Source organism: Nocardioides soli, from assembly GCF_014191495.1.
Classification (GTDB): domain Bacteria; phylum Actinomycetota; class Actinomycetes; order Propionibacteriales; family Nocardioidaceae; genus Nocardioides; species Nocardioides soli.
Map to the genome: position 1 here is coordinate 345,536 of NZ_JACHWR010000003.1, position 113,705 is coordinate 459,240.

Consider the following 113,705-nt stretch of genomic DNA (forward strand, 5'->3'; position numbering starts at 1 on the left):
GACACCGGCGCGCACCAGGTGGTCGATCGCGGCGTCGAGGTCCTCGACGTACAGGGCGACGTGGTGACCGCCGACGTCGCTGTTGCGAGGGATCGCGTCACGCTGGTCGGGCGTGGCATAGGCGAACACCTCGAAGACCGCCTGCTCGCCGCAGCGGTACCACCGGTTCACCATCTCCGCGCGTGGATGCACGGCGAGGTGCGTGGTCATCCAGTCGCCGTCGTCGCGGAACGGGCCGAGTGTGTACAGGTACTCGCAGCCGAGGACGTCCACCAGGAAGTCGTGGGCCTGGTCGAGGTCGGGGACGGTGAAGCCGACGTGGTCGAGTCGGCGGAGGCCGGGAAGTCCCATCATTCGCTCCTTGGATCCAATATGGAGGTTTCACTGAGATTGGTACGCGATAAGCGCGGATCGAGCTCTTGATTTCGGATCCAATCTGTACCACAGTGAGTGCTCGCAGTCACAGCATGAGAGGGCATCTGATGGCGGAGCACCGTCGGCTGGAGCCGGCTTCACCCTGGGTCGAGACCGTGGTCACCCAGGCGGACTGGGACCAGGTGGACCCGGGCCTGATGCGCACGATGTATGCGCACCTGGTCTGGATCCGGACCTTCGAGCAGTACGTGCTCGACCTCGCGGCGAGCGGGTTGATCCACGGTCCGGCGCACTCGAGCATCGGCCAGGAGGGCGGCGCGGTCGGCTCGGTGCTGGCGCTGACCAGTGCGGACCTGGTCAACGGCTCCCACCGCGGGCACCACCAGTTCCTGGCCAAGGCGCTGCACCACCTGCAGCCGGACGGGATCGATCCGCTCGCGGTGCCCTCGGCGCAGCTGCGCGACGTGCTGCTGCGCACCCTCGCCGAGATCTGCGGGCTGGAGCGGGGCTGGAGCCACGGCCGCGGCGGCTCGATGCACCTGCAGTGGAAGGACGCCGGTGCGATGGGCACCAACGCCATCGTCGGCGGCGGCGTACCCCAGGCGGCCGGCTTCGCCTGGTCGCACCGGCACGCCGGTACCGATGCCGTCTCGGTCACCTACTTCGGTGACGGTGCGGTCAACATCGGATCCACGCTGGAGACGATGAACCTGGCGGCGGCCTGGCGGCTGCCGGTCTGCTTCTTCATCGAGAACAACCAGTACGCCGTGTCCACCTCGGTCCGGGAGGCGACCGCCGAGCCGCGGCTCTCCGCTCGCGGGCTCGCCTTCAACATCCCGAGCTGGCGGGTCGACGGGATGGACCCGCTGGCGACCAACCTGGCGATGAGCGAGGCGGTCGCGCACATGCGACAGGGTGGCGGCCCGACCGTGGTCGAGGCGGACACCTATCGCTTCTTCCACCAGAACGGCGGCTTCGCGGGGAGCGCCTTCGGCTATCGCGACAAGACCGAGGAGCAGGCCTGGCGGGACCGCGACCCGCTCGTCCAGACCGCCGCGCATCTCGAGCGACGGGGCATCATGACCGCCGAGGAGACCGCCACGGCCCTCGCCCAGGCGAAGGCCACGATGGCCGAGATCGGCGCCGTCCTGGTCGAGCCCGTTCCGGGCGGTCGGCCCGGGCAACGACAGATCAAGGCCGGCGAGTGGCCCGACGCGGCGTTCGCCGACGTGGGGGTGCGCGGTGACCTCGGCGAGCTGGACGGTCAGCGGGTCGTGCCCGCCGACGGGTTCGCGGTGCCGGTCGAGGAGATGCGGTTCATCGACGCGGTCGCCGGGGTGATGGCGCGCCGGATGGAGACCGACGCGCGGGTCGTGGTGATGGGGGAGGACGTCCACCGGCTCAACGGCGGCACCAACGGCGCGACCCGGGGCCTGACCGAGCGCTTCCCCGACCGCGTGCTGGGCACGCCGATCAGCGAGAACGCGTTCGCGGGCCTGGCCGGCGGCATCGCGATCGACGGCCGGTACCGACCGGTCGTGGAGTTCATGTACGCCGACTTCATGTGGGTCGCGGCCGACCAGCTGTTCAACCAGATCGGCAAGGCGCGTCACATGTTCGGCGGCACCGACGGCGTGCCGCTGGTGCTGCGCAGCAAGGTCGCGATGGGCACCGGCTACGGGTCGCAGCACTCGATGGACCCCGCCGGCGTGATGGCCACCGCGCCGGGCTGGCGGATCGTCGCGCCCAGCACGCCGTACGACTACGTCGGCCTGGTGAACGCCGCGTTGCAGTGTGACGACCCGGTCGTCGTCCTCGAGCACGTCGACCTCTACCAGTCGAGTGGCCCGGGTCCGGTCGACGACTACGACTACGTGCTCCCGGTCGGCCGGGCGCAGGTACGCCGCGAGGGCGCGGACCTGACCGTCCTGACCTATCTGGGCATGACGCCGTTCGTGCTCGGCGCGGTCGAGGAGCACGGTGGCGTCGACGCCGAGGTCATCGACCTGCGCTGGCTGGACCGCGCGTCGGTGGACTGGGAGACGATCGAGGCCAGCCTGACCAAGACGAACCGACTGCTGATCGCCGAGCAGGGCGCGATCGGCACGTCGTACGGCGGCTGGCTGGCCGACGAGATCCACCGGCGATTCTTCGACCTCCTCGACGCGCCGGTGTGGCGGGTCACCGGCGGCGAGGCGTCGCCGAGCATCAGCAAGGTGCTCGAACGGGCCGCGATCGCCCAGCAGGCCGAGGTCGTGGCGATGCTCGACGAGATCGCGAGGTACTGAGGAGATGGCCCGCATCCTGCGCATGCCCGAGGTCGCGGCCGACACGGCCGAGGCCATGCTCGCCGACTGGCTGGTCGGCGAGGCGGACGAGTTCGCGGCGGCGGATCCGATCGCCACGGTCGAGACCGAGAAGGCCGCGGTGGAGATCGAGGCCGACGTCGCCGGGGTGCTGCTGAAGCTCCTCGTGCCCGCCGGCGCCCAGGTCGAGGTCGGCTCCCCGATCGCCGTGCTCGGCGAGCCGGGGGAGTCCGTGGCCGACGTCGACGCCCTTCTGGTCAGCCTCGGCGTCGGTGTGGTTACCGACCCGGTGCTGCCCGAGCGCAGGGACGTCGAGGACCCACCGCCCGCCGCGGCCGCCGCCGAGCCCCAGGGCCCGGTCCGGGTCTTCGCGAGCCCGCTCGCGCGCCGGCTCGCGGCCGAGGCGGGCCTGGAGATCGAGCGGCTGCGGGGCAGCGGTCCACGCGGACGGGTGCTGCGCCGCGACGTCGAGCAGGCCGTCGCGGACCGCCCGGCTCCCGCCGCCCCACCCGCTGTCCAGGAGCTCGACGGGCGGGGCCGCGCCGAGCTGCCGGCAGGTCCCGAGGCCCCGGATCGTGCGGGGGAGGCGCCGTACGAGGAGGTTCCGCACACGCGGATCCGCCGGGCCACTGCGTCGCGACTGGTGCGCAGCAAGCAGGAGGCGCCGCACTTCTACCTGCGCGCGGCACTGCGGGCCGATCGGCTGATGGCCCTGCGCGAGGAGTTGAATGCGGGGGTCGACAAGGCCGGTCGGGTGTCGGTGAACGACCTCGTCGTGCGGGCCGCCGCGCTGGCCGGCCGCGAGGTGCCCGACCTCAACGTGACCTGGACCGACGCGGCGGTGCGCCGCTATCGCACCGTGGACGTCGCGGTGGCGGTGAGCACCGACCAGGGCCTGCTGACGCCCGTGGTGCGCGACCCGGCGGGGCAGCCGATCGGCGCGCTGGCGAGCACGCTGCGCGAGGCCGCCGCCCGGGCTCGAGCGGGCCGGCTGCGGCCGGACGAGCTGGAGGGCGGCAGCATCTGCGTCACCAATCTCGGGATGTACGACGTCGACGAGTTCGCCGCGATCATCAACCCGCCCCACGCGGCGATCCTGGCGGTCGGTGCGGTCCGGGAGGAGCCGGTCGTCGAGGCCGGCTCGATCGTGGTCGGACGGGTCATGCGGGTGACGCTGTCGGTCGACCATCGGCCGGTCGACGGGGCCGTCGCGGCCCGCTGGCTGACGGCCTTCCGCGGCCTGGTCGAGCATCCGATCCGGATCCTCGGCTGATCCGCAACCGATTGCAGAACAGGCCGCGCAAGCGGCCGTTGGCGACCGCATCTGGCGAGCACGATCGTGCCGCGATTTGCGCGCAAATGCTTGACAATCAAGCGGCGGTGTCGTGAGACTGGCCCGACCGCAAACGTTTGTGATGATGTGGTCACGAAGGAGTAGCGAGTTGTTGCACGACGCACCGGATCGCGCGAGTTGGCGGCACGTGTTGGAGGCGTATCGCACCGAGATCCGACTTGCCGTGGTGGTGGCCGCGTTGATCGTGGTCTTCACCGTGCTGTTCCCCGACCAGTTCGGCACCCTGCGCAACGCCGAGAACCTCTCGCGCTACATCGCGGTGCTGTTCGTCGTCACGCTCGGGCAGTCCTTCGCGCTCCTGGTCGGCGGCTTCGACATCTCGGTGGCGGCGACCATGGGTCTGAGCAGCACCGTCGCGGCGCTGGTCATGCTGGACTACGGCATGGCGGCCGGGCTGGTGGCCGGGCTGCTGGCTGCGGCCGCCGTCGGCCTGATCAACGGCGTGCTGATCGCGGTCTGCGGGGTCAGCCCCTTCGTCGCCACCCTCGGCGTGATGAGCATCGTGACGGGGTACGCCAACGTGATCTCCGACGGTCGCTCGGTCTCCGGCCTGCCCGACTCGGTCGCCTGGATCGGTCGCGCCGACTGGGGGCCGGTGCCCTCGGCGCTGGCGATCGCCGGCATCGCCGGCCTGGTCAGCTGGGCGCTCCTGAACTGGACCCGCACCGGGCTGAACCTGTACGCGATCGGCGGCAGTCGGGCGGCGTCGGTCGTCGCCGGCGTGCCGGTGCGGCGCTACGAGCTGCTGGCCTACACGATGTGCGGGCTCTGCGCGGGCCTCGCCGGCCTGATGCTGATGTCGCGGGTCGGCGTCGGCCAGGCCTCGCTGGGCAGCGGCTACGAGCTGCGCTCGATCGCGACCGCGGTCATCGGCGGCTTCGTCATCGGGGGCGGCGCCGGCCGGATCAGCGGCATCGTGCTCGGCGTACTGCTGCTGAGCATCCTCACCACCGGCATGAACATCGCCGGTATCTCGGAATTCGTCCAGCAGATGCTGACCGGCGCGGTGCTGGTCGGTGCGGTGCTGGTCGATCGCTTTCGCCGGACCCGCTCGGGGCGCAGGCCGGCGGCGGGCCCCCCGAGCGTGGTCGCCTACGACGGAGCCCCGGCGATGCCGTCCCCCAACACCGAGAGTCAGGAGAAGTCATGAAGATCCGTGCCGTGGGCGCTGGGCTCGCAGCGGGTGCGCTGCTCGCGTCCGGCTGCAGTGCCAGCGACGAGAAGGACGAGCCGACGGCGATCGCCGACCTGGGCTCCTCGCTCGAGTGCGATGCCTCGCCCACCGAGCAGGAGCTGTTGGACTACGAGGTGCCCGAGGCGCCCAGTGGCACCAAGCTCACGCTGATGCAGGTGAGCTCGGCCGGCTACTACTACCAGGCGATCAGCCAGGGCGCCGCCGAGGCGGCCAAGGCCGCCGGTGCCGACCTGACCGAGTTCTCGGCGGACGGCTACGCCTCGCCGGACCAGCAGCTCCAGCAGGTCGGCGACGCGCTCGTCCAGGGCACCGACGGCATCGTGATGGCGCCCTCGGACATCAAGGGCTCGGTGCCGGTCGTCACCCAGGCCACCGACGACGACGTTCCGGTCGTGAACATCTCCTCGGAGGTCGACAGCGACGACGTGTACATGGTCATGCAGGACGACTACGCCTTCGGGCAGCGGGCGGCCGACCGGGTCGCCGAAGTGGTCGGCGAGGCCGGCGGCACCGGCATCCTGATCGCGGGACCGTCGAACGCGACCTGGTCACAGCGTCGTACCCAGGGCTTCGAGGACCGGATCGCGGAGAAGTACCCCAAGCTCGAGATCGCCGCCGCGCCCACCCAGCTGGTCGACCCGGCCGAGGGGCTGCGGTCGTTCGAGGACGCGGTCCAGGCGACCCCCGACATCGACTGGATCTTCTCGGTGCACTACTTCATCCTGCCGCCGGACTCGCTGCCGTCGGACTACCGCGGGAAGGTGCCCTACGTGTCGGCCGGCTACGAGCCGGACTCGGTCAAGGCGTTGGAGGACGGCTCGATGGACTCGGTGTTCGGGCTCGCGCCGCGCTGGATGGGCATCATCGGCGTCGGCCGGATGGTGGAGGTGCTCAACGGCGAGGAGCCGCCGAAGGTCACCTGCCTGCCGATCCCGCTGTTCACCAAGGACGACATCGACTCTCCCGTCGCGAACGCGGAGCTGATCCCGTAGCGACTCGCGCACGGGACGATCGGAGACGGTAGGAGTGCAGACGGTGGCGGGCGTGAGCGCAGAGCGTCGGGGCGAGCCTGAGGTGAGACTGTCGTCGATCCTCAAGACGTACCCGGGCGTGCAGGCCCTCCGGGGCGTGGACCTCGACCTCTATCCGGGCGAGGTCCACGCCATCGTCGGGGAGAACGGCGCCGGCAAGTCGACGCTGGTGAAGATCCTCGCCGGCATGGAGACGCCCACGGACGGCGAGATCGTCGTCGACGGTCGGCCGGTGCACCTGCGCAGTCCGCGCGCGGCGCTGGCCGCCGGCATCCGGATGGTCCCGCAGGACACCCAGGGGGTGCCGCTGCTGTCGGTGGGGCGCAACATCCTGCTCGGGCACGGCCCCGCGGTGGTGCGCAACTCCCGGCTGTCGGCGTCCGAACGCCGTGAGGTCACCGAGGCGATGACGGCCGTCGGGTTGCGCCACGTGCACCCGGCGACGCCGTACGGCGCGCTCTCGGTCGCCCAGGCGCGCCTGGCGCAGATCGCCGGCGCTCTCGCGCGACCGGCCCGGGTGGTCATCCTGGACGAGCCCACCGCGGTGCTCTCCGACGAGGACTCCCAGCACCTGCTGGAGGTGCTCGACGAGCTCCGGCGAGCCGGTCGGTCGGTGGTCTACATCAGTCACCATCTCCACGAGGTGGTGCGGATCGCCGACGTGATCACGGTGCTGCGCGACGGTGAGGTGGTCGCCCGGCACCGCCGCGGCGAGGTCGACCGCGAGACGCTGCTCGCGGAGATGGCGCGGGTGGGCGGCAGCGCCCAGCCGGCCGAGCCGGTGCGGCACGACGACGTCGTCGACGACGGTGCGATCACGCTCTCGGTCTCCGACCTCAGCGGCGACGACTTCGCCGGAGTCTGCTTCGAGGTGCGCGCCGGGTCCGTGGTCGGCCTGGCCGGCGTCCAGGGCTCGGGGCACGGATCGGTGCTGCGGGCGATGGCCGGGCTGACACCGGTGGACGCCGGACAGGTGAGCGTCGCCGGCGCCACCGTGGCCACCGGGTCGCCGCGCCGCTCCTACGTCGCCGGGCTGCGACTGGTGCCCGAGGATCGCCGGGGGGAGGGTGTCGTCGGCGGCCGGACGATCGTGGAGAACGTGGTCCTCGCGGACGGCGTCCGCACCGGGCGCGGCTTCCTGCGCGCCCCGGCGGCCGAACGGGCGATCGCCCAGGAGGTGATCGACGTCTTCGGTGTCCATCCGCGCCGGATGATGGCGCGGGTGGGCAACCTGAGCGGCGGCAACCAGCAGAAGGTCGTGCTCGGCCGGGTGGTGGCCAGCAACCCGCGGGTGCTGATGCTCGCGGAGCCGACCCAGGGCATCGACGTGCGGGCCAAGACCGAGATCCTCACCTTGATCCGCACGATGGCCCGGGAGCGGAGGCTCGCCGTGGTGATCGCGTCATCGGAGTTCGAGGAGCTGCTGGAGTACTGCGACGAGATCCACGTGTTGCGGCTCGGGCGACAGTCGGCACACTTCAGGCGCGGAGACGCGACGTACCACGAGGTACTCGAGGCGGCGACGCCGTGAGCGTCGACCAGGGAGGCAGGAGGAGATCGTGAAGGCGGCAACGACCACGAGACTCGAGCGCGAGGCGGCCGCGGCGGTGGCCGCGGGACGTGCTCCGGCGGATCTCGTACTCACCAACGCGCGGATCGTCAACGTGCACACCGGCCGGATCCAGGCCGGCGGGGTCGCGGTGGTCGGCCCGCGGATCGCGGCGGTCGGCTCGGTCGACCACTGCATCGGGCCCGACACCACCGTGGTGGACGCCGGCCGGCGGTTCCTGGCGCCGGGGTTCATCGACAGCCACATCCACCTGGGCGGGTCTCAGCTGGTGATCCGCCGGCTGGCGGACGTGCTGGTGCCGCGCGGCACGATCGCGCTGGGCACCGACTTCTACGAGATCGCCACGATCGCCGGCCGCGAGGCCGTGCTACACGAGCTGGAGCAGGCCGAGCGGTCCGCGCTCGACGTGCTCTTCTCCCCGGCGATCTTCGGGGTGCTCGGGATCGGTGAGTTCGGCAACCCGGGGCGGTTCAGCTGGGAGGACCTCTTCTCGCTCCTCGACCACCCGGCCTGCGTGGAGTTCCGGGAGTGGAACTGCTGGTCGTCGTGGCTGCCGATGCCGCAGATGCGCGAGCTGCACGACCGGATCATCGAGCGCGGCCTGACCGTCGGCGGCCATCTCGAGGGTCTGTCCGGGCCGACCCTGCAGGCATCCGTGGCGCTCGGCGCCGTGTCCGATCACGAGACCGCGACGACGGCGGAGGCTCTGGAGCGGGTCGGCCTCGGGCTGACGGTGCAGATCCGCAGCGGCTCGGCGGCCCGCGACTTCGACGCACTGGTGCCGGCGATCACCGAGCACGGCTGCCCGACCTCGGCGTTCGCGTTCTGCACCGACGAGCAGGAGCTCGCCGACATGGCCTCCCACGGCCACCTCGACCGGCTGGTCCGGCAGGCGGTGGCCGCGGGCATCGGGCCGGTCGAGGCGATCACCATGGCCAGCCTCACTTCGGCCCGCTCGATGGGCGTCGACGACGACTACGGCTCGGTGCAGCCGGGCAAGCTCGCGTCGTTCCTGCTCGTCGACGACCTGCGCGCGCTGACCATCTCGTCGGTCTACGCCCGCGGACGGCTGGTCGCCGAGCACGGGCGGATGCTGGCCCCGGTCGAGCCGGAGGGGTACGGCGCCGAGGCTCGCGCCCTCACCGTGGTCACCACCCCGATCGCGGCGGACGACTTCTGCTTCGGGGACCGCTCCGGCACGTACGCGATGCGTGTCGTCGGGGTCACCGAGGGAAGCCTGATCACCGAGGAGCGGATCGAGGACGTCGAGCTGAAGTCCGGCCGTCCCGACCGTGCCGAGCGCGACCTGGCGACGATCGCGGTGATCGACCGGCACGAGGGCGGCGCCGAGCGGTTCACCGGGCTGATCAGGGGCCTGCGGATCCGGCGCGGAGCGCTGGCGGCGACGGTGAACCCCGGGATGATGAACCTGATGGTCCTCGGCGTGGACGAGGAGGACATGGCGATCGCCGCGCGCACGGTCGCCGACTCGTCCGGCGGCCTCGCCGTCGTGGTGGACGGAACGGTCGTCGCGCACGTGCCGCTGCCGATCTACGGCATCCTCACCGACGACCCGACCGACGAGGTCGTCGCGGCCTGTCAGCAGTTCGAGCACGCGATCGAGACCGAGATGGGCTCGGACTTCCAGGGGCTGGTCAGCGCCGCCGGGTTCACGCTGTTGGCCGTCTCGATCCCGGCGCTGAAGATCACCTCGCGTGGCTTGGTCCACGTCGTACGCGGTGCACCACCCGAGGGGCGCGACCTCTTCGTCGCCGACCCCGACCTCACCTCTGCCTAAGGAGAAGAATTGACTACCGTCCCCGCCCCCAGGCCCGTCGAGAGCGGCAGCGCCGAGATCCTTCACCACGAGGGGTACGACGAGGCGATCGTCAGCCCGTTCGTCCCGGCGATCCGGGTGGTCTCGAACGCGCGGCTGGTGTTCATCAGCGGCGTGACCGGCGCGCCGGTCTACCACGACCACCCCCACGTGCCCGAGGTCTTCGACGCCGTCCCCGCCGACATCGCCGGCCAGGTCGCCAACGCCTTCGACCACCTCGACCTCGCGCTGCAGGCCGCCGGCGCGCGGCGCAGCGACGTGGTGAACCTGATCCGCTTCTTCACCAACGTCGGCGAGGACCAGGACACCGTCAACCGGCACCAGGGCCAGTGGTTCGGCGGCCACATCCCGACCAGTTCCTCGGTCGAGGTGGTCCGTCTGGCCACCGACCACCGCCTCCGCCTCGAGATCCAGGCGGTCGCGGCCGTCCCCGCCTGACCCTCCCCGGGACGCACTGCCCGGCCGTGACGAGCGACCCCCAACCCTTCACGGCCGGGCAGTGCCGTCTGCGTTCGCCGGCTGTCCGCCGTCCTAGTCCGATGCGGCGAGCAGCAGCGAGGCGAGCGGTTCGAGAGCGGCCATGAGCTCGTGGAGCTCGTCCGGTGAGAGGCTCTCGTAGGGTCTCGCCGCGAGGTCGTCGGTGCGGGCCTCGACCCGTTGCTTGACGGCGCCGCCCAGATCGCTCAGCCCGCCGTCGTCCCCGATCAGGCCGCGGTCGCGCATCCCGTCGATCACCGCGGCGAGCTGCGCCTGGGGGAGGTGGTGGATGCGACCGAACCTCTCCGCCGGCATGCCCAGGTTGAGGGCGAGGAGGACGTGCGCCTCGAGGCCACCGATGCCCTCGATCATCAGGGCGGCGATGTGCCCGTCGCCGCGATGCTCGCGCAGCAGGGAAGCTGCGTGAAAGAGGCGGGCCACCACGTCGTCAGGAATCGGAAGCGCGCGCAGCGCGGCGTACATCGGTCGGCCCTCGACCGGCGCGCTGGTCGCCGCCCTGGTCAACAGCTCGGCGGCGCGGGCGAAGGCGGGCGAGCCGACGTGGTCGCCGAGGATCCGCTGCAGAGCGTTCGCACAACCCGACTGGCGAGCCGCGATCGCCGCTGCGGGCGTGGTGGTGCGCCACACCTTCGGAATGTGCCGAGCCACCTCGCCGGGAGCGAAGTTGTAGAAGAGCGCGTCCACCACCTCCGCCGGGACGATGCCGAGGGGCGCCGCCCGGCCGGCGAAGTAGGTGTCCCAGTAGTTGGTGAACCCCAGCGCGAACATCGCCTCGTTGGGCTCGTCGGCCGAGTAGGGGATCACGCCGATGGGCTCGACCAGCTCGAACATCCGACGAGCCATGGGATTCACGGTGCACACCTCCGGCTACGGGCACTGCGCCTGCGGACACTCACGGTCATGGTGACCCGTGCGCGCCGCCAAACCCATCGCTCAGGTCAGTGGCGCCGGGGTTCAGGCCGGCCAGTCGGCCCGCCCGACCGGCCTGCAGGGAGTGTCGAGGCTGGTGTCGTCGTAGGCGTCGGCACGGGGTGCAGGACCGGAGTGCTCAACCGCGCTCGGCCCGGCGCCGGGGCTCGGTCGGCACGTCGCCGGCGGACTCGTGCACGGTGACGGTGCCCTCGGCATCGGCCTCGGACCAGCGGCTGCGCCCCTGCGCCTCGAACCGGGAGCGCAGGTCGAGGGTGGGCAGGTCGTCGTCGACACCTTCACGCCAGGAGGTGCGAACCACCGCCTGGTCGTGGTCCCCGAGCTCGTCATAGGAGAGCTGGCCAGTGAGGACGCGGTCGATGTCGCGTTGGGCGATGCCCCCGGCGGCCTCGAGCTCGCGGCCGAGGCGGGCCCAGTGGGCGAGCTGCTGCGCGGCGCTGCGGTGCGACCGCGCCGGCGACCTGGGCGGCCACGACCGGCTCCTCTCTCCGGCGGATCACTCCAGGAGTAGGAGGTTGCTGCACCCGGGGTGCCGGGGTCGCGTCGAGTGGTCGACGCAGCCGGATGGGCCGGGCTCCTGGGCACGCAAAAAACCGCAGATCCTCTGACCTGCGGTTTCTCTGGTGGGCGATACTGGGTTTGAACCAGTGACCTCTTCCGTGTCAAGGAAGCGCGCTACCACTGCGCCAATCGCCCGGGTCTTGAGTTAGAACGGAGGGACTGCTGGAGGTGGGTACGGGATTTGAACCCGTGTACACGGATTTGCAGTCCGTTGCCTCGCCTCTCGGCCAACCCACCGTGGAGGCCAAACCAGGGAGAGACCTCTCCGAGCGGACGACGAGGCTCGAACTCGCGACCTCAACCTTGGCAAGGTTGCGCTCTACCAACTGAGCTACGTCCGCATGCGCTCCGGCCGGTCTCCCGGTCGGGTGCGTGAGAACAGTAGCCGATGCCCCAGACCATGCAAAATCCGGCTCCGCCCGGCGCGTTGCGGGGTCTCAGCAACCCGTTGCCGGAGCCCGCTGCGCCGCCCTGGGGACGCGCCGCGGTCACTAGGGTGGCGGCATGCGCGCGTGGATGAACGGCGACCTGCTCCCGGACGCGACCGCCGCGGCCCTCCCCGTCACCGACCACGGGGTGACCGTGGGCGACGGGGTGTTCGAGACGCTGAAGGTGGTCGACGGGCTGCCGTTCGCGCTCGACCGCCACCTGGCGCGACTCCAGCGGTCCGCGGAGGGACTCGGGATCGAGGGCGTCGACCCCGACGACGTACGCCGCGGGGTGGTGGCGGTGCTCGCGGGGGAGCGGTCGCCGCTGAGCCGGCTCCGGATCACGGTGACCGGCGGTCCGGCGCCGCTGGGCTCGGGGCGCGGGGATGCCGGGCCGAGCGTCATCGTGGTCGCGGCCGGCATGGATCCGGCGCCGGAGGCGACCGCGGTGGTGACGGTGCCGTGGCCGCGCAACGAGCGGGGGGCGCTGACCGGCCTCAAGACCACGTCGTACGCCGAGAACGTGGTCGCCCTGGCCGCCGCCCAGCGGCGGGGCGCCAGCGAGGCGATCTTCGCGAACCTCGCCGGCCACCTGTGCGAGGGCACCGGCTCCAACGTCTTCTACGTCGTCGACGGGGAGCTCCGGACGCCGACGCTGGCCAGCGGCTGCCTGGCCGGGGTCACGCGGGCGTTGGTGCTGGAGTGGTACGGCGGTCGCGAGGTCGACGAGCCGATCGAGGTCGTCGACGGGGCGAGCGAGGTGTTCCTGGTCTCGACCACCCGCGACGTCCAGGCGGTGGCCCGGTGGAACGACCGCGAGCTGGAGGCTCCGGGCCCGATCACCACGGAGGCCCTGGCGGCCTGGCGGAGCCGGGAGCGGGACCTACTGGGTCTGTGAGCCGGTGAGCGTCTCGACCAGCAGGTCGAGGTCGATCTCCTCCCGGCCCTGCGGGACGACCGCGAGGGTGCGGATCAGGAACGTCCCGAGCTCGCGGGTCGGGAGCTGGGTGACCAGCCGCCCGTGCGGCGAGCTGAGCTCGAGCACGACGGCCGCGCGCCCGCAGTCGTCGATGCTCGGCGAGACCAGGACGTCGCCCTCGCCGGCCGGATCGGTCAGGCCCTGGAGCAGCAGGTCGCGGCCGATCAGCCAGCGGACCGTGCCGGAGGGCCACCCGAAGGTGACCTCGACGGCCCACGGGTCGGTGGGCTCGTAGGCGAGCAGGGCGGGCAGGTCGACGCTGCGGCCGTACGCGTCGAGGCACTGGAGCGCGACCGCCTGGGAGAGGCGGGGCGACGTCGGCGGCTGGTTCACGCCTAGGAGACGGGCGGCCGGACCGGCCGTGACGCGGAGAACGGCGGTGGTTGTCGCCCGAATGTGATCGACCGGCGGACGTAGGCTAGAGTCTGCGTCCGCACGGGCGATTGGCGCAGTGGTAGCGCGCTTCGTTCACACCGAAGAGGTCACTGGTTCGAACCCAGTATCGCCCACCGATGCGATCGATGTCGGCAACCGCGAGCGAGGGTGAGCGCATGACCACCGACGCGCGCACCCGGATCACCCGCCCGGGAGCCAAGCGGTACGGCCTGTCGGTCAGCGATCCCAAGCGGTTCATCTACGTGCGCACCGCCAAGGTGGCGACCCGATCGATCTCGGCGGCCTTCAACAACCGCCCCGACCTCGAGGTCGTCATGCACCGCGGCCGGCTGCGGCGCTGGCCGCAGGGGGAGCAGCGCGACTACCCGGCGTTCGGCTTCGTGCGCAACCCGTTCACCAAGCTGGTGTCCTGCTGGCAGGACAAGGTCGTCGGCACCGGCCGGGGCACCTGGCGACTGACCTCGGTGCAGGACCGGTCGTTCGAGGAGTTCGTGACCGCGCTCGAGGGCATGGACATCCTGGTCGGTGACCGGCACGTCCGGCCCCAGGTCGCTGCGCTGCCGCTCGACCGGCTCTCGTTCGTCGGCCGCTTCGAGCGGCTCGTGCCGGACTGGGAGCGGGTCTGCGAGTGGCTGGACCTCGGTGAGATCCCGCTGCCGCGGGAGAACGTCTCAGCAACTCCCGCGGAGCCGGTGCGGGTCGAGCCGGCCCTGGCGGCGCGGATCGTGCGGCTCTACGAGCTGGACTTCCAGATGTTCGGCTACTCGACCGAGATCCCCGAGAAGCTCCGCTGACCCTGCGGACGCCGACGCTCGCTCCCGGGCGGTCGGCGGAACCCGCGAAACCGCCGCGCGGGCCCGGCGCCCCGGTCGATACGATCGAGCGGTCCGTCCCCGACCACCAGGAGTCACTGTGTCCGATCTGAAGATCGTCCTCGTCCACGCCGGCGCGCGTGAGGACCGGACGGTCACGACGGGCACCAAGGCCTGGGAGCCGTTCGCCGAGGATTCGTCGGTGATCGCCGCCCGCGTCAACGGCCAGCTCAAGGACCTCTCCTACGAGCTCGTCGACGGCGACGAGGTCGAGGGCGTCGCGATCGACAGCAAGGACGGCCACGACATCCTGCGGCACTCGACCGCGCACGTGATGGCGCAGGCCGTGCAGCAGCTCTACCCGGAGGCCAGGCTCGGCATCGGCCCGCCGGTGCAGGACGGCTTCTACTACGACTTCGACGTCGAGACCCCGTTCGTGCCCGAGGACCTCGCGAAGATCGAGACCGCGATGCGGAAGATCATCAAAGAGGGGCAGCGCTTCTCCCGCCGCGTCATCACCGACCACGACGCGATCCACGAGCTCCAGGACGAGCCCTACAAGATCGAGCTGATCGGCCTGAAGGGCTCCGGCAGGGCCGACGACGCGGCCCAGGAGATAGCGGAGGGCGCGAGCGTCGAGGTCGGTGCCGGGGAGCTGACCATCTACGACAACATCCGCCGCAACGGCGACGTCGCGTGGAGCGACCTGTGCCGCGGCCCGCACCTGCCGACCACCAAGCGGATCCCGGCGTTCAAGCTGATGCGCTCGGCGGCGGCGTACTGGCGCGGCGACGAGAAGAACAAGCAGCTCCAGCGCATCTACGGCACGGCGTGGGAGTCCAAGGAGGCGCTCGACGAGCACCTGCACCGGATCGAGGAGGCCGAGCGCCGCGACCACCGCAAGCTCGGCCGCGAGCTCGACCTCTTCAGCTTCCCCGACGAGATCGGCTCCGGCCTCGTGGTCTTCCACCCCAAGGGCGGTGTGATCAAGCGCGAAATGGAGGACTACGTCCGCCAGCGGCACATCGAGGAGGGCTTCTCCTACGTCGGTACGCCGCACATCACCAAGGACCAGCTCTTCTACACCTCGGGGCACCTGCCGTACTACGCGGACACGATGTTCCCGCCCATGGAGTTCGAGGGCTCGAACTACATGATCAAGCCGATGAACTGCCCGATGCACAACCTGATCTACCGGTCACGCGGGCGCTCCTACCGTGAGCTGCCGCTGCGGCTCTTCGAGTTCGGCTCGGTCTACCGCTACGAGAAGTCCGGCGTCGTGCACGGCCTGACCCGGGTGCGCGGTCTGACCCAGGACGACTCGCACTCCTACGTCACCCCCGAGCAGGCGCCCGGCGAGATCAGGCACCTACTCGACTTCGTGCTCGGCCTCCTGCGGGACTTCGGGATCGACGACTTCTACCTGGAGCTCTCGACCCGTGACGACTCCAAGCCCGACAAGTTCGTCGGCTCCGAGGAGGAGTGGGCGGTCGCGACCAAGGTGCTCGAGGATGTCGCGATCGAGTCCGGCCTCGAGCTGGTGGCCGACCCCGGCGGCGCGGCGTTCTACGGCCCGAAGATCTCGGTGCAGGCCAAGGACGCGATCGGCCGGACCTGGCAGATGTCGACCATCCAGTACGACTTCAACCAGCCCAAGGGCTTCGAGCTCGAGTACAACGGCGCCGACGGGCAGAAGCACCAGCCGGTGATGATCCACTCCGCCAAGTTCGGCTCGATCGAGCGGTTCTTCGGGGTGCTCGTCGAGCACTACGCCGGCGCGTTCCCTCCGTGGCTCGCGCCCGTGCAGGTGCAGGCGATCCCGGTCGCCGACGCCTTCAGCGACTACCTGCACGACGTGGCCCGGCAGATGCGCGCCCGGGGCCTGCGGGTCGAGGTCGACGACTCCGACGACCGGATGCAGAAGAAGATCCGCAACGCGCAGCTGCAGAAGGTGCCGTTCATGATGATCGCCGGCGGCGACGACGTGGCGGCGGGCGCGGTGTCCTTCCGCTACCGCGACGGTCGCCAGGACAACGGCGTACCGCTCGAAGAGGCGATCCAGCGGGTCGCGGACGCCGTGGCGTCGCGCGTGCAGGTCTGAGCCGAATCGTGAGGCGGCGCGGCGCGGCCCTCCTGGCCGGCGCCGCGCTGCTCACCGCCTGCTCCTCCGGCGGGCCGGCGGGGGAGCCGACGTCGGCGCCGGTATCGAGCGCGCCGGTGCCGTCGCGGACCACGCCGCGGCCGACCGCGGTCGTCACCCCGACGGCCGACGCCGAGGCGGCCCGGCTCCAGGCCCTCGCACAGCTCGCCGAACAGAAGGCCGCCGAGCTGCCGAGTGCCGCCCCGTCGTCGGTGTCGCCGACGACCGGCAAGCCGGTGCGCGGAGCCGACATCGGCTGGCCGCAGTGCCCGAGGGGCATGGGCATCCCCGAGCGGCCGACACTCGGCCTGCCGATGCCGCTCCCGGCGGCGGAGTACGTGGTCGTCGGGCTCACCAACGGCCCCGGGTTCACCGCCAACCCGTGCCTGGCCGACCAGGTCGCCTGGATCCGGGAGCGACACCTGCTCGCCGCGGCGTACGCCGTCGTCAGCCAGCCGGACGCCGACGCGGTCGCCGAATACCGCGACCGCGGGCCCTACGACGCCGACACGAGGCTCGGTGCCCTCGCGAACACCGGTTACCAGCAGGCGCTGGTCAACGTCGCCACCATGCGGGCGGCCGGCCTGGTGTCGCCGGTCGTGTGGGTCGACGTCGAGCACGTCCCCGACTTCGAGTGGAGCGACGATCTCGACGCCAACGCCGCCGTCGTCCAGGGTGCCGCGGCGGGGTACGCCGACGCCGGCTACGACGTCGGGGTCTACTCGACGCCGATCCTGTGGCGCGAGGTCGTCGGCGACCTCGCGCTCGGCCTGCCGGAGTGGCGCGCCGCCGGCCAGACCTCGCGGGCCGAGGCGCTGTCGCGATGCGGCGACGACTGGCGGATCCAGGGTGGCGACGCCGTGCTGGCGCAGTGGGTCGCCGACGGGCGCGACCACGACGTCACCTGTCCGGGTGTGACCGACCTGGGTGCCTGGTTCCAGCAGTACTGACCGGCCGGAGGGGCCCCGGGACGGCACCCTAGGGTTAGGGCCATGACCGATCCTGCCGGGCACGTGCGCGCCGGGTTCGAGGGCTTCGACCGGCTCTGGACCCCGCACCGCATGGCCTACGTCGCGCCGGGCCTGCCCTCCGTCGACGACGGCTGCCCGTTCTGCGCGATGAGCGACCACGCGCTCGAGGAGAGCCTCGTCGTCCACCGCGGCAAGACCTGTTTCACCGTCCTGAACCTGCACCCGTACAACCCCGGCCACCTGATGGTGCTCCCGCACCGGCACGTCGCCGAGCTCGAGGACCTCACCGACGACGAGGTCACCGAGCTGATGACCACCACCCAGCAGGCGGTGCGGGTGCTGAGGCGGGTCAGCGGACCGCACGCCTTCAACATCGGGCTGAACCTGGGCGGGGTCGCCGGCGGCTCGCTGTCGCAGCATCTGCACCAGCACGTCGTACCCCGCTGGGCGGGCGACGCGAACTTCATCACCGTGCTCGGCGGCACGAAGACCCTGCCGCAGCTGCTCGCCGACACCCGCGCGATGCTGGCCGAGGCATGGTCGTGACCCCCGGGGATGCCCTGGCCGGCGACGCGGCGCTCGCGGCCCGGCTGGTCCGCGAGGCGGGCGCGCTCGCCCGCCGGATGCGGGCCGGGGGACTCGAGCCCGACACGAAGACCTCGATCTCCGACGTGGTGACCGCCGCCGACCACGCGGCGGAACGGCAGATCGTCGAGACGCTCGCCGCCGAGCGGCCGGACGACGGCGTGCTGGGGGAGGAGGGTGCCTCGCACGACGGCACCTCGGGGCGGACCTGGGTGATCGACCCCGTCGACGGCACCTACAACTTCGTGGCCGGGCTGGACTGGTGGTGCTCGGCCCTCGCGCTCACCGACGGCGACGAGCTGGTCCTCGGCGCGGTGCACCATCCCGCCACCGGGCGCACCTACGTCGGCGGCCCGGGTCTGCCGACCACCGTCGACGGCGTGCCGTTGCCGGCGCTGGTCGACCGCCCGCTCGCGACGTCCTGCCTCACGACGTACCTCCACCCGCCGGCGTACGACGGCGCGCCGGGCGTGGCCTTCCGCCGGATGGCCGGGGGCGCGGCGACGCTGCGGATGCTCGGCTCCGCGTCCATGGACGGGGCGTCGATCGCGGCCGGCCAGCTGCACGTGCGCTGCCAGCACTCCATGCCGCCGTGGGACGAGCTGCCCGCCGCGGCCCTCATCCTCGGCGCCGGCGGCAGCACCGCCCGGGTCGACGGGGGCGGCGTCACCTGGTCGGTGGCCGGCGCACCCACGGCCGTCGCCGACGTCGTCGCCGCGCTGGCGGGCTAGCCGCGGGCCGGGGACGTCATACGGACAGTGTGTCCCCTTCCGCGGAACGTATGACGTCCGCGCGCACCGTCACCGCACGCCGTACAGGTGCTCCAGCGCGAGCTGGTCGAGGCGCTCGAAGGCCATCCCGCGGCGACCCGCCTCGTCGGGGTCGAAGGGTTCGGCGCGCAGGTCGGCGATCGTCTCGCCGTTGGCGAGTGAGGGCAGCGCGAGCTGGTCGAGGCGTGCGTCGAGGAGCGCCTGCCGGACCTCCGGGTCGGCGCGGAACGCCCGCACCTTGGCGCGCAGGATCAGGTAGTTGCGCATGCACGCCGCGGCCGAATCCCATACGCCGTCCAGGTCCTCGGTGCGCGGGGGCTTGTAGTCGAAGTGTCGCGGCCCGTCGTACCCGCCGTGCTCGACGATGTCGACGGTCCAGAACGCGCCACGGGCGTTGCCGGCGCCGAAGCGCAGGTCCTGGTCGTAGCGCGGGCCGGTCTGGCCGTTGAGGTCGATGTGGAAGAGCTTGCCGTGCCACAGCGCCTGCGCCAGGCCGTGTGCGTAGTTGAGCGAGGCCATCTCCTCGTGGCCGACCTCGGGGTTCACGCCGACCAGGTCCGGGCGCTCGAGCTCGTCGATGAACGCCAGTGCGTGGCCGACGGTCGGGAGCAGGATGTCGCCGCGGGGCTCGTTGGGCTTCGGCTCGATCGCAAACCGCAGGCCGTACCCCTGCTCCTCGGAGTAGGAGCCGAGGACGTCGAAGGCCTCCTTGTAGCGCGAGAGCGCGGTCCCGACGTCCTTCGCGGCGCCGGACTCGGCGCCCTCGCGCCCGCCCCAGGCCACGAAGACCTGCGCGCCGAGCTCGGCGGCCAGGTCGATCTGGTCGGCGGCCTTGCGAATCGCGAAGCGGCGTACGTCGCGGTCGTTGTTGGTGAAGCCGCCGTCGCGGAAGACCGGGTGCGAGAAGAGGTTCGTCGTCACCATCGGTACGGCGAGTCCGGTCTCGGCCAGCGCCTTGCGGAACGGCGCCAGGTGCTGCTCCTTCTCGGCGGGGGAGGCATCGAACGGGAAGACGTCGTTGTCGTGGAAGGTGATGCCGTAGGCGCCCAGGTCGCTGAGCCGGTGGATCGCCTCGGCGGGATCGAGCACCGGGCGCACCGCGCCGCCGAAGACGTCCACGCCCTGCCAGCCCACCGTCCACAGACCGAAGGAGAACCGGTCCTCGCGGGTCGGGGAGAAGGCGGCCGGGTCGGTGCTGTTCGAGCTCATCGGATCCTCTTCCTCCGCGGGTGTCGCCACGACGTCCGGCGCGGCTGCGGTCGCCGCTTCCATCACGATTCGGTCACGCGCGGCCGCGGCGACGCTTGGTTGGAACGTGCAACAAAAGATGCACCAAGAACGTCTTGTCGGGTCCCGGAGCCGTGAGTATGTTGTCGCGCACAACATATACCGTGACCCCCGTCACACGACAGTGGTTACCCGGGTCCGAGCCATGGAGGTCGAGGAATGGTCAGGAACAGGCGGGCGCGGATGGCGTCCCTGGTGGCAGTAGGAGCGCTGGCGTTCGGTGCTCTCGCCGCATGCGGAGACGACTCCGACGGCGGTAGCAGCAGCAGCGACAACGGCAGCAGCGCCGCCGCGTCCGGCAAGGTCGGAGTGATCCTGCCCGACACCACGACGTCGCCGCGCTGGGAGGCCAACGACCGGCCGAGCCTGGAGGCGGCGTTCAAGAGCGCCGGCGTCGACTACGACATCCAGAACGCCAACGGCGACGTCGACAAGTTCGGCACGATCTGCGACAGCATGATCACCGAGGGCGTCACGGTGCTGATGATCGTCAACCTGGACTCCGACTCGGGCTCGGCCTGTCTGTCCAAGGCGGCCGACGCCGGCATCCAGAGCATCGACTACGACCGGCTGACCCTCGGCGGCGGCGCGTCGTACTACGTCTCGTTCGACAACGTCGAGGTCGGCCGGCTGATGGGCACCGGCCTGATCGACTGCCTCGACGCCAACAACAAGACCAAGGCCAACATCATCTACATCAACGGCGACCCGAGCGACAACAACGCCGCGCTGTTCAAGGAGGGCTACGCCGAGGCGCTCAAGGGCAAGATCGACTCCGGTGACTACAAGCTGGTCGGCGACCAGAGCGGCTACTGGGACGCCGACAAGGCCGGCAAGGCGTTCGAGCAGCTCTACACGCAGAACGGCGGAAAGATCGACGGCGTCGTCTCCGCCAACGACACGATGGCCGGCGGCATCATCGCCCGGATGCAGGCCCAGGGCGTGGCCGGCGAGATCCCGGTGACCGGTCAGGACGCCTCCACCGAGGGGCTGCAGAACATCCTGCTGGGCTACCAGTGCGGCACGGTCTACAAGAACACCGACCTCGAGGCCGACGCCGCCTCGAAGCTCGCGATCGCGCTGATCAAGGGGGAGGACCCCAGCAGCCTGGTGACCGGCACGGTGACCGACACCAAGACCAAGGAGGACGTCCCGTCCGTGCTGGCCAAGCCGGTGTGGATCACCACCGAGAACATCAAGCAGGTCTTCGACGACGGCTTCGCGAAGGCTGCGGACGTCTGCACCGGCAACGTCGCGGCGGCCTGCAAGAAGGCCGGCGTCAGCTGACGCCCTGACCCGACACCGTGCGGAGGCGGGGGCGGCGTCGTCCGCTCCCGCCTCTCGCACGGTGACACCACTGCGGCCGGCCCGCCCGTCCGCGCCTCTTCCACCCCAGGAGGACCAGTGACCGCGACCGCTCTCGAACGGTCAGCCGTTCCGGGCTCGAGCGAGCCGCTCCTGCAACTGCGCGGGATCCAGAAGAGCTTCGGTGCCGTGCACGTGCTGCGCGGCGTCGACCTCGACGTGAAGGCCGGGGAGGTCACCGCGCTCGTCGGTGACAACGGCGCCGGCAAGAGCACCCTGATCAAGGGCATCGCCGGCATCCACGGGTTCGACGAGGGCGAGTACCGCTTCGACGGCCGGCGCGTGACCGTGCACGGCCCCAAGGACGCTGGCGCGCTCGGCATCGAGGTCGTCTACCAGGACCTCGCGCTGTGCGACAACCTCGACGTCGTCCACAACATGTTCCTCGGCCGCGAGCTCCGCAGGAGCGGGCTCCTCGACGAGGACGCCATGGAGCAGCGCGCCCGCGAGACCCTGGACGGGCTCTCGGTGCGCACGCTGCAGTCGGTGCGCACCAAGGTGGCCGCGCTCTCCGGAGGCCAGCGCCAGACCGTGGCGATCGCCCGGTCGGTGCTGTGGAACTCGCGCGTCGTCATCCTCGACGAGCCGACCGCGGCCCTCGGCGTCGCCCAGACCGAGCAGGTCCTGCTGCTGGTCCGCAGGCTGGCCGACAGCGGCCTCGGCGTGATCCTGATCAGCCACAACCTCAACGACGTCTTCCGGGTCGCCGACGAGATCGCCGTCCTCTACCTCGGGCAGATGGTCGCCCAGATCCGCAAGGCGGACACGACGCAGAGCCAGGTCGTGCAGCTCATCACGGCCGGACGCGTCGGGGACGAAGGAGCGTTCGCATGACCGCCCAGCAGACCGAGACCCCCGAGGTCGCCCCGGAGCCGTGGCAGGCCTCCGGGATCGGCGGCATCGCCCGGGCGTACGTCGCCAAGGTGCGCGGCGGCGACGTCGGCGCGCTGCCGGCGGTGCTCGGACTCGTCGTGCTGGTGGTCGTGTTCTCGGTGCTGCGGCCCGAGACCTTCACCTCAGAGCTGAACTTCGCCAACCTGATCAACCAGTCCGCGGCGATCACCGTCATCGCCATGGGTCTGGTGTTCGTGCTCCTGCTCGGCGAGATCGACCTGTCGGCCGGTGTCACCGGCGGCACGGCGGCCGCCGTCATGGGCGTGGTGATGACCAACCACGAGCAGAACTGGCTGATCTCGATCCTGGCGTGCATCGCCACCGGTGCCGTGATCGGCGCGGCCATCGGCCTCCTGGTGGCCCGACTCGGCATCCCGTCGTTCGTCGTCACCCTGGCCGCCTTCCTCGGCCTGCAGGGCGTGATGCTCGAGATCATCGGCGAGGGCGGCACGATCCCGTTCAAGAACGAGAAGATCCTCGCGCTCACCGACGACAACCTGCCGGTGTGGCTCGGGTGGACGATCGCGCTGGCCCTCGTCGTCGGCTTCGCCGGGCTGACCTTCTTGCGCAACAGCCGCCGGCGCCGTGCGGGGCTGCAGTACGAGCCGATGCTGCTCTGGGCGATCAAGAGCGGTGCGCTGCTGGTGATCACGGTGCTGGTCACCTACTACCTGTCGAAAGAGCGCAGCATCAACCCCACCCTGAAGTCGCTGAAGGGGGTGCCCGTCTCGCTCGTGGTGATCCTCGGGCTGCTGCTGGTGCTGAGCTTCCTGCTCTCGCGCACCGCCTGGGGCCGCCACGTGTACGCCGTAGGCGGCAACGGCGAGGCGGCCCGGCGGGCCGGCATCAACGTCAAGGGGATCAAGCTCAGCTGCTTCGTCCTGTCGTCGTCGGTCGCGGCGATCGGCGGCCTGATGCTCGCCGCCCGGAGTCACTCGGTATCGCCCTCGACCGGCGGCAACGAGACCCTGCTGTACGCCGTGGGCGCGGCCGTCATCGGCGGCACCAGCCTCTTCGGCGGCAAGGGCCGGGTCGTCGATGCCGTCATCGGTGGCACGGTCATCGCGGTGATCTCGAACGGCATGGGGCTGCTCAACAAGTCGGCGGGGGTCGTCTATATCGTCACCGGACTGGTCCTGCTCGTCGCCGCCAGCGTCGACGCGATCAGCCGCCGTCGCGCAGCAGCGAGCGGACGAGTCTAGACAGGAGCAGCACGTGCCCACCCCGACCGGCGTCGGGAGCGATGAGCTCCGACGCGTGAATCTCCGCGCCATCCTGCAGACCGTGCACACCCACGGCCCGACGACCCGCGCCGTACTCACCAAGCAGCTCGGCCTGAACCGGAGCACGATCGGCGGGCTGACCGGGGAGCTGCAGTCGCTGGGCCTGGTCACCGAGCAGACGGCGGTGGTGGGCGGTCGGGGCCGCCCGTCGCACCTGGTGGTGCCTTGCGAGGACAACGTGGTCGTCGCGGTCGACGTCGGCGTCGACCGGATCGCCGTCGCCCTGGTCGGGCTCGGGGGACAGGTCCTGGCCGGTCGCAACCGAGGCCACCAGCGGGGCGAGCACGACGTCGACCACGTCGTGGAGTCCGTCGCGCAGATGGTCGAGGAGACGCTCGCGGCCTCCAGCCACAGCCGGTGCCTGGGCATCGGCTGCGCGGTCCCCGGCGCGGTGCGGGCCAGCGACGGGCTGGTCCGCTTCGCCCCCAACCTGGGGTGGTACGACGAGCCCTTCACCGAGCTGCTCGCCGAGCGCCTCCAACGTCCGGTCTCGACCGGCAACGACGCCAACCTCGGGGTGCTCGCCGAGCACGTGCGTGGCGCGGCCGTGGGCTTCTCGGAGGCCGTCTACCTCAGCGCCAGCGTCGGCATCGGTGGCGGCTTCCTGGTCGGCGGCCGGCCGCTGACCGGGGTGAGCGGGTACGCCGGCGAGGTCGGCCACATGCAGGTCGACAGCCTCGGCCCCACCTGCCGTTGCGGCGCGGTCGGCTGCTGGGAGACCAAGGTCGGCGAGAACGTGCTGCTCCGGCACGCCGGGCGCCTCCCCGGGGGTGGCCCGCCGGCCGTGGCCGAGGTCATCGAGGCCGCGCGGGCGAGCGACAGCCGTGCCCGGACCGCGGTCGAGGAGGTCGCCGAGTGGACCGGGATCGGGATCCGGGCGATCGTCAACCTCTTCAACCCCGAGGTCGTCGTGCTCGGCGGCTGCCTGGCCCAGGTGTGGCGGGCGGCCGAGCCGGCGGTGCTGGACTCGTTCGAGCGCAGCAGCCTGCTCTCGCCGCGGGCCGACACCCTGATCAGACCGGCCGGGCTCGGCGACGACTCCCCGCTGCTCGGAGCCGCCGAGCTGGCGTTCGCGCCCGTGCTCGACCGGCCCCAGGCGGTGTCGAGGGCCGGCTGAGGTCGCGCCGTCCTCGGCTCCGGGTAGCCTGCTGCCCGCCATGATGGAACGTTTCCGCGCCTTCTGGACGAAGGTCATCTCGCCGATCGCCCACCTGCTGATCCGGCTGGGGGTGAGCCCCGACGTCGTCACCCTGGTCGGCACGCTCGGCGTCTGCGCCGGGGCCCTGGTCTTCTTCCCGCAGGGTCGGCTGCTCACGGGCGTCCTGGTGATCACGGCGTTCGTGTTCAGCGACCTGCTCGACGGCTACATGGCCCGGACCACCGGGCGGGTCAGCAAGTTCGGCGCGTTCTGGGACTCCACGCTCGACCGGCTCGGCGACGGCGCGATCTTCATCGGCCTCGCGCTCTACTTCGCCTGGGAGGAGCCGAGCCGCCTCTACCTCGTGCTGAGCCTGGTCTGCCTGCTGATGGGCGCGGTCACGTCGTACGCCCGCTCCCGCGGCGAGAGCCTCGGCTTCGAGGTCAAGGTCGGCATCGCCGAGCGCGCCGACCGGCTGGTCGCGATCCTCGTGATGACCGGCTTCAGCGCCATCTTCGACCTGCCCGTGCTCCTCTACATCGCGCTGTGGGCGCTCGCGATCGCCTCCACGGTCACGGTCGCGCAGCGCGTGTGGGTGGTACGGAAGCAGGCGTTGTCCGACGCCGGCACTACCATCTGAATCATGGTCGAGAGCACCCCCGAGAACACGCCAGCCACCGGCACCACCCGCGTCAAGCGCGGCATGGCCGAGATGCTGAAGGGCGGCGTCATCATGGACGTCGTCACACCCGAGCAGGCCAAGATCGCCGAGGACGCCGGCGCGGTCGCCGTGATGGCGCTCGAGCGGGTGCCGGCCGACATCCGGGCTCAGGGCGGCGTGTCGCGGATGAGCGACCCCGACATGATCGACGGCATCATCGAGGCGGTCTCGATCCCGGTGATGGCCAAGGCCCGGATCGGCCACTTCGCCGAGGCGCAGGTGCTGCAGTCGCTGGGTGTCGACTACATCGACGAGTCCGAGGTGCTGACCCCGGCCGACTACGCCAACCACATCGACAAGTGGGCCTTCACCGTCCCGTTCGTGTGCGGCGCGACGAACCTCGGTGAGGCGCTGCGCCGCATCACCGAGGGCGCGGCGATGATCCGCTCCAAGGGCGAGGCCGGCACCGGGGACGTGTCGAACGCCGTCACCCACATGCGCACGATCCGCCGGGAGATCCGCCGCCTCGGCGCGCTGGAGGCCGACGAGCTGTACGTCGCGGCCAAGGAGCTGCAGGCGCCGTACGACCTGGTCAAGGAGGTCGCCGAGGCGGGCAAGCTGCCGGTGGTGCTGTTCACCGCGGGCGGCATCGCCACCCCGGCCGACGCGGCGATGATGATGCAGCTCGGCGCCGAGGGCGTCTTCGTGGGCTCGGGCATCTTCAAGTCGGGCAACCCGGCCCAGCGGGCCGAGGCGATCGTCAAGGCCACCACCTTCCACGACGACCCCGACATGGTCGCCAAGGTCTCGCGCGGCCTGGGTGAGGCCATGGTCGGGATCAACGTCGACGAGATCCCGCAGCCCCACCGGCTCTCCGAGCGGGGCTGGTGACCCCGCCCCGCATGAGCGCGCCGACCGTCGGCGTCCTCGCCGTCCAGGGCGACGTCCGTGAGCACCTGCGCACGCTGGAGAGCCTCGGAGTCCGGGCGACCACGGTGCGGCGTACGTCGGAGCTCGACGCCTGCGACGGCCTCGTCGTCCCGGGCGGCGAGTCGACGACGATGGCCAAGCTGGTCCGCACCTTCGACCTGTTCGAGCCGATCCGGCAGCGGATCAAGGCGGGGCTGCCGGTCTTCGGGACCTGCGCCGGGATGATCATGCTCGCCGACCGGATCGAGGACGGCGCGGCCGGCCAGGAGACGCTCGGCGGGCTGGACATCACGGTACGGCGCAACGCGTTCGGGCGGCAGGTCGACTCCTTCGAGGGCGACCTCGTCGTCGCCGGTCTCGACGCCCCGGTGCACGCGGTCTTCATCCGGGCGCCGTGGGTGGAGTCGGTCGGTCCGGACGTCGACGTGCTCGCTCGTGTCGAGGACGGGCCGGCCGCGGGTAGGATCGTGGCGGTCCGTCAGGGTTCGCTGATGGCGACGTCGTTCCATCCCGAGGTGGGTGGCGACGCCCGGGTCCACCGGCTGTTCGTGGACCTGGTCGAGGGTCGCGACGAGCTCGACCCGCGAGGTTAGAAGGAGACGCATGTCCGGCCACTCCAAGTGGGCGACCACCAAGCACAAGAAGGCGGTCATCGACGCCAAGCGCGGCAAGCTGTTCGCCAAGCTGATCAAGAACATCGAGATCGCGGCGAAGATGGGCGGCCCCGACCCCGCGGGCAACCCCACGCTCTACGACGCGATCCAGAAGGCCAAGAAGCAGTCGGTGCCCAACAAGAACATCGACTCCGCGGTCAAGCGCGGCGGTGGGCTCGACGGCGGCGGCGTCGACTACGAGACGATCATGTACGAGGTCTACGGGCCCCAGGGCGTCGCGCTCCTGGTCGAGTGCCTCACCGACAACCGCAACCGGGCCGCGATGGAGGTCCGCACCGCGGTGACCCGCAACGGCGGCACCATGGCCGACCCCGGATCGGTCTCGCGGCTCTTCACCCGCAAGGGCGTCGTCGTGGTGGGCAAGGCCCAGGAGCGCGGCGGCCAGCCATGGGAGGTCTCGGAGGACGACGTGCTCGAGGCGACGCTCGACGCCGGCGCCGAGGACGTCAACGACCTCGGGGAGAACTTCGAGATCCAGTCCGACTCCTCCGACGTGGTCGCCGTGCGCTCCGCGCTGCAGGCCGCCGGCATCGACTACGAGTCCGCCGAGGTCCAGTTCGTCGCCACGATGGACATCCCGGTCGCCGAGGTCGACGTCGCGGGCAAGGTCTTCCGCCTCGTCGACGCCGTCGACGACCTCGACGACGTGCAGAACGTCTACAGCAACGCCGACATCCCCGACGACGTACTCGAGGCCATCGACGCGTGATGGGCGGCGCTCGCTCTCAACGCATGTAACGCCGGGTTATCCGCTGTTCCCACCATGCTGCAACACGGTGGGAACAGTCGGTAACCCGGCGTTACAACATTGGGGCGGCGTCCGGCTCGGCCCGCTGATCACCGGCGCCGCCGTACGACGTGGGGCGCGAGGTCGCTGATGTCGGTCCCGAATCGGGCGCACGTGTCGGCGTACTCACGCAGGAGCCGGCGACGCGCGGCCTCCCGGTCGCCGTGGCAATCGGCAGCGGTGATCCGGGAGACGCCGAGCTTGAAGCCGGAGATGAAGTCCTGACGCATCTTCTCCTGCCGGAGGGTCTCGCGTGGGTCGCGGCGTGGGGCGAGCTCGGCGGTGTACTTCAGCCAGCCGTCGACCTCGAAGATGTGTCGGCCGATCCTCAGGTCGCACCAGACTGTGCGAGCGCCGTCGGTCAGTCCGAACTGGGTCTGGGCGCGGCCGATCCGGAGCGAGAGCAGGAGCACCCGTGCCTCGGACTCGAGCCACGACTCCGCGCCCGGGTCGGCGAGGTCGATCGCGGCGTCCATGACGCGACTCCCGGGCCAGCACCACATCGCTGCTCGAGCTCGATCGACGTCGCTTCGGGTCGCGCCGGAGCGCAGCGCGGCGTCGCAGCACGCGACACCTGCCGCCAGCCCGTGCTCGCGCGCCATGTCGAGAGCCGTGCGCGGCGCGTCGAGGACCCGCAGACCGTGGACCTCGATGACCTGCTCGTCGGAGTACGGCGCCAGGTGGTGCTTGACGCCGGCGCGAACGGCATCGCCGTGGACCTTGCGGCGCGTGACGTGCACCAGCGCCCGGCGTGCGTCCGGCACGCCCAGCCCGAGGGCGAGCGCCGCTGAGTCGTGGCTGAGCACGTGGTCGCACCGGAGGGTGAGCTGCGCTGCCCGGACCCGGAGCAGCGCCCGGCCGCCGAACGGGTCGAGCTCGTCCCAGCGTTCGGCGACGACGTACACGCCCCGGCGCAGCGGCAGTAGTCGGCCGTCGCGGACCAGGCGCCGCAGGTCCCGGTCGTCGAGGCCGGCGCGCATCGCCTGCTGTCTGGTGATCAGCCCGTGTGGGTCGGGCCGGAGGAGTGGGTAGCTCCGCAACATGACCGCGACGCTGCCCGCACCGACCACGGCTCGGGGCGCCCAGCACGCTCGGCTGTGGATGACAGGATCACCGGCCGCCCTGTGGAGGAAAGGTGGGCTGTCACGTGAGGCGCATGTAACGCCGGGTTATCCGCTGTTCCCACGATGCCGCAGCATGGTGGGAACAGCCGGTAACCCGGCGTTACAGCTGATGGCCGCCGCCGACACCCCCGCGTGTCCTCCGGCGAACCGGAGGAGTGGGCGGTTAGCGTTGGCTCCGAACACCTGTTCGGACGGAGAGGCGGATCGATGCGCGTGCTGGGGATCGACCCCGGGCTGACCCGCTGCGGCATGGGCGTGGTCGAGGGATCGGTGGGCCGGCCGCTGCGCCTGGTCGACGTCAACGTGCTGCGCACGTCGTCCGACCTGCCGGTGCCGCAGCGGCTGGTGACCATCGAGAAGGGCGTCGACGCCTGGCTCGACGAGCACCGCCCGGACGCGGTCGCGGTGGAGCGGGTGTTCGCCCGCTCCGACGTCAGCACGGTGATGGGCACCGCCCAGGCCAGCGGGATCGCGATGGTGTGCGCGGCCCGCCGCGGCCTGCCGGTCGCGCTGCACACGCCGAGCGAGGTCAAGGCGGCGGTGTCGGGCAACGGCCGGGCGACCAAGGCCCAGGTCGGCACGATGGTGACCCGTATCCTGCGTCTCGACGCGATGCCGAAGCCGGCCGACGCCGCCGACGCGCTGGCGCTGGCCATCACCCACATCTGGCGCGGCGGCGCCCAGGCCCGGATCGACGCGGCGGTGGCGGGAGCGCGGCAGACCCAGGCGACGAGGAGGAGATACGCGTGATCGCGTTCGTGCGTGGCCCGGTGGCCGCGGTCAGCCTGGCCGCGGCCGTGGTGGAGGTCGGCGGGATCGGCCTCGAGGTGATGTGCACGCCCGGCACGCTCGCCACGCTGCGGGTCGGCCAGTCGGCGACCCTGCCGACCAGCATGGTGGTGCGCGAGGACTCGCTGACCCTCTTCGGATTCGCCGACGAGGACGAGAAGCAGACCTTCGAGCTGCTCCAGACGGCCTCCGGCGTGGGGCCGAAGCTCGCCCAGGCGATGCTCGCCGTGCTCGCGCCCGACGACCTGCGCCTGGCCATCGCGAGCGACGACACCAAGACGCTGACGAAGGTCCCCGGCATCGGCCAGAAGGGCGCGCAGCGGATCATCCTCGAGCTCAAGGACCGGATCGGCGCCCCGACGGGCGGACGTACGCCGTCTGCGCCGGTCGCCGGCGCCCCGTGGCGCGACCAGGTGCACCAGGGCCTGGTCGGCCTGGGCTGGTCGGCCAAGGACGCCGAGAAGGCCGTCGACGCGGTCGCCCCCGAGGCCGGCGCCGTCCCCGACGTCGCGGGACTGCTGCGGGCCGCGCTCCGCACGCTGAGCAAGGCCTGACGCGATGGCCTTCCAGGAGGAGGACCTCGACGAGGTCGAGTCCACCCACCTGCGCTCGCTCACGGCCGCTGAGGCCGAAGGTGACGAGCGTGCGGTCGAGGCCGCGCTCCGGCCGCGGACCCTCGACGAGGTGGTCGGCCAGGTGCGCGTGCGCGACCAGCTCGGGCTCGTGCTCGAGGCCGCCCGGCGCCGCGGCCGCGCCCCCGACCACGTGCTGCTGTCGGGTCCGCCGGGCCTCGGCAAGACCACGCTGGCGATGATCATCGCCAGTGAGATGGGCGCGCCGCTGCGGCTCACCAGCGGCCCCGCGATCACCCACGCGGGCGACCTCGCGGCGATCCTCTCCGGGCTGAACGAGGGCGACGTCCTCTTCGTCGACGAGATCCACCGGATGTCGAGGCCCGCGGAGGAGATGCTCTACATGGCGATGGAGGACTTCCGGGTCGACGTCGTCATCGGCAAGGGGCCCGGCGCGACCGCGATCCCGCTCGACATCCCGCCGTTCACCCTGGTCGGCGCCACCACCCGTGCCGGCCTGCTGCCGGGCCCGCTGCGCGACCGCTTCGGCTTCACCGCCCACCTGGAGTTCTACGAGCCCGACGAGCTCGACCTGATCGTCCAGCGCTCGGCGCGGCTGCTCGAGGTCGACGCCGCCGCCGACGGCACCGCCGAGATCGCCTCGCGCTCGCGCGGCACCCCGCGCATCGCCAACCGGCTGCTCCGGCGGGTGCGCGACTACGCCCAGGTTCGGGCGGACGGCGTGGTCACCGTGGCAGTGGCGCGGTCCGCGCTCGACCTCTACGAGGTCGACCAGCTCGGTCTGGACCGGCTGGACCGAGCCGTGATCGACGTGCTCTGCCGTCGGTTCGGCGGGGGACCGGTCGGTGTCTCCACGCTCGCCGTCGCCGTGGGGGAGGAGCGCGAGACCGTCGAGGAGGTCGCGGAGCCGTTCCTGGTCCGCAACGGCTTCCTGGCGCGTACGCCGCGGGGCCGGGTCGCCACGCCGGCGGCCTGGCAGCACCTCGGGCTGACGCCGCCTCCGGCGGAGCGCGACGCCACGCTGTTCGAGGAGTGATCCCGGGCCGGCTCTCCCGTCGGACCGCGGTTGTCGCGGGGTTCAGCGGCTGACCGCCGAAACCCGCACGACACGCCGGGCCGCCGCGGCGTGTCGTGCGGGTTTCGGCTGCCAGCTGGGAGCCGGGGTGCTGGTGTGACACGTGATGCGGGCTCTCCCTGACACCGAGCCTGATGGGAGCGCCCACGCCGGCCCGGGGCACACGGGACCCACACCTGCGTCCGAACCGTCGGCCACCGGGCCGGCCACCCGGGCCGGACATCGGGCGAATTCGTGAGCGGGGCCATTCCGCTGGTTACACTGGCGCGTCGGCCCGCCCGCTCTGGGTCGCGCGCCCTAGACAACGCTCGAGAGGTCATTCGTCGTGGAGTTCTTGCCGCTCGTCGGCATCGTGCTGCTCTTCTGGTTGTTCATCATCCGACCGGCCTCTCGGCGCCAGAAGGAACTCAGGCGCATGCAGTCGTCGTTGTCCGTAGGTGACGATGTCGTGCTGACCTCCGGGATCTACGGCACCGTCGACCAGGTCGACGACGACCACCTGCGGGTGGCCATCGCCGACGGCGTGGTCATCCGGGTCGCCCCCGGTGCGATCGGCAGCAAGGTCGAGCACCGCGACGACGCCCCGGACGACGCGCGCGACGACGTGGACGACATGAACGACACCGAGTCGGCCGAGGAGCGGTCCGACATCGAGGTCGACAACGGGAAGCCGGGCAGCGGTCCGGAGGAGAACTGAGATGGCACGCAACACAGCCGCGCACGCCGGCCGCACGCTGGCGCTGTTCCTGGCAGGCGTGGCGGTGCTGTACGGCCTGGTCGCGCTGGGCGGCAACTGGAAGCCGGCCCTCGGCCTCGACCTCCAGGGTGGCACCCGGATCACGATGACCGCCGAGGGCAACCCGACGAAGGAGAACGTCGAGACCGCCGCGCGGATCATCGACGACCGCGTCAACGGCTCCGGCGTGAGCGAGGCCGAGGTCACCACGCAGGGCAACGACGTGATCATCGTCGAGATCCCGGGCGACACCTCCAACTCGCTGATCGACACCGTCAAGCGCCAGGCCCAGCTGCGCTTCCGCACCGTGGCCTGCACCAGCACCGCGCCCGGCCCGTGCGCGAGCGCCACGCCGACCCCGGCCGACCCGGGTGCCAGCCCGAGCGCCGAGCCCGGTGCGGGCGTGACGCTGCCCCCCAAGCCGAAGAAGGACAAGGCCGGCAAGTCCGGCGACCAGGGCACCGCGAAGAACCGCCCGGCGTTCGGTGCGGCCGACGACAAGGCGACCGACTCGCCGAGCCCCAGTGGGTCGCCCAGCGAGTCCCCCAGCGAGTCCCCCAGCGAGAGCCCGACCGCGCCGGCCGACGCGAAGGGCGCGACCCCGGAGCAGGCGCTCACCTTCATCTCGAACCCGCCGCAGGAGGCGATCGACGCCTACGCGGCGTACACCTGCCCGACCACCGAGCCGCCGGCCGACGACCCGACCACCTGGCTGGTCACCTGCGGCACCGAGGAGGACGCCGCCACCAAGTACCTCCTCTCGCCGGCCGTGATCGAGGGCACCGACCTCAAGGAGGCCTCGGCGGGCATCCCGCAGGGCAGCGTGGCCTACGAGGTCAACCTCACCCTCGGCGGCGACGGCAAGCAGGCCTTCGCCGACCTGTCGTCGGCCATGGCCGGCAGCGAGCAGCAGTTCGCGGTCGTGCTCGACGGCCAGGTCATCTCGGCCCCGACGTTCGAGGGCCGGATCCCCGACGGCCAGGCGCGGATCTCCGGCAACTTCACCCGGGCGTCGGCGGAGAGCCTGGCGACCAGCCTCAAGTACGGCGCGCTGCCGATCTCCTTCAAGGAGGACGGCATCCAGACCGAGCAGATCGGCCCGTCGCTGGCGGGCAACCAGCTCTCGGCGGGCCTGACGGCCGGCGCCCTGGGCCTGGCGCTGGTGATGCTCTACTGCCTGCTCTACTACCGCGGCCTCGGCCTGGTGGTGCTCGCCTCGCTGGCCACGGCGGCAGCGATCACCTATGCGATGGTGCTGCTGCTGGGCAACACCGCCGGCTTCACGCTCACCCTTCCCGGCATCGCGGGCCTGATCATCGGCGTCGGTGTCACCGCCGACTCCTTCATCATCTTCTTCGAGCGCATCCGTGACGAGATGCGTGAGGGACGGTCGATGCGGGTGTCGGTCGAGACCGGTTGGCGCCGGGCCCGCAAGACGCGTCTCGCCGCCAACGTGGTGTCGCTGCTGTCGGCGGGCGTGCTGTACCTGTTCGCGTCGGGTGTCGTGAAGGGCTTCGGCTTCGCGCTCGGCCTCTCGACGTTCATCGACCTGGCGATCCTGTTCTGGTTCACCAAGCCGCTGGTGACGTTCCTGGCCCGGTACAAGTTCTTCAACGGCGGCGGCGAGCTCTCCGGCCTGAGCGCGAGCACGCTCGGCATCGATCGGGTCGCCACGGGAGGTAAGGCCTGATGGGCAAGTTCTCGCGGCTCGGCAACGAGCTCTACCAGGGCGACAAGTCGATCGACTTCGTCCACAAGCGTGCCCTCTGGTACGCCATCTCGCTGACCCTGGTCGGCCTGGCGATCGTGGTGATCGTCGTCAAGGGCCTGAACTTCGGCATCGAGTTCACCGGCGGCACCCAGTACCGCGTCGACAACCTGGCGGCCGCCAAGGCCAACCAGGAGACCGCCGACGAGCTGCGCGACGCCATCGGCAACTCCAGCGTCGGAGCGGCGGCGGCGCCGACCGTCACGACGTCGGGCGACAGCGCGATGCTGATCCAGACCGAGGACCTGAACGCCGTGGCGGACCAGGAGGTCCGGGGCATCATCCAGGACGTCACCGGGGCGTCGAACGACGACATCTCGAAGGACGACATCGGCGCGAGCTGGGGCCGCGACGTGGCCAAGCGCGCCCTGGTCGGCGTCGGCATCTTCCTGGGCCTCGTGGTGATCTTCATCTGGGCCTACTTCCGAGAATGGAAGATGTCCGTGGCCGCCCTCGTGGCGCTGTTCCACGACATCGTGCTGACGATCGGCATCTACGCGCTCTCGGGCTTCCCGGTGACCCCGGCGGCGGTCACCGGTCTGCTCGCGATCCTGGGCTTCTCGATGTACGACACGGTCGTGGTCTTCGACAAGATCCGCGAGAACACCCACGAGCTGCGCACCAGTAGGCAGAGCTACGCCGACGCGGCCAACCTGGCGGTCAACCAGACCCTGGTGCGCTCGATCAACACCTCGATCGTGGCGCTGATCCCGATCGGCGCGATCCTCTACGTCAGCGCCGTCCAGCTCGGCGCCAGCTCACTGAAGGACCTGGCGCTCGCCCAGTTCGTCGGCATGGCCGCCGGTGTCTACTCGTCGGTCTTCATCGCGCCGCGCGTGCTCGTGCACATGAAGTCCACCGAGACCGAGGTCAAGCTGGCGGAGCGGCGGGCCCGGGCGGCCGCCAAGCGCGACGCCGACCGCTACGCTGCCGTCCCCGTGTTCACCGAGGACATGCCGGTGCGCGACGAGCCCGGACCCGTCGACGAGGCGGAGGGCGACCTCGAGGAGGGTGCCCCGGTCTCCCGGCCGGCCCCGGGCGCGCAGGAGCCGCGCAGCCCCGAGACCGCCGGCCGCGGCCGGATCGCGCCCCAGTCGCGCGGCCCGGTCCAGCAGAGCGCCTCGTCGGGCCGGCAGCAGCCGAGCCGCCAGCCGAAGTCGAAGCGGGGCAAGAAGTGACCCAGCCCGGGCCCCGGCCCGGGCTGGCGTCGGCACTCGCCCTGATCGCGGACGTCCCCGACTTCCCCGAGCCCGGCGTCCTGTTCAAGGACATCACCCCGCTCCTCGCCGACCACGGCGCCCTCCGGGCCGTCGTCGAGGCGCTCGCGGCCCCCGGTCGGGACGACGCGGGCCGGGTCGTGGTCGACAAGGTGCTCGGCATGGAGTCGCGGGGGTTCATCCTCGGGGCGCCGGTGGCGCTCGCCCTCGACGTGGGCTTCGTGCCGGTGCGCAAGGCCGGCAAGCTCCCGCGCGCGACGTACACCGCCTCCTACGTCCTGGAGTACGGCGAGGCCACGCTCGAGGTGCACCAGGACGCGCTGCGCCCCGGTGAGCGCGTGCTGCTCGTCGACGACGTGCTGGCCACCGGCGGCACGGCCCGAGCGACCACCCAGCTCGTCGAGCGGTGCGGGGCGCAGGTGCATGCGGTGGCGATGCTCATGGAGCTCGGGTTCCTCCCGGGCCGACAGACCCTCGGCGACGACGTACCGCTGACGACGCTGCTGACGGTCTGATGCCTAGACTGGCCGTGTGAGCACCCCACGGAATCGCGCGCTTCCCCCGCTGCGCTCCGCCACCGCACGATTCCGAGGGGACCCCGCGTGACCGAGGAACGCACCGCCCCGCCGGCAGCCGCCGGCCCGCGCCGTGCGTCCGAGCCGGGCCCGTCGACGCGCAGCATGCGCGCCCGGCTGGCCCGGATGGGCACCCGCAACCAGTCGGCCAACCCGGTGCTCGAGCCGCTGTTCCGGGCCGTCCGGGCCAACCACCCGAAGGCCGACCTGGCGCTGCTGGAGCGCGCCTACGTGACCGCCGAGAAGCTACACGGCACCCAGACCCGCAAGTCCGGCGACCCCTACATCACCCACCCGCTCGCGGTGACCACGATCCTGGCCGACATCGGCATGACCGAGCCGACGCTCGCCGCGGCGCTGCTGCACGACACGGTCGAGGACACGCCGTACACGCTCGAGCAGGTGCGGCAGGACTTCGGCGACGAGATCGCGCGACTCGTCGACGGCGTGACCAAGCTCGACAAGGTCAAGTACGGCGACTCCGCGCAGGCCGAGACGATCCGCAAGATGATCGTCGCGATGTCGCGCGACATCCGGGTGCTGGTGATCAAGCTCGCCGACCGGCTGCACAACATGCGCACGCTGCGCTACGTGCGCCAGGAGACCCAGGAGCGGGTCGCCCGGGAGACCCTCGACATCTACGCCCCGCTGGCCCACCGGCTGGGCATGAACACGATCAAGTGGGAGCTCGAGGACCTCGCGTTCGCGACCCTGCACCCCAAGATCTACGACGAGATCGTCCGAATGGTGGCCGAGCGGGCGCCCTCGCGCGACCAGTTCCTCGCCGAGGTGATCGCCCAGGTCGGCACCGACCTGCGGGAGGCCAAGGTCAAGGCCACGGTCACCGGTCGGCCGAAGCACTACTACTCGATCTACCAGAAGATGATCGTCGGCGGCCGCGAGTTCTCCGACATCTACGACCTGGTCGGCATCCGGGTGCTGGTCGAGAACGACCGCGACTGCTACACGGTCCTCGGCGTCCTGCACTCGCGATGGAACCCGGTGCTCGGCCGGTTCAAGGACTACGTCGCGATGCCGAAGTTCAACATGTACCAGTCGCTGCACACGACGGTCATCGGACCGCAGGGCAAGCCCGTCGAGCTGCAGATCCGCACCTACGCCATGCACCGCCGCGCCGAGTACGGCGTCGCGGCGCACTGGAAGTACAAGGAGGACAGCCGCGCGGGGGTCGACACCGACCGGTCGGCCGACCCCGACGACATGACCTGGGTGCGCCAGCTGCTCGAGTGGCAGAACGAGGTCGAGGACCCGGGGGAGTTCCTCGAGTCGCTGCGCTTCGAGATCAACCGGGCCGAGGTCTACGTCTTCACACCGCGCGGCGACGTGATCGCGCTGCCCACCGACGCGACCCCGGTCGACTTCGCGTACGCCGTCCACACCGAGGTCGGCCACCACACGATCGGCGCCCGGGTCAACGGCCGCCTGGTCCCGCTCGAGTCCGCGCTCGAGAACGGCGACGTGGTCGAGGTCTTCACCTCGAAGTCGCCGACGGCCGGGCCGTCCCGCGACTGGCTGGGGTTCGTGAAGTCGCCCCGGGCGCGCTCCAAGATCCGTCAGTGGTTCACCAAGGAGCGGCGCGAGGAGGCGATCGACCGCGGCAAGGAGCAGATCGCCAAGCTGATGCGCAAGGAGGGGCTCCCGCTCAAGCGGCTGATGTCCCACGAGGTGCTCACGCTGGCCGCGGTCCACTTCAAGCTCGCGGACGTCTCCGCGCTGTACGCCGCCGTCGGCGAGGGCAACCTCTCCGCCCAGGCGGTGGTACGCCGGGTCATCGACCTGCACGGAGGCGACGACGGCGCGGCGGAGGACCTCGCCGAGGGCGTCACGATCACCGGGCGCCGGTCGCGCTCGAAGGTGCAGCCGGGCGGCGACGCGGGCGTGATCGTCAAGGGCGCCCCGGACGTCTGGGTGAAGCTCGCCAAGTGCTGCACCCCCGTGCCGCCGGACCCGATCCTGGGCTTCGTCACCAAGGGCGGCGGGGTGTCGGTGCACCGGCAGTCGTGCACCAACGCCGCGAGCCTGCAGTCCCAGCCGGAGCGGCTGGTCGACGTCGAGTGGGCGCCGACCGGGCAGTCCAGCTTCCTGGTCAACATCCAGGTCGAGGCCCTCGACCGGGCCCGACTGCTCTCCGACATCACGATGGCGCTCAGCGACGCCCACGTCGACATCCTCAGCGCCAACCTGTCGACCACCCGCGACCGGGTCGCGAAGAGCCGCTTCACCTTCGAGATGGCCGAGGCCAAGCACCTCGACACCGTGCTCAAGGCGGTGCGGTCGGTCCCCGGCGTCTTCGACGCCTACCGGGTCACCCAGTAGCCCTCGTGGGCCGCGGTGTCCGTCGAGCGCGATGGTCCTGCGCCATGGTGGACGCCGAGGCCGTCGTCGGGACCCGGTGGGTGGCGCTTCATCAAGGGATGCTGGCGAAGGTGCGGTTCCCTCGCTGAGGTCACCCGGGGAACCGCGGCTTGACCGTCATCCCTTGATGAACCTGCGGCTGGTGGTGCCGATGGGGCAGCGGGACGCGCCCGGGGGAGTTTCGTCGGTCGGCCGACAGAACTCCTGCTGGGACGACGAGCCTTCGCCGTCCCAGCGTGAGTCTCGCCGTCCCAGAGCCCGACTCGCCTGCCGGCAGCGCCCGAGCCAGCGTTCCGTGGTTTCGAGGCTCGCTCCGCTCGCACCTCAACGACCGTCACGGTGGTTGAGGTGCGCGGGCCGCCGGGGCCGAGCCTCGAAACCACCCCGCCGCGGCGCAGCTCAGCCGGAGTAGTCGGCGCTGGCGCGCTTGGCCATCTCGAGGAAGGACTGGCGGGAGGCGAGGTTCTCCTCGAGCTCCTTGACCCGCTTCTCGTTGCCGGCGGCGCGGGCCTTCTCGAGGTCGGCCTCGACCTGGGCGATCGCGGCCTCGAGCTTGGACACCATGTCGTCGGCGCGCGCGGACTTCTCCGGGTCGGAGCGGCGCCACTGCTCGTCCTCGGCGCCGCGGATCTCCTGCTCGACCCGGCGGATCCGGCCCTCCAGGTCCTTCATCCGGTCGCGCGGCACCTTGCCCGCGGCGTCCCAGCGGTCCGCGAGGTCGCGGAAGGCGCGCTTGGCGGCGTCGAGGTCGCCGTCGGAGCGCAGGGCCTGGAGCACCGCCTCGGCCTCGACCAGCAGTGCCTCCTTGACCTCGGCGTTCGCGGCGAACTCCTTGTCCTGCTCGGCGGCCGTGGCGTCGCGGGCGCCGAAGAACGTGTCCTGGGCGCCGCGGAAGCGCTTCCAGAGCGCCTCGTCGACCTCGCGCGGCGCCGGCCCGGCGGCCTTCCACTGCCGCATCAGGTCGCGGTAGCGACCGGCGGTCGGACCCCAGTCGGTCGAGGTCGCGAGCGCCTCGGCCTCGTCGGCCAGCCGCTCCTTGATCGCGCGGGCGGCGTCGCGCTTCTCGTGCTGCTCGGCGAAGTGCGCCTTGCGGCGCCGGGTGTACGCCGTGCGGGCGGAGGAGAAGCGCCGCCACAGCGCGTCGTCGGACGAGCGGTCGATGCGGGGGAGCGCCTTCCACTCGTCGAGCAGCTCGCGCATCCGGTTGGCGCCGCGGCGCCAGTCCGAGCTCTCCGCGAGGCCCTCGGCCTCCGCCACGATCCGCTCCTTGCCGGCCCGGGCCTCGGCGGAGCGCTGGGCGCGCTCGGCCTTGCGCTCCTCGCGCTGCTGCTCCAGCACCGGCTCGAGCGCGTCGAGGCGAGCCGTCAGCGCGACCAGGTCGCCCACGGCGTTCGCGGTCGTGACCTGCTCGCGGACGGTGCGCACCGAGGCGGCCGCCTCCTCGGGCGACATCACGCCGCTGGTCACGCGCTTCTCGAGGAGCCCGACCTCGAAGGCCAGCGCGTCGTAGCGCTCGGTGAAGAACCGCAGCGCCTCCTCGGGAGTGCCTTCGGGGTACTGGCCCACGGAGCGCTCGCCGTCGGCGGTCTTCACGTAGACGGTCCCGTCGTCGTCGACTCGGCCCCACTGGTGACTGGTCACGACTCCATGCTAGTCAAGACGGAGGGCCGGCTCGTCCGGCCGCCCACTACCGATGCGGCGCGCCGTGCGTCGGCTCGGTAGTCTGCCGTGGTGTTGATCGCCGGCTTCCCCGCGGGTCCGTGGGGCACCAACTGCTACGTCGCCGCCACCGGCCCGGGCTCCGAGTGCGTGGTGATCGACCCCGGCAAGGACGCCGCCGACGGGGTCGCCGAGGTGGTGCGCGAGCACCGGCTGAAGCCGGTCGCCGTGCTCGTCACGCACGGCCACGTCGACCACATGTGGTGCGTCGCGCCGGTCGCCGGCACCTACGACGCGACCGCGTGGATCCACCCCGCCGACCGGCACCTGCTCACGGACCCGATGGCCGGGCTGTCCCGCGAGTCGGCCCAGATGCTGCTGGGCGGGCAGTACGAGTTCGCCGAGCCCGACGACGTCCGCGAGCTCGCCGACCTCCAGGAGGTCGAGCTCGCCGGGCTGCGCTTCGCCGTCGACCACACGCCCGGCCACACCGAGGGCTCGGTGACGTTCCGGACGCCGTTCGACCGTGAGGACGTCTCCGAGGTGATGTTCTCCGGAGACCTGCTGTTCGCCGGCTCGATCGGCCGCACCGACCTGCCCGGAGGCGACCACCAGACGATGCTGCGCAGCCTCACCACCAAGGTCCTCCCGCTCGCCGACGACATCGTGGTGCTGCCCGGGCACGGCGAGCAGACGTCGATCGGCCGCGAGCGCGCCACCAACCCCTTCCTGCTCGACCTCCTCACCGAGGGCGACGCGGGTCGAGTTACCCGAGGTCTCTGACACCGATGAGCAAGCCGACCCCGCTCAGCGGGTTCCCCGAGCTGCTGCCCGAGCAGCGTGTCGTCGAGCAGCAGGTCATCGACACCCTGCGGCACACCTTCGAGCTGCACGGCTTCGCGGGCATCGAGACCCGCGCCGTCGAGCCGCTGGACCAGCTGCTGCGCAAGGGTGACACCTCCAAGGAGGTCTACCTGCTGCGCCGCCTGCACGAGGAGTCCGCCGAGGGACACGCCGGCATCGGGCTGCACTTCGACCTGACGGTGCCGTTCGCGCGCTACGTGCTGGAGAACGCCGGCAAGCTGGAGTTCCCGTTCCGCCGCTTCCAGATCCAGAAGGCGTGGCGGGGGGAGCGGCCGCAGGAGGGCCGCTACCGCGAGTTCACCCAGGCCGACATCGACATCATCGGCCGCGACGAGCTGCCGTTCCACCACGACGTCGAGGTCACCCGCGTCATGGTCGACGCGCTGAACCGGCTCGACTTCCTGCCGGCCTTCCGGCTCCAGGTCAACAACCGCAAGCTGATCCAGGGCTTCTACGCCGGCCTGGGCGTCGCCGACACCGACGAGGTGATGCGGATCGTCGACAAGCTCGACAAGCTCCCGGCCGAGAAGGTGCACGCGATGCTGGTCGCCGAGGCCGGCGTCGACGCCGCCACGGCCGATCGGGTGCTCTCGCTCGCGACGATCAGCGCGGCCGACGACTCGTTCGTCGACGCGGTGCGTGCCCTCGGCGTCGAGCACCCGCTGCTCGAGGAGGGCCTGGCCGAGCTGGGCCAGCTGGTCCGGGCGTGCGCCGACCTCGTGAGCGACCGGGTGCAGGTCGTCGCCGACCTCTCGATCGCGCGCGGGCTCGACTACTACACCGGCACCGTCTTCGAGACCCGGCTCGAGGGCTACGAGTCGATGGGGTCGATCTGCTCCGGCGGCCGCTACGACGCCCTCGCCTCCGACGGCCGGACGACGTACCCGGGCGTGGGCATCTCGCTCGGCGTCAGCCGCGTGGTCGTGCCGCTGATCGCCCGCACCGGCCTGACCGCCACCCGCAAGGTCCCCAGCGCCGTCGTGGTCGCCGTGGTCTCGGAGGAGTCGCGGCCCGAGAGCGAGGCGGTCGCCGGCGCGCTGCGTGCCCGGGGCATCCCGTGCGAGGTCGCGGCGAGCGCGCAGAAGTTCGGCAAGCAGATCCGGTACGCCGAGCGCCGGGGCATCCCGTACGTCTGGTTCCCGGACCAGGGCGAGGTCAAGGACATCCGGTCCGGAGACCAGGTCCTCGCCGACCCGGCCACCTGGACGCCACCCATCGACGACCTGCGACCGCAGGTGGTCACCAGCAGCATCGAGGAGAAGAAGCAGTGACCCGCACCCTCCCCATGAGAACGCACGGTGCGGGCGCGCTCCGCGCCGAGCACGCCGGCCAGACCGTCACCCTCGCCGGGTGGGTGGCCAACCGGCGCGACCACGGGGGAGTCGCCTTCATCGACCTGCGCGAGGCCAGCGGTGTCGTGCAGGTCGTGATCCGCGACGAGGCGGTCGCCCACCACCTGCGCGCGGAGTACTGCTTGAAGGTCACCGGTGAGGTGGCCCGGCGCAAGGAGGGGAACGAGAACCCCAACCTCGCCACCGGCGAGATCGAGGTCGTCGCGACCGACGTCGAGGTGCTCAGCGCCGCGGCGCCGCTGCCGTTCCCGATCAGCGATCACGTCGACGTCGGCGAGGAGGCGCGCCTCAAGCACCGCTACCTCGACCTGCGCCGCTCCGGCCCCGCCGCGGCCATCCGGCTGCGCAGCAAGGTCAACAAGGCCGCGCGCGACGTGCTCGACGAGCACGGCTTCGTCGAGATCGAGACCCCGACCCTGACCCGCTCGACGCCCGAGGGCGCCCGCGACTTCCTGGTGCCGGCGCGGCTGCAGCCCGGCAGCTGGTACGCGCTGCCGCAGAGCCCGCAGCTGTTCAAGCAGCTCCTCATGGTCGCCGGCATGGAGCGCTACTACCAGATCGCCCGCTGCTACCGCGACGAGGACTTCCGCGCCGACCGGCAGCCGGAGTTCACCCAGCTCGACATCGAGATGAGCTTCGTGGAGCAGGACGACGTCATCGCCGTCGCCGAGCAGATCCTGGTCGCGCTGTGGAAGCTGATCGGCCACGACGTCCCCGTGCCGCTGCCGCGGATGACCTACGCCGACGCCATGGCCCGCTACGGCTCCGACAAGCCCGACCTGCGGATGGGCCAGGAGCTCGTCGAGTGCACCGAGTACTTCAAGGACACCCCGTTCCGGGTCTTCCAGGCGCCGTACGTCGGCGCCGTGGTGATGCCGGGGGGAGCGAGCCAGCCTCGCAAGCAGCTCGACGCCTGGCAGGAGTGGGCCAAGCAGCGTGGCGCCAAGGGCCTGGCGTACGTGCTCGTGCAGGAGGACGGCGAGCTGACCGGCCCCGTGTCGAAGAACATCACCGACGGGGAGTTGGCCGGCCTGGCCGCCCACGTCGGCGCCCGGCCAGGAGACTGCATCTTCTTCGCGGCCGGCGCCGTGAAGTCGAGCCGGGCGCTGCTCGGCGCGGCCCGGCTGGAGATCGGGCGGCGCTGCGACCTGATCGACGAGGACGCCTGGAGCTTCCTCTGGGTGGTCGACGCACCGCTCTTCGAGCCCGCCGACGAGGCCACCGCGGCCGGTGACGTCGCGGTCGGGAGCGGGGCCTGGACCGCGGTCCACCACGCCTTCACCTCGCCGCAGGACCTCGACACCTTCGACAGCGACCCCGGCGACGCGCTGGCCTGGGCCTACGACATCGTCTGCAACGGCAACGAGATCGGCGGCGGCTCGATCCGTATCCACCGCGAGGACGTCCAGAAGCGGGTCTTCGCGATCATGGGCATCGACGAGGACGAGGCGCAGGAGAAGTTCGGGTTCCTGCTCGAGGCGTTCAAGTACGGCGCGCCGCCGCACGGTGGCATCGCGTTCGGCTGGGACCGGATCGTCGCGCTGCTGTCGCGCAGCGACTCGATCCGCGACGTCATCGCCTTCCCCAAGTCCGGCGGCGGCTTCGACCCGCTCACCGCCGCGCCGGCGCCGATCACGCCGGAGCAGCGCAAGGAGGCGGGCGTGGACGCCGTACCGGAGGTGGAGGAGACCTCCGCGTGACCTCCGCGTGACCTCGCCGTCATCCGGCCGGGCCCGTCCGGCGGTGACGTGGGTCGCGCGGCCCGGCTGACACTCCGACGCCGCGCCGCAGGTTCTGTCGCGGACCTCCGATGGTGGCGGAAGGTGCGCCGCGCACGCCTACATCCGGCGGAGGGTATGGCGCGAGAGGCCCGATCCGGCGGACGTGTACGTGAACGGGTCGAGACCAGATCGTTACACGCTGAAGACCCGATGTTGCTGGTGCGTCACATAGAGTCGCTGCGGTCGTCGAGCCGCGAACCGTCCGCGACCCCGGGCGGAAGCACGACGCCGAGCTCAACCGAGAAGACAGAGGTGCCATGACCGTTCAGGCCTCCAACCTGGAGAGCGAGCAGCTGCCGGACCCCTCCGGCGCCCCCGAAGGTGATGTCTCGAAGCTCGCCGGCAAGTCGCCGACCCGGCTCGCGATCGGTCGCTTCCGTCGCGACAAGCTGTCCATGATCGCCTTCGTCGTGGTGGCCCTCTACATCCTCGCCGCGATCTCGGCGCCGTTCCTCGTGAAGATGGGCGTGCTGGACCCGACCACCTTCCACCAGGAGCTCACCGACCCGGCCTCGGGTGGCCTGCCGACCGGAAAGCTCGGCGGCATCAGCTGGGACCACCCGCTCGGCGTGGAGCCCCAGACCGGCCGCGACGTGCTCTCCCGGGTCTGGTACGGCCTGACCTTCTCGCTGGCCATCGCCCTCTCCGCGACCCTGATCTCGATCTGCGTCGGAGCGGTGCTCGGCATCATCGCCGGCTTCACCGGCGGCTGGGTCGACTCGTTCATCGGCCGGGCGATCGACCTGACCCTGTCCTTCCCCGCGACGCTGATGCTGCTGGCGCTCTCCAGCATCGGCATCCAGCTGATGGCCGACATCCTCCCCGGCACGTTCTCCGATCCGCTCCCCAACGGCGCCTACGTCGTCTTCGTGCTGGCGCTGTTCGGCTGGCCGGGCGTCGCCCGGATCATCCGCGGCCAGGTGCTGTCGGTGCGCGAGCGCGAGTTCGTCGACGCCGCCGTGCTGCTGGGCGCCTCGCGGCGCCGGCTCTACTTCAAGGAGATCCTGCCGAACCTGTGGGCGCCGCTGCTCGTCGTGTTCACGCTGACGATGCCCGCCTACATCTCGGCCGAGGCCGCGCTGAGCTACCTCAACGTCGGCATCAAGCCACCGACGCCGACGCTCGGCAACGTGCTGCGCAGCTCGATCAACTACTCGTCGGCCGACTTCGTCTTCTTCTTCACCCCGGCCTTCCTGATCATGATCATCGTCGTGAGCTTCAACCTGCTCGGCGATGGTCTCCGCGACGCTCTCGACCCGAAGACGAACCGTTGAGGTCCGTCTCCCCAGTTTTCGACGGCATGGCGTCGTCGAAGGTGCCGCCGCTCCAGGCGCGACACACACTCAAGGAGAAGTAATGTTCAAGTATCGAAAGCGGGTGTTTGCTGCCTCCGCTGCGATCGCTCTCGCTGCCGGCCTGGCGGCGTGCGGTGGTGACAGTGATGGAGGAAGCTCCGACAACCCCAGCGGCGACGCCGGTGCCGCAGAGGCCGGTGGCACTCTCAACTACCTCATCTACGCCCCGATCGAGCACGTCGACCCGCAGCGGATCTACGTGGGTCGCGACATCACCAACTTCAGCCGGACGGTCTACCGCCAGCTGGTGACGTTCCCGATCTCCACCGACCCCGAGGTCTCCAACACCCCGGTCGCCGACCTGGCGACCGACACCGGAACCTCCGAGGACGGTGGCAAGGTCTGGTCCTTCACGATCAAGGACGGCGTGAAGTGGGAGGACGGCCAGCCGATCACGTGTGAGGACTTCAAGTACGGCGCCTCGCGGGTCTTCGCGACCGACGTGATCACGGGTGGTCCGAACTACCTGCTGAGCTACCTGGACATCCCGACCGACAAGAAGACCGGTCTGCCGGCCTACAACGGTCCCTACAAGGGTGACGGCCAGGAGCTGTTCGACAAGGCCATCACCTGCGACGGCAACACCATCACGTACAACTTCAAGCAGCCGTGGCCGGACTTCCCGCTCGCCGTGGCGGCGCTGCACATGATGGACCCGTACCGCCAGGACAAGGACCAGGGCGACAAGTCCAACTTCCAGATCTTCTCCAACGGCCCCTACAAGCTCGAGGGCACCTGGAGCAAGAACAAGGGCGCGACGTTCGTCAAGAACGAGAACTACGACGCGGCGACCGACGACCCGGAGAACATCCGCCGGGCGCTGCCGGACAAGATCGTCTTCAACATCGGCCAGACCACCGAGACGATCTACGACCAGCTGATCGCCGACACCGGTGACGCGCAGACCGCCGTCACCGCGCAGCGCGTCCCGCCGGCGTACTACAACCAGATCGAGGGCGCGGTCGCCGACCGCTCCGTGCTGGTCGACTCGCCGTTCGTCGACTACCTGGTCCCGAACTTCCGCAAGCTGTCCGACCCGAAGGTCCGCGAGGCCCTCAAGGTCGCGACGAACGCGACGGCGTGGATCAACGCCGGCGGTGGCGAGAAGGCCTACGGTCCCGCCGAGTCCATCGTGAACCCGGCTGTGGTCGGCTACCAGGACAACCCGGCGTTCTCGGGCCCGCAGGAGGGCGACCCGGCCGCTGCGAAGAAGCTCCTCGAGGAGGCGCGGGCGTCCAGATGCCGTACCCGCTCACCTTCACCTACCCGAGCACGGAGACCGCCGACAAGCAGGCCGCCGCGCTGAAGGAGACCTGGGACGAGGCCGGCTTCGACACGACCCTCGACGGCCTGGGTGACACCTACTACGACGTCATCCAGAAGCCCAACAAGGAGAGCGACGTGATCTGGGGTGGCTGGGGTGCCGACTGGCCGTCCGCCATCACCGTGACCCCGCCGCTGTTCGACAGCCGGATCAACCTGACCCAGAACTCCGACGGTCAGGACTACGGCGCCTACCAGAGCGACGAGTTCAACGGCCTGGTCGACGAGGCGCAGAACGCCGCCTCGCTGGAGGACCAGACCGCTGCGCTGCAGCAGGCGGACATCGTCCTCGGCCAGGACGTCGCCTACATCCCGCTCGAGATCACGAAGTTCTACTTCCTCTACGGCTCGAAGGTGACCGGGTACACCAACACCCCGGCCAGCGCGATGTACCCCGACCTGGGTGCCATCGGCGTGTCGTCCTGATCCAGGAGTAGAACCGCAACACCTCGCCGGGCGGCCGCACCTGCTGTGGCCGCCCGGCTCGGGGGTGAGGGCCTCATCAAAAGAGGTCCTCACCCTCCACCCCGTCCAGGGTGCATGCTGGGTTCAGCACCACCGTGCCGACCCCGATTTCGCCAGCCCAGTTCTTGACCAGTCCGAGGTGGTCCCCCGATGTACGCCTATGTCATCCGACGCCTGTTCGTCGGTGTGATCATGCTGATCGCGATGAGCCTGGTGACGTTCGTCCTGTTCTTCGCCTCGCCGATCGACCCGGCACGGTACGCATGCGGGAAGAACTGCTCCCCGGAGCTGCGCGAGCAGACCCGCAAGGCACTCGGATACGACAAGCCCGTCGTCGTGCAGTGGACCGACTTCCTCAAGGGCGTCGTCCAGGGCCGCGACTACCCCGACGACCCCGAGCTGCGCGCCGCCGCGCCGGAGCTCGTGACGCACTGCCCCGCTCCCTGCTTCGGCTACTCGGTCGTCAACACCAAGACCGTCAACGAGGAGATCAAGGAGGCCTTCCCGGTCTCGCTGTCGATCTCGATCGCGGCGCTGGTGCTCTGGCTCTTCTTCGGCGTGCTGTTCGGCGTCATAGCCGCGATCCGAAGAGGCACGGTCATCGACCGCGGAATCGTGGCGGTGGCCCTCGTCCTCTACGCGTTCCCGGCGTTCTTCATCGGTCTCTTCCTGCTCAAATTCATCGCGATCAAGTGGCAGCTGGTGGACGTGCCGGTCTATACGCCGATCGCCGAGGGGGGAGTCGGCGGCTGGTTGTCCTCGCTGTTGCTCCCGGCGATCACCCTGGCCGTGCTCTACATGGCCGGCTACGTGCGGATGACCCGCGCCTTCGTGCTGGAGTCGATGACCGAGGACTACGTCCGCACCGCCCGGGCCAAGGGCCTGCGCTCGCCGCGGGTGATGGTGAAGCACACGATGCGCGCGGCGCTGACCCCGCTCGTGACCCTGATCGGCCTGGACTTCGCCGGCCTGATGGGCGGCGCGATCATCACCGAGACGGTCTTCAACTACAACGGCCTCGGCAAGCTGGCCTACGACGCCACGCTGACCAACGACCTGCCGACGATCATCGGCCTCGTGCTGCTGCTCGGTACCTTCGTGATCGCGGCCAACATCATCGTGGACGTGCTGTACGCCGTCATCGACCCCCGCGTGCGCGTGGGCTGAGGGGGGACCCGCAGTGGCATTCCTAAGCGTTCGTGACCTGAAGGTGCACTTCCCGACGGTCGACGGCATCGTGAAGGCGACCGACGGGCTGTCCTTCGACCTCGAGAAGGGCAAGACGCTCGGCATCGTCGGCGAGTCCGGCTCGGGCAAGTCGGTGTCGAGCTCGGCGATCCTCGGCCTGCACCGCAAGACCAGCGCGATGGTGAGCGGCGAGATCCTGCTCGACGGCACCGACCTGCTCAAGCTCTCCGACGAGCAGATGCGACGCCGGCGCGGCAAGGACGTCGCGATGATCTTCCAGGACCCGCTCTCGGCGATGCACCCCTACTACACCGTGGGCAACCAGGTCGCCGAGGCCTACCGGGTCCACCACAACGTGAGCAAGAAGGTCGCGAAGGCGCGCGCGGTCGAGATGCTCGACCGGGTCGGCATCCCGCAGCCCGACCGGCGGGTGGACGACTACCCCCACCAGTTCTCCGGCGGCATGCGCCAGCGCGCGATGATCGCGATGGGGCTGATCAACAACCCCAGCCTGCTCATCGCCGACGAGCCGACCACCGCGCTGGACGTGACCGTGCAGGCGCAGATCCTCGACCTGCTCCAGGACCTCCAGAAGGAGTTCGAGTCCGCGGTCATCATCATCACCCACGACCTCGGCGTGATCGCCGAGATGGCCGACGACGTGCTGGTGATGTACGCCGGCCGCGCCGTCGAGTACGGCTCGGGCAACGAGATCCTCACCCACCCGGAGATGCCGTACACCTGGGGCCTGCTCTCGAGCGTCCCGGACGTCACCGGCGACACCGAGGCGCGGCTGATCCCGATCCCGGGCAACCCGCCCTCGCTGCTCAACCCGCCGAGCGGGTGTGCGTTCCACCCCCGCTGCGCGCATCGGGACAAGGTCCCCGGCGACCTGTGCGTCACGACCCTGCCCGAGCTGGCGCCCGGGACCCGGACCGAGACGCACCTCAAGCGCTGCCATCTCGCCAACCCGGACGTCGTGTACGAACAAGAGATCCTGCCGGAGATCGCGCCGGAGCTGGTGGAGGAGAAGCAGGCATGAACAACAAGCGCGGCGACGACAAGCTGACCCCCCTGCCCGCCACCGCCAACTTCCTGCCGCAGGACGACCCGATCTCGCGCACCGAGGACCCTGTCGACCAGGACGAGATCGACTTCGTCGCGCCGATCGAGGGTCACGCGGCGTCGGTGGCGGACCCGAACGCCAAGCCGATCCTCGAGGTCCGCGACCTGAAGATGTACTTCCCCGTGAAGTCGTCGGGCATCATCCGGCGCACGATCGGCCACGTGCAGGCGGTCGACGGGGTCTCCTTCCAGGTGCCCGAGGGCGGTGCCCTCGGCCTGGTGGGCGAGTCGGGCTGCGGCAAGTCCACGACCGGTCGGATGGTCACTCGGCTCTACGAGCCGACCAGTGGCACGATCACCTTCGACGGGCGAGACATCTCGAGGATCAGCACGCGTCAGCTCAAGCCGCTGCGCCGCGAGGTCCAGATGATCTTCCAGGACCCGTACACCTCGCTGAACCCCCGGCACTCGGTCGGCGCGATCATCGGCGCGCCCCTGGCCATCCACAAGGTGCTGCCGAGGAACAAGATCCTCCCGCGGGTCCAGGAGCTGCTGGAGATCGTCGGCCTCAACCCCGAGCACTACAACCGCTACCCGCACGAGTTCTCCGGCGGCCAGCGCCAGCGCATCGGCATCGCCCGGGCACTCACCCTGCAGCCGAAGCTGCTCGTCGCCGACGAGCCGGTCTCGGCGCTCGACGTGTCGATCCAGGCGCAGGTCATCAACCTGCTCCAGGACGTCCAGCGCGAGTTCAACATCGCGTTCGTCTTCGTGGCGCACGACCTGGCCGTGGTCCGGCACTTCTGCCCGGAGATCGCGGTGATGTACCTCGGCAAGATCGTCGAGATCGCGGACCGGGACACGCTCTACAACCGGCCCAACCACCCCTACACGCAGGCGCTGCTCTCCGCCGTGCCCGACGTGAAGCAGGCCGCGATCGGCGGTCGCCGCGAGCGCATCCGGCTCGAGGGCGACGTCCCGAGCCCGATCAACCCGCCGTCCGGCTGCCGGTTCCGCACCCGGTGCCCGATCGCGCAGGAGATCTGCGCCCGGGTCGAGCCGCCGCTGCTGCAGATCGGCAAGCGCCACAAGGTCGCCTGCCACTTCGCTGGCGAGCTGGGCCACCACCCGGACCGGCCGGTGACCGCTCCGCTGCTCGGTGTCGACGACACCGGCGCGCCGGACCCCGGGGCGACCCCGACGACGATGGCCGGCAACGAGCCCGGCTACTCCGACACGTGGTACGACCTCGAGCGCAAGACGATGGCCTCTGCCTGACGCCTCGGCGCGACTCGTACGCTGACGGCGTGGACGAAGGACTCTTCGACGCCCCCGGTTCCGCGGCAACCGTCAGTGGGCGCACCGGGGGCGGCTCGCTGAACGCGAACACGCACGCGTCGGCACCGCTGGCGGTGCGGATGCGGCCGCGCACGCTGGAGGAACTGGTCGGTCAGGAGCAGCTGCGCGCCCCGGGCGCACCCCTGCGCCGCCTGGTCGAGGGCGACCAGTCGATGTCGCTGCTGCTGTGGGGGCCGCCCGGCACCGGCAAGACCACGATCGCGGCGATCGTCAGCCAGCAGACCGACCGGCGCTTCGTGGAGGTGTCCGCCGTCTCGGCGGGCGTGAAGGAGGTCCGCGCGGCGATCGACGCCGCTCGTGCCGAGCTCGTCGCCGGTGGTCGCGAGACGGTCCTCTTCGTCGACGAGGTGCACCGCTTCTCCAAGGCGCAGCAGGACGCCCTGCTGCCCGGCGTCGAGAACCGCTGGGTGACCCTGATCGCCGCCACCACCGAGAACCCGTTCTTCAGCGTGATCTCGCCCCTGCTCTCGCGCAGCCTGCTGCTGCGGCTCGAGTCCCTGACCGACGACGACGTACGCGCCGTGCTGCAGCAGGCGATCGTCGACGAGCGCGGGCTCGCGGGCACGGTGACGGTCGAGGAGGAGGCACTCGAGCACCTGGTGCGGCTCGCGGGAGGCGACGCACGACGTTCGCTGACCTACCTCGAGGCGGCGTCGGGGTCGGCGGTCGCCCAGGGTCGCGACACCGTCGACCTCGCCACCGCGGAGACCGCGGTCGACCGGGCGGCGGTGCGCTACGACCGCCAGGGCGACCAGCACTACGACGTGGTCAGCGCGTTCATCAAGTCGGTGCGCGGCTCCGACGCCGACGCCGCCCTGCACTACCTGGCCCGGATGATCGAGGCGGGGGAGGACCCGCGCTTCATCGCCCGGCGGCTGATGATCCTCGCCTCGGAGGACGTCGGGCTGGCCGACGCGACGGCCCTGCAGACCGCGGTCGCGGCCGCCCAGACCGTGCAGCTGATCGGCATGCCGGAGGCCCAGCTCACGCTGGCCCACGCGACGATCGCGCTGGCGGTGGCGCCGAAGTCGAACGCCGTGACCACCGCGATCGGTGCGGCGCTCGCCGACGTGCGCGCCGGGAAGATCGGCCAGGTGCCGCCGCACCTGCGCGACGCGCACTACGCCGGGGCCAAGAAGATCGGCCATGGCGCGACGTACAAGTACAGCCACGACGAGCCCTTCGGGATCGCGGAGCAGCAGTACGCCCCCGACGTCGTCCTCGACCGCGAGTACTACCAGCCGACCTCGCTCGGCGCCGAGGCCGGCATCAAGGAGCGCTGGGAGCGGGTCCGGCGCCTGATCCGCGGCGGTGGTTGAGGCGCTCCGGAGCGAGGGACGAGCGTACGAGCCTCGAAACCGGGTGAGTGGGGAGGGCAGCCGCGACCGCTGTCGGGCGTGTCGGGTGACGGCGGTTTCGAGACAGGCGCTAGCGCGCCTTCCTCAACCTGCGTGGCCGGTGGTTGAGGTGCGAAGGCGCGCTGGCGCCTGAGCCTCGAAACCACCGCACCGAGGAGTGGGCACCCCGCGATAGGGTCGGGGACCATGCAGGACTGGATCGTGCCCGCGGTGGCCGGGGTGCTGGCGCTGGTCGCGCTGGTGCTGTCGGTCGCGCTGGTGCGGACCCGGGCACGCACCGACCGGGCGCTCGAGCGGTCGCGTGCCGAGACGGCCGCCCTGCGCGACCAGCTCGCCGCCCTGGAGCGCCGGGTGGGGCAGCCGACCGTGGCGCCCGAGGCGTCGTTCGTGATCACCGACCTCGGCCACGAGCAGGCCCGCGCGGAGGAGCCGGCCCCGAAGGTCGAGTCCGCCCTGTTCGCCGACCTGGTGCTGCGCGAGACCGTGGTCAAGGCCGCTTCGCTGGCCCACGGCGTACGCCGGGCGCTGGACCCCGAGACCCGGCACCGGATCCGGTTCGAGATGAAGCGCGAGGTCAAACGGGCGCGCAAGCAGCGCAAGGCGGACACCCGGGAGGCCCGTCGCGAGTGGGCGGCCCGCCAGCGGGCCGACCTCGGCGAAGAGGGCTCCGCCGCATGAAGCGGGGGCTCTGGTTCGTCGCCGGAGCCGGCACCGCCGTCTACGTGATGGTCCGGGGTCGGCGTGCGGCGGAGGCCCTCACCGTCGACGGGCTCAAGGACCGGATCGGCGCGCTGGAGGTCGGCGCGCGGATGTTCCGCGACGAGGTCGCCCAGGGCCGGGCCGACAAGGAATCGGAGTTGCGGGAGCGGCTCGGTCTCGTGCCTCATGGAACCCCCGAGCTCACCGGAGGCCGCCACAAGGCGATCGCCACCGACAGCACCACTGAGAAGCAGGAAGGCAACAACTGATGGACACCGCGGAGATCCGCCGCCGGTTCGTGGCTCACTTCGAGTACAACGACACCGTGGGGGCACACACCCCGGTCCCGTCCGCCTCGCTGCTGCTGGACGACCCGAACCTGCTCTTCGTCAACGCCGGCATGGTGCCGTTCAAGCCCTACTTCCTGGGTCAGGAGACCCCGCCGTACCCGCGGGCCACCAGCGTGCAGAAGTGCGTGCGCACACCCGACATCGAGGACGTCGGCAAGACCACCCGGCACGGCACCTTCTTCGAGATGTGCGGCAACTTCTCCTTCGGTGACTACTTCAAGGAGGGCGCGATCGAGCTCGCCTGGGAGCTGGTCACCAAGCCGCTCGCCGACGGCGGCTGGGGTCTGGAGGAGAGCCGTCTCTACCCCAGCGTGTACGCCGACGACCGGGAGGCGCTGGACCTCTGGAAGAAGGTCACCGGCCTGCCCGAGGAGCGGATCCTGCGCCTGGGCAAGAAGGAGAACTACTGGTCGATGGGCGTGCCCGGCCCGGGCGGCCCGTGCTCCGAGATCCTCTACGACCGCGGCCCGGCGTACGGACCGGACTTCGACCCGACGGCGCTCGGCCCCGACATGCCGGTCGCGCTCGAGGACCGGCTCCTGGAGATCTGGAACCTCGTCTTCATGCAGGACGAGCTGAGCGCGGTGCGGTCCAAGGAGGACTTCGACATCGCCGGATCGCTGCCGAAGAAGAACATCGACACCGGCATGGGGCTCGAGCGCGTGGCGTTCCTGCTCCAGGGTCGGGAGAACATGTACGAGATCGACGTCATGTTCCCGGTGATCGAGAAGGCCGAGCAGCTGACCGGCCGTCGCTACGGCGCCGACCATGGTGACGACGTGCGTTTCCGGGTGGTCGCCGACCACGTGCGCAGCTCGATGATGCTGATCGCCGACGGCGTGACGCCCGGCAACGAGGCGCGCGGCTACGTGCTGCGCCGGCTGCTGCGCCGCGCGGTGCGCTCGATGCGGCTGCTCGGGTACGAGGACCCCGCGCTGCCCGAGCTGCTGCCGATCAGCCGCGACAAGATGGGGGAGACCTACACGGACCTCCACAAGGACTGGGACCGGATCGCGCGGGTCGCCTTCGCCGAGGAGGACGCCTTCCGCAAGACGCTCCAGGCCGGCACCCAGATCTTCGACCTGGCGGCCACCGAGGTGCGGTCGTCCGGGGCCACCGTGCTGTCCGGGGACAAGGCGTTCTCGCTCCACGACACCTACGGGTTCCCGATCGACCTCACGCTCGAGATGGCCTCCGAGGCCGGTCTCACCGTCGACGAGCAGGGCTTCCGGTCGCTGATGGCCGAGCAGCGCGAGCGGGCCAAGGCCGACGCGCGCGCCAAGCGCGGCCAGCACGCCGACACCGGCGTCTACCGGGCGGTGCTCGACGAGTACGGCCCGACCGAGTGGCTGGCCTACGAGACGCTCGAGACCGAGTCGAAGACGCTCGGGCTCTTCGCGGAGGGCATCGCGGTGCCCTCGCTGGCCGCGGGACAGGTCGGGGAGCTCGTGCTCGACCGCACGCCGTTCTACGCCGAGTCGGGCGGTCAGGCCGCCGACGCCGGGACGATCGAGTTCGACGGCGGCCGCCTCGAGGTGCTCGACGTCCAGCGCCCGGTGCGTGGCCTCGTCGTCCACCAGGTGCGGGTCGTCGACGGCGAGCTGAACCCGCGGCACGTGCTGCACGCCCGCGTCGACCCCGAGTGGCGCACCGGCGCGCGCCAGGCCCACTCGGGCACGCACGTCGTGCACGCCGCGCTGCGCGAGGTGCTCGGCCCTTCCGCGCTGCAGTCCGGCTCCTACAACCGGCCCGGCTACCTGCGCCTCGACTTCGGCTGGACCACCGGCCTCTCGGCCGAGCAGGTGCGCGACATCGAGCAGGTCTCCAACCAGGCGCTGCGGGCCGACCTGCCGGTCGGCTGGCAGTACATGACCCTGCCCGAGGCCAAGGACTGGGGCGCGATCGCGCTCTTCGGCGAGACCTACGACGACCAGAAGGTGCGCGTGGTCGAGATCGGCGGCCCGTGGTCGCGGGAGCTGTGCGGCGGCACGCACGTCGAGCACTCGTCGCAGATCGGCACGATCGTGGTCACCGGCGAGTCGTCGGTCGGCTCGGGCAACCGCCGCATCGAGGCGTTCACCGGGGTCGAGGGCTTCGCCTACCTGGCGCGCGAGCGCGACCTCGTCAGCCAGCTCACCGGCCTGCTGAAGACCCAGCCCGACGACCTCGTGCCGCGGGTCAGCGACCTGGTCGAGCGGCTGCGCGCGGCCGAGAAGGAGATCGAGAAGGTCCGTCTGGGCCAGCTGCTCGCGGCCGGGGGCGAGCTCGCCGCAGGCGCCGCGAAGGTCGGCCCGGTCAACCTGGTCGCCCACCGTGCCGACGGCGCGAGCGGCGGCGACGTGCGCACGCTGGCGCTCGACGTCCGCGGCCGGTTGCCGCAGGGCGAGCCGGGCGTGGTGGTCGTGATCGGCGCCGCCGACGGGAAGGTCTCCGTGGTCGCGGCGCTCAACGACGCGGCACAGGCCCGCGGCCTCAGCGCCAACGACCTGGTCCGCGCGGTCGGCCCGCTGGTCGGCGGCAAGGGCGGCGGCAAGGCCGACGTGGCGCAGGGCGGCGGCACCGACGCCTCGCGCATCGACGAGGCCCTGGCGGTCGTGACCGCCGAGGTCGGCCGGGTCGCGGCGGGCTGAGACCGTCTGATGCGTCACGGCGTACGCCTCGGCATCGATCCCGGAGACGCCCGGATCGGCGTCGCGCGCAGCGATCCCTCCGGGTTCCTCGCGAGCCCGGTCGAGACCGTGCGCCGCGGCAAGGGCGACCTGGCTCGGATCGCGCGGATCCTGGCCGGCGAGCAGGAGGAGGCGACGGTCCTGGAGGTCGTCGTGGGGCTGCCCCGGTCGCTCTCGGGCGGTGAGGGGCCGGCCGCGGCGAAGGTGCGCGAGTTCGCCGCCTCGCTGGCGCGGCGGGTGGCGCCGGTGCCGGTGCGGCTCGTCGACGAGCGCATGACCACGGTTTCCGCGGAGGCTATGCTGCGCGACCAGGGCCGCAAGGGGGGCAAGCGGCGCGCGGTCGTCGACCAGGCAGCCGCCGTCCTCATCCTGCAGCACGCACTGGACACCGAGCGCTCGACGGGGGTCGCGCCGGGCGAGATCCTCGAGGAGACCCGATGAACCACCCCACGAAGCCGCTGGGACACCGATGAGCGACGAGTACGACGCGGACCACGACTCCGCGCCGCTGCTGGGTGGCCAGGACGCCGAGGGCACGGACCACGGCACGACGTACGAGCCCGGCCGCCGCCGCGGCCCGCGCCGGCGCCGCAGCGTGCCGGGCTGCCTCGCCGTGCTCGTGGCCCTGGCCGTGGTCGTCGGCGGGTTCTACTACGTCGTCACCTGGGGCATCGACAAGGTCGGCGACCAGTTCTCCTCGGCCGACGACTACCCCGGTCCGGGCTCGGGCGAGGTGACCTTCCAGGTGCACTCCGGCGACACCGCCACGGCGATGGGTCGCAACCTCAAGGCCGAGGGCGTCGTCGCCTCCGTCGAGGCGTTCATCGACGCCGCCAACGCCAACCCGGAGTCGAGCGGCATCCAGGCGGGCTACTTCCCGCTGAAGAAGGAGATGGCCGCCGCGGACGTCGTCGAGATCCTCGTGGACCCCTCGAACATGGTGAAGGCCACCGTCACCATCCCCGAGGGCCTGCGCGTGGTGGACATCGTCGCGATCCTCGCCAAGCAGACGGACTACTCGAAGAAGGACTTCCAGAAGGTCCTCGACGACCCCGACCGCCTCGGGCTGCCCGACTACGCGGGGGGCAACCCCGAGGGCTACCTCTTCCCGGCCACCTACGACTTCGGCCCGGACGCGTCGCCCGAGTCGATGCTCACCGACATGGTCGACCGCTGGAAGCAGGCCGCCGAGGACGCCGACCTCGAAACCGCGGCCGCCGACCTGGGGTACTCGCCGCAGGAGCTGATGACGATCGCCAGCCTGGTCCAGGCCGAGGGACGCGGCGACGACATGCCGAAGATCGCGCGGGTCATCTACAACCGGCTCGAGATCGAGCCGAACCCGAGTGCGGGCTTCCTGCAGATCGACGCGTCGGTCAACTACGCCCTGGGCAAGCCGACGATCGCCGTGCTGACCCAGGCCGAGATCGACTCGGTCGCGGACTCGCCGTACAACACCTACACCCAGAAGGGCCTGCCGCCGACCCCGATCGAGGCGCCGGGCGACGACGCCATCGAGGCCGCATCGCACCCGGCGGACGGGCCGTGGTTCTTCTACGTGACGGTCAACCTGAAGACGGGCGAGACCAAGTTCGCGGAGTCCTACGACCAGTTCCTGAGCTACAAGCAGGAGCTCCGCGACTACTGCGAGACGCAGTCCGACCGGTGCTGAGCGGGAGCGACCGATGCGCTGCGCCGTCCTGGGGGACCCGATCGCCCACTCGCTCTCACCCGTCCTGCACCGGGCCGGGTACGCCGCCGCGGGCCTCGAGGACGCCAGCTACGACGCGGTCCGGGTCGACGAGGAGGGACTGAGTGGGTTCCTGGCCGGCCTCGACGCGGACTGGCGGGGGCTGTCGCTGACGATGCCGCTCAAGCGGGTCGCCCTCGAGCAGGCGCCGCGGGTGACCGACCGAGCCCGGCTCGCGAGCGGCGCCAACACCCTGCTGCTCGAGCGAGGCGTGCCGGTGCTCGCCGACAACACCGACCTGCCGGGTGCGGCGGCGGCCGTGCGGGAGCGGTACGACGGACCGGTCGCCACGGTGACCGTGCTCGGTGGGGGAGCCACCGCCGCCTCGACCGGGCTCGCGATGTGCGACCTCGGAGCGCGCCGGGTGCGGCTGCTGGCCCGCAGCGCGGATCGTGCGGCGGCCACCGCCACGGCGATCGCCGCACACCCGTCGGCCCCTGCGGTCGAGGTCGGCACCCTCGCCGACGGGAAGGTCGAGGGCGAGGTGGTGGTCTCCACCATTCCGGCGGCGGCGCAGGATCCGGCCCTGCTCGACCGCGCCGGTGACGTACCTGTGGTCTTCGAGGTGCTCTACGACCCGTGGCCGACGCCGCTCGCGGTCGCCGCGCACGGACGGGTGCTGGTCTCGGGGCTCGACCTGCTGGTGCACCAGGCGGTGCTCCAGTTCGAGATGTTCACCGGGGTGCCGGCGCCCCTGGCGGCGATGCGCGCGGCCGGCGAGGCGGAGCTCGCGGCGAGGCAGTCGGCATGAACACCGACGTCGTGGCCGCCGCGCTCGGCGCGGTCGTCTGCGGCGTGGCCGGCCTCGGCGTACCCGCCCTGATCTCGCGCATCCCCGAGCCCGCCTCGGCGGCGCCCGACGACCCCCCGCGCTACACCCCGGTGGCGGCTCGGCCGGGGTTGGCCTGGCGGGCGGCGCTGGTGTCCGCGGCCGCCGGCGGGCTGGTCGGCGCGTCGCTCGGCCTGGTCTGGCCGCTGCTCTACCTGCTGCCGCTGGTGCCGGTCGCGGTCGCGCTCGGAGTCGTGGACCTGCACACCCACCTGCTGCCGACCCGGGTCATCTGGCCGACGCTGGGTGCGACCGCTCTGCTGGCGGTCGTCGCGGCGCTGCTCGACGGCGACGGCGACGCCCTCGTGCGGGCCGCCGTCGGAGGCCTCGTCGTGTTCGTGTGCTTCCACGCGCTCTGGTGGGTCTACCCGGGGGGGATGGGGTACGGCGACGTCCGGCTGTCCGCGCTGGTCGGCTTCGCGCTGGGCTACCTGGGCTGGGCGGAGCTGGTGGTGGGTGTCTACGGCGCCTTCCTCGTGTTCGCCCTGCTCGGTGTGGCGCGGGCGCTGGTACGCCGCGACCGGGGTGCGTTGCGCACGCCGCTGCCGTTCGGCCCGTTCCTGCTGGTCGGGGCGCTCGGGGGCGTGACGCTCGGCGATCCGGTGTGGTCCCATCTCGTCGGTGGGTGACCGGCGTCGCTCGGCGTACCGACCGTGAAACACTGGCCCCATGCTGCGCTGGCTGACCGCGGGTGAGTCCCACGGCCCCTCCCTGGTCGCGATCCTGGAGGGGCTGCCCGCCCACGTCCGGGTGACCTCCGACGACATCGCCGACGCCCTCGCGCGGCGCCGGCTGGGCTACGGCCGCGGCGCGCGGATGAAGTTCGAGCGCGACGAGGTCACCTTCGTCGGCGGCGTGCGCCACGGCGAGACCCAGGGCGGCCCGGTCGCCCTCGAGGTCGGCAACACCGAGTGGCCCAAGTGGGAGAAGGTGATGTCGGCCGACCCGGTCGACCCCGCCGAGCTCGACGCGCTGGCCCGCAACGCGCCGCTCACCCGGCCGCGGCCGGGCCACGCCGACCTGGTCGGCATGCAGAAGTACGACTTCGACGACGCACGGCCGATCCTCGAGCGCGCCTCCGCGCGCGAGACCGCGGCCCGGGTCGCGCTCGGCCGGGTGGCCAGCAACTTCCTGGAGCAGGCCGTGGGCGCACGGGTCGTCTCGCACGTGATCGAGCTCGGCGGCGTCCGGGCGCCGGCGGGCGCCTGGCCGGCGGCGGACGACGTCGCCCGCCTCGACGACGACCCGGTGCGCTGCCTCGACGCCGACACCAGCAAGCTGATGGTCGAGCGCATCGACCAGGCGCACAAGGACGGCGACACCCTCGGTGGCGTCGTCGAGGTCGTCGTGCACGGCCTGCCGCCCGGCCTCGGCTCGCACGTGCACTGGGACCGCCGCCTCGACGCGCGGCTGGCCGGGGCGCTGATGGGCATCCAGGCGATCAAGGGCGTCGAGGTCGGCGACGGCTTCGAGCTGGCCGCGACGCCGGGCTCCCTCGCCCACGACGAGATCGTGCCGACCCCCGAGGGCATCCGCCGGGTCAGCGGCCGCTCCGGTGGCACCGAGGGCGGCATGACCACCGGCGAGATCCTCCGGGTCCGGGCCGCGATGAAGCCGATCGCCACCGTGCCGCGGGCGCTGCGCACCGTCGACGTCGCCACCGGCGAGGAGGCCGTCGCGCACCACCAGCGCTCCGACGTCTGCGCGGTCCCGGCCGCCGGCATCGTCGCCGAGGCGATGGTCGCGCTGGTGCTCGCCGAGGCGGTGCTGGAGAAGTTCGGCGGCGACTCGGTGGCCGAGACCCGACGCAACGCCGAGTCGTACCTCGACTCCCTGCGCTACCGATGAGCCGCGGATGATCGTGCTGATCGGCCCGATGGGCGCGGGCAAGACCACCATCGCCGGCCTGGTCGCCGAGCGACTCGGCATGACGGTGCGCGACACCGACCACGACGTCGAGGCCGCCGAGGGCCGACCGATCTCCGAGATCTTCGTCGACTCCGGTGAGGCCGCCTTCCGCGAGCTCGAGCGCACCGCGGTCGCGGCCGCGCTCGCCACCCACGAGGGCGTGCTCGCCGTCGGCGGCGGGGCGGTCCTCGACCCCGCGACCCGCGACCTGCTCGCCGGCCACGACGTGGTCTTCCTGCGGGTCGGGCTCTCGGAGTCCGTGAAGCGGGTCGGGCTCGGCACGTCGCGGCCGCTGCTGCTCGGCAACGTCCGCGGCCGGATCAAGGCACTCCTCGACGAGCGCACCCCGATCTACGAGTCGGTCGCGACGCTCGCGGTCGAGACCGACGGCCGGGCACCCGACGAGATCGCCGACGAGATCGTCACCGCGCTGGCGGCCACGGCATGAGCGCGGTGCGGCTGCCGGGCGGCGGTGCGTCAGCAACCGTTCGGGAGGGGTATTCGGTTGCCTGCTCACCGCGGCCCGGCGCGGCCGCGGCGCGGCGGTGCGTCAGCAACCGTTCGGGGGCGGCATTCGGTTGCCTGCTCACCGCCGCTCGGATCGGCGGTGACGCATGAGCGCCACGGTCATCCGGGTCGCCGGGCCCGCGCCGTACGACGTCGTCGTCGGCCACGCCGTGCTCGACCGGCTGCCGGGGCTGCTCGGCGACGGGGTGGCCCGGGTGGCGGTGATCCACCCGGCGAGCCTGCCCGCCGACCCGGTGCTGGCCGCGCTCGGCACGTCGTACGACGTGCTCGACCTGCCGCTGCCCGACGGCGAGGCGGCCAAGACCGCGACGGTGGCGGCGCAGTGCTGGGAGGCGCTGGGTGCCGCCGGCTTCACCCGCTCCGACGTCGTCGTCACCTACGGCGGCGGAGCGACCACCGACCTGGGCGGGTTCGTGGCCGCCACCTGTCTGCGCGGGGTGCGGGTCGTGCACGTGCCCACCACGCTGCTGGCGATGGTCGACGCGGCGGTGGGCGGCAAGACCGGCATCAACACCGGAGCCGGCAAGAACCTCGTCGGCTCCTTCCACGAGCCCGCCGGCGTGCTGTGCGACCTCGCGACGCTCGCCACGCTGCCGCGGCCCGAGCTGGTCGCGGGTCTCGGGGAGGTCGTCAAGTGCGGCTTCATCGCCGACCCCGCGATCCTCGAGATCGTCGAGGCGACCGACCCGGCCGACCTGACCGCCGACTCCCCGCAGCTGCGCGAGCTGGTCGAGCGGGCGATCCGGGTCAAGGCCGAGGTGGTCGCGGCCGACCTGAAGGAGACCGGCGGCGTCGACGGGCACCCCGGCCGCGAGGTGCTCAACTACGGGCACACGCTCGCCCACGCCATCGAGCGCAGCGAGGACTACGCGATCCGGCACGGGGAGGCCGTCGCGATCGGCTGCGTGTTCGTCGCCGAGGTCGCCGCCCGGGCCGGGCTGCTGGACCCCGACCTCGTCGAGCGGCACCGCGCGGCGTTCGGGCGGGTCGGGCTGCCCACGACGTACGACGGCGCGTCGTTCGACACGCTGCACGCGCACATGGCGGTCGACAAGAAGGCCCGCGGCAACCAGCTCCGGCTGGTGGTGCTCCACGACCTCGCGCGCCCCGCTGTACTCGCCGGCCCCGACCGCGAGCTGCTGCGGGCGGCGTACGCCGCGGTCGGGGGTGGCTCGTGACGAAGGCGCTGGTCCTCAACGGACCCAACCTCGGCCGGCTCGGCCGCCGGCAGCCGGAGATCTACGGCAGCACCACCCACGCGGAGCTCGCGGAGCTGTGCGTCGGGTGGGGGCGTGAGCTCGGCCTCGACGTCGAGGTGCGCCAGACGAACCACGAGGGCGAGATGCTCGACTGGCTCAACGCCGCCGCCGACGACGCCACCCCGGTCGTGCTCAACGCCGCCGCCTGGACCCACTACTCGTACGCCATCTACGACGCCTGCGCCCAGCTCGTCGCCCCGCTGGTGGAGGTGCACATCTCGAACCCGCACCAGCGCCCCGAGGAGTTCCGGCACACCTCCGTGGTCACGCCGTACGCCATCGAGGTGATCGCCGGCCACGGCATCGACGGCTACCGCCTGGCCCTGGAGCGCCTCGCCCGACGTTGAGTCGTACCTTCCGACCACATGAGTCGGGAGTTCCGGCCGGCGCGGTGTCCAGAACTCCCAACTCAACCGTCAGCACTCCCGACTGAACCGGGGGAACCGGGGGTGGGGTGGGCGCGTCCGACTCCTCATGGACCGCTCCTCCGTCACCGTCAGCATCCGCACCCTCCTGATCGCCCTGCTGGTGGCCGTGGCCCTGGTCGCGGCGTACCTGCTCGGCGGCTCGGACGATCCGCCGGCGCACGCGGCCGACGACGGGGCGACGGGATCGACGGCGGGGGAGCAGGCCCGCCTGCTGACCATGACCGGGAAGGGCGAGGCGAGCGCGGTGCCCGACCAGCTGTCCTTCGCCCTGGCGGTCAACGTCACCCGGCCCGACCTCGCCGACGCGCTCGACGCCGCGAACGCCTCGATGGCGCGGGTCCTCGGCGCACTCGCCGAGCAGGGTGTCGCGAAGGGCGACGTGCAGACCACCGGCCTGTCGATGGACCCGGTGTACGACTACCACGCCTCCGGTCCGCCGACACTGCGCGGCTACCGGGTCGCCCAGCGGGCGCGGGTGCTGGTGGACGAGCTCAAGAGGGGCGGTGCCGCGGTGAGCGCGGCGGTCGCGGCCGGGGGCAACGACGTACGCGTCTCCGATCTGCGCCTGCTGGTCGGCGACACCGACGAGGTGATGGCGCAGGCACGGGCGGCGGCTGTCGAGGAGGCGCGGACCAAGGCGGAGCAGTACGCCGCGGCGTCCGGCCAGACGCTCGGCGACGTCGTGACGGTGCGGGAGGTGCGGGCGCGGCCGCTGGCGACTCCGGTCGCCGCACTCGCCGACCTCTCGGCGTACCGGGTCTCGCAGGTGCCGATCCGCGCCGGGCGCGACGAGGCGGCGGTGACCGTCCGGATCGTCTGGGAGCTCTCGTAGCGGATTGCTCCCGGCGCCCGGCCAGCCGATAGACTCATGCGCTGGTGCCCCAGTGGTCACCCACGAACCCACCCGACGTACGAAGGCTGACACCTGCGCATGGCAACGACGAACGACCTCAAGAACGGCATGGTTCTCAACATCGACGGCCAGCTCTGGTCCGTCGTGGAGTTCCAGCACGTGAAGCCGGGCAAGGGCCCCGCCTTCGTGCGCACCAAGCTGAAGAACGTCGAGTCCAACAAGACCGTCGACAAGACCTTCAACGCCGGCACCAAGGTCGAGACCGCCACCGTCGACCGGCGCACGATGCAGTACCTCTACAACGACGGCGCGTCGTACGTCTTCATGGACGTCCAGTCCTACGACCAGCTGGAGGTCGCGCCCGAGATCGTCGGTGACGCGAAGAACTTCCTGCTCGAGAACCAGGAGGCGATCGTCGCCACCAACGAGGGCCGGGTCCTCTTCATCGAGATGCCCGCCTCCGTCGAGCTGGTGATCACCTTCACCGAGCCCGGCCTCGCCGGTGACTCCGCCACCGGCCGCACCAAGCCGGCCACGCTGGAGACCGGCCACGAGATCCAGGTGCCGCTGTTCATCAACCAGGGCGAGAAGGTCAAGGTCGACACCCGCGACTCGTCCTACCTGGGCCGCGTCAAGTCCTGATGGCCGCACGCACCAAGGCGCGCAAGCGCGCCCTCGACGTCCTCTTCGCCGCCGACCTGCGAGGCGAGTCGGCGACCGAGGCGCTCGACCGCGCCATCGCGGAGGGCGAGGGCCCGACCAACGAGTACACCGCCGTCCTGGTGCGCGGCGTGGAGGAGCACCGGGCCCGCATCGACGAGGTCCTCGGGCAGTACGCCGAGGGCTGGACGCTGCAGCGGATGCCGGCGGTCGACCGCAACGTGCTGCGCCTGGGCGTCTGGGAGCTGCTGTACGCCGACGACGTCCCCGACCCGGTGGCGATCAGCGAAGCGATGACGCTGGTCACCGAGCTGTCGACCGACGAGTCGCCGGTCTTCGTCAACGGCGTGCTCGGGAGCGTGCTGCGCGACAAGGCGTCGTTGGTCTGAGCCCCGCGCGGGTTTCGGCTGCTGACCGCCGGAACCCGCACGACACGCCGCGTCGCGCCGGCGTGTCGTGCGGGAATCGGCTGCTGACAGCCGAAACCCCGAGGCGCCTTGACGCCCCCGCGATGCTGGGAGCATGACTCAGCACGAGGTGGACCTGGTCGTCATTGGTACCGGCCCGGGCGGTGAGGCTCTCGCCGCGGGTGCCGCGAAGGCGGGGCTCGAGGTGGTGGCGGTCGATCGGCACCTCGTCGGCGGGGAGTGTCCCTACTACGGCTGCGTCCCCACCAAGATGATGGTGCGCGGCAGCGACACCGTCGCCGAGGTGCGGCGGGCGCCGCAGGTCGCCGGCGAGGCGAGCATCGCGCCGGCGTGGTCGGTCGTGCACCGGCGCATCGACGAGGACGCCACCACCCACTGGGACGACACCATCGCGGTCGACCGCCTCCGTGACACCGGCGCGACCGTGCACCACGGTGTCGGCCGCCTGACCGGTCCGAAGCAGGTCACGGTCGCGCTCGCGGACGGCGGGACCGTCGCGTACGCCGCGCGCCGTGGGGTCGTGCTGAACCCCGGCACCCGGCCGGCGGTGCCGCCGGTGGAGGGGCTCGCGGACACGCCGTACTGGACCAACCGCGACGCCGTCCGGCTCGCCGAGCTGCCGGGCAGCCTGGTCGTGGTCGGCGGCGGCCCGATCGGCTGCGAGCTGGCCCAGGTGTTCGCCCGCTTCGGGGTGCGGGTCACCGTCGTCCAGCACGGCTCCCGCCTGCTCGAGGTCAACGAGCCCGAGGCGAGCGAGCTGCTCGAGAAGGTCTTCGCCGAGGAGGGCATCCGGGTGCTGACCTCCGTGGACCTCACCCGCGCGGCGTACGCCGACGGCGCGTTCACCCTCGACCTCAGCAACGGCGAGCACCTGACCGCCGACAAGGTGCTGGTCGCCGCGGGCCGCACGCCCAACCTCGACGATCTCGGACTTGACACCGTCGGCCTCGACCCGGGCAGCCGCACGCTCGACGTCGACGAGTGGTGTCGGGTCCAGGACGGCCTCTGGGCGATCGGTGACGTGACCGGCAAGGGGGCCTTCACCCACGTCTCGATGTACCAGTCCGCGGTCGCGCTGCGCGACGTCGTGGGGGAGCAGGGGGCGCCGGCGCGCTACCACGCGGTCCCGCACACGACGTTCACCGACCCGGAGGTCGGCGGTGTCGGGATGACCGAGCAGCGGGCCCGGGACGCGGGCCTGTCGGTGCGGACGGGAATCACCAAGTTGGAGGAGTCCTCGCGCGGTTTCATGCACGGCCCGGGTGGGCACGGCCTGATCAAGGTCGTCGAGGACGCCGACCGCGGGGTCCTGGTCGGAGCGACGGCGATGGGTCCCGCGGGCGGCGAGATCCTCGGCTTCCTGGCCGTCGCGGTGCACGCGGAGGTCCCCGTCGACACGCTCAGGACCATGATCTATGCCTACCCGACCTTCCATCGCGCGATCGAGACCGCACTGGCCGACCTCGACTAGGCCGACCTCGACTAGGCCGACCTCGACCTGCCCGCCCCGGAGCGCGCCGTGAGCGTGGGCCAGCGGGCCCGCGCGGCCCACGAGAGCGACTGGGTCGACCGCATCGCGCGGGTCGGGTTGGTCGCGTACGCCGTCGTCTACCTGCTGATCGCGTGGCTGTCCGTCCAGCTCGCCTTCGGCGACCGCGAGGGGAAGCCCTCCAGCAGCGGTGCGTTCCGCGAGCTGGCCCAGCAGCCCCTGGGCGGCGTCCTGATCTGGGTCGTCGCGGTGGGCATGTTCCTGCTCGCCGCCTGGCAGCTGATCGAGGCCGCCGTCGGCCACCGCGACGAGGAGGACGGCAAGCGCACCGTCAAGCGCCTGGTCTCGGCCGGCAAGGCCGTCGTCTACGTGATCATCGGGGCCAGCGGTGTCAAGGTCGCGATCGGATCCGGCTCGTCCGGGCAGGGGGAGGAGACGTGGACCGCGAGGTTGATGAGCGTGCCGGCCGGCCAGGTCCTCGTCGGGCTGGTGGCGCTGGCGATCTTCGGCTTCGGCGTCGTGCAGGTCTACCGCGCCTGGACGGAGAAGTTCGCCGACAAGCTCGACGCCGAGGGCCGCAGCGGCAAGACCGGCACGGCGTACCTCACCTTCGGCAAGATCGGGTACACCGCCCGCGGCGTCGCGTTCGCGATCGTCGGCGGGCTCTTCGGGTACGCCGCGATCACCCACGACGCGAAGAAGTCCGGCGGTCTCGACCAGGCGCTCTTCGAGGTGCTGGACCAGCCGTTCGGCCCGGCGCTGCTCTGCGTGATCGGGGTGGGGCTGGCCTGCTTCGGGCTGTTCACGCTGGCCCAGGCCCGGCATCTGTCCCGCTAGCTCGCCCGCTAGCTCGCCCGCTAGCTCGCTGCCCGAGCGTGTGACCCCGGGGGATTGGGGGAAGACGTGCCTGTGCAGGAGCGTCCCGCCGATCGAGGAGGAACGATGTCGCAGGAAGCATGGGGCTCCGGGGGCGCGCGCCGCGACGCCCTGCAGGACGTGGCCGGCGACCCGCTCACCGACCCGCTGCCGGCCTCTCGTCCGACGATCCGCCCGGTGACCCGCCCGGTGACCCGGCCGACGACGCCGCCGCCCGCCGGCCCGCCGCCGGCGCACCGGGCGCCGATGGACCCGCCGGAGGCCCGGGAGGGCGAGGAGCCGGGGCTGCGGCGCTTCATGTCGGCCACCGACTTCCTCGACCGGCGCGACTCCGCGCAGGATCTCGGCCCGGCGACCTGGGGCTGGCGGGGTAGGACCCGTCGCTGGACCGGCGGCCTGGTGAACCCGCGGATGGGCGCGGACGAGCGCTCGTACGTCGAGGACCGGCGGACGATCCAGCGCGACTTCGACGGCCCGCGCACGATCGCGTTCATCAACCCCAAGGGCGGCGCGGCCAAGACGACCGGGGTGCTGGCCGCCGGCTTCACGTTCGGCACCGTGCGCGGCGGTGGGGTCGTCGCCTGGGACAACAACGAGACCCGCGGCACCCTGGGCATGCGCGGCACCCGCAGCACGCACCGCAACACGACGCGGGAGCTGCTGGAGGACCTCGAGCGCTTCACCGACGTCTACCAGTCGCGCATCGGCGACCTCGGCGCGTTCGTGCGCTCCCAGGGCGACGCGCACTTCGACGTGCTCGCCTCCGACGAGCGGCCCGACGTGACCGGCACGATCCGGGCCCGGGACTTCGACGCGGTCCACCAGCTGCTCGAGCGCTTCTACCGGGTGATCCTGGTCGACACCGGCAACAACATGCGCGCCGAGAACTGGCTCGCCGCCGCCGGCGCCGCCGACCTGCTCGTGGTCACCTCGACGGTGCGCGAGGACACCGGCTACAGCGGGCTGTGGATGCTCGACGCCCTGCAGGACGCCGGCTACGAGGACCTCAAGCACAAGACGGTGACGGTGCTCTCCGACCCGTCCGCGACCGTGGACGCCAAGCTCGCCGCCGACCTGGTCGACGTCTACGAGCAGCGCACCCGGGGCGTCTACCGGGTTCCCTACGACCCGGCCCTGGTCGCCGGCTCGGTGGTGCCGTATCCGCAGCTGTCCCGGGGCACCCGCCGGGAGTGGCTCAGGGCGTGCGCGGGGATGGCCGCCGCGCTCTAGCATGACGCCATGACGACGCTCGAGGCGCAGCCGACGAGGAAGGCTCGCGCGGACCGCCGGGACGGCGACCTGGTCTGGGACGGCGACCGGTGGCGTCGTTGGGACGGCAAGAAGCTGCGGGCGGCGGCGTACTCCCTCCAGCCGAACCTGCTTCGATCTCCGGACTCGCCGAGCACCTGGCGATCGCTCGACCGCGAACAGCTCGAGCATGGGCTCGCGTTGGCCGTCGAGCAGGAGATCCTCCACAACGGTGCCACCCTCGTGCACCACGGCCCGACCGGACCGGTGCTCGCCTACCGACGCCCGGTGAACCATCTCCTGCACGCCATCGCGACCGTGGTGACCTTCGGCATCTGGGCGTTCGTCTGGCTGTTGGCGGTCCTGGACCGCCGGGAGGACCGGATCCTGCTCCGGATCGACGAGGGCGGCCACGTCTGGGCGACTCGAGGCGGCACCGCCTGACCCTCCGGGCATGGAATCGGGCCTGCATGGGTTACTGGTCGACATGCGAGCAGTCGTCTACCGCGAGACCGGTCCGTCGTCCGTCCTCCAACTGGTCGAGCGTGATCGCCCGGAGCCAGGCGCGGGGGAGGTGCGGGTCCGCGTGGTCCGGGCCGGCGTGAACCCGACCGACTGGAAGTTCCGGGCCGGCATGATGAGCGGGTACGACGAGGTGACGCCCGGCCAGGACGGTGCGGGCGTCGTCGACGCGGTCGGTGCCGGAGTCACCGGGCTGGCGGTGGGCGACCGGGTGTGGCTGGTGCTCGCCCAGCACGGCCGGGCGCACGGCACGGCCGCCGAGTACACCGTGCAGCCGGCCGAGCACGTCGTACCGCTGCCCGACGGCGCCGACTTCGACCTGGGCGCGAGCATCGGCGTGCCCGCCGTCACCGCGCACCGGGCGCTGACCGGGTCGGAGTTCGGGCCCGCGCGGCTCGGCCCGGGGGCACTCGAGGGTCGCGTCGTCCTGGTGGCCGGGGGAGCGGGAGCGGTCGGCAACGCCGCGATCCAGCTGGCCCGGTGGTCGGGCGCGACCGTGATCTCGACCGTCAGCAGCGACGAGAAGGGCGCGCTGGCGGTGGCCGCGGGGGCGCACCACACGGTGAACTACACCGTCGGCGACCCGGCCGCGGCGATCTCGGCCGTGGCGCCCGACGGCGTGGACATCGCGGTCGAGGTCGCCCCGGCGCAGAACATCACGCTCGATCTCGACGTCGTCAAGGTGCACGGGCTGGTGTCGATCTACGCCAACAACGGCGGTGACGAGATGACCATGCCGCTGCGCGCGGCGTTCGGGAAGAACCTGCGCTTGCAGTTCCTCATCCTCTACACGCTCGACGCAGGCCTGCTCCGGGCCGCGGTCGACGACGTCCGGGCGGCCGTGGCGGCCGGTGCCCTGCGCGTCGGTGCCGACGCCGGCCTGCCGCTGCACCACTACCCGCTGGCCGAGACCGCCGCGGCGCACGACGCGGTCGAGGGCGGCGTGGTCGGCAAGGTGCTGATCGACGTCTCCGACTGAGCGACTCCGACTGAGCGACCCGTCCCATCCCGCGGGAAACACCCGCGCCGGGTGCGAGATCGCGCGGTGCGCGCGGTAGGGTGACACCCGATTCGACATCCTTTAACGAGCCGTCCCGTGAGGCGGAGAAGGAGGTCCGAGGCTCTTGCCTGCGCCCCCAGAGACCCAACGCGTCGTCCTCGACGCCGGTGACATCCAGCGGGCGTTGACCCGCATCTCCCACGAGATCCTCGAGCGCAACAAGGGCGCCGACGATCTCGTCCTCCTCGGCATCCCGAGCCGCGGCGTACCTCTCGCGAGGCGGATCGCCGAGCGGATCGCCGCCGTCGAGGGGTACGACGTGCCGGTCGGGTCGCTCGACGTGACCATGTACCGCGACGACCTGCGGATGAAGCCCGCCCGCGCGCTGCTGCCGACGGAGATCCCGCCGGAGGGCATCGACGACCGCACCGTGGTGCTGGTGGACGACGTGCTGTTCTCCGGCCGCACCATCCGGGCGGCGTTGGACGCGCTCAACGACATCGGCCGGCCGAAGGCGGTCCGGCTCGCGGTGCTGGTCGACCGCGGCCACCGCGAGCTGCCGATCCGTGCCGACTTCGTGGGCAAGAACCTGCCGACCTCGCTGGTGGAGCGGGTGAAGGTCACCCTCGCGGACGTCGACGACGCCGACGCCGTGACGATCCAGACCACGGGTCAGGAGGTGCCGGCGTGAAGCGGCACCTGCTCAGCGCCGCCGACCTGAGCCGGGCCGACGCCGAACTGATCCTGAGCACCGCCGCCGAGCTCCGCGAGCTCGCGGACCGGCCGATCAAGAAGCTGCCCGCGCTGCGCGGCCGCACGGTGGTCAACCTCTTCTTCGAGGACTCCACCCGCACCCGCATCTCGTTCGAGGCCGCGGCCAAGCGGCTCTCCGCCGACGTGATCAACTTCGCCGCCAAGGGCTCGAGCCTGTCCAAGGGCGAGAGCCTCAAGGACACCGCGCTGACGCTCGAGGCGATGGGTGCCGACGCGGTCGTCGTGCGCCACGGCGCCAGCGGGGCCCCGCACCGGCTCGCGCACTCGGGCTGGGTCCGCTCCAGCGTCGTCAACGGGGGTGACGGCACCCACGAGCACCCGACGCAGGCGCTGCTCGACGCGTTCACGATGAGCCGACACCTGGGGCAGGGCCAGGCCCGGAGCCTCGACGGACGGCGGATCGTGATCGTCGGCGACGTGCTGCACAGCCGGGTGGCGCGCTCGAACGCGCTGCTGCTGCACACGCTCGGCGCCGAGGTCACCCTGGTCGCGCCGCCCACCCTGCTGCCGGTCGGCGTCGGGACCTGGCCGGTCGAGGTCTCCTACGACCTCGACGCGGCGCTCCCGAAGGCCGACGCCGTGATGATGCTGCGGGTCCAGCGGGAGCGGATGCACGGCGGGTTCTTCCCGACCGCGCGCGAGTACTCCCGCCGCTACGGCCTCGACGGCAAGCGGATGGCGACGCTCCAGGACCACACGATCGTGATGCACCCGGGTCCGATGGTCCGGGGCATGGAGATCACCGCGGACGTCGCCGACAGCGACCGGTCCGTCATCGTCGAGCAGGTCACCAACGGCGTCGCCGTGCGGATGGCCGTCCTGTACCTGCTGCTGGGCGGCAGCACCCCCGCCGTCGGAGGAGAAGAGTGAGCGAGCGGAGCGAGCTCATCGATCAATACAGCGCGCCATGTGCCTCATGCGCGCACGGAGCGAAGCGAGTACGTGCATGAGCGAGTACCTGATCAAGAACGTCGCGGTCCTCGGCGGTACGCCGACCGACCTCCTGCTCCGCGACGGCGTCATCGCCGACCCGGCTGACGCCCCGGCGGACGCCGAGGTGATCGACGCGAGCGGCCTGATCGCGCTGCCCGGCCTGGTCGACCTGCACACCCATCTGCGCGAGCCGGGTCGTGAGGACGCCGAGACCGTCGAGACCGGCACCCGGGCCGCGGCCCTGGGCGGCTTCACGGCCGTGCACGCGATGGCGAACACCGAGCCGGTCGCCGACACGGCCGGTGTCGTCGAGCAGGTCTGGCGGCTGGGCCGCGAGGCGGGCTACTGCGATGTCTACCCGGTCGGCGCGGTCACGGTCGGCCTCGACGGCGAGCGGCTCGCCGAGCTGGGCGCGATGGCCGACTCGGCCGCCCGCGTGCGGGTCTTCTCCGACGACGGCAGGTGCGTGAGCGACGCGGTGCTGATGCGCCGCGCGCTGGAGTACGTCAAGGCCTTCGACGGCGTCGTCGCCCAGCACGCGCAGGAGCCGCGGCTGACCGTGGACGCCCAGATGAACGAGGGCGAGCTCTCCGGCCGGCTCGGGCTCGCCGGCTGGCCCGCGGTCGCCGAGGAGGCGATCATCGCCCGCGACGTGCTGCTGGCCCAGCACGTCGGCTCCCGGCTGCACGTCTGCCACGTCTCGACCAGCGGCTCGGTCGAGCTGATCCGCTGGGCCAAGGGCAAGGGCGTCGACGTGACGGCCGAGGCCTGCCCCCACCACCTGCTGCTCACCGACGAGCTCGCCGCGACGTACGACCCGATCTACAAGGTCAACCCGCCGCTGCGCTCGGCCGCCGACGTCGCCGCGCTGCAGGAGGGCCTGGCCGACGGCACCATCGACATCGTCGCGACCGACCACGCCCCGCACCCGCACGAGGACAAGGACTGCGAGTGGGCGGCCGCGGCGTTCGGGATGCTCGGGCTCGAGACGGCGCTGTCGATCGTGCAGCAGACCATGGTCGACCCCGGTCGCCTCGACTGGGCCGGCGTCGCCGAGCGGATGTCCTACGCCCCGGCCCGTATCGGCCGGGTCTCCGACCGGCACGGCCGGCCGGTCCAGGTGGGCGAGCCCGCCAACGTGGTGCTCTACGACCCCGGCGCCCGCCGCACCATCGAGCCGTCGGAGTCGGCCAGCCTGAGCCGCAACACGCCGTACCGCGGCATGGAGCTGCCGGGCCGGGTGGTCGCGACGTTCCTGCGCGGCAAGGCGACCGTGCTCGACGGGAAGCTCGCATGAGCGCGGTGATCGTCCGGGCAGCGGTGAGCAGGCAACCGTTCACGGTCGGCGTTCGGTTGCTGGCTCACCGCCGCACCGCGTCGGTGCCGGGCAGCGGTGAGCAGGCAACCGTTCAGGGTCGGGGTTCGGTTGCTGGCTCACCGCCGCCCCGCCCCGCCCAGGGCGTCGAGAGGGAGCTGGCATGAGCGGCGCGATCCTCGTCCTCGAGGACGGCCGCACCTTCCGGGGCGAGTCCTACGGCGCCGCGGGGGAGACCTTCGGCGAGGCGGTCTTCAACACCGGCATGACCGGCTACCAGGAGACGCTGACCGACCCGTCGTACCACCGCCAGGTCGTGGTGATGACCGCGCCGCACATCGGCAACACCGGCGTCAACGACGAGGACCCGGAGAGCCGACGCATCTGGGTGGCCGGGTACGTCGTGCGCGACCCCGCCCGGCGGGTCTCCAACTGGCGCGCGACCCGGTCGCTCGACGACGAGCTGCGCGGCCAGGGCGTGGTCGGCATCTCCGGCATCGACACCCGGGCGCTGACCCGGCACCTGCGCGAGCGGGGCGCGATGCGGGTCGGCATCTCCTCGACCGAGACCGACCCGGCGGCGCTGCTCGACCGGGTGCGTGCGTCGGGCGAGATGGCCGGCTCCGAGCTCGCCTCCGAGGTCTCGACGGGGGAGGCGTACGTCGTGCCCGCGATCGGACCGAAGCGGCTGACGGTCGCCGCGCTGGACCTCGGCATCAAGTCGATGACGCCGCACCGGCTGGCCGAGCGCGGCGTCGAGGTGCACGTGCTGCCCGCGACGGCGACGCTCGAGGAGATCACGGCGGTGAACCCCGACGGGCTCTTCTACTCCAACGGCCCCGGCGACCCCGCCGCGACCACCCACCAGGTCGAGGTGCTGCAGGGCGCGCTGGCCGAGGGGATCCCGTACTTCGGGATCTGCTTCGGCAACCAGCTCTTCGGTCGGGCCCTGGGCTTCGGCACCTACAAGCTCAAGTACGGCCACCGCGGCATCAACCAGCCCGTGCTGGACCGCACGACCGGCAAGACCGAGGTGACCGCGCACAACCACGGCTTCGCGGTCGATGCCCCGCTCGACGGGTCCACGACCACGCCGTACGGCGAGGCGAGCGTCAGCCACGTCTGCCTCAACGACGACGTGGTCGAGGGCCTCGAGCTCCGCGACGGGTCCGGGCGGCTCAAGGGCTTCTCGGTCCAGTACCACCCCGAGGCCGCCGCCGGACCGCACGACGCGGCGTACCTCTTCGACCGGTTCGTGGAGCTGCTGGGTGGTTTCGAGACAGGCGCTAGCGCGCCTTCCTCAACCACCGAACCGGTGGTTGAGGTGCGAGGAGCGCAAGCGACGAGCCTCGAAACCACCACAGACGGGAAGGACGCCTGATGCCGAAGCGCGAGGACATCAAGTCGGTCATGGTGATCGGCTCCGGGCCGATCATCATCGGCCAGGCGTGCGAGTTCGACTACTCGGGCACCCAGGCCTGCCGGGTGCTCAAGGATGAGGGCATCCGGGTCGTCCTGGTGAACTCCAACCCGGCCACGATCATGACCGACCCCGAGTTTGCCGACGCGACGTACGTCGAGCCGATCACGCCGGAGTTCGTCGAGAAGGTGATCGCCCAGGAGCGTCCCGACGCGCTGCTGCCGACGCTCGGCGGCCAGACCGCGCTCAACGCCGCGATCGCGCTGCACGAACGCGGCGTGCTCGAGAAGTACGGCGTCGAGATGATCGGCGCGAGCTTCGAGGCGATCCATCGCGGCGAGAACCGCGAGCTCTTCAACGCGATCGTCGAGAAGGTCGGCGGCGAGGTCGCCCGCAGCTTCGTGTGCCACTCGCTCGACGACTGCGAGAAGGCCGTCGCCGAGCTCGGCTACCCGGTCGTGGTGCGCCCGTCGTTCACCATGGGCGGCACCGGCTCCGGCATCGCCTACGACGAGGGCGACCTGGCCCGCATCGCCGGCGCCGGCCTCGCCGCCAGCCCGACCACCGAGGTGCTGATCGAGGAGTCGATCATCGGGTGGAAGGAGTACGAGCTGGAGGTGATGCGCGACCAGGCCGACAACGTCGTCATCATCTGCTCGATCGAGAACCTCGACCCGATGGGCGTGCACACCGGCGACTCGATCACCGTCGCACCGGCGATGACCCTCACCGACCGCGAGTACCAGCATCTGCGCGACCTGGCGATCGGCATCATCCGCGAGGTCGGCGTCGACACCGGCGGCTGCAACATCCAGTACGCCGTCAACCCGCGCGACGGCCGGGTGATCGTGATCGAGATGAACCCCCGGGTGTCGCGGTCCTCCGCGCTCGCCTCCAAGGCGACCGGCTTCCCGATCGCCAAGATCGCGGCCAAGGTGGCGATCGGCTACACGCTCGACGAGATCCCCAACGACATCACGACCCGCGACGACGGGCAGAGCACGCCGGCGGCATTCGAGCCCACGCTCGACTACGTCGTGGTCAAGGTGCCGCGGTTCGCGTTCGAGAAGTTCCCGGGCGCGGACCCGACGCTGACCACGCACATGAAGTCGGTCGGCGAGGCGATGGCGATCGGCCGCAACTTCACCGAGGCGCTGCAGAAGGCCCTGCGCTCCCTGGAGAGCAAGGACGCGCTGTTCGACTGGCACCAGGAGTGGGTCGAGCTCGACAAGACCGCGCTGCTGGAGCAGATCCGCACGCCCCACGACGGTCGGCTCAAGCGGGTGATGGACGCGATCCGGGCCGGGGCGACGCCCGAGGAGATCTTCGATGCGACCGGGATCGACCCGTGGTTCGTCGACCAGCTGATGCTGATCAACGAGGTCGCCGCCGAGGTCACCGCCGCGCCCGAGCTCACGCCCGCGCTGCTGCGCAAGGCCAAGCGGCACGGCTTCTCCGACGTCCAGATCGGCAAGATCCGCGGCATGGCGGCCGACGTCGTGCGCGGGGTCCGGCACGCGCTGGGCATCCGGCCGGTCTACAAGACCGTCGACACCTGCGCGGCCGAGTTCGCCGCGGCCACGCCGTACCACTACTCCTCCTACGACGAGGAGACCGAGGTCGCGCCGCGGGAGCGGCCGGCCGTGATCATCCTCGGCTCCGGGCCCAACCGGATCGGCCAGGGCATCGAGTTCGACTACTCGTGCGTGCACGCGAGCCTGGCGCTCTCGCACAGCAAGGGCGGGTCGGGCTACGAGACCGTGATGGTCAACTGCAACCCCGAGACTGTCTCGACCGACTACGACACCTCCGACCGGCTCTACTTCGAGCCGCTCACCCTGGAGGACGTGCTCGAGATCGTCCACGCCGAGGAGCAGGCCGGCCCGGTCGCGGGCGTGATCTGCCAGCTCGGCGGCCAGACCCCGCTCGGGCTCGCGCAGGCGCTCAAGGACAACGGCGTCACGGTCGTCGGCACCCAGCCCGAGGCGATCCACCTCGCCGAGGAGCGCGGCGCCTTCGGCCGCGTGCTGGCGGACGCCGGCCTGCCGGCGCCCAAGCACGGCATGGCGACGTCGTACGCCGACGCGCAGCGGATCGCCGCCGGGATCGGCTACCCGGTGCTGGTGCGCCCGTCGTACGTCCTCGGCGGCCGCGGCATGGAGATCGTGTACGACGACGCCGCGCTCGAGGGCTACATCGAGCGCGCCACCGAGATCAGCCCGGAGCACCCGGTGCTGGTCGACCGGTTCATCGACGACGCGGTCGAGATCGACGTCGACGCGCTCTACGACGGCGAGGAGCTCTTCCTCGGCGGCGTGATGGAGCACATCGAGGAGGCCGGCATCCACTCCGGCGACTCCTCGTGTGCGCTGCCGCCGATCACCCTGGGCGACAGCGAGATCAGCCGGATCCGTGAGGCGACCGAGGGGATCGCGCGCGGGGTCGGGGTACGCGGGCTGCTCAACATCCAGTTCGCGCTCGGGTCGGACGTGCTGTACGTCCTGGAGGCCAACCCGCGTGCGTCGCGCACGGTGCCGTTCGTGTCGAAGGCGACCGCGACGCCGCTGGCGAAGGCCGCGGCCCGGGTGATGATGGGGGAGTCGATCGCGTCGCTGCGCGCCGCCGGGGTGCTGCCTGCGGCCGGCGACGGCGGCACGCTGCCGCCCGACCAGCCGATCGCGGTCAAGGAGGCCGTGATGCCGTTCAACCGGTTCCGGACCCCCGACGGCAGGCAGGTCGACACCGTCCTCGGGCCCGAAATGAAGTCGACGGGTGAGGTGATGGGCTTCGACGCCGACTTCGGTACGGCGTTCGCGAAGGCCCAGGCCGGCGCGTTCGGACCGCTCCCGACCAGCGGCAAGGTCTTCGTGAGCATGGCGAACCGCGACAAGCGGCACATGATCTTCCCGATCAAGGTGCTCGCCGACCACGGCTTCGAGATCCTCGCGACCCAGGGCACCGCCGAGGTGCTCCGGCGCAACGGCGTCCAGGCAGCGATCGTCCGCAAGCACTACGAGGGCGAGGGGCCGGCCGGCGAGCCGACGACCGTGCAGATGATCCTGGACGGCGACATCGACCTGGTGATCAACACTCCCAACGGCTCGGCCAGCGGCTCGTCCTCCCGGGCCGACGGCTACGAGATCCGTACGGCGTCGGTCGTCGCCAACATCCCGTGCATCACCACGGTCCAGGGTCTCGGTGCCGCGGTGCAGGGCATCGAGGCGGTGCGGCGGGGCGAGATCGGCGTGCGCTCGCTCCAGGACTGGGCACGCCGATGACGTACCGACTCCTCTTCGACCACGCGCTGACCCGCACCGACCCCGAGCGCGCCCACCACACGGCGTTCCGGGCGATCCGGGCCGCGCGACCGGTCACCGCACTTCGACCTACGCCGGGGGAGCCGGTGCGTGCGCTCGGCCTGACCTTCCCCAACCTCCTGGGCCTGGCCGCCGGCTTCGACAAGAACGCCGTCGGCATCGACGGCCTGGCCGCGCTCGGCTTCGGGCACGTCGAGATCGGCACGGTGACCGGGGAGGGGCAGCCCGGCAACCCGAAGCCGCGGCTGTTCCGGCTGCCCGGCGACCGCGCGGTCGTGAACCGGATGGGCTTCAACAACGACGGTGCCGAGGTGGTCGCCGCCCGGCTGGCGGCCCGCGGCCGCCGCCGCGCCGGCTCGGGGGGAGGCCCCGTCCTGGGCGTGAACATCGGCAAGACCAAGGTGGTGCCCGACGACGACCAGGTCGCGGTTGAGGCCGACTACGGCAAGAGCACGAGGCTGCTGGCCCCGCACGCCGACTACCTGGTGGTCAACGTCAGCTCGCCCAACACGCCCGGCCTGCGCAACCTCCAGGCGGTCGAGAAGCTCCAGCCCCTGCTCGAGCACGTGCGCCGCACCGCCGACCAGGTCACCGCGAAGCGGGTGCCGATGCTGGTCAAGATCGCGCCCGACCTGGCCGACGACGACGTGCTCGCGGTCGCCGACATGGCGCTCGCGATCGGCCTCGACGGCATCATCGCCACCAACACCACGATCTCCCGCGCGGACCTGCGCACGCCCGCCGCCGAGGTCGAGCGGGTCGGTGCTGGCGGGCTGTCAGGCCGGCCGCTCACCGAGCGCTCGCTCGACGTGCTGCGCCTGCTGCGCGACCGGGTCGGCCCGGACCTGACGCTGATCGGCGTCGGCGGCATCACCACGGTCGCCGACGCGCGGGCCCGGCTCGACGCCGGGGCGACCCTGCTGCAGGGCTACACGGCGTTCATCTACGAAGGCCCGCTATGGCCGCGCCGGATCGTCCGAGGTGTGGCGGGGTGAGCACCCCGAGCGGCTCACCAGACGTGACGGTAGCCGTCGGCCATCCGCTTCAGGGCGGCGGCCGTCATCGGGCGCAGCTCGTCGTGACGGGAGGCGGCCGCGTGCACCTTCCACATCACGCTGATGTAGCCGACGAGCGGGAGCCGGAGCGGCGCCGTGGTGAGCGTCGCGAAGACCGGTGTCCGGCCCTCGGTGCTGATGAGCCCGTGGGGGGTGAGCAGGTCGATCCACGTGCTGACCGTCACCACGGCCCACCAGACGTAGCGGCCGTGCACGACGTCCCGGTTCGAGAAGTGCCCCAGCTCATGCCCGAGCAGCGCGAGCCGGCCCGGCCAGTCCAACGCCGCCCACAGCGGGGCGCCCACGACCAGACGGCGCTCGCGGAGCCCGCGTCGGCCCGCGAACGCGTTGATGTCCTCGGAGACGGCGACGTACGTCGGCGGCTGGGTGCCCAGCGCCTGCGCCACCTCGGCGAGCAGCGCCGTGAACGTCGGTGCGGCCTCCCCATCGACCTCGTGCAGCACCTCGTCCGAGCGCCTCGGGAGGAGCAGGGCCACCATCGGCAGCAGCGGCAGGACGCCGAGCGCCCGCTGCACCCAGTTGTCGCCCAGCAGCAGGAGCGCGCCGCCCGCGACGAGCAGGCAGAGCAGGGCGGCGTACACCGCCGTCGCCATCAGGTACGACGCGACCCGCGCCACCCGGCGGGCACGTCCGCCGGTCCCGACCAGCCGATCGACCAGGCGCCGGTCGAGCTCGGACCCGATGCGGGCGTCGACGCGATCGCGGAACGAGTTGCCATCCACGCGCCGCATCGTAGGTTCGGCAGTGCCGTCTCCGGTGCCGAAGAGAGGAACTGACATGACCTTCGGATCTCGCCTCCACGCCGCCCAGGCCGACCGCGGGCCGTTCTGCGTCGGCATCGACCCGCACGCCGCCCTGCTGCGCGAGTGGGGGCTCGACGACGACGTCGCGGGGCTGGAGCGGTTCGCGCTGGGCGCCGTCGAGGCGGTCGCGCCCTACGCCTCGGTCGTCAAGCCGCAGTCGGCCTTCTACGAGCGGTTCGGCAGCCGGGGCATCGCGGTGCTCGAGCGGGTGATCGCGGAGTCCCGCGCGGCGGGGGCGCTCGTGCTGCTCGACGTCAAGCGCGGCGACATCGGCTCGACCAGCCAGGCGTACGCCGACGCGTACCTCGACCCGAGCTCCCCGCTGGCGGTGGACGCGATCACGGTGAGCCCGTTCCTCGGCTTCGGCTCGCTCACCCCGGTCCTCGACACGGCGCGCACCCACGACGCCGGTGTGTTCGTGCTCGCGCTGACCTCGAACGTGGAGGGCCCCGAGGTGCAGCACGCTCGCACCGACGACGGTCGCACGGTGGCCGGTCGGGTCCTCGACCAGCTGCGCGAGCTCAACGAGGGCGCCGCGCCGCTCGGCTCGTTCGGCGCGGTGGTCGGGGCCACGATCGGGTCGACCGACGAGGACCTCGCCTTCAACGGCCCGATCCTGGCGCCGGGCTACGGCGCCCAGGGCGGCACGGCCGCCGACGTACGCCGCCTGTTCGGCAAGGCCGCCGCCGTGCTGCCGAGCTCCTCCCGCGAGGTGCTGCGGGCCGGCCCCGACCCCGCCGCGATGCGGGACCTCGTCCGCAGCACCAACGACGAGCTGCGGGGGTGAGGGGACTCCTCGCACTCGCCCTCGCGGCCGCCCTGCTCATCGGCTGCGGGTCGGACCAGGACGCCTACTGCGACGCGGTCGCCGACCACCAGGAGGAGCTCAGCGAGACCCTCGGCGCCGGACACCCCGACGCCCTGCTCCGCGCGCTCGACGTCCTCCGCGACCTCACGGACGAGGCACCGTCGGACATCGCCGACGAGTGGCAGCAGGTCGTCGGCAGCATCGAGGGCCTCCGGCATGCGCTCGACGACGCCGGGGTCGACGCCTCGACGTACGACCCCGCGAAGCCGCCACCCGGCCTCACGAAGGCGCAGCAGCGGGCGATCGCGGATGCGGCCGGCCGCGTGGGCAGTGCGGAGACCGTGCAGGCGCTGCAGGAGCTCGACCAGCAGGCGCGCGACGTCTGCCACACCCCGCTGACGCTCTGAGGATCCGCGCTGAGTCCGGACCACGGTCAGGCGACCCGAGCGCGACACGCCGGTCCGCCACGGCGTGTCGCGCTCGCCTTCCCTGACCGCCCCGCGCGGGCTCGGCGTGTCGTGCTCGTTTCCCCGGGCAGCCGGGGAAACGAGGAACTCCAACCCACCAGTGTCGTGCGTCGGAAGTTGTGGCACGGTTGGCGTGCTCAGGGTGCGTGCGCTGCCAGGCGCCGGAGCGCAGCCATACCCGCTCGTCTCGCAAGCGACGGCAACGCAGCAGAGTGCATGCCGTGGGTGCGCGAAGCGCACCAGAACTTCTGACGCACGGCACTAGACCCCGATTGCTGCCCGCGGACGGTTCTGACTAGATTGAGCCACCTGCCGCCCAGCGGCAGCGCACCGACCACCGACTCAGAAGGACCACGCTCGTGGCTCTGCCTCCCCTCACTCCCGAACAGCGCCAGGCGGCTCTCGACAAGGCCGCCGCATCCCGGAGGGAGCGGGCCGAGGTCAAGAACCGGCTGAAGAACTCGGGTGCCTCGATCTCCGAGGTCATCGAGGAGGGCCAGCGCAACGAGGTCATCGGCAAGATGAAGGTCGTCGACCTCCTCCAGTCGATGCCGGGGCTCGGCAAGGTCCGCGCCCGCCAGCTCATGGAGCGCCTCGGCATCGCCGAGAGTCGCCGGGTCCGCGGGCTGGGCACCAAGCAGGTCGCGGCGCTCGAAAAGGAGTTCGCCTCGCGTGACTGACGAGGCGCCCGGCGACGCGGGCCGTTCGCGGCTCGTGGTGCTCGCCGGACCCACCGCCGTCGGCAAGGGCACCGTCGCCGCCGACGTACGCCGCCGCCACCCGGAGGTCTGGCTCTCGGTCTCGGCGACGACGCGCGCGCCGCGGCCGGGGGAGCAGGACGGCGTGCACTACTGGTTCGTCGACGATGTCCGGTTCGACGAGATGATCGAGCGCGGCGAGCTGCTGGAGTGGGCCGTGGTCCACAAGGCCGCGCGCTACGGCACCCCCCGGCAGCCGGTCGAGGAGGCGCTCGCCGCCGGGCGGCCCGCCATGCTCGAGATCGATCTCCAGGGGGCCCGACAGGTCCGGGAGACGATGCCGGACGCGCTGTTCGTCTTCCTCAAGCCGCCGTCGTGGGAGGAGCTCGTACGCCGGCTCGTCGGGCGCGGCACGGAGACCGAGGAGGAGCGCGAGCGTCGGCTCGAGACCGCCCGGGAGGAGCTGGCCGCCGAAGCCGAGTTCGACGTGAGCATCGTCAACCACGAAGTTCACGCTGCCGCGGAGGAGTTGGTAGCCTTGATGACGCAATCCCCAACAGATCTGTGAGGCTTTAGCGTGTCTGCCCCCACCATCGCCGCCGAGGGTGTCACCAACCCCTCGATCGACGACCTGCTCTCCAAGACCGACAGCAAGTACAAGCTGGTCCTCTTCAGCGCCAAGCGCGCCCGGCAGATCAACGCCTACTACTCGCAGCTCGGCGAGGGCCTGCTCGAGTACGTCGGCCCGCTCGTGGACACCCACGTGCAGGAGAAGCCGCTCTCGATCGCGCTGCGCGAGATCAACGACGACCTGCTGATCTGCGAGGACATCGACCCCGCCGAGCTCGCCGCGGAGGAGGCCGCCAAGGCCGCCGCCGCTGATGCGGACCAGGCGAGCGAGTGATCCGCCCGGTCCGATGACCGAGGCCCACGCCCACGACACGGCCGTCTCCTCCGGGGGGCGGCCTCGTGTCGTTCTCGGGGTGTCCGGCGGCATCGCGGCGTACAAGGCCGCCGAGCTGCTGCGCCGGTTCACCGAGTCGGGCCACGACGTGACCGTGGTGCCGACCGCCGCGGCCCTGGAGTTCGTGGGCGCCCCGACCTGGGCGGCGCTGTCCGGCAAGCCGGTCGCCACCGACGTGTGGACCGGTGTCCACGAGGTCCCGCACGTGCGGATCGGCCAGGAGGCCGATCTCGTCGTGATCGCTCCGGCCACCGCCGACCTGCTGGCCAAGGCCACGCACGGGCAGGCCGACGACCTGCTGACGAGCACGCTGCTCACCGCGCGCTGTCCGGTCGTCTTCGCCCCGGCGATGCACACCGAGATGTGGGAGCACCCCGCCACCCGCGCCAACGTCGCCACGCTGCGCGAGCGCGGCGTCCTGGTGATCGAGCCGGCCGAGGGCCGGCTCACCGGCAAGGACACCGGCAAGGGCCGGCTGCCCGAGCCCGACGAGATCTTCGAGGTCTGTCGCGAGGTGCTGACCCGCGGTACGACGACCCCCGACCTGGCCGGCCGCCGCGTCGTCGTCTCCGCCGGCGGCACCCGTGAGTACCTCGACCCGGTGCGCTTCCTCGGCAACCGGTCCTCCGGACTGCAGGGCCACGCGCTCGCCAGGGCCGCGGCCGCGCGCGGCGCCGAGGTGACCCTGATCGCCGCCAACGTGACGCTGCCCGACCCCGCCGGGGTCAAGGTGGTCCGCGTCGAGACGACCGCCCAGCTGCGCGAGGAGGTCGTGGCGGCGGCCGCGTCGGCCGACTCGGTGGTGATGGCGGCGGCGCCGGCGGACTTCCGGCCGGTCTCGGTCAGCGACGCGAAGATCAAGCGGGCCGCCGACGGGTCCGCGCCCCCGATCGAGCTGACCCAGAACCCCGACATCCTCCACGAGATCAGTACCGAGCGGGCCCGCACCGGCCAGGTGATCGTGGGCTTCGCGGCCGAGACCGGCGACGACACCGGATCGGTGCTCGACCTCGCGCGGGCCAAGCTCGCCCGCAAGGGCTGCGACCTGCTCGTGGTCAACGACGTCACCGGGGGAGCGGTGTTCGGCAGCCCCGACAACGAGGCGGTCGTGCTGGGCGCCGACGGCTCCGCGGTCGAGGTGCCGCGCGGCTCCAAGTCCGCGCTCGCCCACGTGATCTGGGATCAGGTCGCCGCTCGGCTCTCCTGAGCCGCTGAGACTCCCCGTCCGACATGTGGTACGCCGGTTAAGGTGTGCCGGAAGCGCAACACACAGCTAGGAGCAGTAGTGACCGGACGTCTCTTCACCTCTGAGTCGGTGACCGAGGGCCACCCCGACAACGAGGCGGTCGTGCTGGGCGCCGACGGCTCCGCGGTCGAGGTGCCGCGCGGCTCCAAGTCCGCGCTCGCCCACGTGATCTGGGATCAGGTCGCCGCTCGGCTCTCCTGAGCCGCTGAGACTCCCCGTCCGACATGTGGTACGCCGGTTAAGGTGTGCCGGAAGCGCAACACACAGCTAGGAGCAGTAGTGACCGGACGTCTCTTCACCTCTGAGTCGGTGACCGAGGGCCACCCCGACAAGATCGCCGACCAGATCAGCGACTCGGTCCTCGACGCGATGCTCGAGCAGGACCCGCACAGCCGGGTGGCCGTCGAGACCCTGCTGACGACCGGGCTCGTCGTGGTCGCGGGCGAGGTCACCACGACCGGGTACGTCGACATCAAGCAGAAGGTGCGGGACAAGATCCTCGCGATCGGCTACGACTCCTCCCACAAAGGCTTCGACGGCGCCTCGTGCGGCGTCATGGTCGCGATCGGCGGCCAGTCCGGCGACATCGCCCAGGGCGTCGACACCGGCCACGAGAGCCGCACCGGCTCCACCGACGCGATGGACAAGCAGGGCGCCGGCGACCAGGGCCTGATGTTCGGCTACGCCTGCGACGACACCGACGTCCTGATGCCGCTGCCGATCGTGATGGCCCAGCGCCTCGCCGAGCGGCTCACCGCGGTCCGCAAGGACGGCACGCTGCCCTACCTGCGTCCCGACGGCAAGACCCAGGTCACCATCGAGTACGACGAGGACAACCGTCCGGTCCGCGTCGACACCGTGGTGCTCTCCTCGCAGCACGACGAGGACACCCAGCTCGACACGCTCGAGGCCGACGTGAAGAAGCACGTGATCGACACCGTGCTCGCCTCCTTCGACCTGCCCTCCGAGGGGTACCGCCTGCTGGTCAACCCGACCGGCCGCTTCGTCGTCGGCGGCCCGATGGGCGACGCCGGACTGACCGGCCGCAAGATCATCGTCGACACCTACGGCGGCATGGCCCGTCACGGCGGCGGCGCCTTCTCGGGCAAGGACCCGTCGAAGGTCGACCGCTCCGCGGCGTACGCCATGCGCTGGGTCGCCAAGAACGTCGTCGCCGCCGGCCTCGCCCGGCGCTGCGAGGTGCAGGTCGCCTACGCGATCGGCAAGGCCCAGCCGGTCGGCGTCTTCGTCGAGACCTTCGGCACCGGCACGGTCTCCGACGAGGAGATCCAGCAGGCCGTGCTCGAGGTGTTCGACCTCCGGCCCGCGGCGATCATCCGCGACCTCGACCTGCTGCGGCCCATCTACGCCAAGACCGCGGCGTACGGCCACTTCGGGCGCGAGCTCCCCGAGTTCACCTGGGAGCGGACCGACCGCGCCGACGCCCTCAAGCGCGCCGTCGGCCGCTGATCGGGTGCACGACTCCCAATAGCGGCATTCCCCCCTAGGCACCCGGCTCGGGCCGGTACGCTGTCGCGTTCCCGCCCTGGTTGAGGGCGACTCGACCAGCTCCGACCAGGAGGCAAGGTGTCACTTCGGCATGCCATCGTCCGCCCCGTTCTCGCCCTTGCCGTCGCGGCCGGGGCCCTGGCCGCGGTCGGCGCACCGGCCGCCCAGGCGGCCGACCCGGTCGACCAGGCGCTCGCGCGCCTGGACGCCGACGCCGACCGTCCTCTGACCGTCCGTGGTCTCGGGAAGGACGGGACGGTCGACTTCATCGGGGTGCCCGCCAAGGCCGAGGTCGACAACCCCGCGGTGACGCCCACGACCTCGCCGGGCGCGGCCGCCGACGCGGCGATCCGCCGGTACGGCGCCGCGATCGGCGCCGCCCGACCGGGCACCACGCTCGAACGGGTCTCCGCGCGCCCCACGCCGGCGGGCGACGTGGCGCGCTATCAGCAGGAGGTCGACGGCGTCCCGGTGCTGGGCGGCCAGGTCGTGGTCAGCCTGCGTGCGGACGGCGAGCTGTCGTCGGTGCTCGCGGAGACCAGCGACGAGACCTCCGTCAACGACGCGAAGGTCGGCGTCGACGCCGCCGCTGCCCAGGCTCGTGCTGCGTTCGTCAAGGTCGCCGGACCCGGCGCGGGCGTCGACGTCCGATCGGAGGGACGGTGGCTTCTCGACGCGGGCCTGATCGGTGGCGACGAGGCGGCTCCCGCCAGGACGGTCTGGAGCTTCGAGGTCACCCGGAGCGTTGACGAGCGACGGATGATCCTCGTCGACGACCGCACCGCGGGCGTGCTGATGAACGTCGACCTGATCCATCACGTCCTCGACCGGGTGGTCTGCGACAACGACAACCTTCGCCAGCCAGACGACATCGCGTGCACCCCGGCGGGGGCCGCGCGCACCGAGGGCGGGCCCGCGAGCGGGGTCGCCGACGTCAACTCGGCCTTCGATCTCAGTGGGGTGGTCGCGGACTTCTACCAGCAGGTCGGTGGCTTCGACCTGACCGAACTGCTGGGGATCACCATCGGCGGCGAGAAGAAGCTCGCCTCCAGCGTGAACTGGTGCTACACCCGGGCCAGTACCACCTGCCCGTACAACAATGCGTTCTGGAACGGGTCGCAGATGTACTACGGCCAGGGCTACGCGGGCGCCGACGACGTCGTCGGCCACGAGATCACGCACGGGTTCACCGAGCGGAACTCCGGGCTCTTCTACTGGGGGCAGTCGGGTGCGATCAACGAGTCGATCTCCGACATCATGGGTGAGATCATCGACCACCGGCACGGCGTCGAGTCCGACGCCGACTGGGCGCTCGGCGAGGACGTTCCGGCATTCGCGCCAGATGGGTTGCGCAACTTGGCCGACCCGACGCTCTTCGGTGACCCCGACTCCACCTCGAGCCCCCTCTACAAGACGCCCGAGGGCGACACCTACCCCGACAACGACGGGGTCCACCAGAACTCCGGCGTCGGCAACAAGACCTCCTACCTGATCTCTCAGGGCGGGTCCCACAACGGCCAGAACATCACCGGCATCGACACCGGTGACCCCATGCTGACCAAGTCGGCGAAGCTGTGGCTGCTCGTCGACCAGACGCTGACCTCGGGCAGCGACTACGCCGATCTCGGCACGGTCCTGGGCCAGAGCTGCCAGGCGCTGCTCGCGAGCCCGGGCTCCGCGTTCACCGCTGCCGACTGCGCGGAGGTGCACAAGGCCACGGCGGCGACCCAGCTCAGCCAGACCCCGACGAACAACCCCCAGCCGGCCGACGCGACGATCGCGTGCCCGTCGGGCACTGCGGTGCGCGTGCTGTTCGACAGCGAGAGCGGTTCTCCGGCCGCGAAGATGACGGGCACCGGCTGGGATCGCGACACCACGATCAGCCATAGCGCCGGGGGCGACTGGGAGATCGGCAACCAGACCACCGTCGGCCAGTGGCCGCTGCGGACGACCGATGCCATCGCGCTCCCGCCCGGGCAGTCGTCCTTCCTCTGGTTCCAGCAGTGGCGGGTGCTCGAGTGGGAGTCCGGCTCCTTCTACGACGCCGGCACCGTCGAGGTGGACGACGCCGGCGATCCGGCGCCGGCCGTCGACGTGGCGTCCTTCCCGTGGGTCAACGGACCGACCGACACGATCGCCAACGGCTACAACAACCCGGCGGCGGGGAGGACCGGCTTCGGCGGCGACAGCCGGGGGTACGTCGCGAGCCGGGTGGACATCTCCTCGTTGCAGGGCACGACCGTGCGCCCCCAGTTCACGCTGAACACCGACTCTGGCGTCGGGATCGTGGGCTGGGTCCTCGACGACATCACGCTCTACACCTGCGACCCGATACCGCTGCCTACGACCCCGACCACGCCGATGCCGCCGCCCGCGACACCTGCGATCAGCAACACGAAGCTGCCGATCGTCTCGGGCAAGGCCCGGGTCGCGCAGACGCTGAAGGTGAAGGGCGGATCCTGGACGCCCGCGGCCGTCAGCCTGTCGTACCAGTGGCTGCGCTCGGGCAAGGCGATCGGCAAGGCGACCAAGGCCAAGTACCGGCTCACCACGAAGGACAAGGGCAAGCGGATCTCGGTGCGGGTGACCGCCACCAAGTCCGGGTACACCACGGGCTCGGCGATCTCCAAGGCGACCGGCAAGGTCAAGGCCAAGAAGCCGAGCAAGAAGTCGAACAAGAAGTCGAAGCGGTAGCGGGAGCCGCCGCCTCCGGGACCGGGCGACCACGTCGGCCGGCCCTGGTAGAACTGCGGCCATGACGCCCGCGCCCGAGGAGCACCCCGAGTTGCTCCCCGGCCTGGTCCGGGCCTCGGTCCAGGCCTCGCGGTCCAAGGCCCGGGCCACCCGGGAGCGCCGGGCCGCGGAGGCGGAGCCCGCCGCGGTCGACCCGGTGGCCCGGGTGCTGGTCGACGTGCCGCTCGCCCATCTCGACCGCACCTTCGACTACGCCGTGCCGGCGGCGCTGGCCGACGACGCGGTGCCGGGCGCCCGGGTGAAGGTGCGGTTCGCCGGGCAGGACGCCGACGGCTTCGTGATCGCGCGCGGTCGCGAGAGCGACCATGCCGGTCGGCTGTCGCCGCTGCGCCGGGTGGTCAGCCCCGAGCCGGTGCTGCACCCGCAGATCGCGGCGCTGGCCGGCGAGCTGGCCGAGCGGTACGCCGGCACCCGCTCCGACGTGCTGCGGCTCGCGATCCCCAACCGACACGCGACCACCGAGAAGGAGCCGTCCCCGCCCGCCGGACCCTGGCACCACGACGCGGCCGCCGGCGCGCGCGCCTGGGAGGGCCACGAGCCGGGCCCAGCGTTCCTGCGCCACCTGAGCACGGGCGGCAGTCCTCGGGCGGTCTGGACGGCCGCGCCGGCGACCGACTGGCCGCTGCTCCTCGCGCACGCCGCCGCCGCGACGTACGCCGGCGGCCGGGGCGTCGTCATCTGCGTGCCCGACGGCAAGGACGTCGCGCGCCTCGACCGGGCGCTCACCGCGGTCCTCGGCGAGGGGCAGCACGTCACGCTGACCGCCGACTCCGGGCCCGCGCAGCGCTACCGCGACTTCCTCGCGATCAGCCGCGGTGCGCGCCGGGTGGTGGTCGGCACCCGCGCGGCGGCGTTCGCCCCGGTGCCCGACCCCGGCCTCGTCGCCATCTGGGACGACGGCGACGACCTGCACGCCGAGCCCCGCGCGCCGTACCCCCACACCCGCGAGACGCTGCTGCTGCGCGCGGAGCGGGCGGGGGCGGCGGCGCTGATCGGCGGATTCGTGCGCACGGTGGAGTCGGCCTACCTGCTCCGCACCGGGTGGGCGCAGGAGATCGCGGCCGACCGGGCGGAGGTACGCCGCCGGCTGACCGTCCAGGTCGCCGGCAACGAGACCGCCCGGTCCCATGGTGGCCGCATCCCGCGCGAGGTGCACCTCGCGGTCCGCGACGCCCTGGAGTCGGGGCCGGTGCTCGTGCAGACCCCACGACTCGGCTATGTCAACGTCCTGGCCTGCGAGCGCTGCCGCACGCCCGCGCGCTGCCAGGCCTGTCAGGGTCCGTTGGCGCTCACGGGTCCGGCGACACCGCCGGCCTGCCGCTGGTGCGGCACGGCCGACGAGGCGTGGGCCTGCGCCGAGTGCGGTTACCGCGGCCTGCGGGCGCCGATCCTCGGTGACGCGCGCACGGCCGAGGAGCTGGGCCGCGCGCTGCCCAACACCCGCGTCCGCACCAGCTCGGGGGACACGGTGCTGGCCACGGTCTCGGCGGTCGAGCAGGTGGTGGTCGCGACCCCCGGCGCGGAGCCGGTCGCCGAGGGCGGGTACGCCGCCGTCGTGCTGCTCGACACCTGGCTGCTGCTCTCGCGCATCGACCTGCGCGCGGGCGAGGAGGCGCTGCGCCGGTGGGCGAACGCCGCCGCGCTGGTCCGGCCCGGCGGGCGGGTCGTCGCGGTGGGGGATCCCGCACACCCGACGCTGCAGGCGCTGGTGCGCTGGGACCCCGCCGGCCACGCCGACCGCGAGACCGAGGAGCGGCTCACCGCGCATCTGCCGCCGGCCAGCCGGCTGGCCACGATCACCGGCGAGCCCGGCGCGGTCGACGACGCGCTCACGCTGCTGGCCGCCCCGCCCGCGGCCGAGGTGCTCGGCCCGGTGGACCTGGCCGAGGGGGAGAGCCGGGTCGTCGTCCGCGTGCCCCGTGCCGAGGGCCTCGCGCTGTCCCGCGCGCTCGGCGAGCTCCAGCGGGTGCGCTCGGCGCGCAAGCTCGACGCCGTGCGCGTGCAGGTGGATCCGCCCACGCTGTGAGTGCCTCACTAGACTTGGCGCTTCCGCCCGCACCACCGAGGAGATCCGTGGCCATCCAGCCGATCCGCCTGTTCGGCGACCCGGTCCTGCGCAAGCCCGCGATCGAGGTCGTCGACTTCGACAAGGAGCTGCGCCGCCTCGTCGAGGACCTCACCGACACCATGATGGGTGCGCCCGGGGCCGGCCTCGCCGCGCCGCAGATCGGCGTCGGGCTGCGCGTCTTCACCTGGTACGTCGACGGCGAGCTCGGCCACCTGGTCAACCCCCGGCTGACCCTGTCGGCGGAGACGCAGCACGGACCCGAGGGCTGCCTGTCGATCCCCGATCTCAGCTTCGACTGCACCCGGGCGCTGTCCGTGGTCGCGCACGGCTTCGACATGCACGGGGAGCCGGTCGTGATCGAGGGCTCCGAGCTGCTCGCCCGGGCGATCCAGCACGAGACCGACCACCTCGACGGCGTGCTGTTCGTCGACCGGCTCGACACCGACGCGCGCAAGGCGGCGATGCGGGCGATCCGCGAGGCGGAGTGGTTCGGGCTCGACCAGCCGACCGTGAAGGTCTCGCCGCACGCCACCAACGGACTGGGGTTCTGAGCCGCATGCGTGTCGTCTTCGCCGGCACCCCCGAGGTCGCCCTGCCCGCACTCGACGCCATCGCGGACTCCGCCCATGACCTGGTCGGCGTCGTCACCCGGCCCGACGCGCCCTCCGGGCGCGGTCGCCGGCTCACGCCTAGCCCGGTCGCCCAGCGGGCCGAGGAGCTCGGCGTACCCGTGCTGAAGCCGGAGCACCCGCGCGACCCCGACTTCCAGGACGCGCTGCGCGCCTTGGAGCCCGACTGCTGCCCGGTCGTCGCCTACGGCGCGCTGCTGCCGCAGTCGGCGCTCGACATCCCGCCGCACGGGTGGGTCAACCTGCACTTCTCGGTGCTCCCGGCCTGGCGCGGCGCCGCCCCCGTGCAGCACGCGATCTGGGCGGGCGACGAGGTGACGGGCGCGACGGCGTTCCGGATCGTCAAGGAGCTCGACGCCGGACCCACCTTCGGCGTGATGACCGAGCGGATCCGGCCCGGAGACACCGCCGGCGACCTGCTCGGGCGGCTCGCCGAGGGCGGCGCCGGCCTGCTGGTGGCGACCCTCGACGGTCTCGACGACGGCTCGATCGAGGCCCGGCCGCAGCAGGTTGAGGGCGTCTCGCTCGCGCCCAAGATCACCGTCGAGGACGCCGAGGTCGACTGGGACCGGCCGAGCGTCGCCGTGGACCGGCAGATCCGTGCCTGCACCCCCGCCCCCGGCGCCTGGACGACCTTCGGCGGCGAGCGACTCAAGCTCGGCCCCGTGACGCTCACCGAGGAGCGACTTCAGCCCGGGGCGCTCGAGGTCCGCAAGAGCGAGGTGCTCGTCGGCACCGGCACCCACGCCGTCCGGCTCGGTGACGTCAAGGCCTTCGGCAAGCGGCAGATGCCGGCCGCCGACTGGGCCCGGGGGCTCCGCCTGGAGAGCGGCGCGAGCCTCGGAACATGAGTCGTCGGGCGCGGGTCGACCCCGCACGGCTGGTCGCGTTCGAGGTGCTCAAGGCCGTACGCGTCGACGACGCCTACACCAACCTGGTGCTGCCCTCGCTGCTCAGGCGACACGGTCTGACCGGCCGGGACGCGGCGTTCGCCACCGAGCTCGCCTCGGGCACGATCCGGTGGCGCGGCTTGTACGACGCGGTGCTCGCCGCCTGCGTCGACCGGTCGCTGGCCAAGGTCGAGTCGAAGGTGCTCGACGCGCTGCGTCTCGGCACCCATCAGCTGCTCGCGATGAGGGTGCCCTCGCACGCCGCGATCAGCACCACGGTCGACCTGGTGCGCGACCGCGTCGGCGCCGGGGCGGCGGGCTTCGCGAACGCCGTGCTGCGCCAGGTGTCGCAGCACGACCGCACGGCCTGGGTCGCCCGGGTCGCGCCCGATCCCGCGACCGCGTGGAGCCACCCCGGCTGGGTGGTCGACGAGCTGCGGGCCGCCCTCGGCGGCGACGAGGAGCTCGCGGCGCTGCTGGCCGCCGACAACGAGCCGCCCCGGGTCACGCTCGTGGCCCGGCCCGGACGAGCCGACCGCGGCGAGCTGCCGGGGGAGCCGACCGCGCTCTCGCCGTACGGCGTGGTGCTGGCCGGCGGCGACCCCGGCCAGGTGCCGGCGGTCGCCGACGGGCGCGCCGGCGTGCAGGACGAGGGCTCCCAGCTGGTGGCGATCGCCGCGGCGGCCGCGCCGGTCGCGGGACCGGACGCGCGCTGGCTCGACCTGTGTGCCGGCCCGGGCGGCAAGGCGGCGCTGCTCGCCGCACTGGCCGCGGAGCGGGGGGCCTCGGTGGTCGCCTCGGAGCGGCAGCCGCACCGCGCCGGGCTGGTCCGCAACGCGCTCGCCGGCGCCGCCGGCGTGACGGGTGTGGTCGCGGCCGACGGCACCGCCGCGCCGTACCGGCCGGCGACGTTCGACCGGGTGCTCGTGGACGCCCCCTGCACCGGGCTCGGGGCGCTGCGGCGCCGGCCGGAGGCGCGCTGGCGCCGCCGACCCGCCGACCTCCCCGGGCTGGTCGAGCTCCAGCGGCGGCTGCTGACCGCCGCCGTCGAGCTGGCGCGCCCCGGCGGGGTCGTGCTCTACGCGACCTGCTCGCCGGTGCTCGCCGAGACCCGCGACGTCGTCCAGGCGGTGCTGGCCGCGCGCGACGACGTCGCCCTCGAGGACGCCGGCGATCTGCTGCCCCCGGTCGCCGACGCCGCCGGCCCGTTGCCGGGCACCGTGCAACTGTGGCCGCACCGGCACGCGACCGACGCGATGTTCCTGGCGCTGCTGCGCCGTCGGTGATCGGCTACCGCCTCCAGACCGGGTCGTAGCGCAGCGCGGCGGTCAGCTCGTCGACGATCCGCGGCGGCACCTCCGGGCCGGCCTGCACGGTCACGAAGTAGTTCTCGCCGGTGTGCACGACCTGGCTCGCGGGCCGGTCCGGGTCGCCCCCCGACCAGGAGGCGAGGTCCGACCGCGGCCGGACGTTCACGCTGAGGACGTAGCCCTCCTTGTGCGCCGAGAACTTGTCGTCGGCGGGCGTGCCGAGTCCCCAGCCGCTCGACGACGGGTCCACGTGCACGGGGAGGGCCTGGGCCAGCAGCTCCAGCTCGACGCTCCGCGAGGGCGGGTCGAGGCGCCCCAGCTTGTCGAGGGTCACGGTCTCGCCCGCCGGTGCCGAGGCGTCCGGCTGGGTGGCGAACCCGGGCGCCGAGCCCGCCGTCCCACCGCCGCCGAGCGCAGAGCCGACGATGCCGGCCATCGCGACGCTGACGGCCGCTACGCCGACGGACGCGGCGGCGGTACGACGACGTCGTAGCCTCGTGCCGGCGCGGGTGGAGACGCTGAGCAGCCGGTCGAGGTCGGGATGCTCGTCGGCGACACGGTCCCGCAGGGCGGTGCCGAGGCCGCCGGAGAGGTCGAAGGGAGCGTGATCGGTCATGAGGAGGTCCTCTCGGTCAGGTCGGCGTCGAGCAGCGGTCGCAGCCGCTGCAGCGCGCGCCGGGAACGGGTGCGGACGGCCGTCTCGGAGATGCCGAGGTCGTGGGCCGTGTCGGCCACGCTGCGGTCCTCCCAGTAGCGCAGCACCAGCACCGCCCGGTCGTGCGGCGACAGGGCGGCGAGCGCGTCGAGGAGGTCGAGGCGGGTCGTGGGGTCGACCGCGGGCACGGAGCGCCGGGTGGCCGGCTCCGACCCGAGGTGGGGGTCGGCCGGCAGCTCGCTGTTGCGGCGCAGCCGGCGGTGTGAGAAGTACGTGTTGAGCAGCGTCCGGCGCGCGTAGGCGAACGGGTCGTCGGCCCGCGAGACCCGCCGCCAGGAGGCGTAGACCCGGGCGTACGTCGACTGGGTCAGGTCCTCGGTCAGGTGGTGGTCACCGGTGAGCAGCAGGGCCGCGCGGTGCAGCCGCGGCCCGGTCGCCCGCACGAACTCGGCGAACTCCTCGGCATCGTTCCTCGTCACACCCGATCAGACTCCTCGACCACCCGATTGCGTGACACCGGTCCTCGGGTCAGTCCAGGACGTGCCGGAGGTAGCGCCGCGGCGCCTCCAGGTAGGCGCGCCAGTGCTCGACCAGCTCGAGCTCCTGCCACGTCGTACGCCGCACGCCCCAGTCGCCCACCTCGAGGATCGTCGCCCCCGGCATCGCCGCCAACACCGGGGAGTGCGTGGCGCACAGCACCTGCCCACCGGACTCGACGACCCTGCCCAGCGCGCCGATCAACGCCAGCGTCGAGGAGAACGACAGGGCGGCCTCGGGCTCGTCGAGGCAGTAGAAGCCCGGGGAGTCGAAGCGGGTGCGCAGCACCTCCAAGAACGACTCGCCGTGACTCATCTCGTGGTATCTCGGCCCGCGCGGGGCGCCCGGCGGCAGGCTCTGGCCAGCGTCCTCGTAGAAGGTGTACCAGCCGTGCATCGTCTCCGCGCGGAGGAAGAACCCCCACCGCGGTGCGCCCAGGCCCCGCTGCAGGCGAAGCGCGTCGCCCAGCGGGGACTCGCTCACCCGGGTCGAATGGTGTCCCTGGGCGGAGCCTCCCTCGGGCGACAGGCCGTACGCCGCGGCCACGGCCTCGACGATCGTCGACTTGCCCGACCCGTTCTCGCCGACCAGGAAGGTCACGAACGGCGACAGCTCCAGGCCCTCCCGGGCGAGCTGCGCGACCGCGGGGATCGTCATCGGCCACGTGTCGCGCGACAGGGACGACTCCACGTCGACCCGGACGACCGGGGGCTGGTCGAAGTCCATGTCCGAACCGTAGGCGGTGCCACGGCCTAGGGTGGCGACATGCCCTCCAAGCCGCCCGCGGTCGAGATCGAGGTCGACAACCGGGTGGTGCGGGTGACCAATCCCGATCGCGTCTACTTCCAGGAGAGCGGCGCCACCAAGCTGGACCTGGTCGAGTACTACCTCGCGGTGGGCCCGGGGATCGTCAACGCCCTGTGGGAGCGGCCCTGCATGCTGCACCGGTTCCCCAAGGGGCTGGCCGGCGACAAGGTGCACCAGAAGCGGCTCCCGGCCGGCGCGCCGCCGTGGGTCGAGACCGTCCGGCTGTTCTTCCCGCGCTGGTCGCGCACCGCCGACGAGCTCTGCGTCACCGAGCTCGGGTCGGTGATCTGGGCGGTGCAGATGTCGACCGTCGAGTTCCACCCCTGGAACAGCCGCCGCGAGGACACCGAGAAGCCCGACGAGTGGCGCATCGACCTCGACCCCGGTCCGCTCAGCGACTACGACCAGGTCCGGCGGGTCGCCCACGTCGCGCACGAGATCCTCGACGAGCTCGGCGCGGTCGGCTACCCCAAGACCAGCGGCAGCAAGGGCATGCACGTCTACGTGCGGATCCGGCCCGACCACGGCTTCAAGGAGGTACGCCGGGCCGCGCTCGCCTTCGCCCGCGAGGTGGAGCGCCGGGCCCCCGACGACGTCACCACGCTGTGGTGGAAGAAGGACCGCGACCCGCACCACCTCTTCGTGGACTACAACCAGAACGCGCGCGACCACACGATCGCCGCGGCGTACTCGGTGCGCGGCCTGCCCGACGCCCGGGTCTCCACGCCGATCCGCTGGGACGAGGTCGACGACGCCGACCCCCGCGACTTCACCATCTTCACCGTGCCCGACCGCTTCGCCGAGCTGGGCGACCTGCACGAGGACATCGACGACCACGTCTTCGACATCGCGCCGCTGCTGGAGTGGGCCGACCGCGACGAGGCGCAGGGCGCGGAGCCGCCGGCCGAGCCGGAGGAGTGAGTGGAGCGGGGGTTTCGAGCTCAGGCGCCAGGGCGCCTTCGCACCTCAACCACCGTGCCGGTGGTTGAGGTGGTTGCGCTGGCGATCGTCTCGAAACCACGGTCCGGCCGCTCACGGGGGGTCGAGGCTCGGGCCCGGCGGCCTTCGCACCTCAACCACCGTGCCGGTGGTTGAGGTGGTTGCGCTGGCGATCGTCTCGAAACCACGGTCCGGCCGCTCACGGGGGGTCGAGGCTCGGGCCCGGCGGCCCTCGCACCTCAACCACCGTGCCGGTGGTTGAGGAGGTTGCGCTGGCAATCGTCTCGAAACCACGGTCCGGCCGCTCACGGGGGGTTTGAGGCTCAGGCGCCAGGGCGCCTTCGCACCTCAACCACCGTGCCGGTGGTTGAGGAGGTTGCGCTGGCGATCGTCTCGAAACCACGGTCCGGCCGCTCACGGGGGGTCGAGGCTCAGGCGCCAGGGCGCCTTCGCACCTCAACCACCGTGCCGGTGGTTGAGGAGGTTGCGCTAGCAACCGTCTCGAAACCACCGCCGCGTGATCAGCCGCTGATCTCGGCCATCCGCAGCCGCACCATCTCGGTGAGCACGTCGTCCGGCACCGGCTGGTCCGGCGTGCACTGCACCCCGCCCTTGGTGAGCGTGAAGCCGGCCAGCCGATCGCGGACCGCGTCGACCACCTCGGGGCTGAACGGATAGACCCCGACGTGCGCCGTGGCCCGATGGAGGCCGAGCAGCGGCTTGCCGCGCAGGCGCCAGGCGGGCATGCCGTACGACGTACCCTCCTCGGCGTCGGGCGCGACGCCCAGCACGAGGTCGCGGACGTGGTCGTGGAGCTCCTCGTAGGTGGCCACGGACCGACGCTAGCCGCTCACTAGACTCCGGCGCGTGACCCACATCCAGATCACGCCGAGCATCCTCAACGCCGACTTCGCCCGGCTCGGGGAGGAGGTCGCCCGGATCGGCAGCGCCGACTGGGTGCATGTCGACGTGATGGACAACCACTTCGTGCCGAACCTGACCTTCGGCCCCACCATGGTCGAGGCGCTGGCCCGCTCCACCGACCTCCCGCTCGACGCGCACCTGATGATCGAGGACGCCGACCGCGAGGCGCTGGCGTACGTCGACGCCGGCTGCGGTTCGGTCACCTTCCACGTCGAGGCCGCCAAGGCGCCGGTGCGGCTGGCCCGCGAGATCCGCGCCGCGGGTGCGCGCGCGTCCATGGCGCTCAAGCCGGCCACGCCGGTCGACCCCTACGAGGACCTGCTGCCCGAGCTCGACATGCTGCTGATCATGACCGTCGAGCCGGGCTTCGGCGGCCAGAAGTTCCTCGACCTGTGCCTGCCCAAGATCCGCCGCGCCCGCGAGCTGATGGCCAAGCACGGGGTCGAGACCTGGCTCCAGGTCGACGGCGGGGTCAGCCTCGAGACCATCGAGCGCTGCGCCGAGGCGGGCGCCGACGTGTTCGTCGCGGGCTCGGCGGTCTACTCCTCCGACGACCCCGACCGGATGATCGGCGAGCTGCGCGCGAAGGCGGCGTCGGCCGCGGGCTGAGGCGGCGACGCCGAAATCGAGGCGACGCGCCCGCTGCCGTTGGGCACACTGACCCGGTGCTCCTGACGATCTCCACCACCCACGTCCCGGCGACGGACCTGGGCTACCTCCTGCACAAGCACCCGGACCGCGTGCAGGAGTTCCGTCAGTCCTTCGGCACCGCCACCGTCCTCTACCCCGAGGCCACCGCCGAGCGCTGCACGGCCGCGCTGGTCCTCGACGTCGATCCGGTGCGCCTGGCCCGCTCCCGCACCAGGTCGCCCGACTTCAGCCTGGCGCAGTACGTCAACGACCGGTCGTACGCCGCCTCCTCGCTGCTCGGCGTCGCGCTCGCCGACGTGTTCAGCACCGCCCGCGCCGGCATCTGCAAGAGCCGCCAGGAGCTCGCCGACACCCCGATCCCGCTGGAGCTGCGGATCCCGGTCCTGCCCTGCCGGGGCGGTGCCGAGGTCGCCCACCGGCTCTTCGAGCCGCTCGGGTGGAGCGTCGAGGCCGAGCCGATCCCGCTCGACGACGACCTCGACTGGGGCGACTCCCGCTACGTGCGGCTGCAGCTGGCCGGCACGGTGCGACTCGCCGACGCGCTCAACCAGCTGCACGTGCTGCTGCCGGTGCTCGACGAGTCCAAGCACTACTGGCAGGCCGCCGACGAGGTGGACAAGCTGCTCCGCTCCGGCGGCTCCTGGCTCGTCGACCACCCCGAGCGCGAGCTGATCACCCGCCGCTACCTCGGCCACAGCCGCCGCCTCGCGGCCGACGCCCTGGGCCGGCTGGCCGAGATCGGCGACGACCCGGAGGCGGCCTTCGAGCCCCAGCCGGTCGTGCGGCCGGTGGCGCTCAATGTGCAGCGCCACGACGCCGTCCTCGCGGTGCTCGACGAACTCGGTGCCCGCTCGATCATCGACCTCGGCTGTGGCGGCGGTCGGCTGCTCCAGCGACTCGTCGAGCGTCCCGCGCTCGACCGGATCGCCGGCGTCGACGTCTCGTCCCGGTCGCTGCGGATGGCCGGTCGCCGGCTGGGGATGGACCGGATGGGGGAGCGGCAGGCGGCGCGCATCACGCTCTTCCAGGGGGCGCTCACCTACACCGACGCGCGCTTCGCCGGGTACGACGCCGCCGTGCTGATGGAGGTCGTCGAGCACGTTGATCCCGAGCGGCTGCCGGCGTTCGAGCGGGTGGTCTTCGGGCGGGCCCGGCCCGGCGCGGTGGTCCTCACCACGCCCAACAGCGAGTACAACGACCTCTACGAGGGCCTTGTCGGCCCCCGCCACCCCGACCACCGGTTCGAGTGGACCCGCGCCGAGTTCGCCGCCTGGTGCGACCGGGTGTGCGCCGAGCACGGCTACACCGTCGAGATCCGGGGGATCGGCGACGTCGACCCCGACCGCGGCGCGCCGACACAGCTGGGGGTGTTCCGCCGTGCGTGAGATCAACGTCCCCGCCCTCGGGCTGGTGCTGCTCGTCGGCGTGTCCGGCAGCGGCAAGTCGACGTTCGCGGCCCGGCACTTCCTGCCGACCCAGGTCGTCTCGAGCGACTTCTGCCGCGGTCTGGTCGCCGACGACGAGAACGACCAGGACGCGACGCCGGACGCGTTCGACGTCCTCAACTACATCGTCGCCGCCCGGCTCCGGCGCGGCCTGCTGACCGTCGTCGACGCCACGAACGTCCAGCGCAACGCCCGCGCCGAGCTCGTCCGGCTAGCCAAGGCACACGACGTGCTCGTGGATGCGATCGTCCTCGACGTACCCGAGGCGGTCGCGATCGCCCGCAACGAGGCGCGCCCGGACCGGGCCTTCGGCGGCCACGTCGTCACCCGTCAGCAGCGCGACCTCCGCCGGTCGATGAAAGGACTGCGCCGCGAGGGATTCCGCAAGGTCCACGTGCTCGGACCCGACGAGATCGACGACGTGACGATCGGCCGCGAGCGCTCCTGGAACGACCGCCGCGACCTCACCGGGCCGTTCGACCTGGTCGGCGACGTGCACGGCTGCGCGTCGGAGCTGCGCACGCTGCTTGCCGACCTGGGCTGGGAGGTCGAGTACGACGAGCACGGGCGCGCCGTCGGCGGTCGGCACCCGGAGGGCCGGACGGCGGTGTTCGTCGGCGACCTGGTCGACCGCGGCCCGGACACCCCGGGCGTGCTCCGACTGGTGATGGGCATGGTCGCCGCGGGCACCGCCCTCTGCGTGTCGGGCAACCACGAGGCGAAGCTGGTGCGTGCCCTGCGCGGCGCCGACGTGCGGCGCACCCACGGCCTCGCCGAGTCACTGGAGCAGCTGGCGGGGGAGAGCGAGGAGTTCCGGCAGGCCGCGCTGGGCTTCATGGACGGCCTGATCAGCCACTACGTCCTCGACGGCGGGCGTCTCGTCGTCGCGCACGCGGGCCTCAAGGAGGCCTATCACGGCCGCGCGTCCGGGCGGGTCCGGGCGTTCGCGCTGTACGGCGACACCACGGGCGAGACCGACGAGTTCGGGCTGCCGGTGCGCTACCCCTGGGCGCAGGAGTACCGCGGCTCCGCGACGGTCGTCTACGGCCACACGCCGGTCCCCGAGGCCGAGTGGGTCAACAACACGATCTGCCTCGACACCGGCGTCGTGTTCGGTGGCCACCTGACCGCGCTGCGCTACCCGTCCCGTGAGCTCGTGCAGGTGCCGGCGGAGCGGCAGTGGTTCGAGCCGGTGCGTCCGCTCGCCGCCCCGACGGCCGACCGCGAGGCCACCGCGCTCGACATCGAGGACGTCGCCGGCGACCGGTGGCACGACACCGAGTTCGGCGGCCGGGTGAAGGTGCCGGCGGAGAACGCCGCAGCGGCGCTGGAGGTGATGAGCCGCTTCGCGGTCGACCCGCGCTGGCTGGTCTACCTGCCGCCGACGATGGCGCCGGCGCCGACCGCGACCGTCGACGACCTGCTCGAGCACCCCGCGCAGGCGTTCGCCGACTACGCGAAGGCCGGCGTGCGCGCCGTCGTGTGCGAGGAGAAGCACATGGGCTCGCGGGCGATCGCGGTCCTCGCCCGCGACGCCGACGGCGCCGAGCGCCGGTTCGGGGTGGCCGACGGCACCACGGGCGCCGTCCACACCCGCACCGGCCGGGCCTTCTTCGCCGACCGCGCGGTGCAGGCCGCGCTCGTCGACCGCGTGCGCGACGCGATGGCACCGCTCTTCGACGAGCTCGACAGCGACTGGCTGGTGCTCGACTGCGAGCTGCTGCCCTGGTCGGCCAAGGCGCGGGGGCTGATCGAGGAGCAGTACGCCGCGGTCGGCACGGCCGCGCTGCACGCGCTGCCCGCGCTCGCCGACGTGCTCGCGACGGCGGGCACCCGGGGACTGGACGTCGGGGCCCTGGCTCGGCGTACCGACCGCCGGCTCGCCAACGCGCGGGCCTTCCGCGACGCCTACGTGGCCTACGTGCGCCCGACCGACGGGCTCGACGGCGTGACGCTGGCGCCGTTCCAGGTGCTGGCCGCCGAGGGCCGGCTGCTCGCCGTCGAGGAGCCGCACCCGTGGCACCTCGAGCGCCTCGGCAGGCTCACCTCGCCGCTGCTCACGCCCACCCGGCACCGCCACGTCGACCTCTCGTCGGCGGCCGACCGCGACGCCGCGACCCGGTGGTGGACCGAGCTCACCGGCGCCGGCGGCGAGGGCATGGTCGTGAAGCCGGCCCACCCGGTCGGCCGGGGCGTGCAGCCCGGGCTGAAGGTGCGCGGGCCGGAGTACCTGCGGATCGTCTACGGCCCCGACTACCGCGACGCGGTCGACGAGCTGCGCAACCGCAACCTCGCCCGCAAGCGGGGCCTCGCCGAGCGCGAGCACGCCCTCGGGATCGAGGCGCTGCGCCGGTTCGTCGCGGGCGAGCCGCTGTGGCGCGTCCACGAGGCGGTGTTCGGCGTCCTCGCCCTGGAGTCGGAGCCGGTCGACCCGCGACTGTGACGGGACCCACGCGGCCGCGTCGGGCGTGCTGTGGCACACTCGACCCGACGAGTTCTCGAACTCGCGTGCTCTGGGGTCGGTGAAATTCCGAGCCGGCGGTGACTGGCCGAGAGGCCGGAAGTCCGCGACCCGGTCACAGCCAGTGACCGGTTGACCAGGTGGAACTCCTGGACCGACGGTCAAAGTCCGGATGGGAAGCGCACGCTGGGTGGGGCCCGTCGAGCCGCGCGCTCGACCTCCACCCGTCAGCCCCGGAGTCCGCGACCGGACACGAGGGGCAGGACGACGATGAGCGGGCGCTTCACCGCAGCCGAGCGGGCCGCCATGCGGCGCGCTCTCGAGCTCGCGGCCACCCCGGGCGTCCCGCTGGGTCCCAATCCCCGGGTCGGCTGCGTGCTCGTCGACGAGCACGGCGAGACCGTCGCCGAGGGTCACCACCGCGGCGCCGGCACCCCGCACGCCGAGGCCGACGCGCTGGCCCGCGCGGGTGGCCGGGCCCGGGGCGCGACCGCGGTGGTGACGCTCGAGCCGTGCAACCACCACGGCCGCACCGGCCCGTGCGCAGAGGCGCTCGCCGAGGCCGGCGTACGTCGGGTGGTCTTCGCCCAGCCCGACCCGAACCCCGTCGCGGCCGGCGGCGCCGAGGCGCTGCGCGCCGCCGGGGTCGAGGTCGAGTCGGGACTTCTGGCGGTCGAGTCGGGACTTCTGAACCGCGCCTGGGCCTTCGGCGTCGAGCACGGCCGGCCCTTCGTCACCTGGAAGTTCGCGACCACGCTCGACGGCCGCAGCGCCGCCGCCGACGGCACCAGCCGCTGGGTGAGCTCGCGGGCCGCGCGCCTCGACACCCACCGCCTTCGCGCGCTGTGCGACGTGATGCTGGTCGGCAGCAACACCGTCGCGGTCGACGACCCGCTGCTCACCGTGCGCGACGAGCACGACCGGCCGCTCGACCACCAGCCGCTGCGGGTCGTCATGGGGGAGCGCGAGCTCGACCCCGGCCGCCGGATCTTCAACGCCCGGTATTCGCAGGGTGCGGCGAGCCTCCACCTGCGCACCCGCGACCCGAGGGTCGCCCTCGAGCAGCTCTACGCCCGCGACCGCCAGCACGTCTTCCTCGAGGGCGGCCCGACGCTGGCGGCGGCGTTCCTGCGCGCCGGCCTCGTCGACGAGATCGTCGTCTACGTCGCGCCGATGCTGCTCGGCGCCGGACGCAGCGCCGTCGCCGACCTCGGAATCACCACGATCGCGGACGCGTTCCGTCCCCGCGTCGTCGACATCACCGTGCTCGACGGCGTCGACGGCGAGCAGCCCAACGTGCGGGTCACCCTGGCCCCCACCCGCACGGTGGTTGAGGAGGTTGCGCAGCAACCGTCTCGAAACCCCGTGCCCCGAGAGGAGACCTGACATGTTCACCGGAATCGTCGAGGAGCTCGGCACCGTCGCCGCGGTCGAGGACCAGGGCGACGCGATCCGACTCGGCATCCGCGCGACCACCGTGCTCGAGGACGTCGGCCTCGGCGACTCGATCGCCGTCAACGGCTGCTGCCTGACGGTCACGACCGTCGACGGCGAGGTCTGGACCGCCGACGTGATGCAGGAGACGCTCGACAAGACCAGCCTGTACGGCGTACGCCCCGGCGACCGGGTCAACCTCGAGCGCGCGGTCACCGCCGACAAGCGCCTCGGCGGCCACATCGTGCAGGGCCACGTCGACGGCGTCGGCGAGGTCGTGAGCCGCACCCCCAGCGAGCACTGGGAGGTCGTCGAGATCTCGATGCCGACGGCGCTGAGCCGCTACCTGGTCGACAAGGGATCGATCACCGTCGACGGCGTCAGCCTCACGGTCGTCGAGGCCGGCGACGACCGGTTCACGATCAGCCTGATCCCCGAGACACTGGCCCGCACCACGCTCGGCACCCGCCGGCCCGGCGACCGGGTCAACCTCGAGGTCGACGTGATCGCGAAGTACGTCGAGCGGCTGCTGCCCTACTCCGGCACGGGCGCCTCCGATGCTTGACCAGGGCCTCGACTGGCTGCTGCACGGCACGATCGCCGTCGGCGGCGGGTACCTGTCGGTGCGCGAGGTGGTCGGCAACGGGTTCGGGCTCGCGAGCGCCCTGCTCGGCATGCGGCGGCTGGTCTGGGCCTGGCCGGTCGGCCTGGTGGGCAACGTGCTGCTCTTCACCGTGTTCGTCAGCGGCGAGCTCAGCGGCGCGGTGACCGAGCCGCTGTGGGGCCAGGCCGGGCGGCAGGTCATGTTCGCCGCCGTCAGCGCCTACGGCTGGTGGCGCTGGCAGCACTCGCGCGGCGCCGCCGACGGTGGCGCGATCACCCCGCGCTGGGCGAGCGGCGGGGAGCGGCTGCTGCTCGCCGGCCTGGCGGTGGTCGGATACGCCCTGGCCTACGAGGTGCTCCAGCACATCGGCTCCTGGGGTCCCGGCACCGAGGCGTGGATCCTGATCGGGTCGCTGCTCGCGACCTACGGCATGGCCCGCGGCTGGGTGGAGTTCTGGCTGGTCTGGATCGCGGTGGACGTCGTCGGCGTCACGACGCTGATCCAGGCGGGCTACTACCCGACGGCCGCGATGTACCTGTTCTACGGCGGCTTCTGCGTCGCCGGATTCCTGACCTGGTGGCGCGTGCAGCGCCGCACGGTCGCGACGGCGGCACCGACCGCTCACGAAGGAGCAGCAGCATGAAGCACGAGGTCCAGCACGAGGGGATCCGGCTCGACACCATCGAGCGCGCGATCGCCGACATCGCCGCCGGCAAGGCCGTCATCGTCGTCGACGACGAGACCCGGGAGAACGAGGGCGACATCATCTTCGCGGCCAGCAAGGCCACGCCGGAGCTGATGGCGTTCACGATCCGGCACAGCAGCGGCGTGATCTGCGTGCCGATGCCGGCCGACATGCTCGACCGTCTCGAGATCCCGCTGATGACGCCGCACAACAAGGACCGGATGCGCACGGCGTACACGATCTCCGTCGATGCCCGCGACGGCGTGAGCACCGGCATCTCGGCCGCCGACCGGGCCCACACCGCTCGGGTGCTGGCCGACTCCGCCACGGAGCCGTGGGAGATCACCCGGCCGGGCCACGTGTTCCCGCTGCGCTATCGCGAGGGCGGCGTGCTGGTGCGCCGCGGCCACACCGAGGCCGCGGTCGACCTCGCGCGGCTGGCGGGCCTCACCCCCGCCGGCGTGCTGGTCGAGGTCGTCAACGACGACGGCACCATGAAGCGCGCGCCCGAGCTGCGTGAGTTCGCCGACGAGCACGACCTCGCGATGATTTCGATCGACGACCTGGTCCGCTACCGGCGTCGCCACGAGAACCTGGTCGAGCGGGTCGCCGAGACCCGACTGCCCACCCGGCACGGCGACTTCGCCGCCTACGGCTACCGGATCACCGTCGACGACTCCGAGCACATCGCGCTCGTGTACGGCGACGTCTCTCCTGGATCGGGGGGAGGCGACCAGCCCGTTCTGACGCGGGTCCACTCCGAGTGCCTGACCGGCGACGTCTTCGGCAGCCGCCGCTGCGACTGCGGGCCGCAGCTGGAGGAGGCCCTCGAGCGGATCGTGGCGGAGGGTCGCGGCGTCGTGGTCTACCTGCGCGGCCACGAGGGCCGGGGGATCGGCCTGGTCGCCAAGCTGCAGGCCTACCAGCTGCAGGACGGCGGCCGCGACACCGTCGACGCCAACCTCGACCTGGGGCTGCCCGCCGACGCCCGGCACTACGGCACCGCGACCCAGGTGCTCCGCGACCTCGGCGTCACCAGCGTGCGGCTGCTCACCAACAACCCCGACAAGGTCGAGAACCTCGAGGACTTCGGGATCCACGTCGCCGCCCGGGTGCCGCTGACGCCGCACCCGAACGACCACAACATCGCCTACCTGCTGACCAAGCGCGACCGGATGGGCCACGACCTGCCGGACCTCGACGCCGACGTGAGCCCAGACGTGACCCCAGACCTGAAGGACGGAGCCTGACATGGCCGGAGACGGAGCCCCCGAGAGCGAGACCTTCGACGCGAGCGGCCTGCGGGTCGCGATCGTCGCCGCGAGCTGGCACACCCAGGTCATGGACGGGCTGATCGCCGGCGCCGGGCGAGCCCTCGCTGACTTCGGCACGACCGCCACCACGGTCCGGGTGCCCGGCACCTTCGAGCTCCCGGTCGTCGCCTCCGCCCTCGCCCGACGGGGGTACGACGCGGTCGTCGCCCTCGGTGTCGTGATCCGCGGCGGCACACCGCACTTCGAGTACGTCTGCAACGCCGCCACCGACGGCCTGACCCGGGTCGCGCTCGACCACACGGTCGCGGTCGGCTTCGGCGTACTCACGTGCGACAACGACGCCCAGGCGCTGGACCGCGCGGGTCTGGCGCACTCGCGGGAGGACAAGGGCTACGAGGCGATGTCCGCCGCCCTGCTCACCGCACGGACCCTGGCGGAGGTCGGCCGGACCACGCCGTAGGGTTGGGCCCGTGAAGACGTTCGACGAGCTCTGGACCGAGCTGAGCGAGAAGGCACGGTCCCGACCCGAGGGATCCGGCACCGTGCGACAGCTCGACGCCGGCGTCCATGCGATCGGGAAGAAGCTGGTCGAGGAGGCCGCCGAGTCCTGGATGGCGGCCGAGCACGAGGGCCGCGACCGGGCGGCGGAGGAGATCAGCCAGCTCCTCTACCACGCCCAGGTCCTGATGCTGGCGACCGGCATCGAGCTCGACGACGTCTACGCACACCTGTGAGGTCCACCCCCATGTCTCTGTTGAGAATCGCCGTCCCTAACAAGGGATCGCTGGCCCAGTCGGCCGCGGAGATCCTCCGCGAGTCGGGCTACCGCCAGCGCGACGACGCCAAGCAGCTCACGCTGACCGACAGCGAGAACGGCGTCGAGTTCTTCTACCTGCGCCCCCGAGACATCGCGCTGTACGTCGGCGAGGGCACCCTCGACGTCGGCATCACCGGTCGCGACCTGCTCGCCGACTCCGGAGCGAAGGTGGAGGAGGTGACGGGCCTCGGCTTCGGCCGCAGCCGGTTCCGCTTCGCCGGGCCGAGGGGCGTCTACTCCGACATCTCCCAGCTCGCCGGGGCCCGCATCGCCACGTCGTACGTCGGCGTGATGCGGGCGTTCCTCGAGGAGCGGTCGATCGACGCGACCGTGGTCCGGCTCGACGGGGCCGTCGAGACCAGCATCCAGCTCGGCGTCGCCGACGTGATCGCCGACGTGGTCGAGACCGGCGGCACGCTGCGCCAGGCCGGCCTGGAGGTCTTCGGCGAGACGATCCTCGAGTCCGAGGCGGTGCTGGTCACGCGCACGGGCGCGGTCCCGGACGGCTTCGAGGTCTTCCGGCGGCGCGTCGAGGGCGTGCTCGTCGCGCGCAGCTACGTGATGATGGACTACGACATCCCCACCGACCGGGTCGAGGACGCGGTGCGGCTGACGCCGGGCATCGAGAGCCCCACGGTCGCGCCGCTTCATCGCGACGGGTGGTCGGCCGTGCGGGCGATGGTCCCGCGCGACGGCGCCCAGAAGCTGATGGACGAGCTCTACGGGATCGGCGCCCGCGGCATCCTGCTCACGGACATCCATGCCTGCCGCCTCTGACCCCTCCTCGCCGGCGCCGCCGTCGATGACGCTGCCGCACACGTGGCGGCCGTTCGGCGTCCGGATCGCCAGCATCGTGCTGGGCATCGGCCTGATCGCGGTGTGCGCGCTCGCCTGGATCGGCTTCGACGACGAGACCCGGGCCCGGTTCACGACCTTCCAGCGGCTCACCGTGATCGGGATGGGCCTGCTGGCGTTCGCGGTGTGGTTCCCGCTGGTGCGCTCGCGCGTCGTCGCCGAGCCCGACCGGCTGGTCGTCGTCAACGGCTACCGCCGCCGCGAGTACGCCTGGGCGCAGATCGTCGGCGTGCACCTGCCGCCCGGCGCCCCGTGGGTGACCCTCGACCTCGCCGACGGCAGCACCGCCACCGCGATGGGCATCCAGGGCTCCGACGGCAGCCGCGCGCGACAGGCCGTCCGCGAGCTGCGCCGGACCGTGGAGCAGCAGACACCGGACTGACCGCGAGTCGGCGCTGGGTGACCCGGCGTTCGAGGGTCCGTGGGGCGCGGCCTCGCGCATCGATCACACCAGGTCGCGCCGGCTCGCATCAGGAGTCACCAGCACCCCAACTCCCACCTGGCAGCCGCCGCCCGCACGACACGCCGACGAGCCCCGGCGCGCCGCGCGGGTTTCGGCTGCCAGCAGCCGAAACCCGCGGCTACCGGAGCGTCGAGGGCCTCGCGTCCCTAGGTCGCGAAGCGCAGGTCGGCCCGCTCGCGGGTGCAGTGCTCGGCGAAGTGCTCGGCCTCGGCCGCGGCCCACTGCTCCCAGTACGGCGCGAACGCGTCGCCGTCGCGCTCGATGCCGCGCCGCATCCGGACGTCGCGGGGCGCCTCGAGCCAGACCAGCACGGTGGCCAGGTCGGCGACCTGGCGCGAGCCCGAGCCGACGCCGTCCAGGATGAGCAGGGGGACGGGGGAGACGGTCACGGTCTCGGCGTACTCCCCGCGCAGCCAGTCGTAGCGGCGGTAGCTGCCCGGCCGGCCGTCCGCGAGCGGGCGGAGCAGGCTCTCGAGCTGGGCGCCGACGCTCGCCAGCCCCGACCAGCCGTCGAAGAGGTCGTCCATGCGCACCACCACGGCGTCGCCGGCCAGCTCGGCCAGGGCGTCCGCGAGCGTGGTCTTCCCGGACCCGGCCTGGCCGTCGAGGCAGACCAGGCGCCCCGCGCCGAGGGTCGGCGGGCGGCTCCGGGCCAACTCCAGCACGCGTACGACCGGGGGCTCCTCCGCGCGCCGACCCAGCGGGGCGGAGGAGGCCACGGCCTCAGAAGGCCTGGCCACAGCCCCGGTACGTCGGCACGGTGTCGACGAACTCGTCGCCCGACAGCAGGTGCACGCTCAGGGCGTGCTCGAAGGGCTCGCCCGACTTGGCCGGGCGGAACCACACCAGGTCGCCCACCTCGAGCAGGTCGGCCGGCTGACCGGTGATCGGGGTCTGCACCTCGCCGGCGCCCTCGAGGCTGGTGAGCGACAGCCCGGCCGGGGCCCACGGCGTCGGCAGCCGGTCGGCGCCAGCGGGGCCGGAGGCGACGATCCCGCCGCCGTGCACGGTGACCATGCCGGGGGCGGGGCGGCGGACCACCGGCAGGCCGAGGTACGACGCGGGACGCGGCTCGAACGAGGCGTAGTGGTCGAACAGCGTCGGCACGAGCAAGCCCGAGCCGGCCGCGATCTCGGTGACGACCGGATCGGCGGCGGTGGCCTCGACGGACCCGGATCCGCCGCCGTTCCAGAACTCCAGGTCGGCGACCTGGCGCAGCGCCCGGTCGAGCTCACGCCGTCGTACGGCGAGCTGGGACATCGACAGCGACTTGAGTCGGCGCAGCACCATCGACCTGGCCCGCGCGGTCGGCACCACGTCCTGGAGGCCCGCGACCTGGCCCTCGTAGGTCATCGCGCCGACCAGTCGGAACCCGGCGCGCCGGTCGATCTCGCGGGCCAATGCCACGATCGAGGCGGTGTCCTGGAGCGGGGAGCGCTTGGGGCCGATGTGCTGGCCGGCGAGCCTGAGGCCGGCGTCGACGTCGACGGCGACCCGGACCTCCGCGCCACCCGGTGGCCGGGCGCCGTCGATGACGTCGAGGTGCGCCGGGCTGTCGACCATGATCACGATGTCGGCCGCGGCCTCGGGCGACGAGGTCAGCTCGGCCAGGGCACCACGGTCGACCGTGGGGTAGGCGACCAGGATGTCGTCGCAGATGCCCTGACGGTGCAGCCAGAGCGCCTCGCGCAGGGTGAAGGCGAGCACGCCCCGGAACCCGTCGTGGGCGAGTGCGCGCTCGATCAGCGCCGGGACCCGCACCGACTTCGACGCGATCCGGACCGGGAGGCCGCCGGCCCGGCGGACCAGGTCGTCGGCGTTGGCGTCGAACGCATCGAGGTCCACCACGAAGACCGGCGTCGGCAGCGGCACGCCCTGCTTCGCGACCGCGTCGTTGAGGCGCGACCACAGCCGGTTGCGATCCACGGCGCTCGGCTGTCGCCGGGGTGGTGCCATCAGTTGATGCCTCGCTTGCGCAGGAGGGCCTCGATCTCGGCCATCTCGGGGTCGGTGTCGATCGCCGGCGCCTTCCGCGAGGCGCCGCCGGCGGGCAGCTCGGTCGAGCCGCCCTGCGGCTTCTCGGGCCGGGCCTGCCCGAGCTGGCGCGTCCGCATCATGCCGGACACCACGATCAGCACCACGCCGACCCCGCCGATGATCACGCCGAGCCACACCGTCGGGCTGAAGACCAGACGCGTCGCCCAGTCGGCGACGGCGTCGACGATGCGGGTGAACATCTGGAGCGTCTTGGTGAGGTAGGCCGCCAGGGGCAGCAGCGTGAAGCCGAGCGCACGCATCCCCGAGGTCAGCCCGCGGCGCCGGAAGGCGGCCCAGGTCCAGATGCCGCCCAGCACGGTCAGGCTGAGCGTGAGTGCGGCCCATGCAGCGTCGTCCACCCTTCCAATGTCCCACACCGGAGGTGACGCGGGCTCGGGTGGATTCGCGGTCGTCGCTCGGCTCCGGGGAGAATGGCCGGGTGCTCGAGCCCGACCCCACCCACTCCCGCGTGATCCCGGACCCGGGCTTCGCGGGCGACGACGGCGCCGCCCAGCCCGAGCTGGCGCAGGCGCTGGCCGCGTGGGCCGACGACCCGACGACGTACGCCGGGGTGCTGGCGGCGCTCCAGCGCTCCCGGCTGCTGGTGCCGGTGGTGGCGGTGCTCGGCGAGGTCGAGTACGTCGAGGCCGGACTCGCGCACGACAAGACCAGCGACATGGCGACCGTGCTGCTCCAGGGCGCCGACGGCCGGCTGGCCCTGCTCGCCTTCACCGGCACCGGGCCGCTCACCGCGTGGGACCCCGCCGCACGACCGGTGCCCGTCGCGGCGGACCTGGCCGCCCGGTCGGCGCTCCAGGACGGTGCCGCGGCCCTGGTGATCGATCTGGCCGGCCCGGTGCGGTTCGTCGTCGACGGCGACGACCTGCGCGGCCTGGCGGAGGGCTGGACGCTGGCCCGGGTCGGTGCCGGCACCGCCTGGATTCGGCCCGACGGGGAATCTTCGGCTAGCATCTTGCGTTGACCGATCTGTTCCGACCCGACTGCGTCCACCAGGGCCGCCGCCGAGCCGGAGCAGATCCCACAAGCGGAGGTCAGCACGATCGCCTCCCACCCGCACCGGCCGCAGTCGCCGCACCGTGTCACAGCAGTGCGACAGCACAGGTCGTCGGGTCCGGTCCCGAGGCGCTCGGCCTCCGGCGTACGTCGGAGCCGTGACCGCCCCGGTGGCGCTCCCACCTCGCGTGGGGGGCGCTCCGACTGGCTTCCGCTTGCACCAAGCGGAAGCCACTGTTGATTTCGGACCTCCTGGCCCGGGCCCGACTCCGGTTTCCGGTCATCTGGCCACCAGGAGGACACATCAGCACCGAGCTGCGAATCAACGAGCGGATCCGGGTTCCCGAGGTCCGACTCGTTGGACCCAACGGGGAGACGGTCGGCATCGTGCCGACCGACCAGGCCCTGAAGCTTGCCCAGGAGGCGGACCTCGACCTCGTCGAGATCGCGCCGCAGGGCAAGCCGCCCGTCTGCAAGCTCATGGACTACGGGAAGTTCAAGTACGAGAACGCCCAGAAGGCCCGTGAGGCCCGTCGGAACCAGACGAACGTGATCATCAAGGAGATGAAGCTTCGTCCGAAGATCGACCAGCACGACTACGAGACCAAGAAGGGTCACGTCGTGCGGTTCCTGCGCGCCGGCGACAAGGTCAAGATCACGATCATGTTCCGTGGTCGTGAGCAGCACCGGCCGGAGCTGGGCTTCCGGCTGCTCCAGAAGCTCGCGGAGGACGTGAGCGAGCTGGGCTTCGTCGAGTCCGCCCCCAAGCAGGACGGCCGCAACATGATCATGGTGCTCGGCCCGCACAAGAAGAAGGCCGACGCCAAGGTCGACATGAAGGCCGAGAAGGAGTCGCGCGCTGCCGAGCGCGCCGCCCTCGAGGCGGAGGAGCGCGCCGAGCGCGACGCCGCCCACGCCGCCGGACCGGTGGCGCAGAAGAAGGAGCGCGGCCGCTCCGAGAACCTCGATCCCGAGATCGACGCCTGAAGCTTCCGCAGACCGCGACAAACGCCGGTCGAGCCAGCCCGAGACCGCTCGGCCGGCGCGATCTGCAGCAATGAGAGAGAGACACACGATGCCGAAGAACAAGAGCCACTCCGGCGCTGGCAAGCGCTTCCGCGTGACCGGCTCCGGGAAGATCCTTCGCGAGAAGGCGGGCAAGCGCCACAACCTCGAGAAGAAGCCCTCCAAGGTCACCCGTCGGATGACCGGGACCGTCGAGGTCGCCAAGGCCGACGTGCCGCGCGCCAAGAAGCTGCTGGGTCGCTGACCCTCGCACCACCCCACCGGTGGTCGAGCTCGTCGAGACCCCCGCACCAGAGAACTTTGAGCAACAAGGAGTAAAGACCCATGGCACGCGTCAAGCGGGCAGTGAACGCCCAGAAGAAGCGCCGGACGACCCTCGAGCGCGCCAGCGGCTACCGCGGCCAGCGCTCCCGCCTCTACCGCAAGGCGAAGGAGCAGGTCACCCACTCGCTGGTCTACAGCTACAACGACCGGCGCAAGAACAAGGGCAACTTCCGCCGCCTGTGGATCCAGCGCATCAACGCCGCCGCGCGTGCGCAGGGCCTGACCTACAACCGCTTCATCCAGGGTCTCAACCTGGCCGGCGTCGAGGTCGACCGCAAGATCCTCGCCGACCTGGCCGTCAACGACATCGCCGCGTTCAACGCGCTCGTCGAGACCGCCAAGGCCGCGCTGCCCGAGGACGTCAACGCGCCCAAGGTCTCTGCCTGATCAGGTGGGCCTGAACGACCATCTTCCGCCCCTGACCCACGGCGCTCCCTTGACGAAGGGGAACGGGCGGGTCAAGGAGGCGCGGAAGCTCAGCCGCCGCTCGGAGCGATCCGAGCGGCGGCTGTTCCTTGCCGACGGCCCGAAGGCCGTCGAGGGCGCCCTCGACGTCGAGGGGTGCGTGGTCGAGGTCTTCGCCACGCCCGCCGCGACCGAGCAGTACGCCGACCTCGCCGGTGCCGCGCCCCGGTGGACGCTCGTCGACGACCGTGCGCTGGCCTCGCTCAGCGACAGCGTCAACCCGGCCGGCCTGGTCGCGGTCTGCACCTTCCTGGACAAGTCGCTCTCCTCGGTGGTTGAGGGGCGAGGCGCGCCGGCCGAGCCGCCGGTGGTTGAGGTGCGAGGCGCGCCGGCCGAGCCGCCGGTGGTTGAGGTGCGAGGCGCGCCGGCCGAGCCGCCGGTGGTTGAGGTGCGAGGCGCGCCAGCGCCGAGCCTCGAAACCACCCCCCACCTCGTCGCCATCTGCGCCGACGTCCGCGACCCGGGCAACGCGGGCACGGTCATCCGCTGCGCCGACGCCGCCGGCGCCGACGCCGTCGTGCTGGCGGGTCACTCGGTCGACGCCTACAACCCCAAGACCGTGCGCGCGAGCGTCGGCAGCCTGTTCCACCTGCCCCTCGCCATCGAGCCCGATCCGGCCGCCGCCGTACGCGCCGCGCAGGCCGCGGGCCTGCAAGTGCTCGCCGCCGACGGCGCCGGTGAGGTCGACCTCGACCACGCCGACGACCTGCTCGCGGCGCCGACCGCATGGCTGTTCGGCAACGAGGCGTGGGGCCTGCCCACTGAGCTGGCGGAGCTCGCCGACCACCGGGTCCGGATCCCCATCCACGGCCGTGCCGAGAGCCTCAACCTCTCCACCGCCGCCGCGCTGTGCCTCTACGCGTCGGCGCGCGTGCACCGGCGGGCTTGACCTTCAGGTCGCCCGAGACCCGAGCGTTGGCGTCGTGACCTCCTCGCCGCTCCTGACCATCGGCGCGTTCGCCCGCGCCGTCGGCCTCACCGCCAGCGCCCTGCGCCACTACGACGAGTGCGGCCTGCTGCCGCCGGCCGAGGTGGACGACGCGACCGGCTACCGGTACTACACGCCCGACCTCGCCGACCGGGCCCGGCTCATCGTCGCCATGCGCGAGGCCGGCGTGCCGATCGAGGTGATGCGACGGGTCCTCGACGGCCCCGAGCACGAGGCCGGCGCCGCCCTCGCCACGCTCGTGGAGGAGCGCGTCGCCGACGCGGCTCGCACGCGAGCGCTGCTGCGTGAGGTGCTCGGCGCGGACGCGCCGCACGACGCTCGGGCCCGGGTCGACGCCCGGGTGCTCGCGTCGGCGCTGCGCCAGGTCCGGATCGCCACCGAGCGCGACCCCGCCTCGCCGCTGAGTGCCGTCCTGATCGACGTGTCGGGCGCCGGCGTCGACGTCGTCGCCACGAACCGGTACTGGATGGCGATCCGCTCGATCGCCTCGACCGACCTCGTCGGCGAGGGTCGGGTGGTGCTCGGGCTGGCGGAGGCCGCACGGCTCGCCGACCGCCTCGACGATCGCGACGAGGTCGACCTCGAGATCGTCGGCGACGGACTGACGTGGGGCGGCGACCTGCTCGGCGTCGACGGCCGCACCACGCCCTATCCGGCCCATCGGCTGCTCGTCGACGGACTCGAGCCGGCTGCCACCGAGGTGCTGGTGGCGGCCGCGGAGCTGGGCGACGCGGTCGGACGCACCGGCCGCGCCGAGGTCGGCCTGGAGATCGGCCCGGCGGGCATCCTGGTCGGTGCCGACGAGGCGCCGTCGTACGCCGTGCCCGCGGCCGTCCGCGGACCGGCCGTGACGCTGTGGATGGGAAGTGCGCTGCTGCGTCGGGCACTCGGCGCGTGCCTCGGCCCCGAGGTGCTGCTCGAGGTGGTCGCGGGCGACCGGGCGGTGCGGCTGAGCTCGCCCTACCAGCCGGGCTTCCTCGCGCTGGTCATGCCCGCGCCACGATGAACCGCCCCGGATGAGCGCGCGGCGCCCCTTCGGCGCCTGGCTGACCGCGGCGACCATGTCGTCGACGGGGGACTCGA

Annotated in this window: 111 protein-coding genes, 4 tRNA genes, 1 pseudogene and 1 riboswitch (2 of these 117 running past the window's edge); of the genes and pseudogenes, 97 read left to right on the plus strand and 19 right to left on the minus strand. The window is 72.0% G+C overall.

Annotated features, from left to right (window positions below; translation table 11 throughout):
- Positions 1-351, minus strand: the 5' portion of a protein-coding gene (locus tag FHU40_RS20505; protein WP_183594212.1) for a VOC family protein. 153 nt of this gene lie to the left of the window's left edge; 351 of the gene's 504 nt are visible here — the first part of the coding sequence; the start codon lies at positions 349-351; its stop codon lies beyond the left edge, outside the window.
- A gap of 131 nt (positions 352-482) precedes the next feature.
- On the opposite strand from FHU40_RS20505, the gene FHU40_RS20510 reads away from it, so the two are divergent.
- The 7 genes from FHU40_RS20510 to FHU40_RS20540 all read left to right on the plus strand — a co-directional run bounded on the left by FHU40_RS20510 (position 483) and on the right by FHU40_RS20540 (position 10,106).
- Positions 483-2,663: a dehydrogenase E1 component subunit alpha/beta gene (locus tag FHU40_RS20510; RefSeq protein ID WP_183594213.1), complete on the plus strand. Its 2,181-nt coding sequence runs from the start codon at positions 483-485 to the stop codon at positions 2,661-2,663.
- A 4-nt stretch (positions 2,664-2,667) separates the two neighbouring features.
- Positions 2,668-3,954, plus strand: coding sequence for a dihydrolipoamide acetyltransferase family protein (locus FHU40_RS20515; protein WP_183594214.1), 1,287 nt, complete (start codon positions 2,668-2,670; stop codon positions 3,952-3,954).
- A 208-nt stretch (positions 3,955-4,162) separates the two neighbouring features.
- Entirely contained in the window at positions 4,163-5,185 is a 1,023-nt protein-coding gene (locus tag FHU40_RS20520; protein ID WP_183594215.1) for an ABC transporter permease, read from the plus strand.
- Entirely contained in the window at positions 5,182-6,222 is a 1,041-nt protein-coding gene (locus tag FHU40_RS20525) for a sugar ABC transporter substrate-binding protein (protein WP_183594216.1), read from the plus strand. The genes FHU40_RS20520 and FHU40_RS20525 overlap by 4 nt, the downstream gene beginning before the upstream one ends.
- Positions 6,223-6,274: 52 nt before the next feature.
- A complete protein-coding gene (locus FHU40_RS20530; protein WP_183594217.1) occupies positions 6,275-7,792 on the plus strand; it encodes an ATP-binding cassette domain-containing protein in 1,518 nt (505 codons plus the stop codon).
- Between the two features lie 28 nt (positions 7,793-7,820).
- The gene (locus tag FHU40_RS20535; RefSeq protein ID WP_183594218.1) at positions 7,821-9,629 is read left to right on the plus strand and encodes an adenine deaminase C-terminal domain-containing protein; all 1,809 of its coding nucleotides are present in this window, start codon (positions 7,821-7,823) and stop codon (positions 9,627-9,629) included.
- 9 nt (positions 9,630-9,638) lie between these two features.
- Positions 9,639-10,106 carry a RidA family protein gene (locus FHU40_RS20540; RefSeq protein WP_183594219.1) on the plus strand — a complete coding sequence of 156 codons (468 nt, stop codon included), beginning with the start codon at positions 9,639-9,641 and terminating at the stop codon, positions 10,104-10,106.
- A 93-nt stretch (positions 10,107-10,199) separates the two neighbouring features.
- Here the strand turns inward: FHU40_RS20540 and FHU40_RS20545 are convergent, their stop codons facing one another.
- The 6 genes and pseudogenes from FHU40_RS20545 to FHU40_RS20565 all read right to left on the minus strand — a co-directional run bounded on the left by FHU40_RS20545 (position 10,200) and on the right by FHU40_RS20565 (position 11,998).
- On the minus strand, positions 10,200-11,009 hold the full coding sequence (locus FHU40_RS20545) for an SCO6745 family protein (RefSeq protein ID WP_221200088.1): 810 nt from the start codon (positions 11,007-11,009) through the stop codon (positions 10,200-10,202).
- 205 nt (positions 11,010-11,214) lie between these two features.
- A complete protein-coding gene (locus tag FHU40_RS28540) occupies positions 11,215-11,397 on the minus strand; it encodes a hypothetical protein (protein ID WP_246391230.1) in 183 nt (60 codons plus the stop codon).
- Positions 11,398-11,442: 45 nt separating this feature from the next.
- A pseudogene (locus tag FHU40_RS29895) lies at positions 11,443-11,538 on the minus strand (TA system antitoxin ParD family protein); the annotation flags it as partial.
- Between the two features lie 179 nt (positions 11,539-11,717).
- Positions 11,718-11,792 (minus strand) — tRNA-Val (locus tag FHU40_RS20555).
- 28 nt (positions 11,793-11,820) lie between these two features.
- Positions 11,821-11,894 (minus strand) — tRNA-Cys (locus tag FHU40_RS20560).
- 31 nt (positions 11,895-11,925) lie between these two features.
- A tRNA-Gly gene (locus tag FHU40_RS20565) sits at positions 11,926-11,998 on the minus strand.
- A 163-nt stretch (positions 11,999-12,161) separates the two neighbouring features.
- On the opposite strand from FHU40_RS20565, the gene FHU40_RS20570 reads away from it, so the two are divergent.
- Positions 12,162-12,983: an aminotransferase class IV gene (locus tag FHU40_RS20570; RefSeq protein ID WP_183594221.1), complete on the plus strand. Its 822-nt coding sequence runs from the start codon at positions 12,162-12,164 to the stop codon at positions 12,981-12,983.
- On the opposite strand, the gene FHU40_RS20575 is transcribed toward FHU40_RS20570, so the two are convergent.
- A complete protein-coding gene (locus tag FHU40_RS20575) occupies positions 12,969-13,397 on the minus strand; it encodes an SsgA family sporulation/cell division regulator (RefSeq protein WP_183594222.1) in 429 nt (142 codons plus the stop codon). The two genes, FHU40_RS20570 and FHU40_RS20575, sit on opposite strands and share 15 nt — an antisense overlap.
- Positions 13,398-13,501: 104 nt before the next feature.
- Between FHU40_RS20575 and FHU40_RS20580 the strand changes: the two genes are divergently transcribed.
- The 6 genes from FHU40_RS20580 to FHU40_RS20605 all read left to right on the plus strand — a co-directional run bounded on the left by FHU40_RS20580 (position 13,502) and on the right by FHU40_RS20605 (position 18,699).
- Positions 13,502-13,573: transfer RNA gene (locus tag FHU40_RS20580), tRNA-Val, on the plus strand.
- Positions 13,574-13,615: 42 nt separating this feature from the next.
- Positions 13,616-14,254 carry a sulfotransferase family 2 domain-containing protein gene (locus FHU40_RS20585; protein WP_183594223.1) on the plus strand — a complete coding sequence of 213 codons (639 nt, stop codon included), beginning with the start codon at positions 13,616-13,618 and terminating at the stop codon, positions 14,252-14,254.
- Positions 14,255-14,372: 118 nt separating this feature from the next.
- Positions 14,373-16,373 carry a threonine--tRNA ligase gene (gene thrS / locus FHU40_RS20590; protein ID WP_183594224.1) on the plus strand — a complete coding sequence of 667 codons (2,001 nt, stop codon included), beginning with the start codon at positions 14,373-14,375 and terminating at the stop codon, positions 16,371-16,373.
- Between the two features lie 8 nt (positions 16,374-16,381).
- Entirely contained in the window at positions 16,382-17,362 is a 981-nt protein-coding gene (locus FHU40_RS20595; protein ID WP_183594225.1) for a hypothetical protein, read from the plus strand.
- A 42-nt stretch (positions 17,363-17,404) separates the two neighbouring features.
- Positions 17,405-17,929: an HIT family protein gene (locus FHU40_RS20600; RefSeq protein ID WP_183594226.1), complete on the plus strand. Its 525-nt coding sequence runs from the start codon at positions 17,405-17,407 to the stop codon at positions 17,927-17,929.
- Positions 17,926-18,699 carry an inositol monophosphatase family protein gene (locus FHU40_RS20605; RefSeq protein WP_343057963.1) on the plus strand — a complete coding sequence of 258 codons (774 nt, stop codon included), beginning with the start codon at positions 17,926-17,928 and terminating at the stop codon, positions 18,697-18,699. Before FHU40_RS20600 ends, FHU40_RS20605 begins: the two co-directional genes overlap by 4 nt.
- Before the next feature lie 69 nt (positions 18,700-18,768).
- Here FHU40_RS20605 and xylA read toward each other — a convergent pair whose 3' ends face one another.
- Positions 18,769-19,947 carry a xylose isomerase gene (gene xylA, locus FHU40_RS20610; protein WP_183594228.1) on the minus strand — a complete coding sequence of 393 codons (1,179 nt, stop codon included), beginning with the start codon at positions 19,945-19,947 and terminating at the stop codon, positions 18,769-18,771.
- A gap of 261 nt (positions 19,948-20,208) precedes the next feature.
- Between xylA and FHU40_RS20615 the strand changes: the two genes are divergently transcribed.
- From FHU40_RS20615 to FHU40_RS20650, 8 genes are all read left to right on the plus strand, one after another.
- On the plus strand, positions 20,209-21,312 hold the full coding sequence (locus FHU40_RS20615) for a sugar ABC transporter substrate-binding protein (protein ID WP_246391232.1): 1,104 nt from the start codon (positions 20,209-20,211) through the stop codon (positions 21,310-21,312).
- Between the two features lie 117 nt (positions 21,313-21,429).
- Positions 21,430-22,224: an ATP-binding cassette domain-containing protein gene (locus FHU40_RS20620; protein WP_183594230.1), complete on the plus strand. Its 795-nt coding sequence runs from the start codon at positions 21,430-21,432 to the stop codon at positions 22,222-22,224.
- Entirely contained in the window at positions 22,221-23,486 is a 1,266-nt protein-coding gene (locus FHU40_RS20625; protein WP_183594231.1) for a sugar ABC transporter permease, read from the plus strand. Before FHU40_RS20620 ends, FHU40_RS20625 begins: the two co-directional genes overlap by 4 nt.
- Before the next feature lie 13 nt (positions 23,487-23,499).
- Complete coding sequence (locus tag FHU40_RS20630) at positions 23,500-24,684, plus strand: ROK family protein (protein WP_183594232.1); 1,185 nt, start codon at positions 23,500-23,502, stop codon at positions 24,682-24,684.
- 40 nt (positions 24,685-24,724) lie between these two features.
- Positions 24,725-25,345: a phosphatidylinositol phosphate synthase gene (gene pgsA, locus FHU40_RS20635; RefSeq protein ID WP_183594233.1), complete on the plus strand. Its 621-nt coding sequence runs from the start codon at positions 24,725-24,727 to the stop codon at positions 25,343-25,345.
- A 3-nt stretch (positions 25,346-25,348) separates the two neighbouring features.
- Complete coding sequence (gene pdxS, locus FHU40_RS20640; RefSeq protein WP_183594234.1) at positions 25,349-26,257, plus strand: pyridoxal 5'-phosphate synthase lyase subunit PdxS; 909 nt, start codon at positions 25,349-25,351, stop codon at positions 26,255-26,257.
- Between the two features lie 11 nt (positions 26,258-26,268).
- A complete protein-coding gene (gene pdxT, locus FHU40_RS20645; RefSeq protein ID WP_183594235.1) occupies positions 26,269-26,889 on the plus strand; it encodes a pyridoxal 5'-phosphate synthase glutaminase subunit PdxT in 621 nt (206 codons plus the stop codon).
- Positions 26,890-26,899: 10 nt separating this feature from the next.
- Positions 26,900-27,679 carry a YebC/PmpR family DNA-binding transcriptional regulator gene (locus tag FHU40_RS20650; RefSeq protein ID WP_183594236.1) on the plus strand — a complete coding sequence of 260 codons (780 nt, stop codon included), beginning with the start codon at positions 26,900-26,902 and terminating at the stop codon, positions 27,677-27,679.
- Positions 27,680-27,807: 128 nt separating this feature from the next.
- On the opposite strand, the gene FHU40_RS20655 is transcribed toward FHU40_RS20650, so the two are convergent.
- A complete protein-coding gene (locus tag FHU40_RS20655) occupies positions 27,808-28,800 on the minus strand; it encodes a type IV toxin-antitoxin system AbiEi family antitoxin domain-containing protein (RefSeq protein WP_183594237.1) in 993 nt (330 codons plus the stop codon).
- 297 nt (positions 28,801-29,097) lie between these two features.
- Here FHU40_RS20655 and ruvC point away from each other — a divergent pair, with 297 nt between their 5' ends.
- From ruvC to FHU40_RS20695, 8 genes are all read left to right on the plus strand, one after another.
- Positions 29,098-29,631, plus strand: a complete 534-nt coding sequence (ruvC, locus tag FHU40_RS20660; RefSeq protein WP_215527647.1) for a crossover junction endodeoxyribonuclease RuvC — start codon at positions 29,098-29,100, stop codon at positions 29,629-29,631.
- The gene (gene ruvA, locus FHU40_RS20665) at positions 29,628-30,224 is read left to right on the plus strand and encodes a Holliday junction branch migration protein RuvA (protein WP_183594239.1); all 597 of its coding nucleotides are present in this window, start codon (positions 29,628-29,630) and stop codon (positions 30,222-30,224) included. The genes ruvC and ruvA overlap by 4 nt, the downstream gene beginning before the upstream one ends.
- A 4-nt stretch (positions 30,225-30,228) precedes the next feature.
- Positions 30,229-31,299, plus strand: coding sequence for a Holliday junction branch migration DNA helicase RuvB (ruvB, locus tag FHU40_RS20670; protein ID WP_183594240.1), 1,071 nt, complete (start codon positions 30,229-30,231; stop codon positions 31,297-31,299).
- A 364-nt stretch (positions 31,300-31,663) separates the two neighbouring features.
- The gene (gene yajC, locus FHU40_RS20675) at positions 31,664-32,035 is read left to right on the plus strand and encodes a preprotein translocase subunit YajC (protein WP_183594241.1); all 372 of its coding nucleotides are present in this window, start codon (positions 31,664-31,666) and stop codon (positions 32,033-32,035) included.
- Position 32,036: 1 nt separating this feature from the next.
- Positions 32,037-33,764, plus strand: coding sequence for a protein translocase subunit SecD (secD, locus tag FHU40_RS20680; protein WP_183594242.1), 1,728 nt, complete (start codon positions 32,037-32,039; stop codon positions 33,762-33,764).
- On the plus strand, positions 33,764-35,020 hold the full coding sequence (gene secF / locus FHU40_RS20685) for a protein translocase subunit SecF (RefSeq protein ID WP_183594243.1): 1,257 nt from the start codon (positions 33,764-33,766) through the stop codon (positions 35,018-35,020). The genes secD and secF overlap by 1 nt, the downstream gene beginning before the upstream one ends.
- On the plus strand, positions 35,017-35,574 hold the full coding sequence (locus FHU40_RS20690; RefSeq protein ID WP_183594244.1) for an adenine phosphoribosyltransferase: 558 nt from the start codon (positions 35,017-35,019) through the stop codon (positions 35,572-35,574). Before secF ends, FHU40_RS20690 begins: the two co-directional genes overlap by 4 nt.
- An 87-nt stretch (positions 35,575-35,661) precedes the next feature.
- Positions 35,662-37,971 (plus strand): RelA/SpoT family protein, encoded by a 2,310-nt coding sequence (locus tag FHU40_RS20695; RefSeq protein ID WP_425490199.1) that lies wholly within the window; start codon positions 35,662-35,664, stop codon positions 37,969-37,971.
- A 438-nt stretch (positions 37,972-38,409) separates the two neighbouring features.
- Here the strand turns inward: FHU40_RS20695 and FHU40_RS20700 are convergent, their stop codons facing one another.
- Complete coding sequence (locus FHU40_RS20700; protein ID WP_183594245.1) at positions 38,410-39,651, minus strand: DUF349 domain-containing protein; 1,242 nt, start codon at positions 39,649-39,651, stop codon at positions 38,410-38,412.
- A gap of 90 nt (positions 39,652-39,741) precedes the next feature.
- On the opposite strand from FHU40_RS20700, the gene FHU40_RS20705 reads away from it, so the two are divergent.
- From FHU40_RS20705 to FHU40_RS20870, 35 genes are all read left to right on the plus strand, one after another.
- The gene (locus FHU40_RS20705; protein ID WP_183594246.1) at positions 39,742-40,452 is read left to right on the plus strand and encodes an MBL fold metallo-hydrolase; all 711 of its coding nucleotides are present in this window, start codon (positions 39,742-39,744) and stop codon (positions 40,450-40,452) included.
- 5 nt (positions 40,453-40,457) lie between these two features.
- Positions 40,458-41,804, plus strand: coding sequence for a histidine--tRNA ligase (hisS, locus tag FHU40_RS20710; RefSeq protein WP_183594247.1), 1,347 nt, complete (start codon positions 40,458-40,460; stop codon positions 41,802-41,804).
- A gap of 14 nt (positions 41,805-41,818) precedes the next feature.
- Complete coding sequence (gene aspS / locus FHU40_RS20715) at positions 41,819-43,585, plus strand: aspartate--tRNA ligase (protein ID WP_183594783.1); 1,767 nt, start codon at positions 41,819-41,821, stop codon at positions 43,583-43,585.
- A gap of 338 nt (positions 43,586-43,923) precedes the next feature.
- Positions 43,924-44,940 (plus strand): ABC transporter permease, encoded by a 1,017-nt coding sequence (locus FHU40_RS20720; protein WP_183594248.1) that lies wholly within the window; start codon positions 43,924-43,926, stop codon positions 44,938-44,940.
- A gap of 82 nt (positions 44,941-45,022) precedes the next feature.
- Positions 45,023-46,327: an ABC transporter substrate-binding protein gene (locus FHU40_RS20725; protein ID WP_246391234.1), complete on the plus strand. Its 1,305-nt coding sequence runs from the start codon at positions 45,023-45,025 to the stop codon at positions 46,325-46,327.
- Positions 46,261-46,770, plus strand: a complete 510-nt coding sequence (locus FHU40_RS28545; RefSeq protein ID WP_246391236.1) for a periplasmic substrate-binding domain-containing protein — start codon at positions 46,261-46,263, stop codon at positions 46,768-46,770. Before FHU40_RS20725 ends, FHU40_RS28545 begins: the two co-directional genes overlap by 67 nt.
- A gap of 189 nt (positions 46,771-46,959) precedes the next feature.
- Positions 46,960-47,976 carry an ABC transporter permease gene (locus FHU40_RS20730; protein ID WP_183594249.1) on the plus strand — a complete coding sequence of 339 codons (1,017 nt, stop codon included), beginning with the start codon at positions 46,960-46,962 and terminating at the stop codon, positions 47,974-47,976.
- Between the two features lie 43 nt (positions 47,977-48,019).
- Positions 48,020-49,039 (plus strand): ABC transporter ATP-binding protein, encoded by a 1,020-nt coding sequence (locus FHU40_RS20735; protein WP_343057965.1) that lies wholly within the window; start codon positions 48,020-48,022, stop codon positions 49,037-49,039.
- Positions 49,036-50,340, plus strand: a complete 1,305-nt coding sequence (locus tag FHU40_RS20740; protein ID WP_183594251.1) for an ABC transporter ATP-binding protein — start codon at positions 49,036-49,038, stop codon at positions 50,338-50,340. Before FHU40_RS20735 ends, FHU40_RS20740 begins: the two co-directional genes overlap by 4 nt.
- 29 nt (positions 50,341-50,369) lie before the next feature.
- Positions 50,370-51,740 carry an AAA family ATPase gene (locus FHU40_RS20745; RefSeq protein WP_183594252.1) on the plus strand — a complete coding sequence of 457 codons (1,371 nt, stop codon included), beginning with the start codon at positions 50,370-50,372 and terminating at the stop codon, positions 51,738-51,740.
- A 225-nt stretch (positions 51,741-51,965) separates the two neighbouring features.
- Positions 51,966-52,457, plus strand: a complete 492-nt coding sequence (locus tag FHU40_RS20750; RefSeq protein ID WP_183594253.1) for a hypothetical protein — start codon at positions 51,966-51,968, stop codon at positions 52,455-52,457.
- Positions 52,454-52,747 (plus strand): DUF6167 family protein, encoded by a 294-nt coding sequence (locus FHU40_RS20755; protein WP_183594254.1) that lies wholly within the window; start codon positions 52,454-52,456, stop codon positions 52,745-52,747. Before FHU40_RS20750 ends, FHU40_RS20755 begins: the two co-directional genes overlap by 4 nt.
- Positions 52,747-55,458: an alanine--tRNA ligase gene (gene alaS / locus FHU40_RS20760; RefSeq protein ID WP_183594255.1), complete on the plus strand. Its 2,712-nt coding sequence runs from the start codon at positions 52,747-52,749 to the stop codon at positions 55,456-55,458. The genes FHU40_RS20755 and alaS overlap by 1 nt, the downstream gene beginning before the upstream one ends.
- A gap of 9 nt (positions 55,459-55,467) precedes the next feature.
- Positions 55,468-55,938, plus strand: coding sequence for a Holliday junction resolvase RuvX (gene ruvX / locus FHU40_RS20765; RefSeq protein ID WP_183594256.1), 471 nt, complete (start codon positions 55,468-55,470; stop codon positions 55,936-55,938).
- 28 nt (positions 55,939-55,966) lie between these two features.
- The gene (gene mltG / locus FHU40_RS20770; RefSeq protein ID WP_183594257.1) at positions 55,967-57,169 is read left to right on the plus strand and encodes an endolytic transglycosylase MltG; all 1,203 of its coding nucleotides are present in this window, start codon (positions 55,967-55,969) and stop codon (positions 57,167-57,169) included.
- Positions 57,170-57,182: 13 nt separating this feature from the next.
- Positions 57,183-57,998, plus strand: a complete 816-nt coding sequence (locus FHU40_RS20775; protein WP_183594258.1) for a shikimate dehydrogenase — start codon at positions 57,183-57,185, stop codon at positions 57,996-57,998.
- On the plus strand, positions 57,995-58,705 hold the full coding sequence (locus FHU40_RS20780) for a prepilin peptidase (protein ID WP_183594259.1): 711 nt from the start codon (positions 57,995-57,997) through the stop codon (positions 58,703-58,705). The genes FHU40_RS20775 and FHU40_RS20780 overlap by 4 nt, the downstream gene beginning before the upstream one ends.
- 40 nt (positions 58,706-58,745) lie before the next feature.
- A complete protein-coding gene (gene aroC, locus FHU40_RS20785) occupies positions 58,746-59,924 on the plus strand; it encodes a chorismate synthase (protein WP_183594260.1) in 1,179 nt (392 codons plus the stop codon).
- Between the two features lie 7 nt (positions 59,925-59,931).
- A complete protein-coding gene (locus FHU40_RS20790; protein WP_246391238.1) occupies positions 59,932-60,432 on the plus strand; it encodes a shikimate kinase in 501 nt (166 codons plus the stop codon).
- 166 nt (positions 60,433-60,598) lie between these two features.
- Complete coding sequence (gene aroB / locus FHU40_RS20795) at positions 60,599-61,690, plus strand: 3-dehydroquinate synthase (RefSeq protein ID WP_183594261.1); 1,092 nt, start codon at positions 60,599-60,601, stop codon at positions 61,688-61,690.
- Positions 61,687-62,118, plus strand: a complete 432-nt coding sequence (locus FHU40_RS20800; RefSeq protein ID WP_183594262.1) for a type II 3-dehydroquinate dehydratase — start codon at positions 61,687-61,689, stop codon at positions 62,116-62,118. Before aroB ends, FHU40_RS20800 begins: the two co-directional genes overlap by 4 nt.
- A gap of 127 nt (positions 62,119-62,245) precedes the next feature.
- Positions 62,246-63,031 (plus strand): SIMPL domain-containing protein, encoded by a 786-nt coding sequence (locus FHU40_RS20805; protein ID WP_183594263.1) that lies wholly within the window; start codon positions 62,246-62,248, stop codon positions 63,029-63,031.
- A gap of 99 nt (positions 63,032-63,130) precedes the next feature.
- Positions 63,131-63,694: an elongation factor P gene (gene efp, locus FHU40_RS20810; RefSeq protein WP_183594264.1), complete on the plus strand. Its 564-nt coding sequence runs from the start codon at positions 63,131-63,133 to the stop codon at positions 63,692-63,694.
- The gene (nusB, locus tag FHU40_RS20815; RefSeq protein ID WP_183594265.1) at positions 63,694-64,101 is read left to right on the plus strand and encodes a transcription antitermination factor NusB; all 408 of its coding nucleotides are present in this window, start codon (positions 63,694-63,696) and stop codon (positions 64,099-64,101) included. Before efp ends, nusB begins: the two co-directional genes overlap by 1 nt.
- A 133-nt stretch (positions 64,102-64,234) precedes the next feature.
- On the plus strand, positions 64,235-65,611 hold the full coding sequence (locus FHU40_RS20820; protein ID WP_183594266.1) for a dihydrolipoyl dehydrogenase family protein: 1,377 nt from the start codon (positions 64,235-64,237) through the stop codon (positions 65,609-65,611).
- 48 nt (positions 65,612-65,659) lie between these two features.
- A complete protein-coding gene (locus FHU40_RS20825) occupies positions 65,660-66,466 on the plus strand; it encodes a DUF1206 domain-containing protein (RefSeq protein WP_183594267.1) in 807 nt (268 codons plus the stop codon).
- A 105-nt stretch (positions 66,467-66,571) separates the two neighbouring features.
- A complete protein-coding gene (locus FHU40_RS20830) occupies positions 66,572-67,735 on the plus strand; it encodes a MinD/ParA family ATP-binding protein (protein WP_183594268.1) in 1,164 nt (387 codons plus the stop codon).
- 9 nt (positions 67,736-67,744) lie between these two features.
- Positions 67,745-68,197 (plus strand): hypothetical protein, encoded by a 453-nt coding sequence (locus tag FHU40_RS20835; RefSeq protein WP_183594269.1) that lies wholly within the window; start codon positions 67,745-67,747, stop codon positions 68,195-68,197.
- 43 nt (positions 68,198-68,240) lie between these two features.
- Positions 68,241-69,254 carry an NADPH:quinone reductase gene (locus FHU40_RS20840; protein WP_183594270.1) on the plus strand — a complete coding sequence of 338 codons (1,014 nt, stop codon included), beginning with the start codon at positions 68,241-68,243 and terminating at the stop codon, positions 69,252-69,254.
- A gap of 145 nt (positions 69,255-69,399) precedes the next feature.
- Positions 69,400-69,966, plus strand: a complete 567-nt coding sequence (pyrR, locus tag FHU40_RS20845; protein ID WP_183594271.1) for a bifunctional pyr operon transcriptional regulator/uracil phosphoribosyltransferase PyrR — start codon at positions 69,400-69,402, stop codon at positions 69,964-69,966.
- Positions 69,963-70,919, plus strand: a complete 957-nt coding sequence (locus tag FHU40_RS20850; protein ID WP_183594272.1) for an aspartate carbamoyltransferase catalytic subunit — start codon at positions 69,963-69,965, stop codon at positions 70,917-70,919. The genes pyrR and FHU40_RS20850 overlap by 4 nt, the downstream gene beginning before the upstream one ends.
- Before the next feature lie 76 nt (positions 70,920-70,995).
- Positions 70,996-72,279 carry a dihydroorotase gene (locus tag FHU40_RS20855; RefSeq protein WP_183594273.1) on the plus strand — a complete coding sequence of 428 codons (1,284 nt, stop codon included), beginning with the start codon at positions 70,996-70,998 and terminating at the stop codon, positions 72,277-72,279.
- Positions 72,280-72,460: 181 nt separating this feature from the next.
- Positions 72,461-73,678 carry a glutamine-hydrolyzing carbamoyl-phosphate synthase small subunit gene (gene carA / locus FHU40_RS20860; RefSeq protein WP_183594274.1) on the plus strand — a complete coding sequence of 406 codons (1,218 nt, stop codon included), beginning with the start codon at positions 72,461-72,463 and terminating at the stop codon, positions 73,676-73,678.
- Positions 73,678-76,995 (plus strand): carbamoyl-phosphate synthase large subunit, encoded by a 3,318-nt coding sequence (carB, locus tag FHU40_RS20865; RefSeq protein WP_183594275.1) that lies wholly within the window; start codon positions 73,678-73,680, stop codon positions 76,993-76,995. The genes carA and carB overlap by 1 nt, the downstream gene beginning before the upstream one ends.
- Complete coding sequence (locus FHU40_RS20870) at positions 76,992-78,029, plus strand: quinone-dependent dihydroorotate dehydrogenase (RefSeq protein ID WP_183594276.1); 1,038 nt, start codon at positions 76,992-76,994, stop codon at positions 78,027-78,029. The genes carB and FHU40_RS20870 overlap by 4 nt, the downstream gene beginning before the upstream one ends.
- Positions 78,030-78,043: 14 nt before the next feature.
- Here FHU40_RS20870 and FHU40_RS20875 read toward each other — a convergent pair whose 3' ends face one another.
- Entirely contained in the window at positions 78,044-78,832 is a 789-nt protein-coding gene (locus FHU40_RS20875; RefSeq protein WP_183594277.1) for a M48 family metalloprotease, read from the minus strand.
- A 55-nt stretch (positions 78,833-78,887) separates the two neighbouring features.
- On the opposite strand from FHU40_RS20875, the gene pyrF reads away from it, so the two are divergent.
- The 13 genes from pyrF to FHU40_RS20940 all read left to right on the plus strand — a co-directional run bounded on the left by pyrF (position 78,888) and on the right by FHU40_RS20940 (position 92,232).
- On the plus strand, positions 78,888-79,700 hold the full coding sequence (gene pyrF, locus FHU40_RS20880; protein ID WP_183594278.1) for an orotidine-5'-phosphate decarboxylase: 813 nt from the start codon (positions 78,888-78,890) through the stop codon (positions 79,698-79,700).
- The gene (locus tag FHU40_RS20885; RefSeq protein ID WP_183594279.1) at positions 79,697-80,128 is read left to right on the plus strand and encodes a hypothetical protein; all 432 of its coding nucleotides are present in this window, start codon (positions 79,697-79,699) and stop codon (positions 80,126-80,128) included. The genes pyrF and FHU40_RS20885 overlap by 4 nt, the downstream gene beginning before the upstream one ends.
- A gap of 419 nt (positions 80,129-80,547) precedes the next feature.
- A complete protein-coding gene (gene mihF / locus FHU40_RS20890) occupies positions 80,548-80,868 on the plus strand; it encodes an integration host factor, actinobacterial type (RefSeq protein WP_183594280.1) in 321 nt (106 codons plus the stop codon).
- Entirely contained in the window at positions 80,861-81,454 is a 594-nt protein-coding gene (gmk, locus tag FHU40_RS20895) for a guanylate kinase (RefSeq protein WP_183594281.1), read from the plus strand. The genes mihF and gmk overlap by 8 nt, the downstream gene beginning before the upstream one ends.
- A 9-nt stretch (positions 81,455-81,463) precedes the next feature.
- Positions 81,464-81,790, plus strand: a complete 327-nt coding sequence (gene rpoZ / locus FHU40_RS20900) for a DNA-directed RNA polymerase subunit omega (protein WP_183594282.1) — start codon at positions 81,464-81,466, stop codon at positions 81,788-81,790.
- A 13-nt stretch (positions 81,791-81,803) separates the two neighbouring features.
- Positions 81,804-83,057, plus strand: a complete 1,254-nt coding sequence (gene coaBC, locus FHU40_RS20905; RefSeq protein WP_183594283.1) for a bifunctional phosphopantothenoylcysteine decarboxylase/phosphopantothenate--cysteine ligase CoaBC — start codon at positions 81,804-81,806, stop codon at positions 83,055-83,057.
- A 78-nt stretch (positions 83,058-83,135) separates the two neighbouring features.
- Positions 83,136-83,297, plus strand: coding sequence for a hypothetical protein (locus FHU40_RS20910; protein ID WP_221200089.1), 162 nt, complete (start codon positions 83,136-83,138; stop codon positions 83,295-83,297).
- A 78-nt stretch (positions 83,298-83,375) separates the two neighbouring features.
- Positions 83,376-84,566: a methionine adenosyltransferase gene (metK, locus tag FHU40_RS20915; RefSeq protein WP_183594284.1), complete on the plus strand. Its 1,191-nt coding sequence runs from the start codon at positions 83,376-83,378 to the stop codon at positions 84,564-84,566.
- Between the two features lie 117 nt (positions 84,567-84,683).
- Positions 84,684-87,299, plus strand: coding sequence for a M4 family metallopeptidase (locus FHU40_RS20920; RefSeq protein WP_183594285.1), 2,616 nt, complete (start codon positions 84,684-84,686; stop codon positions 87,297-87,299).
- Positions 87,300-87,360: 61 nt separating this feature from the next.
- A complete protein-coding gene (locus FHU40_RS20925; protein WP_183594286.1) occupies positions 87,361-89,385 on the plus strand; it encodes a primosomal protein N' in 2,025 nt (674 codons plus the stop codon).
- Between the two features lie 47 nt (positions 89,386-89,432).
- Positions 89,433-89,978 carry a peptide deformylase gene (def, locus tag FHU40_RS20930; protein ID WP_183594287.1) on the plus strand — a complete coding sequence of 182 codons (546 nt, stop codon included), beginning with the start codon at positions 89,433-89,435 and terminating at the stop codon, positions 89,976-89,978.
- 5 nt (positions 89,979-89,983) lie between these two features.
- Positions 89,984-90,907, plus strand: coding sequence for a methionyl-tRNA formyltransferase (fmt, locus tag FHU40_RS20935; protein WP_183594288.1), 924 nt, complete (start codon positions 89,984-89,986; stop codon positions 90,905-90,907).
- A complete protein-coding gene (locus FHU40_RS20940) occupies positions 90,904-92,232 on the plus strand; it encodes an RsmB/NOP family class I SAM-dependent RNA methyltransferase (RefSeq protein ID WP_183594289.1) in 1,329 nt (442 codons plus the stop codon). The genes fmt and FHU40_RS20940 overlap by 4 nt, the downstream gene beginning before the upstream one ends.
- A 4-nt stretch (positions 92,233-92,236) precedes the next feature.
- On the opposite strand, the gene FHU40_RS20945 is transcribed toward FHU40_RS20940, so the two are convergent.
- The 3 genes from FHU40_RS20945 to FHU40_RS20955 are packed head-to-tail and all read right to left on the minus strand — an operon-like array spanning position 92,237 to position 94,174.
- Entirely contained in the window at positions 92,237-92,872 is a 636-nt protein-coding gene (locus FHU40_RS20945; RefSeq protein ID WP_183594290.1) for a hypothetical protein, read from the minus strand.
- Positions 92,869-93,390 carry a SigE family RNA polymerase sigma factor gene (locus FHU40_RS20950; RefSeq protein WP_183594291.1) on the minus strand — a complete coding sequence of 174 codons (522 nt, stop codon included), beginning with the start codon at positions 93,388-93,390 and terminating at the stop codon, positions 92,869-92,871. The genes FHU40_RS20945 and FHU40_RS20950 overlap by 4 nt, the downstream gene beginning before the upstream one ends.
- 49 nt (positions 93,391-93,439) lie before the next feature.
- Entirely contained in the window at positions 93,440-94,174 is a 735-nt protein-coding gene (locus tag FHU40_RS20955) for an AAA family ATPase (RefSeq protein WP_183594292.1), read from the minus strand.
- 39 nt (positions 94,175-94,213) lie between these two features.
- Between FHU40_RS20955 and ligD the strand changes: the two genes are divergently transcribed.
- A complete protein-coding gene (ligD, locus tag FHU40_RS20960; protein WP_183594293.1) occupies positions 94,214-95,176 on the plus strand; it encodes a non-homologous end-joining DNA ligase in 963 nt (320 codons plus the stop codon).
- A gap of 539 nt (positions 95,177-95,715) precedes the next feature.
- On the opposite strand, the gene FHU40_RS20965 is transcribed toward ligD, so the two are convergent.
- Positions 95,716-96,027: an iron chaperone gene (locus FHU40_RS20965; protein WP_183594294.1), complete on the minus strand. Its 312-nt coding sequence runs from the start codon at positions 96,025-96,027 to the stop codon at positions 95,716-95,718.
- A 34-nt stretch (positions 96,028-96,061) separates the two neighbouring features.
- Between FHU40_RS20965 and rpe the strand changes: the two genes are divergently transcribed.
- From rpe to FHU40_RS21020, 11 genes are all read left to right on the plus strand, one after another.
- Entirely contained in the window at positions 96,062-96,727 is a 666-nt protein-coding gene (gene rpe, locus FHU40_RS20970) for a ribulose-phosphate 3-epimerase (RefSeq protein ID WP_183594295.1), read from the plus strand.
- A 56-nt stretch (positions 96,728-96,783) separates the two neighbouring features.
- The gene (locus FHU40_RS20975) at positions 96,784-98,154 is read left to right on the plus strand and encodes a 3' terminal RNA ribose 2'-O-methyltransferase Hen1 (RefSeq protein ID WP_183594296.1); all 1,371 of its coding nucleotides are present in this window, start codon (positions 96,784-96,786) and stop codon (positions 98,152-98,154) included.
- Positions 98,147-100,657 (plus strand): polynucleotide kinase-phosphatase, encoded by a 2,511-nt coding sequence (locus FHU40_RS20980; protein WP_183594297.1) that lies wholly within the window; start codon positions 98,147-98,149, stop codon positions 100,655-100,657. Before FHU40_RS20975 ends, FHU40_RS20980 begins: the two co-directional genes overlap by 8 nt.
- Before the next feature lie 61 nt (positions 100,658-100,718).
- Positions 100,719-100,864, plus strand: a riboswitch (FMN riboswitch).
- A gap of 81 nt (positions 100,865-100,945) precedes the next feature.
- Positions 100,946-102,061, plus strand: a complete 1,116-nt coding sequence (ribD, locus tag FHU40_RS20985; protein WP_246391239.1) for a bifunctional diaminohydroxyphosphoribosylaminopyrimidine deaminase/5-amino-6-(5-phosphoribosylamino)uracil reductase RibD — start codon at positions 100,946-100,948, stop codon at positions 102,059-102,061.
- A 1-nt stretch (position 102,062) separates the two neighbouring features.
- Positions 102,063-102,674 (plus strand): riboflavin synthase, encoded by a 612-nt coding sequence (locus FHU40_RS20990; RefSeq protein WP_183594298.1) that lies wholly within the window; start codon positions 102,063-102,065, stop codon positions 102,672-102,674.
- On the plus strand, positions 102,667-103,356 hold the full coding sequence (locus FHU40_RS20995; protein WP_183594299.1) for a nicotinamide mononucleotide transporter family protein: 690 nt from the start codon (positions 102,667-102,669) through the stop codon (positions 103,354-103,356). The genes FHU40_RS20990 and FHU40_RS20995 overlap by 8 nt, the downstream gene beginning before the upstream one ends.
- The gene (locus tag FHU40_RS21000) at positions 103,353-104,648 is read left to right on the plus strand and encodes a bifunctional 3,4-dihydroxy-2-butanone-4-phosphate synthase/GTP cyclohydrolase II (protein ID WP_183594300.1); all 1,296 of its coding nucleotides are present in this window, start codon (positions 103,353-103,355) and stop codon (positions 104,646-104,648) included. The genes FHU40_RS20995 and FHU40_RS21000 overlap by 4 nt, the downstream gene beginning before the upstream one ends.
- Before the next feature lies 1 nt (position 104,649).
- Complete coding sequence (ribH, locus tag FHU40_RS21005) at positions 104,650-105,132, plus strand: 6,7-dimethyl-8-ribityllumazine synthase (RefSeq protein WP_183594301.1); 483 nt, start codon at positions 104,650-104,652, stop codon at positions 105,130-105,132.
- 10 nt (positions 105,133-105,142) lie between these two features.
- Complete coding sequence (locus FHU40_RS21010; protein WP_183594302.1) at positions 105,143-105,406, plus strand: phosphoribosyl-ATP diphosphatase; 264 nt, start codon at positions 105,143-105,145, stop codon at positions 105,404-105,406.
- An 11-nt stretch (positions 105,407-105,417) separates the two neighbouring features.
- Positions 105,418-106,266, plus strand: coding sequence for an ATP phosphoribosyltransferase (gene hisG / locus FHU40_RS21015; protein WP_183594303.1), 849 nt, complete (start codon positions 105,418-105,420; stop codon positions 106,264-106,266).
- Positions 106,250-106,726: a PH domain-containing protein gene (locus FHU40_RS21020; protein WP_183594304.1), complete on the plus strand. Its 477-nt coding sequence runs from the start codon at positions 106,250-106,252 to the stop codon at positions 106,724-106,726. The genes hisG and FHU40_RS21020 overlap by 17 nt, the downstream gene beginning before the upstream one ends.
- A gap of 227 nt (positions 106,727-106,953) precedes the next feature.
- Here the strand turns inward: FHU40_RS21020 and FHU40_RS21025 are convergent, their stop codons facing one another.
- Genes FHU40_RS21025 through FHU40_RS21035 form a run of 3 tightly spaced genes read right to left on the minus strand, consistent with a single transcriptional unit; the run spans position 106,954 to position 109,203 of the window.
- Positions 106,954-107,526 carry a uridine kinase family protein gene (locus FHU40_RS21025; RefSeq protein WP_343057967.1) on the minus strand — a complete coding sequence of 191 codons (573 nt, stop codon included), beginning with the start codon at positions 107,524-107,526 and terminating at the stop codon, positions 106,954-106,956.
- A 4-nt stretch (positions 107,527-107,530) separates the two neighbouring features.
- Positions 107,531-108,763 (minus strand): amino acid deaminase/aldolase, encoded by a 1,233-nt coding sequence (locus FHU40_RS21030; RefSeq protein WP_183594305.1) that lies wholly within the window; start codon positions 108,761-108,763, stop codon positions 107,531-107,533.
- Positions 108,763-109,203 carry a cellulose synthase gene (locus FHU40_RS21035; RefSeq protein ID WP_183594306.1) on the minus strand — a complete coding sequence of 147 codons (441 nt, stop codon included), beginning with the start codon at positions 109,201-109,203 and terminating at the stop codon, positions 108,763-108,765. The genes FHU40_RS21030 and FHU40_RS21035 overlap by 1 nt, the downstream gene beginning before the upstream one ends.
- 80 nt (positions 109,204-109,283) lie before the next feature.
- Between FHU40_RS21035 and FHU40_RS21040 the strand changes: the two genes are divergently transcribed.
- The 7 genes from FHU40_RS21040 to FHU40_RS21070 form a co-directional block, all read left to right on the plus strand.
- Complete coding sequence (locus FHU40_RS21040; RefSeq protein WP_343057968.1) at positions 109,284-109,826, plus strand: SseB family protein; 543 nt, start codon at positions 109,284-109,286, stop codon at positions 109,824-109,826.
- Positions 109,827-110,140: 314 nt separating this feature from the next.
- Entirely contained in the window at positions 110,141-110,845 is a 705-nt protein-coding gene (gene infC / locus FHU40_RS21045; protein ID WP_215527642.1) for a translation initiation factor IF-3, read from the plus strand.
- Between the two features lie 88 nt (positions 110,846-110,933).
- Entirely contained in the window at positions 110,934-111,128 is a 195-nt protein-coding gene (rpmI, locus tag FHU40_RS21050; protein WP_183594308.1) for a 50S ribosomal protein L35, read from the plus strand.
- Between the two features lie 80 nt (positions 111,129-111,208).
- Positions 111,209-111,595: a 50S ribosomal protein L20 gene (rplT, locus tag FHU40_RS21055; RefSeq protein WP_183594309.1), complete on the plus strand. Its 387-nt coding sequence runs from the start codon at positions 111,209-111,211 to the stop codon at positions 111,593-111,595.
- Between the two features lie 49 nt (positions 111,596-111,644).
- Positions 111,645-112,562: a TrmH family RNA methyltransferase gene (locus FHU40_RS21060; protein WP_246391240.1), complete on the plus strand. Its 918-nt coding sequence runs from the start codon at positions 111,645-111,647 to the stop codon at positions 112,560-112,562.
- Between the two features lie 34 nt (positions 112,563-112,596).
- A complete protein-coding gene (locus tag FHU40_RS21065; protein WP_183594310.1) occupies positions 112,597-113,628 on the plus strand; it encodes a MerR family transcriptional regulator in 1,032 nt (343 codons plus the stop codon).
- 10 nt (positions 113,629-113,638) lie between these two features.
- A protein-coding gene (locus FHU40_RS21070) for an MFS transporter (RefSeq protein ID WP_183594311.1) crosses the window boundary here: on the plus strand, positions 113,639-113,705 show its start. Its footprint extends 1,178 nt past the window's final position; the window shows 67 of its 1,245 coding nt (coding positions 1-67); the start codon lies at positions 113,639-113,641; the stop codon falls past the right edge of the window.

Bases quoted from the DNA above. Each gene is read 5' to 3' on its own strand.
- FHU40_RS20510 (WP_183594213.1), top strand. From the start codon at position 483: ATGGCGGAGCACCGTCGGCTGGAGCCGGCTTCACCCTGGGTCGAGACC.
- FHU40_RS20515 (WP_183594214.1), top strand. From the start codon at position 2,668: ATGGCCCGCATCCTGCGCATGCCCGAGGTCGCGGCCGACACGGCCGAG.
- FHU40_RS20525 (WP_183594216.1), top strand. From the start codon at position 5,182: ATGAAGATCCGTGCCGTGGGCGCTGGGCTCGCAGCGGGTGCGCTGCTC.
- FHU40_RS20545 (WP_221200088.1), bottom strand. From the start codon at position 11,009: ATGGCTCGTCGGATGTTCGAGCTGGTCGAGCCCATCGGCGTGATCCCC.
- FHU40_RS20570 (WP_183594221.1), top strand. From the start codon at position 12,162: ATGCGCGCGTGGATGAACGGCGACCTGCTCCCGGACGCGACCGCCGCG.
- FHU40_RS20585 (WP_183594223.1), top strand. From the start codon at position 13,616: ATGACCACCGACGCGCGCACCCGGATCACCCGCCCGGGAGCCAAGCGG.
- FHU40_RS20600 (WP_183594226.1), top strand. From the start codon at position 17,405: ATGACCGATCCTGCCGGGCACGTGCGCGCCGGGTTCGAGGGCTTCGAC.
- xylA (WP_183594228.1), bottom strand. From the start codon at position 19,947: ATGAGCTCGAACAGCACCGACCCGGCCGCCTTCTCCCCGACCCGCGAG.
- FHU40_RS20615 (WP_246391232.1), top strand. From the start codon at position 20,209: ATGGCGTCCCTGGTGGCAGTAGGAGCGCTGGCGTTCGGTGCTCTCGCC.
- FHU40_RS20625 (WP_183594231.1), top strand. From the start codon at position 22,221: ATGACCGCCCAGCAGACCGAGACCCCCGAGGTCGCCCCGGAGCCGTGG.
- pgsA (WP_183594233.1), top strand. From the start codon at position 24,725: ATGATGGAACGTTTCCGCGCCTTCTGGACGAAGGTCATCTCGCCGATC.
- pdxS (WP_183594234.1), top strand. From the start codon at position 25,349: ATGGTCGAGAGCACCCCCGAGAACACGCCAGCCACCGGCACCACCCGC.
- pdxT (WP_183594235.1), top strand. From the start codon at position 26,269: ATGAGCGCGCCGACCGTCGGCGTCCTCGCCGTCCAGGGCGACGTCCGT.
- FHU40_RS20650 (WP_183594236.1), top strand. From the start codon at position 26,900: ATGTCCGGCCACTCCAAGTGGGCGACCACCAAGCACAAGAAGGCGGTC.
- FHU40_RS20655 (WP_183594237.1), bottom strand. From the start codon at position 28,800: ATGTTGCGGAGCTACCCACTCCTCCGGCCCGACCCACACGGGCTGATC.
- ruvB (WP_183594240.1), top strand. From the start codon at position 30,229: ATGGCCTTCCAGGAGGAGGACCTCGACGAGGTCGAGTCCACCCACCTG.
- secD (WP_183594242.1), top strand. From the start codon at position 32,037: ATGGCACGCAACACAGCCGCGCACGCCGGCCGCACGCTGGCGCTGTTC.
- secF (WP_183594243.1), top strand. From the start codon at position 33,764: ATGGGCAAGTTCTCGCGGCTCGGCAACGAGCTCTACCAGGGCGACAAG.
- hisS (WP_183594247.1), top strand. From the start codon at position 40,458: ATGAGCAAGCCGACCCCGCTCAGCGGGTTCCCCGAGCTGCTGCCCGAG.
- aspS (WP_183594783.1), top strand. From the start codon at position 41,819: ATGAGAACGCACGGTGCGGGCGCGCTCCGCGCCGAGCACGCCGGCCAG.
- FHU40_RS20720 (WP_183594248.1), top strand. From the start codon at position 43,924: ATGACCGTTCAGGCCTCCAACCTGGAGAGCGAGCAGCTGCCGGACCCC.
- FHU40_RS20725 (WP_246391234.1), top strand. From the start codon at position 45,023: ATGTTCAAGTATCGAAAGCGGGTGTTTGCTGCCTCCGCTGCGATCGCT.
- FHU40_RS28545 (WP_246391236.1), top strand. From the start codon at position 46,261: ATGCCGTACCCGCTCACCTTCACCTACCCGAGCACGGAGACCGCCGAC.
- FHU40_RS20730 (WP_183594249.1), top strand. From the start codon at position 46,960: ATGTACGCCTATGTCATCCGACGCCTGTTCGTCGGTGTGATCATGCTG.
- FHU40_RS20740 (WP_183594251.1), top strand. From the start codon at position 49,036: ATGAACAACAAGCGCGGCGACGACAAGCTGACCCCCCTGCCCGCCACC.
- FHU40_RS20750 (WP_183594253.1), top strand. From the start codon at position 51,966: ATGCAGGACTGGATCGTGCCCGCGGTGGCCGGGGTGCTGGCGCTGGTC.
- FHU40_RS20755 (WP_183594254.1), top strand. From the start codon at position 52,454: ATGAAGCGGGGGCTCTGGTTCGTCGCCGGAGCCGGCACCGCCGTCTAC.
- alaS (WP_183594255.1), top strand. From the start codon at position 52,747: ATGGACACCGCGGAGATCCGCCGCCGGTTCGTGGCTCACTTCGAGTAC.
- ruvX (WP_183594256.1), top strand. From the start codon at position 55,468: ATGCGTCACGGCGTACGCCTCGGCATCGATCCCGGAGACGCCCGGATC.
- mltG (WP_183594257.1), top strand. From the start codon at position 55,967: ATGAGCGACGAGTACGACGCGGACCACGACTCCGCGCCGCTGCTGGGT.
- FHU40_RS20775 (WP_183594258.1), top strand. From the start codon at position 57,183: ATGCGCTGCGCCGTCCTGGGGGACCCGATCGCCCACTCGCTCTCACCC.
- FHU40_RS20780 (WP_183594259.1), top strand. From the start codon at position 57,995: ATGAACACCGACGTCGTGGCCGCCGCGCTCGGCGCGGTCGTCTGCGGC.
- aroC (WP_183594260.1), top strand. From the start codon at position 58,746: ATGCTGCGCTGGCTGACCGCGGGTGAGTCCCACGGCCCCTCCCTGGTC.
- FHU40_RS20790 (WP_246391238.1), top strand. From the start codon at position 59,932: ATGATCGTGCTGATCGGCCCGATGGGCGCGGGCAAGACCACCATCGCC.
- aroB (WP_183594261.1), top strand. From the start codon at position 60,599: ATGAGCGCCACGGTCATCCGGGTCGCCGGGCCCGCGCCGTACGACGTC.
- FHU40_RS20805 (WP_183594263.1), top strand. From the start codon at position 62,246: ATGGACCGCTCCTCCGTCACCGTCAGCATCCGCACCCTCCTGATCGCC.
- efp (WP_183594264.1), top strand. From the start codon at position 63,131: ATGGCAACGACGAACGACCTCAAGAACGGCATGGTTCTCAACATCGAC.
- nusB (WP_183594265.1), top strand. From the start codon at position 63,694: ATGGCCGCACGCACCAAGGCGCGCAAGCGCGCCCTCGACGTCCTCTTC.
- FHU40_RS20820 (WP_183594266.1), top strand. From the start codon at position 64,235: ATGACTCAGCACGAGGTGGACCTGGTCGTCATTGGTACCGGCCCGGGC.
- FHU40_RS20830 (WP_183594268.1), top strand. From the start codon at position 66,572: ATGTCGCAGGAAGCATGGGGCTCCGGGGGCGCGCGCCGCGACGCCCTG.
- FHU40_RS20835 (WP_183594269.1), top strand. From the start codon at position 67,745: ATGACGACGCTCGAGGCGCAGCCGACGAGGAAGGCTCGCGCGGACCGC.
- FHU40_RS20840 (WP_183594270.1), top strand. From the start codon at position 68,241: ATGCGAGCAGTCGTCTACCGCGAGACCGGTCCGTCGTCCGTCCTCCAA.
- FHU40_RS20855 (WP_183594273.1), top strand. From the start codon at position 70,996: ATGAGCGAGTACCTGATCAAGAACGTCGCGGTCCTCGGCGGTACGCCG.
- carA (WP_183594274.1), top strand. From the start codon at position 72,461: ATGAGCGGCGCGATCCTCGTCCTCGAGGACGGCCGCACCTTCCGGGGC.
- carB (WP_183594275.1), top strand. From the start codon at position 73,678: ATGCCGAAGCGCGAGGACATCAAGTCGGTCATGGTGATCGGCTCCGGG.
- FHU40_RS20870 (WP_183594276.1), top strand. From the start codon at position 76,992: ATGACGTACCGACTCCTCTTCGACCACGCGCTGACCCGCACCGACCCC.
- pyrF (WP_183594278.1), top strand. From the start codon at position 78,888: ATGACCTTCGGATCTCGCCTCCACGCCGCCCAGGCCGACCGCGGGCCG.
- coaBC (WP_183594283.1), top strand. From the start codon at position 81,804: ATGACCGAGGCCCACGCCCACGACACGGCCGTCTCCTCCGGGGGGCGG.
- FHU40_RS20925 (WP_183594286.1), top strand. From the start codon at position 87,361: ATGACGCCCGCGCCCGAGGAGCACCCCGAGTTGCTCCCCGGCCTGGTC.
- fmt (WP_183594288.1), top strand. From the start codon at position 89,984: ATGCGTGTCGTCTTCGCCGGCACCCCCGAGGTCGCCCTGCCCGCACTC.
- FHU40_RS20940 (WP_183594289.1), top strand. From the start codon at position 90,904: ATGAGTCGTCGGGCGCGGGTCGACCCCGCACGGCTGGTCGCGTTCGAG.
- FHU40_RS20945 (WP_183594290.1), bottom strand. From the start codon at position 92,872: ATGACCGATCACGCTCCCTTCGACCTCTCCGGCGGCCTCGGCACCGCC.
- FHU40_RS20955 (WP_183594292.1), bottom strand. From the start codon at position 94,174: ATGGACTTCGACCAGCCCCCGGTCGTCCGGGTCGACGTGGAGTCGTCC.
- ligD (WP_183594293.1), top strand. From the start codon at position 94,214: ATGCCCTCCAAGCCGCCCGCGGTCGAGATCGAGGTCGACAACCGGGTG.
- ribD (WP_246391239.1), top strand. From the start codon at position 100,946: ATGAGCGGGCGCTTCACCGCAGCCGAGCGGGCCGCCATGCGGCGCGCT.
- FHU40_RS20990 (WP_183594298.1), top strand. From the start codon at position 102,063: ATGTTCACCGGAATCGTCGAGGAGCTCGGCACCGTCGCCGCGGTCGAG.
- FHU40_RS20995 (WP_183594299.1), top strand. From the start codon at position 102,667: ATGCTTGACCAGGGCCTCGACTGGCTGCTGCACGGCACGATCGCCGTC.
- FHU40_RS21000 (WP_183594300.1), top strand. From the start codon at position 103,353: ATGAAGCACGAGGTCCAGCACGAGGGGATCCGGCTCGACACCATCGAG.
- ribH (WP_183594301.1), top strand. From the start codon at position 104,650: ATGGCCGGAGACGGAGCCCCCGAGAGCGAGACCTTCGACGCGAGCGGC.
- hisG (WP_183594303.1), top strand. From the start codon at position 105,418: ATGTCTCTGTTGAGAATCGCCGTCCCTAACAAGGGATCGCTGGCCCAG.
- FHU40_RS21020 (WP_183594304.1), top strand. From the start codon at position 106,250: ATGCCTGCCGCCTCTGACCCCTCCTCGCCGGCGCCGCCGTCGATGACG.
- FHU40_RS21030 (WP_183594305.1), bottom strand. From the start codon at position 108,763: ATGGCACCACCCCGGCGACAGCCGAGCGCCGTGGATCGCAACCGGCTG.
- rpmI (WP_183594308.1), top strand. From the start codon at position 110,934: ATGCCGAAGAACAAGAGCCACTCCGGCGCTGGCAAGCGCTTCCGCGTG.
- rplT (WP_183594309.1), top strand. From the start codon at position 111,209: ATGGCACGCGTCAAGCGGGCAGTGAACGCCCAGAAGAAGCGCCGGACG.